Below are 115,343 nucleotides of genomic sequence, written 5' to 3'. Positions count from 1 at the left end.
CAAGGTTGTATTTGTAGCAATAACCCCAGCAATTTGAGTTTCTTTTACAATATCAATAATATCTAACAATTGCTCATCGGTTAAATCGGGTGCAATTTTAAGTAGAATTGGTTTTGGATTTGATTTTGCGTTATTTAAATTTTGAAGTGTTTGCAGCAAATGTGTTAGTGGCTCTTTATCTTGCAAAGCACGTAAATTAGGCGTGTTTGGTGAGCTTACATTTACAACAAAATAATCTACATAATCAAACAAGGCATGAAAACAAATTTCATAATCTTTAACCGCTTCTTCGTTTGGTGTAATTTTATTTTTGCCAATATTCCCACCAATTAAAACGCCGTTGTTTTTCTTCAACCGAAGAACAGCTTCATCAACTCCACCATTATTAAACCCCATTCGGTTAATGATTGCAGAATCTTCTAACAAGCGAAAGAGACGTTGTTTTGGGTTTCCGCTTTGTGCTTTTGGAGTTAGCGTACCGATTTCAATAAAACCAAATCCAAAATTGGATAGTTCTTTATAAAGTTTTGCATCTTTATCAAATCCTGCAGCCAAACCAACCGGATTCTTGAATTTTAAACCAAAAACCTCACGTTCCAATCGTTTATCGTTTACTTCATACATCGATTTAAATAACGATGAAATTCCAGGTACTTTATTAGCGAAACGTACTGCTGAAAATGAAAAATGATGAATTGTTTCGGGATTAAAACAAAACAATATTGGGCGAATAAGTTGTTTATACATGATTCTTAATATTCAAAAACACCATACTCGGAAGTAATGGTTAATTGTTTTGCATCGGAAGCCTCTACTCTACCTACAATTTGAGCATCAACTCCAAAAGATTTTGAAATTTCGATAATATCTTCGGCAATATCAGCTGGAACATACAATTCCATTCGGTGTCCACAATTAAACACCTGATACATTTCTTTCCAATCCGTTTTAGATTGCTCTTGAATTAGTTTAAACAAAGGTGGAACTGGAAATAAATTATCTTTAATAATATGCAAATTATCTACAAAATGAAGAATTTTTGTTTGAGCACCACCACTACAATGCACCATTCCGTGAATTAATGTAGCTGTGTATTTGTCTAAAACGGCTTTAATAATTGGCGCATACGTTCGTGTTGGAGAAAGCACCAGTTTTCCAGCATCAACAGGAGAACCTTCAACAGCATCGGTAAGAGTTACATTTCCCGAATAAACCAAATCATTTGGCACTGATACATCATAACTCTCCGGATATTTTTGAGCAAGGTACTTTGCAAAAACGTCGTGACGTGCAGACGTCAGTCCGTTACTTCCCATTCCGCCGTTATATTCTTTCTCATAGTCCGCCTGACCAAAGGAAGCTAAACCAACAATAACATCACCAGCTTGGATATTAGCATTGTCTACTACATCAGAACGTTTCATTCGTGCAGTTACCGTTGAATCTACAATAATAGTACGAACCAAATCACCAACATCGGCAGTTTCACCACCCGTAGAATGTACGGTAACCCCAAATTCTTTTAATTCGGAAATTAATTCTTCGGTTCCATTAATTATTGCTGAAAGTACTTCACCTGGAATCAAACTTTTGTTTCTACCAATAGTGGAAGAAAGCATTATATTATTGGTTGCTCCTACACAAAGAAGATCATCAATATTCATAATTAATGCATCTTGAGCAATTCCTTTCCAAACCGAAATATCTCCGGTTTCTTTCCAATACATATAGGCTAAAGATGATTTTGTTCCTGCGCCATCGGCATGCATGATTAAACAATAATCATCGTCGTTGGTTAAGTAATCGGGAACAATTTTGCAGAAAGCTTTTGGGAATAAACCCTTATCGATGTTTTTAATAGCGTTGTGCACATCTTCTTTTGAGGCAGAAACCCCACGAAGATTGTAACGTTGACTGTTATCAGAACTCATGTAGTGTGTTTGTGTTGTTGTGGTGCAAAGGTAAAAATTAGTTAGAAGTTATGACCCGAAAAAAAAATAAAGTTTTTATTTTTTTGAATTGGCGAAGCAGTTATAAGTTACAAGTTTTTTATACCAATTAGGCAATCTTCCCTTGTCTCTTGTCCCTTTTAACTTTTAACTTTACTATTTACTCAAAATCATAATTTCAACACGGCGATTGGCTGCTGCTTCCTCCGGATTTGCTTCTGGTATTGGAAACTTAGGATGAGAAACTCCAAATCCTTTTACTTTTATCCGGTTGCTAGGAATACTATTTGATTGTAGAACTCTGCGAACTTGCTTAGCTCTCTCTAAAGATAAATTTCTTCTGTCGGCATCTACACAACAAATATGCCCTTGAATTTCGATTCTCATTTTCGGATTTTTATCCAAAATATAAAGCAATTCATCAATAGCGCGTTTAGAGGTTGGAACAATGGCAAATGTATTCTGATAAAACAAAATGTCTTTCATAACAATGCGCGTTCCGGGTTTGGATAAATTAATTTTCTCTTCTAGTGTAGCGTTTTCCGGAAAGTGCATATCCTCTTCCTCAATAGGAACAATATCTTCATCATTCACAACCAAAGGTGTAAGTCCTAAAATTTCATTTTCTCGAGCTAAATCTTTAGCCAAGATATAGTGAATAACCACTTTACGGTTTTCTGCTTTAATTTTAGATTGATTGTGTGTTTCACCAAAGCTTCGTGTTTTAAAATCGTCACGAATTTTGACATTATTCTTTACAATAAAATCATGAATCTGCTTAACTCGGCGTTGAGAAAGCGAATCGTTAAAAGCATTTGTACCATCTTCATCGGCATAACCGTTAATGGCCACAACTTTCGATTCTTTATTCGTATTTATCCAATTGTTTAGCAATTCCGCTTGTTTTTTATCTAAAGTATGCTTCCCACTCTCAAAATAAAGGGTGAATTTTTCCTGAGCATCACTTAACAGTGAAAAAACTAAAAACAAAAAAATCAAAACTCGTTTCATAATACACAATTTAACCGTGTAACGAATAAACAAAATTTAAATGACAAATAAAACCCTTTATCAATTTTCAAGAATAAGAAGTTCTACTCGACGGTTTTCATCGCGTTCAAAATCATTTTTTTCCGGAATGGGATATAACGGCATTGAACTTCCATACCCTTTGTATGACAATCGGTTTTTGTCGATTCCGTTATCAATAAGATAGTTGTATACCGTTTGACATCTTAGTGTTGAAATATTTTCCACATCGCCTTGTGGTTGACAACAAATATGGCCTTGGATTTCGACTTTCAATTTCGGATTATTCGTCATAATCACCAGTATTTCTTTTAAAATTGGTTTTGATTTTGGCAACACAACCCCAGAGCGATTATAGAAGTTAAGATGTTTCAAACGTAATTTATCGCCAACTTTCAAGGCATTAATTTGTTCTGAAAGTTGCTTTTCAGGTTGTTTATCCGAATAATAGATTTCTACTTTTCGGTTATCACTTTGTATTTTAGATTGTTCAAACCGTTTACCCCATCCTTTTATTTCAACATCGCTTGAAACTCTCAAGTTATTATTTTTAAGAATTTCCAAAACAGAAATGGCACGTTTTACAGATAACGTATCGTTATATTCGAACGAACCAAGACTATCGCAGAAACCATGCACCTTTAAAATTTCAGCAGTTTTATGCAGTTGTATCCAATCCGTTAATTTAGCATTCGATTGCGAATTCATTATTGGATTATCCAAATCAAAATAAACTTCAAGTTTATTCTGGGAAAAAAGACAACTTGAAAACATAAAGAGAACTATTAAAAAAGGACTGGATTGTTTCATATCAATACAATTTGCAATTGCTAAGTAACGATTCTTTCGAATAGGCACAAAAAAAGTGAGGTGATTTTATCACCTCACTCCTTCTAAGGGTTTAATTTGATTGGTTTACAAGAAAAGCAACTTGGAATGCTTCGCCTTGCTCGTTTAATGGCTGTTGAAACTACCCTGAAGTTACAACAGCCATTTTTATATAACTTAATTATCAACAAAAAGTTATACTAAACAATATGATAATCAACCGATTAAATAATAATCAGGAAGATTCAATACAATTTCACAGTTATTCTAAATGGGAATACAATCGTATGATTGAATGTTTTTAGGAAGAAATAAAATACGTGGCTAATTTTATTACTCCAAAGTTAAACCATAAATATTTGATAAAAAAACGGTTTCAACAAATTCATTATCAATAAATTACACTTTTCTACAAAACAACTAAAAAGCAAGACGAAATGCGCTTAAAAAAAGAGCCTTCTTAAAAAAGAAGGCTCTTGAAAAATTATTTTGTAAACAATAATTCTCTGTATTTAGTTAAGGTCCAAATTTCATCATCGACCAACAATTCCAATTTATCAGAATGGTATCGGATTTCTTCAAAAAACGGTTTTACTTTTTCGCAATACGAATCAGCCATTTTTTCAACTGATGTTAAATTATTTGCTTTTCTACGCTCTTCGGTCATTGCCTCAACTTTTGTGTTGATTCCTTCAATATGTTCAGAGATTTCTTTAATCAATCCGATTTGCTCTTTTGCAATTTTTTCAAAATCTTTTCCGAAAATTTCCTTCAATCCTTTTACGTTTTCAATTAGCATGTTTTGATAACGAATAGCTGTTGGAATAACATGATTTCTAGCGATATCTCCAAGAACACGACCTTCGATTTGGATTTTTTTCACGTATTCTTCCAATTCGATTTCGTAACGCGCTTCCATTTCTACATGGTTCATCACATTCATTTCATTGAATAAATCCATTGCTTTTTTAGAAACTTTGGCTTTCAACGCTTTTGGAGTTGTTTTATGATTGCTCAAACCACGTTTTTTAGCTTCTTTCTCCCATGCATCACTATATCCGTCACCTTCAAAAATGATTTTTTTCGTTTGTTTGATATACTCACGTAATACATTAAAGATAGCATCATCTTTTTTCATGTCTTTTTTCTCGATCAAAGCATCAACTTCCATCTTGAAATCTTTCAATTGTTTCGCTACAATTGTATTTAACGTAGTCATTGACACGGCACAGTTTGCAGAAGAACCAACTGCTCTGAATTCAAACTTATTACCTGTAAAAGCAAATGGAGATGTTCTATTTCTATCGGTGTTATCCAATAAAACATCTGGAATTTTACCTACAACATTCAATTTTAAATCGGTTTTTTCTTCAGGAGATAATTTTCCTTTAGACACTCCTTCTAACTCTTCTAAAACTTTACTCAATTGTTGTCCGATAAAAACTGAAATGATTGCTGGAGGCGCTTCGTTTGCACCCAAACGATGGTCATTACTTGCCGAAGCTATAGATGCTCTCAACAACTCTTCATTATCATGAACCGCTTTAATAGTATTAATAAAGAAGGTTAAAAATTGTAAATTACTCATTGGTGTTTTACCAGGACTTAATAAATTAATTCCGGTATCTGTAGCCAACGACCAGTTATTGTGTTTTCCAGAACCATTCACTCCTTTGAAAGGTTTTTCATGGAACAACACTTTAAAGTGATGACGTTCTGCAACTTTTTGCATTACATCCATTAACAACGAGTTATGGTCTACCGCTAAATTAATCTCTTCAAATATAGGGGCAAGCTCAAACTGATTTGGTGCAACTTCATTATGACGAGTTTTTACCGGAATACCCAATAACATACATTCGTTTTCTAAATCGCGCATGTAGTTTAATACACGGGTAGGAATTGAACCGAAATAATGATCTTCTAATTGCTGACCTTTAGCAGAAGTATGTCCAAGCAATGTTCTTCCAGTAGCTAAAATATCAGGTCTTGAAGCCGCTAATGCAGCATCAATAAGAAAATATTCTTGTTCCCAACCCAATGTTGGTGTTACTTTTTTAACGTTTTTATCGAAATACTTAGCCACTTCTGAAGCCGAAGTATCAATAGCATGTAACGCTCTTAATAAAGGTGCTTTATTATCTAACGCTTCTCCAGTGTACGAAACAAAAACAGTTGGGATACACAACGTTGTTCCGTAAATAAACGCCGGTGATGTTGGATCCCAAGCAGTATAACCACGAGCTTCGAATGTATTTCTAATTCCTCCGTTTGGAAATGATGAAGCATCGGGCTCTTGTTGTACCAATTGACTTCCTCCAAATTTTTCTACTGGATCACTACCATCCATAGATGTTTCAAAAAAAGCATCATGTTTTTCAGCAGTAGTACCTGTTAAAGGCTGAAACCAGTGGGTATAGTGAGTCACTCCTTTTGACAATGCCCATTCTTTCATTCCCATTGCAATATAATCGGCAATTTTACGATCGATTTTAACGCCTTGATCAATAGCGCTTCTAACAGCCTTGTATGCTTCAGGCGTTAAAAATTGACGCATTGCTTTGTCGTTAAAAACATTACTTCCGAAAATCGCTGATTTTCTATCCAATTCTTCCACAGAAATCGGCTTTCTGTCGGTTGCTTTTTGAAGCGCATGAAAACGAAATACTGACATATAGTTGTGTTTTATAAATTTATACCCTATTATTTCAATGCAAAAATATAAATATTTTACAATAAAATAAAAAACACCCCTATTTTTTTAGGGGTGTTTACTTAAAAAATAAAAAAACATTATCTCGTTCTAATTGCATATAACTGTGTAAGCTGACCTGGTATTATTGTTCTATCACCGTTTGTCAACTCATCATCACGTATACCTCCTATTGTTTGATGTGTAGCATCGGAAACTAGCTTACCATCTATAATTGATCCGTGATCTATGGCTAATGCACCAGAATTCATTCTTACTGAAGATACCCAAACCATATCACCTCTAGACATAAGAACTTTAAAAGACCCAATTTTTCTAACATCGGTAGTTGATGGAACTGGATTATCAATCTTATCTCCTAATCCAACTCCTCCATTTGAAGCATTAGTTGATTTTACAAAATAATCCCCTTCAAACACTTCTAACAAAGATGTAGATTTCTCCTTAACAACTGTACAAACAGAATTCACGCTCCCTGGAAATGAAAAATTAGTCACGACTGGATTTGTTCCATCATAATTAACCGAAAAAGTTAAAGAAAATTTACTTTCACCAACACCTCCTCTTAAGATTGTTCTAAGTCCCAATCTATCATACGATGTTGACAATTCATTGACAGCAACTTCTTGATTGTCCATAAAAACCACACCACTAATAGACTCACTGTCGTTAAAAACATTAATCTTAATTGTACCTTGAGAGAAAACACCTTTGTAAATTCCGTTAGCGCTATTGTCAAAAAAAGAAATGGCTTCGGGAACAGAACTACAAGAAGCACATTTGTACGGCTTTCTTGCCGTTTCCGAAACAGCTGGATCATCGGAATTATCACATGAAGGAATAAAAAAAGCCATTCCTAATACCATCACTAAGCCTAAAAGCTTACCTCTACGAATTGTAACTAATTTTTTCATAATATTTATATTTAATTGATGATTACATAAACATTATGGGGCGAAAAAACATTTCAAGGTGGTATTTATGACAAATGCTTTCTCAAAGTTACTAAATTCTATAAGTTGATATCTTAAATAAATATTAAAAAAGGCTCTCAAATGAAAGCCTTTTTTAATCTGTTTACAAACTACATATTTCGTCGATATTGCCCCCCTACTTCAAATAAAGCGGACGTTATTTGACCTAGCGAACACACTTTAGCGGCATCCATTAATTTTTCAAAAATATTTTGGTTTTGAATAGCCGCTTCTTGAATAATCGCAATTTGATTTTCAACTTCTTTAACTTTTGCCTTATGTAAATTTTCCAAAGTATGTATTTGGAATAATTTTTCTTCTTCTGTAGCACGAATTACTTCAGCAGGAATTACTGTTGGTGAACCTTTAGAACTCAAGAACGTGTTTACTCCAATAATTGGAAACTCTCCCGTGTGCTTCAAAGTTTCATAATACAATGATTCTTCTTGGATTTTGGAACGTTGGTACATTGTTTCCATAGCACCAAGAACACCACCTCTTTCTGTAATTCTGTCAAATTCAGCCAAAACCGCTTCTTCCACTAAATCTGTCAATTCTTCAATAATAAATGATCCTTGAATTGGGTTTTCGTTTTTCGCTAAACCTAACTCTTTATTAATAATCAACTGAATAGCCATCGCACGACGTACCGACTCTTCCGTTGGGGTTGTAATTGCTTCATCGTATGCATTTGTATGCAACGAGTTACAGTTGTCGTAAATTGCATATAACGCTTGTAATGTTGTACGGATATCATTGAAATCAATCTCTTGTGCATGTAATGAACGTCCCGAAGTTTGAATGTGATATTTCAACATTTGCGCTCTTTCGTTTGCTCCGTATTTGTTCTTCAAAGCTTTTGCCCATATTTTACGAGCCACGCGACCAATTACCGCATATTCCGGATCAATACCATTAGAGAAGAAGAACGATAAATTCGGACCAAAGTCGTTGATGTTCATTCCTCTACTTAAATAATACTCAACATAGGTAAATCCGTTAGCTAATGTAAAGGCCAACTGCGTAATAGGATTTGCTCCTGCTTCAGCAATATGATACCCAGAAATCGATACCGAATAGAAATTACGAACATTCTTATTGATGAAATACTCTTGGACGTCACCCATTAAACGTAAAGCGAATTCCGTAGAGAAAATACAGGTATTTTGCGCCTGATCTTCTTTTAAAATATCAGCCTGTACAGTTCCTCGAACTTGAGCCAAGGTTTTTACTTTAATATCTTGGTACACATCTGCTGGCAAAACTTGATCCCCTGTCAATCCTAACAACAGCAATCCTAAACCATCATTACCTTCAGGTAATTCACCATTGTATCTTGGTCTTTCTAAACCTTTATCGTCGTAAAGCTCCTTTTTCTTTTTCTCAACTTCTGCTTCCAATCCATTTTCTTTAATGTATTTTTCACAGTTTTGATCAATGGCTGCGTTCATAAAGAATCCTAACAACATAGGCGCTGGACCATTAATCGTCATGGAAACCGAAGTTGCCGGATGACTTAAATCGAAACCTGAATATAATTTCTTAGCATCGTCTAAACAACAAATAGAAACCCCTGCATTTCCAATTTTACCATAGATATCAGGTCTATGATCTGGATCGTTTCCATACAAAGTAACCGAGTCGAAGGCTGTCGACAAACGTTTTGCCGGCATACCTAATGACACATAGTGAAAACGACGATTTGTTCTTTCGGGTCCACCTTCACCAGCGAACATACGCGTTGGATCTTCGCCTTCTCGCTTGAATGGATACAATCCTGATGCAAATGGAAATTCTCCCGGAACATTTTCTTGTAGATTCCATTTCAGGATATCACCCCAAGCTTGATACTTAGGCAAGGCAACTTTAGGAATTTGAGTATGCGATAAGGATTCGGTATGTGTTTGAATCTTAATTTCTTTATCACGTACTTTAAAGGAGTAAACCGGATTTTTATATTTATTTACTTTTTCTTCCCAGTTTAATAGAATTTCCCAATTGTATGGGTCTAAATTCATTTTAACTCGGTCGAATTCTTTCAACAATAAACCTAAGAAATCTTTATTACTATCATTTGATTTTAAAGAACCTTCTAAAATTCCTGCTTTATCAATTTGAGGTAAATTCCCGTTAACCGATTCAATTGTTTTGAAAATTCCGTATAATTTTTGAGCTACTTCAACTTGCGTTAAAGCCGTTTCATCATATTTTCTATTGTTTTCGGCAATTTCAGATAAGTAACGTGTTCTATGAGGTGGAATCACAAAGATTTTCTCGCTCATCTCACGTGTTATTTCGAAAGTAGATTTTAAATCGGCATCCGTTTTCTCCACTACTTTATCCATAATTGACTTATACAACGTGTTCATTCCTGGATCGTTGAATTGTGAAGCGATGGTACCAAAAACCGGCATTTTATCAGGATCAACATCCCATAAATTATGGTTACGTTGGTATTGTTTTTTTACATCGCGAATAGCATCTAAAGCTCCACGCTTATCGAATTTATTTAAGGCTACCAAGTCGGCAAAATCCAACATATCGATTTTTTCCAACTGCGTTGCTGCACCAAATTCTGGCGTCATTACATATAAAGAAACATCTGAATGATCTAAAATTTCGGTATCCGATTGACCAATTCCCGAAGTTTCTAAAATGATTAAATCGTATTTAGCCGCTTTAAGAACCTGAATTGCTTCAGCTACATATTTTGATAAAGCTAAATTAGACTGACGTGTTGCTAAGGAACGCATATAAACACGAGGATTATTAATAGCATTCATACGAATTCTATCACCTAATAAAGCACCACCTGTTTTACGTTTTGAAGGGTCAACAGAGAGCAATCCGATTGTTTTTTCTGGAAAATCAATTAAAAAACGACGCACTAATTCATCAACTAAAGAAGATTTACCAGCACCACCCGTTCCTGTAATTCCAAGAACTGGAATTTTAGACGTTTCGTTTTCAGTATGAATTTTATCTAACGTTTCTTTTGCTATTTCTGGAAAATTTTCTGCAGCTGAAATAACCCGAGCAATAGCTCTTGGATTCTTTTCTTCCAAATGACTAGCTTCTCCGTTTAACACATCGCCAACAGGAAAATCTGCCTTTTGCACCAAATCGTTAATCATGCCTTGTAAACCAAGAGCACGACCATCATCTGGAGAATAAATTTTAGTAATACCATAAGCATGTAACTCTTCAATTTCTGAAGGAAGAATTACACCTCCACCACCGCCAAAAATTTTAATATGACCTGCTCCTTTTTCTTTTAGCAAGTCATGCATATACTTAAAATATTCGTTATGACCTCCTTGATACGAAGTCATAGCAATAGCATTTGCATCTTCTTGAATTGCTGTATTTACAACTTCTTCAACACTTCTATCATGCCCTAAGTGAATAACTTCAACTCCAGTAGCCTGAATAATTCGACGCATAATATTGATTGCTGCATCGTGTCCATCAAACAGTGAAGCGGCTGTAACAATTCTAACTTTATTTTTCGGTTGATATGGGAGTACTTGTTCCATTTTGGATAATAAATTTGAGGTTGCAAGGTAACGATTTCTAGCATTTTACAAAAGTTAAAACCAAGAAAAAAGCCCTTAAAAAGGGCTCTTAAAAAATCAAAAAAACTTTCCTTATTTCAAATCAAAACGATCCAAATTCATAACCTTATCCCAAGCCATTACAAAATCGGCCACAAATTTATTTCGTGCATCTGCACTGGCATAAACCTCAGCAATTGCTCTAAGTTCAGAATTAGAACCAAAGACCAAATCTGCTCTAGTACCGGTCCATTTTAACGTTCCGTTTTCTCTCGATTTTCCTTCGAATAGTTCTTTATGCTCATCAACGGCACTCCAAACAGTATCCATATCCAGTAAATTAACAAAAAAATCGTTCGTTAAAGATTCTACTCTATCAGTAAAAACACCAAGTTTCGAGTTATCATAATTCGCACCCAAAACCCTTAATCCACCAACCAGAACTGTCATTTCTGGAGCAGTTAGCGTTAACAATTGGGCTTTATCCAGTAATAATTCTTCAGTAGAAACCGTAAATTTTGTTTTCAAATAGTTTCTAAACCCATCGGCAACAGGTTCTAAAACACCAAAAGATTCAATATCGGTTTGTTCTAAGGTTGCATCCATACGACCGGGAGCAAAAGGAACTTTAATAGTATGTCCTGCTTTCTCAATAGCTTTTTCTACACCTGCACATCCAGCTAAAACAATTAAATCGGCCAATGAAACTTTTTTAGTATTCGATTGTGCATTAAAATCGTTTTGTACGGTTTCCAATACCTCTAACACTTTTGCTAACTGAATCGGATTATTAGCTTCCCAATAACGCTGTGGAGCAAAACGAATGCGTGCACCATTAGCACCGCCACGTTTATCAGACCCCCTAAAAGTGGATGCAGAAGCCCATGCTGTAGCCACCAATTGGGAAACGGTAAGCCCAGAGTTTACTATTTTAGTTTTTAAAGAAGTAATATCGGCATCATTAATTAATTCATGATTTACAGAAGGAATTGGATCTTGCCAGATTAACTCTTCTTGTGGCACTTCACTGCCTAAATAACGGCTAATTGGTCCCATATCACGATGGGTTAATTTAAACCAAGCTCTTGCAAAAGCATCGGCAAATTGATCTGGATTTTCGTAAAAACGTCTTGAAATTTTTTCATAAGCCGGATCAAATCGCAAAGAAAGATCTGTGGTTAACATTGTTGGCAAATGCTTTTTAGAAGAATCAAATGCATCAGGTATTGAACTCGTGCTATTTTTTGCCACCCATTGCTTGGCACCAGCCGGACTTTTAGTTAACTCCCATTCATTATTAAATAAATTATCAAAAAAATAATTACTCCATTTTGTAGGTGTTTGCGTCCATGTTACTTCCGGCCCTCCAGTAATTGCATCTTTTCCTTTTCCTGTTCCGAATTTACTATGCCATCCTAAACCTTGCAATTCCATTTCTGCAGCTTCCGGTTCTGGTCCGACCAAAGCTGTATCACCAGCTCCATGTGCTTTACCAAAAGTATGCCCTCCGGCAATTAACGCCACCGTTTCTTCATCATTCATAGCCATTCGGGCAAATGTTTCCCGGATGTCTTTTGCCGCTGCTATAGGATCAGGATTACCATTAGGACCTTCCGGATTCACATAAATAAGTCCCATTTGTACAGCTGCCAAAGGATTTTCCAAATCTCTATCTCCAGAATATCGCTTGTCGTCCAACCATTTTGTTTCATTCCCCCAGTACACATCTTCTTCCGGCTCCCAAACATCTTCTCTACCTCCACCAAATCCAAAAGTTTTAAACCCCATCGACTCTAATGCAACATTTCCTGCAAGAATCATCAAATCGGCCCAAGAAATCTTACGTCCGTATTTTTGTTTAATAGGCCATAGTAATCGACGGGCCTTATCCAAATTAGCATTATCAGGCCAACTGTTTAAAGGTGCAAAACGCTGTTGTCCTGTTCCGCCGCCACCTCGACCATCACCTGTACGATATGTACCGGCACTATGCCATGCCATACGGATAAAGAATGGACCATAATGACCAAAATCGGCTGGCCACCACGCTTGAGAATCCGTCATTAATGCCGTCAAATCTTGTTTTAAAGCTTTTAAATCTAAGCTTTTGAATTCTTCAGCATAATTAAAAGATTCTCCCATCGGATTAGAAAGTGACGAGTTCTGACGCAAAACATTTAATTTCAACTGATTGGGCCACCAGTCTTTATTTTTAGTACCGTTACTGCCAGCATTATGATTTTGAGCAGCACCAGAAAAAGGACATTTACCATTGGTGTTTGTGTTGTTTTCCATAGTGTTGAGATTATATTAAAAGAATTATCATTATAACATTGTAAACCAATAAATTATATTAGAATAATCATATGTTAAAGTTACTCATTTTTGAAAGACAAAACTTATAAGTCAAATTGATTGTTTTTATTTTTTTATAGTCAAAACCTATTCCAATAAAATTGGCATTAAGTTTGTTATATTTGACTTATCTAAACAATTTATCATGAAGAAATTAATTTTACTATTTGCCTGTATCTCTTTTACGGGATGTGCCGAAATGCAACAAGTGATGCAACAACTACCCCAAACAGGAATTTTATCACAAACCGAAATTGCTTCTGGACTTAAAGAAGCACTTAATAAAGGAATAGAAAAACAAGTTGTAAAACTTACCAATGTTGATGGTTTTTACAAGAATGAAATGGTGAAAATTCTTTTACCGGAAGAATTACAAAAAGTAGATAAAACCCTTCGTGATATTGGTATGAGTAAATTAGCTGATGAAGGTTTAAAAATGATGAACCGTGCTGCAGAAGATGCGGTTAAGGAAGCTACTCCAATATTTGTTGATGCAGTAAAAGGAATGTCGTTTACAGATGCAAAAAACATTTTAATGGGCGATGATCATTCGGCAACAAATTATTTACAAACCAGTACCTCATCTGCGTTATACACCAAATTTAGTCCTGTAATTAAAAATTCGTATGCTAAAGTTGGTGCAGATAAAGTTTGGACGCAAATTATTACCAAGTACAACAGTATCCCATTGGTTAAAAAAGTGAATCCTGATTTAACAGACTATACTACCAACAAAGCAATGGACGGTGTTTTCAAAATGATTGCTGTTGAAGAAAAAGATATACGTACAAATTTAGCCTCAAGAACCACAGACTTACTACGAAAAGTTTTTGCTTTACAAGACAGCAAATAATGTTAAAATTTTAGTATTCAACAAGATACAAATAACAATTTATTAACATTACCCTATTGAAAAATGTCGGAACTTTGTAGTGTAATAAATAGTTTCTCATTTGGTTAGGGTTAGTTAAAAAGAATTCCACGCTTTAGGGCGTGGATTTTTTTATTTATCCCAGTCGAGAATGAAGCTGTTTAAAATACTCAAAAGCCTTTACCAGCCTACTTCCGTACCACGAAAACATTTCACCATCTACGAAAACCGTAACAGCATGATGTGTATGTCTTCCTAATTCGAATGCATGTTCGTCCTTAAATGGAAATGGTTCAGACGACAAAAAAACATATTCCGGATCTCCTTGAATTCTCATCTTTTGAATCACAATTTCAGGGTATCTTCCTTCGTACTTGGGATGATTATCGTATATGTTTTCAAACTTATTTAACTTCAGTAATTCATTGATAAAAGTATCTCCTCCCGCTACCATATAGGGATTGGCCCAAATAAAATAAGCTACCTTTTTAGGTTCTTTATGCTGAATGAAATTTTGGAAATCAGTATACGCAAATTCTATTTTATCAACCCATTTCTGAGCGTTGGTTCTTTTATCAAACAACTGCCCGAAATCCTGAATCATCTTAATATTATCTTCAATTGTAACAATATTTGTTACCCAAACCGGACATATATCCTGTAAAGATTCTACTATTTCGAGTGTATTTTCTTCTTTATTTGCAATGATAATATCGGGTTGTAGCGCTTTAATTTTATCAATTTTAATCTGCTTTGTTCCCCCAACAATTTGTTTAACCGATTTAAAATGAAACGGATGAACACAAAACTTTGTAATGCCTACGATAGATTCTTCTAAACCCAAATCGTATAACAATTCGGTTTGAGATGGAACCAACGAAACAATTCTTTTAGGAGTAGATTCAAACGTGTGAATGTTCCCAATTTGATCTGTATATGTTTTCAATTTTATTTTTCCTTATTTAAACGTATTCCGTTAGGGAACATTATAGTCAACAAGACAGCTATGAGTAAAAAGTTAAACTCGACACCGTTTCTTCCACCACCAACAACATACCAACCGTCTGGTAAATGAACCATGAAAATTCCGACAACTAAAATGAAAATTGTCACAATACAGGCAGGTTTTATCATTTTATTGAAAAGCAACAAAATCGCCGCAATTAAATGAGATATTTTAATTAACCAAGCAATAACGAGTCCGAAAGGAGCAAATCCAACCGTATCGAGATACAATTTCCCAAAATCGTTTATTCCATTATCGAACATTCCGGGAACGCCATGCATCAACAAAATTATAGCTGCTGCTACTCGAAGAAGTAATGTACTTTTCATATAAATTGGATTACGAATACTTTTCTTGTATATAATTTACCGAATGCGTTATCAATTCTTTTAAAACCTCAACATTAATATCGGACAGTTTCTTAACGTATACACAAGCTTTAGCCGTTTTATATTTACCGAAGTTTTCAAGAATAGCATCTCGCCCATCAAAATTGGCAATGTATAACGAAAAAGAATCTTTTCGGGGCGAGAAACCAATTAACGGCGCATCACCTTCTCTTCCGCTATCGTATTTGTAGTGATAACTTCCAAAACCCACAATACTACTTCCCCACATTTTAGCTTTAAACCCAGTTTGCGCTTCTATAATCTCAATAATTTTAAAACTATCATCCTTTTTAGTTTCATCAATTAAATTATGAATGAAATCTGAAACGCTTTCATTAGTTTCTACTGTTTTATTTTGAGCCATATTTTTTCTTGAAAGTTCAATATTTCTTCTTACTTAAGCAAGAATTTTTTGCATTTCCATTTGTAATTTTTGCGCTTCAGATCTTGCCTTATCAGCAAAATCAAGTCCATTAGAAGCATAGATGATTCCGCGTGAAGAATTAATTAGCAAGCCAACATTAGCATTCATCCCATACTTACAGACTTCTTGCAAACTTCCACCTTGAGCACCAACACCAGGAACTAAAAGAAAACTATCTGGCACAATTTTTCTAATTTCGGTAAAATATTCCGCTTTTGTTGCGCCAACCACATACATTAGGTTTTCAGAATTCTTCCATGTTTTAGACGTTTCCAGAACCACTTTGTACAATTCCTTACCTTGCACATCTTTGGTTTGAAAATCGAAAGCCCCATCATTAGACGTTAATGCCAACATAATAGTATGTTTATTATCAAACGCTAAAAAAGGTTCAACCGAATCTTTTCCCATATAAGGTGCAACTGTTACCGAATCAAAATTTAAGTCTTCAAAAAAAGCTTTGGCATACATTGAAGATGTGTTTCCAATATCGCCACGTTTAGCATCGGCTATGGTAAAAATATTGGGATAATGAGTATTAATATATTGAATAGTTTTCTCCAGCGATTGCCAACCTTTAATTCCATAAGCTTCATAGAAAGCCGTATTAGGTTTATACGAAACACATAAATCGTTTGTAGCATCTATAATTGCTTTATTGAATTCAAAAATAGGATCTTCAGTTTCCAATAAATGCTGAGGAATTTTGGCTAAATCGACATCTAGACCAATACATAAAAAAGATTTCTTTGTTTGAATTTGTTCGGTTAGTTGTTGTGTTGTCATGGTATTTGTATAGATAACAAAGTTATTGTTTTCGGATAAAAATAAAAAAAGCCTCAATATATGAGGCTTTTGTTTTAGAATACTTCCGATTCTTTTAATTTTTCTGTATTAGCTACCAATTGTAATTCGTCAATTACCTTTTGGATATTTCCATTCATTACACCATCCAAATCGTATAATGTCAAACCAATACGGTGATCTGTTACACGTCCTTGCGGATAATTGTAGGTACGGATTTTAGCAGAACGGTCTCCCGAACTTACCTGTGAATTACGCTTTTTAGCATCTTCTTCTTGTTTTTTTGCTAATTCCATTTCGTACAAACGAGAACGTAAAACCTGAAGTGCTTTATCTTTATTTTTATGTTGCGATTTTTCATCTTGACATTGCGCCACCAATCCTGTTGGGATATGCGTCATACGTACAGCCGACTTAGTTGTATTAACCGACTGACCACCAGGACCTGACGAACAGAACAAGTCGATACGTACATCATTCATATCAATTTGAACATCAAATTCTTCTGCTTCCGGAAGTACCATAACTGTTGCTGCCGAGGTATGCACACGACCTTGCGTTTCGGTTTGCGGAACACGTTGTACACGGTGAACACCCGCTTCAAACTTCAACGTTCCGTAAACGTCTTCACCAGTTACTTCAAAAATTATCTCTTTAAAACCTCCGGCTGTACCTTCATTCATATCTACCACCGATGTTCTCCATCCTTTACCTTCGCAATATTTGGTGTACATACGGAATAAATCTCCAGCAAAAATAGACGCTTCGTCACCACCAGTTCCGGCACGAATCTCTACCATTACGTTTTTAGCATCTTCAGGATCTTTAGGAATCAACATGAATTTGATTTCCTCTTCCAATTGTGGTAAACGCTCTTGAGCTTCCTCCAATTGCATTTTAGCCATTTCAACCATTTCAGCATCCGAACCATCTGCTAAAATTTCTTTGGCTTCTTTAATATTTCCATCAAGATTGATATATTCCTCACGTTTTTCAACTAAGGCTTTCAAATCTTTGTATTCTTTATTTAACTGAACATAACGTTTCTGATCGGCGATTACATCCGGCTGGATGATTAAGTCCGAAATCTCATCGAAACGCTGCTTCACATATTGCAATCTTTCTAACATAGTTTTTCCTCCTATTTTGGAAGTGCAAAATTACGAAAAAATTCTGTTTTAAACACTTAAAAAAGCAGGCTTCGTTTTTTGCAAAATTGCGAACTATTTAATTACCTTTATCCAGTTAAATTTGATATTGAAAATGAAAAAAATTACCTTGTGTTTAGTGGCTGCAACGTTGTTTTCGTGTCAGCAAAAAAATGAAAGTTCTGCACAGTATGGCGATCCAAAAGAAATCGAAACTAAAGAATTTTCGGAAGTAGAAAAAGCGAATTGGCTTATAGGAGAATGGAGAAATTGGACCAAAGAGGGTAATTTAACTGAAATTTGGAGTCTGAAAAACGACAGTACCTTAAGTGGTTCTACTTTTTTCACGAAAGAAATCGACACCTTATTTACCGAGAGAATCGAAATTGCTCAAGTTCACGACAGTTTGTTCTACAACACTAAAGTTTCGAATCAAAATGAAGGAAAAATGGTTTCTTTTATAGCGACCAGTATTTCAGACAATCAAATGGTTTTCGAAAATATGAAGCATGATTTTCCTCAAAAAATAACCTATACTAAAATTTCGGCTGATAGTCTAGTTGCTGAAATTTCAGGAATGAAAGATGGAAAAGAAAGCAAAGAAATTTTTCCAATGAAGAGAAAATAGTTTCTTAGTAATTTATAAAAAAGGCTTTTCAATTATGAAAAGCCTTTTTTATTTATCTTAAAACCAGTACTGAATACTAGTTTTTCATTGGAATATTCTCCAAAATCTCCATTACAAATTTCCAGTATTTCTGAGCCGAAGAAATTGAAGCTCTTTCATCTGGACTGTGCGCGCCTTTAATGGTTGGTCCGAAGGAAATCATATCCATATCTGGGTAATTTGTTCCTAAAATTCCACATTCTAAACCGGCGTGACAAGCAACCACATGTGGTTTTGAACCGTTTTGTTTTTCGTAGATTGAAGTAAGTACATCTAAAATCGGCGAACTTACATTTGGTGTCCAACCTGGATAAGAACCTGCAAAGGTTACTTCGCACCCAAACAATTCAAAAGCAGAACGCAAAGCATTTGCTAAATCGAATTTTGAAGATTCAACTGATGAGCGCGTTAAATTCTGGATAGAGATTTCTCCGTCTTTTACAACTACACGAGCAATATTATTTGACGTTTCTACTAAATTTTCCATATCGGCACTCATACGGTAAACCCCATTATGCGCTGTATATATAGCACGAAGCAAACCTTCTTGAACGCCTAAATCCATCACTTTTGAAGGCAAATCGGATTTTACTATTTCAATAGTCAGATTTTTTTCTGTGGTTTTGTATTCAAATTTAATATCGTTGATCACTTCCTGCATATCAAATACAAAAGCTTCATCGTACATTTCAGCAATAATTACTTTGGCAACGCTCTCGCGCGGAATCGCATTACGTAAACTTCCTCCGTTGATTTCTGCAATCTGCAAACCAAAATTTTCAAAACCATCAAACAACAAACGGTTCATTATTTTATTGGCATTACCTAAACCTTTATCGATATCCATACCCGAATGACCACCATTTAATCCTTTTACGGTAATGGTATAGCCAACTGAACCTTCAGGAGTTTCTTCTTCAGTATAGGAACGAATAGCAGTTACATCAACGCCACCGGCACAACCGATATCGATTTCATCGTCTTCTTCTGTATCTAGATTCAAAAGAATTTCACCATCTAACAATCCACCTTTTAAGCCCATTGCACCGGTCATTCCCGTTTCTTCATCAATGGTAAATAATGCTTCAATAGCTGGATGTTTGATATCTTTGCTTTCCAAAATAGCCATGATGGTAGCTACTCCAAGACCATTATCAGCACCTAAAGTTGTTCCTTTAGCGCGAACCCAATCTCCATCTACATACATTTCAATTCCTTGTGTATCAAAATCGAAGTTGGTATCGTTATTTTTTTGGTGTACCATATCCAAATGCGATTGCATTACGATGGTTTTACGATTTTCCATTCCTGCTGAAGCTGGTTTTTTAATAATTACATTCCCTACTTCATCTTTTATAGTTTCAAGGCCTAATTTCTGACCAAACTCCATCATGAAAGCAATAACACGTTCTTCTTTTTTTGAAGGACGTGGTACAGCATTCAAGTCGGCGAATTTATTCCAAAGCGCTTTTGGCTCTAAATTTCTTACTTCCTGACTCATTTTATATTTTATTGTGTTTTCAAGTTGGCCAAAGTTACGAAGTTTTGCCACTATGATACGTAAATCGGTAAAGAAATTAATCGTGATTTAGTAGTTTTTGATGGGCTACAAATTCTTCGAAAAGCATAGGGATTTTCTTTTCGCTTACTTCGCCAAACCAAACATTATCCGGCTGAAAGCCTACAATTGGTGCACATTTACAATTATCGGTACAATGAATTTTTATCAATTCTACCTCGCCTTTCATTTCCGTTTGTTTAATAAGGCCTCGAAACACTTTTCTGTTGTGCTTATTGTCTTTTCCACATTTGCTTCCATCGCAAAATAATATTACTTTTTTGCACATATCCAACTTTTTCATAACCGCAATTTTAAGTGTATCAACTACTTACAAATTTACAACAAGTCTTTCATACACGTATTGAATAAACCTTTTTATCTTTAACAAAATTTCATTGATGAGTCGAAAACTAATTTTACCCTTATTTTTAATTGTTCAGTTAATTGGATTAAAAATTCTTGCTTTGTTTCCTGAAACAATTGAACGGTATTATAGCAACGGATTTTATCCTATTTTAGCGAAGGCATCTAGACTACTTTTGGGTAAAATTCCATTTTCGGTTGGTGATATTCTCTATTTCGTTGTAATCATATATTTATTGCGATGGCTGTGGAAAAAAAGAAAAACGTGGAAAACAGAATGGAAGACCAATCTATTATCTATTGCTAATTTTTTATCCCTATTTTATTTCATTTTCAATTTGTTTTGGGCGCTGAACTACTTACGCGTTCCTATGCATCAGAAACTAAATATTGAAAAAGAATATTCGCAAGCCGATTTACTTGCTTTTACCGAACAGCTCATCCTGAAAACAAACAGAATTCATTTGCAGTTGGTTGAAAATGATTCTATTAAAGTAGTGATTCCCTATTCAGAAGAAGAAATTTTCGAAAAAACATATAGTGGTTATACTAATTTAAAGAACACTTTCCCATATTTAGTGTACACTAATCAATCGGTTAAGCCATCGCTATTAAGCTATCCGTTAACATACATGGGATTTGGTGGATATCTTAACCCTTTTACGAATGAAGCACAAGTAAACAATTTGGTTCCGAAGCATAATTTTGTTGTAACAACTGCACATGAAATGTCTCATCAAATTGGTATTGGTTCTGAAAGCGAAGCGAATTTTGTTGGCTATTTAGCAACAATTAGTAATGATGACCTTCGTTTTAAATATTGTGGATACTCGTATGCACTTCGCTACTGTTTAGGCAATTTGGAAAATTTTGAAGAAGGATCAACTAAAAATCTGATTACTAAAATACATCCCGGAATTTTAAAAGACTTTCAAGAAACACAAGACTTTTGGCAAAACCATCAATCGTTTATCGATGTTATTTTTCATGCTTTTTACGATAAATTCCTTAAACTAAACCAGCAAAAAGATGGCTTGGAAAGCTACAGCAAGTTTGTGGACTTGATGGTGAATTATTATAAAGGAAAAGAGTTGTAATAAAAAAATAGGAAAAAGAGAAAAGAGAAAAGAGAAAAGGGAAGTCAACTTCTAAACATACCTCTTTGTCTTTTCCCTTTTAACGAATCACTTATATCTCATCGGAAGTAAAACTGTAAAAATTTTTCTTTTTATATGGACGGATAATAAGGCGACCTTCTCTATCGAACTTAATATAATTATATACCCAATTCATTAATACCACAGCTTTGTTTTTAAAACCTATTAACGAAAACAAATGCACAAACATCCATACGAACCAAGCAAAAACGCCATGAAAATGCCATTTCGGCAAATCGACTACAGCTTTATTTCTACCAATTGTAGCCATTGAACCTTTATCATTATATACAAAGGACTTCATTTCCTTATTTTGAATTTTCCGAATAATGTTTTCTGCAAGTAAATCCCCTTGTTGGATAGCCGGTTGCGCCATCATAGGATGACCTTGTGGAAATTTATCCGACATCATGGAAGCAATGTCTCCAATAGCAAAAATAGTATCATAACCCTCTACCTGATTGAATTCATTCACCTTAATTCGATCGGCACGTTCAATCACAGCGTCTTTATTTAAACCCGAAACCACAGCTCCTTTTACCCCGGCAGCCCAAATTACAGTAGCGGTTTCAAATGTTAAATCGGAATTGGTAGTCACTATTCGACCATCGTAGTTTGTTACACGTACTTTTTTCCATATACTCACCCCTAAACTTTGTAAAAACGTTTCGGCACTTTCTGAGGATTTTGTTGACATGGCATCAAGAAGGCGATCACTTCCTTGCACCAAATGAATACCCATTTTACGAATATCTAAATCCGGATAATCTTTGGGTAAAATGGCTTTTTTCATTTCGGCTAAAGCACCAGCCAGTTCCACTCCTGTTGGACCACCACCAACAATCACAAAATTCATTAATGCATCGCGTTCGGCAATATCGTTGGTTAATGTAGCTTGCTCAAAGTTTTCCAGAATTAAACTGCGAATATTTAGAGATTGCGGAATGGTTTTCATCGCCATGCTATTGCTCTCAATTTCTTTATTCCCAAAATAATTCGTTTTAGAACCCGTTGCAATTACCAAATAATCGTAATTCAACTCGCCTATATCGGCTATTATTTTTTTGGAAGCGGTATCAATTTCTTTGACGTTAGCCAATCGGAAATAAAAATTATCGTAGTCCTGAACCACTTTTCGGATGGGATAAGCAATAGAGCCGGCTTCTAGTCCACCAGTTGCCACTTGGTACAATAAAGGTTGAAAAGTATGATAATTATGCTTGTCGAGAAGTACAACTTGAGCACTTTTATTTCTAAGTTTTTTAGCCAAAGTGATTCCTGCAAAACCACCACCTATGATAACGATGCGAGGAAAATTAGATCTGGGGATATTCATTTTTTTGAGTAACTGGATTACTGAGTAGCTAAGTTACAAAAAAGTGGAAAGGAAAAGGAAAAAGCAAGAAGTTTTAACTGACAATAGTATTAAACACTTCTTTTCATATTTCTAATTTCTTTTCTCTTTTCCCTTTATTTCTCTCTTCACTTCCGTTGGAATCTAGCCCCGATGGTAGCGGCACCATGTAGAGCGCACAGCGGGAACAATCTGTAAAAAATGTCTAACGTTGGGCTTCAAAAATAAAAGCAGTACTTTGTAACATTATCTGAAGTTTTAACACTAATGGCATATGAATTCGAATTTAGAACAGTCGTTTGTTTCTCAATTGCAAGAACATCAGAATATTATCCACAAAATTTGCCGGATATATACTTCTGATGAGGATTCGCATAAAGATTTGTTTCAAGAAATTACGATTCAGCTTTGGAAAGCATTTCCACAATTTCGTGGTGATTCTAAATTTACTACCTGGGCGTATCGGGTTGCCTTAAACACTGCAATTACGCTGTATCGAAAGAAAACAAAATCGATTAACACTATCGAATTTGACAACAAAATACACAAATTTAGTCACGACGAATACAATTACGAAGAGGAAGAACAAATCAAACTATTATACAAAGCGGTTCATCAGTTGAACGATATTGAAAAAGCGCTGGTTTTTATGTATTTAGAAGATAAAGATTATACAGAAATTGCCGAAACACTAGGAATTAGCGAAGTAAATGCCCGAGTAAAAATGAACCGGATTAAGGGAAAATTAAAACGAATAGTAAATCCGTAAGGAGCAGGAAATATGGACGAGTTAGATTTATTAAAAAGAGACTGGAAAAAAAGCGACAGTCAGTTTCCGAAAATTTCGGAACAGGAAATTTATGCCATGTTGCATAAAAAATCGTCATCGATTGTAAAATGGATTTTTATCATTAGTATCATAGAAATATTGTTATGGAGCGCCATAAGTTTTTTTACGGCCGATGAAAATTACATTAAAACCCTAGAATCATATCATATCGATACTTTAATGAAGTGCTTTACCATTTTTAACTATTGCGTTGTTGTTGGTTTTATCTTTTTATTTTACAAAAACTTTAAACAGATTAATGCAACTGACAACGTGAAAGCATTAATGAAAAACATTTTAAAAACCAGAAAAACCGTTAAATACTATATTTGGTATAACTTAGGCATGATGGCATTGACATTTATTGTAGTTATGATTGCTACTTTTAAATACGACAATCGATTCAGTCAGATTGCGCATCAAGTTTCTGGAAAAGAGCAAAATGTGGTATTCTGGATTTTCTTAGTTGGAATTACTTTTGCTTTTCTAGCAGTTTTTCTAATTCTTTTCTGGCTGTTCTACCGCCTTATCTATGGATATTTGTTAAAACGCCTGAATGCAAATTACAACGAATTAAAAAAAATAGACTTATGAAAAAAAGCGACCTTACAGGTCGCTTTTTTTATACTAATAGTTCCATTGACGCTGTCTGTCCAACTCTTGCATTTCTTCAATTTCTTCTTGTGGAATTACTTTTAAAAATGAAGGATGTTGTTCTATGGCATATTCAATTTTTTCAACGATTTCTTCAATACTCTCGTTATCATAATCTATTTGAAGTGGCTCTTTTACGATAAACGATTGCAAAATTCCTTTTTTCTTCAATCGCAATCCTTTTCTATCAAAAGAACGACGGAAACCATCAATAACAATGGGAACTACAATAGGCTTATGTTGTTTGATAATATGAGCAGTTCCTTTTCGAACAGGCTTAAACGACTTTGTAGTTCCTTGCGGAAAAGTAATAACCCAACCATCAGCTAGAGCAATTTTAATATTCTCTGTATCATTAAAATTAACTTCCTTTCGTTCGTGTTCGGCTACATCTTTACCACCGGAACGCCAAGTTCTCTCAACCGTTATCGCTCCAACATACGATAAAACTCTTGGCAAAAGTCCCGATTGCATGGTTTCTTTCGCGGCTACGTAGTAAATATTAAGCTTTGGATTCCACAAATAACCAATGTTTTTGATATTGTCTTCGCGTCCTTTTAAACTTGCATTAAAAACGTGAAACATTGCAACCACATCGGCAAAATAGGTTTGATGATTTGAAATAAACAATACATTTCTATCTGGTAATTCACGAATTATTTCGGAACCATCGATATGAAGCTGATTGAATCCGCGATAACGACGATGTGTTAAAGCACCAAAAATCCGAATTAACCAGGTTTTTATAAAAAGTATATGACCAAAAGGATTTCTTTTAAACAATCCCATATTATTAACAGTTTATATTCAAAAAATGAGGTGCAAATTTAAACAATTCAATCAATTCACAGTACTTTTCGTATAGTTTCTTTCAGTTCACTCATCATCATAGCAGTGGCGCCCCAAACCACGTATTTATCTACGTTAAACACTGGAACACTAATATTATCGGCGTAAGAAGTTGACATTACAACTTTTGTTATTATTGCATCGTCTAGTAAATCCTGTAACGATAACTCTAAAACCCTTTTTACTTCATGCGGATTGGGTGTAAATGTGATTTCTTCGTGTATTATGCCTAGAAAAGGAGAAACTAAAAAATTACTCGGCGGAATATACAATTCACTAAAAGGTTTAATCACTTTAATAATATCGGGTAGTATTCCTATTTCCTCATGAGTTTCGCGAAGTGCTGTAAATTCAAGATTGATATCTGTTGGCTCGACTTTACCTCCCGGAAATGCAATTTGGGAAGCATGGATACCCGGATACGAATTACGAACAATTAAAGCCAAATGTACTTTATTATTTTTAGGATACATAAGCATCATAACTGCCGCTCTTCTAGGGTTTTTATCCAAATAATCTTTGCTCGACAAAGACGATACTCGCTCTAGAGGCGCCATTTTCATATGCGCTTCTACAGAAAGTAACTTTTCTTTTTCTATTTTTGGAATATATTTTAAAAATTCGGTAAAATCCATTGGATAATTTATAAGCAAACCAACTATAAATATACCTCAAAAAATAGTTTTAACAAAGTTTTATTCACAGAAATATGTTTAGTAAAGAAGAGGCTCAAAAAATAAAAAAAGAGTTCTGGACTGCATTTGCCGAAACCTACCCTAGAAAATGGCTTTTGTATGATACCAAAATCAAAGATTTCTCGTTCAAGTTTTATATTGACAATAAAAAAGCACAAGTTTTAATTGACATTGAAAGCCGAGATGATGAAAAAAGAAAAATTTATTTCGAAAAAATAGAATCTCTTAAAAGCATTTTGCTCGAAGATTATATGGATGACGCCATTTTTGAACGAAACTTTTATTTAGACACCGGACATTGCAACAGCAGAATTTGGGTAGAAAAAACGGGTATCAGTTTATACAACAAAGCTACTTGGGAAGAAATTTTCGATTTTTTTTATGAAAAAATGGATGCTTTCGAACGTTTTTTTTATGAATATAACGATTATATTAGTGACCTAGAAATTAACACCTAAAACCTCTTTCTAATTTTAATGAAAAAACTGATTCTTGCCCTTAGTTTCATTTGTGCTTCATCGAGTTATTCGCAACAAGATTATTCCTTTGTTTACAATAACGACTCCATTATCAAAAAAGGAATATCGCTTTATGATGCCGAAAAATACGATGCTGCAATTTCTGAATTTGAAAAAATCGTAAAAGCAGACCCTAAGTTTGCCACTGCACAATATGAAAAAGCGTTATGCTTATTTGCGCTTAAAAAAAATGATGATTTTGAAAAATTCCTACTCGATGCTAAAGCTAAAGGGCTTTTTGCCAAAACCCCTAATCTATATACTTTATTAGGTAGTTACTATAGTGATCAGAAGAATTATAAAGAAGCTGAAAAAATATTCTTAGAAGGAAATCAGTACTTAAAAAACTCTTCTAATTATTTATATAATTTGGCAATTTTATATTTAAGAATGGAAGAAAATCAAAAGAGTCTTGATCTTCTTGAAAAAATAATCACCATCAATCCTAACTTAGCTTCTGCACACTATTTTCTTGGAAGTCTTGCCTTAGAAAACGGCAATGTAACAGAAGGAACACTGGCTTTACTTAGCTATTTAACATTAGTACCTGATGGACGTTATGCCAATGATGCTATTTTAAAGCTTAACAATAAATACACTGAAAACTTTTTGACTAAAGGAAAATTGGTTTTTTCAAAATCGGGAGATAACTTCGAAGAAATCGATGTGATTTTAAGAAACGGGCTTCCGCTAAAAAAAGCCTACAAAGTTAAATCCGATTTCGACGATGCCATTATTCGTCAAGTTCAAGCTGTAGCTGAATATTCCGTAGACCATAAAATAGGTGAAGGTTTCTTTGAAAACACCTACATGCCTTGGGTTAAAGACATGATGGCTAAAAAACAATTTGAAGGTCTATCCTATTACATTCTCTTAAGCTTGGAAGAAAAATTAGGCAAGAAATTAACTTCACACAAAAAAGACATTCTTGCGTTTGTTAAAAACTACTATAACGAGAGCTTCTGGGATAAATTTGCTTTACGAAAAACAGAACATTTTGGCGAAACCAAAGAAGTTATCGTTTACATTAAAAATAATGTTCCTTATTTAAGCGGCTCTTTCGTGAATGGAAAAAAAGAAGGTAAATTCAAATTATTTAACGACTATGGTAACATATCTGGAGAGTTGTTTTTCAAAAACGATTTAATGGAAGGTGTCCAAAAATACTATGACGAGACCGGAATTTTAATTGAAGAAAAAAATGCAACTGCCGGTAAACTAAACGGTAAAAGAACCGAATATTTTACAAACGGTAATTTAAGCATTGTTGAAAACTACAAAGACGATGTATTAAGTGGCATGTCGTCTTCCTACTATTTAAATGGAGGAAAAAAATGCGAATTGAATTTTGACAACGGTAATCAAAACGGAAAGCTTTTATGTTATTATCCCAATGGAAGTGTAAAATCGGAGTTGAACTATGTTAATGGTAAGTTAGAAGGACCTTCTAAAATGTATAATGAAGCGGGCGATTTAACCATAGAAACGAACTACACTAATGGTGAACTTAACGGAAAATATCTTTCGTATTTCGATAAAAAATCAAAAAAAGTTGAAACGGATTATATCAATGGTAAAATTAACGGTAGCTTCAAAAAATATTTCCAAAACGGACAATTACAGGAAGAAGAATTTTATACCAATGGCAAAATAACTAAAAGCATAGAGTACTACGCTACAGGCAAAAAATCGGAGGAAGTTGTTTACAATGAAAAAGACGGTACTGAAATTTATACTTTCTATGATGAAAACGAAAACAAATATTTTGAAGAGAAATTTAAAGGTGACGAGTTAAAAAGTGCGGTGCAGTACACTAAAAACAATGCAAAACCAACACCTGTGAACCTAACCAAAAAACCATTCACCATTAAAAATTTCAACGACCAAGCAATGGTTATTGGTGAATACGACAAAGGATTAAAAAACAAAGTTTGGGAACAACGTTTCTCTAATGGTTTACCAAAATTCAAAAAAACATTTGCAAAAGGAGTTCAGGAAGGTATTACCCATTATTATTTCCGTGATGGAAGTTTGTATTCAACAACAAATTACACAAACAACAAAATTAATGGAGTATACGAAGGTTTTAGTTATGGTGTAAAAGATGAAATCTACCACTATAGTGATGGAGAAAAAAACGGACCTTTCAAAACGTTTAATAACGATGGCTCGGTAAGTGCAGAAGGATTTTATGAAAATGATGAATTACAAAACGATAAATCTGAGTTTTGGTTCAGTGGAAAACTTAACAACCGATTCACTTACATTAAGGATGACATTTCCGTTAAATACGATTACGATACTAATGGTAATCTAGAAAACACTATCGATTTCAAAAACAGAACCGGAAACTTTACCGTTTCTCATTTTGGAGGTAATGTTATCGAAGTTTATGCTATGTTAAATGGTCATTACAATGGAAAATACACCAAGAAAGATAAAAACAACAACCTGCTTGTTGAAGGTGATTTCATAAACGGATACCGCCATAACCATTTTACTTCATACGGTCCATTAGGCAAAAAGCTTACCTATTTACCGTATTATTCTGGAAGCATTCATGGAGAAACACAATATTTTGATTTAACAGGTAATCTTCGTGTAAAAAACAATTACTTAAATGGAGAAAAATTCGGATTAACCACTCGTTATCATAATAACAATGTACCAATGTACACCTACAGTGAATTAGATGGTGTTCAGGAAGGTGATTATACCTATTTCAACCAAAAAGGGGAAACCATTCTTGTTATTAACTATGAAAACAATATTGCCAAATGGTATAAAAAATTAGGTGCCGATGGAAAATTAGGCGACAAAATTGCCATTAGTAATGAATCTGCTGAAATTACTTCTCAGTATCCAAACGGAAAAACTGCTATTAGTTTAACACTAAGTAAAGGTAATTTAGAAGGCACTTTTGTAATTAACAATGCCAACGGACAACCGGAAATTAATTGCAACTACAAAAATGATTTATTAGAAGGCAAAAGAACCGAATATTATCCAAACGGAAAAGTTTATAAAATAGAGCAATTTATTCATGGTGACTATGAAGGTCCTCAAGAATATTATTTCGAAAACGGTAGCAAATGGCTGGTTGCAAATTACAAAAATGATGTAATACACGGTGATGTAGACATTTACCAAGAGAATAAAATTGTAGCAACAAAAAAATACGATTCGAATGAACTGGTTGAAATTAAAAAATAATATTTGGTACAGCATGTTCCTGCTCCCTTTTTGGAGTTTCGGACAGGCTACCTTTGATCAATACAAAGCCAAATATCCCGATTTTAACGAACTTATTATTAACGACGCGCAATCGTATCACATTGCTATTGAAAATAAAAAGCTGAAAATCACCCAAGACAATCAGATGGAAACTGTTATTCTTTCTGATATGGGAATACACAACAATAAAGAATCTTTCATTTATTCCGATTTGGTAAAACTCATCGATTATGATGCTTATTCCATTATAAACACCAATGGAAAAGAAAAAAAGATTAAAGTCACCCAGTCTAATGAGAAATTCCATCAGGAACAAAACATTTTTCATAATGCAACCAAAGAACGTCAGCTAGTTTTCCCAAATTTGGAAGCAGGTGCAAAAAAGGTAATGAATTACAGAACAGAATTTGTAGATCCTCACCTACTGCATAAATTTGTTTTTGGAAGCGGCTTGCCAATCGAAAGTTCATCATTGGAAATTATAACCGACAAAGGAATAAACATAGGGTATACCATTTTTAACGATCCGAATAATCAAATCGAATTTTCGAAATCTGAAAAAAAAGGAAAATGGACCTATAAATGGACCTTAAAAAACATTAAACCTTTAAAAGCTGAATCTTTTTCACCAGGCTTTTTGCATTTGGTTCCTCACATCGATTTTTTTATCAAAGACTATACTATAGACAATAAGACTGTTGATGTTTTGGATGATATTTCTAAATTGTACACCTACTATAGAGGCTTTGTAAAGGATTTAAACAAAACAGAATCAACCGAATTAAAAACTCTTGTTGATAGCATCACACAAAATAAATTTACTGAAGCTGAAAAAGTAAAATCCATTTACTATTGGGTAAAAGACAATATCAAATATGTAGCCTTCGAACAAGGTTATGAAGGATTTATTCCGCGTGAAGCGAAAACCGTTTTCGAAAGAAAGTTTGGCGATTGTAAAGACATGGCTAGTATTATTACAGCTATGTGCAAAATGGCAAACATCAATAATGTATATATCACTTGGATTGGTACGCGAAGAATCCCATATTCATACAAAGAACTGGCTACACCAGCTGTAGACGACCATATGATTGCGGCATATAAAACTGGAAATGATTATATTTTTCTAGATGCTACCGACAGAGAAACGGAATATGGCATGCCTTCATCTTTCATACAAGGTAAAGATGGTTTAATTGATGAAAATGGTGCTTTTAAAATTGTTCCCGTTCCTATTATTCCGGCAGAAACCAACGAAGTAAAAGATGTTGTCTCACTACAAATTGACAACAACACTTTAAAAGGAAGTGGTAAAGCAGCTTATCATGGCTATAACCGCGGACACTTTTTAAGTCAGCTTGGTGATGCCACTGGAAAAACTCGATTTGAAATGATAAAATCGTTAGTTTTAAAAGGTAATAATAAGTTCAATTTGGTCTCATTCACTGAAGCAAACATCAATGAAAAAGAAAAACCATATGAAGTAAACTACGATTTTACAATTGATAATTATTTGATAAAAATCGACAATGAAATTTTCATCAACTTAAATCTTGATAAGGCTTTTGAAAATATAATTATTGAAGAAGATCGAAAAAATAAAATCGAATTGGATTTCTTGTTAGCAAACAATCAAGTGTATGAGCTGCTAATTCCTAAAAATTATACTGTAACGTATTTACCAAAACCAATGTCGTTTAACAACGATTTAATGGAAGCTGAAATTAGCTATACCCAAATGGAAAATGCTGTGGTATTGACATCTAAAGTAAAAGTGAAAAAGATTTTATTTGATGTGTCCGAAAAAGACTTGTGGAATAGTTCCATCAAAAAATTAAAAAAAGCATACAACGAATCAATAATTCTTAAATTAAAATAATGAAAAAAGCATTTATAAAATCGTTATTACTAGTACTGTTTGTGGTAAATGCAACTATTGGTAACGCACAGGATTACACTTTCAAAAAATACGATTGGGATGGAAAACCAACGGCTCCAAATGTTTCTGAAAAATATAAAGATATCAACGAAGCAATATTAGAGCGTAACATTAAAGTTGAAATTGTAGCCTTAAAAGAAGGTGCTACACAGTATTACTTAATACACGAAAAAATATTAGTAAATACTGATGATGCTATCGAAAGAAACAACCGTGTGTACATTCCAGTAAACAGCAATGAAAGTTTGGTTACTAACAAAGCGCGTGTAATTTTAAAGAACGGTAAAGTCATTAATGTTAACTCGAAAGATATCAAAGAAGAAGTTGACGAAGAACGCAATACTAAATACAATTATTTCGCGATTAACGGGTTGGAAAAAGGTGCCGTTATCGAAAAGATTTTTGTGTTTCAAGAGAAACCAAACTTAGATGGAAACAGCATCAAAATGCAAGATGAATATCCTATCAATAAATTATCTTTCGAATTAATTTATCCAAATCATTTAGAATTTAAAACCAAATCCTATAATGGATTGCCTGAAGTTCAAGCAAAAGATTCTGTTTACGAAAACAAAAAAGTTATTGCTTTTACTGTAAATGATATTGAAGGTTTAGAAAACGATGAAGCTTACTCAAACCGAACAGCTAATTTGAAAATTTTCAGATACAAATTAGATGAGAATCTATACACTGGTGCTCGTAACATGTATAATTTCAAATCGTTCACATCGACCATATACGATAGATTAAGTCAGCCGTTAGAAAAGAAAGAAACAAAAAGTATAGAAGAGTTTTGTAAAACCATAAAAAAATCAAATGACCTTCAGGAATACGTTTGGAATATTGAAGATAAAGTTAAAAAAACCATAGCCTATAACCGCTATTTTGAAAGTAAAGCTTCGCTATCCGATGTAATCAAAACCAAGCAAGCCAATCAATTTGAAATTTTAAAACTGTATTTTGCCATTTTCAATCACTTAAAAATTGAAAATAATATCGTTTTAACTTCAAGTCGTTTTGATGTTCCTTTTGATAAAGATTTTGAAAGTTATGAAAACCTAAACGATCTTTTATTTTATTTTCCTTTGATTAATAAATACATAACTCCTACAGAAATTGAATATCGTATTCCTTTATTCCCTTCTCAACTAGGAAATAATTATGGGCTATTCATAAAATCTAAAGAATTTTCTGGAGTAAAGATGGGAATTAGCGAAATTAACTTCATTGAAATCCCTGGAGTTGACCAAACTAACGATGTAATGGACATTACAATTGATTTCACAAAAGATATCGAAAACCCTATTATAACATCAAACTTCTCTTATGGTGGGTATTCAGCGTTAAGTTTGCAACCCATTAAAGATTTTGTTTCGAATGAAGAATACAAAACCATTTGCAATACTATTTTAGAAAATTACACCAATAAAAAAGAGAATAAAGATTTCAAAACCGTAAACGACGGAACAGATAATATTGGAAAAAAACCATTTATCTTAGAATTCAAATACAATGGAAATGAACTGGTACAAAAAGCGGGAAATAATTTTCTATTCTCTTTAGGATTAGTTATTGGTAAACAAATGGAATTGTACCAACAAAACAAGCGAGTATTACCAGTTGAAATTGAATATCCGCACGCATATCAACGAAAAATAAAACTGATTTTACCCAAAAATATTGATGTTAAAAACCTTGACAAAATCAACATGGATAACAAATTGGTAATAAACAATAAACCTGAAGCTATATTTACAAGTAGTTATAGCAAAGCCAATAATGAAATTACTATTCAAAACACCGAGTATTACAAAATAGTAAAATATCCATTAGAACAATTTGACCAATACAAAGCAGTTATTAATGCTGCTGCCGATTTCAATAAGATTGTACTTATTCTGAATGAAATATAAAATAAAAAAGCTGCTTTAAAGAGCAGCTTTTTTTATTTCTGATTTTTAGCTTCAATCCATTTCGACATATATTTTGTGCTCTGCATAGTATGGTGCTGTAACATCGAACCAATAAAGTTGAGTTTTCTATGCTGTTCCAAATTCAATAAAAGATTCTCTATTCTATTTTTAAAAATATCCAGAAAGTCAAGACTTTCAAATCTGTTTTTAAGAATAACATAACCCTTTTTTTGAGCCTCAGACCAAACTCTTTCATCGGTATACAATTGAACAGCATCACGAATAAAAATAGCATTATCGTCAGCAATCGAGCCATTCCAATTAAATTCTCCAGCCATTGCTTCCGCACCTATACTTGTGGTAACACTTGGTGTTCCATAGCACATTGCTTCGAGTAATTTTCCTTTTATTCCAGCACCAAATCGAATAGGTGCCAACAACACCCTAGCATTTTCAATAACTTCTCTAGCACTTTCAGCCCTGCCTTTAATTAAAAATCGCTCTTTAGGGTTGTCTAGCTGATATACTTTTTGCGAAGGATACGCACCATAAATCAACAACTTGGCATCTGGAATCTTCTTTGATAAAATTGGCCAGATTTCTTCCTTCAAAACACGCACACAATTCCAGTTAGGTTCATGAAGAAAATTACCAATAAAAACAAAGTCCGAACGCTTATCAAATTCTAAACTATTGATTTCGGCAGTAGCAACAAACAAAGGCAAATAAATTAAAATACTTGATGGCACTTTAAAGAAATCAATCAATAATTGCATTTCAAATTCAGAAATCATTAAAGTCAAATCACATCTAAAAATGCTGGCGACTTCACGTTTAGCGATATCGGTAAATAACAATTCGTTACTAAATTCAGTTTTCGTTTTATAGGCTTGTTTTCTAGCATCACGAAGACAATGCAAATCTTCTGTATCTAATATTCTTAATGCATTCGGACAATTCAACAACACACGCCAACCAAATTGCTCTTCAACCATAAATCGATCAAAAAGAACAATTTCAGGATTCAAAGACTTAATAAATACATCAAAACTCTCATCATTCAAAAGAACATTAGATGTCAAAACACCAATTTTTTCCAAATCAAATGAAAAATCAGATTCAGTTGCTGTACTCACATACGTAATTTCATACCCATTGTTTTTAAAAAAATGAATTAATTGCAACATTCTATTTCCAGCTGCAGAAGAATTAGGTTCAACCCAAACCGAACTAATAATGAGTATTTTTTTGGTATGCATATTCAAAAATAGACTGCTTCAGGGTAATAATCCAAAAAAGAACGTAATTTTGTGCAAAATAATTGAAAATGTTAGGTTTAAAATTAGCTACAGATCCTCGTTGGGCCAATATTGCAGAATCCAACTTAGAAGAAATCTTAACCGACCATGCGTGGTGTGAACAAAAGGCAGCTTCAAATGCTATCTATATTATTGTTAATAATTCCGAAAAAGAAGATTTAGTTACAGAAATGACTCGTATTGTTATAGAAGAGATGGAACACTTTAAAATGGTTCACGACATCATTAAACAACGAGGCTATACTTTAGGAAGAGAACGAAAAGATGATTATGTAAGCGATTTAACCAAATTCGCACGTAAAGATGGAAGCCGTAACGATGCTTTAATTGAACGTTTATTATTTGCTGCCATGATTGAAGCCAGAAGTTGTGAACGTTTTAGAGTTTTATCTCTAAACATTAAAGATGAAAGTTTAGCTAAATTTTATCATGAATTAATGATTAGTGAAGCGGGACATTACACTACTTTTTTAAAATTTGCCAAACAATATTCTGAAAAAGTTGATGTAGATAAACGTTGGAAAGAATGGCTGGAGTACGAAGCTACAATAATCGCCAAATATGGTAAAAAGGAAACCATCCACGGATAACAAAAAATAAATCTTCACCCCCCAAGCCAATCGTAATGATTGGCTTTTTTATGATTTGGAGCGATTGGTTTGGTTTTGATTGCTAAGCGCAGTTCCCGTTTTTCGTTCTACTTCGTGCCACTACACCCGGGGCTAGCAAGTAATTGTATTGCAGTTGGTTGCAATTCCGAACACAAAACATTATAAAACAAAAAACCCTATCCGATTTGGATAGGGTTTTCAAAAGACTCGAGCCCAAAGGGCGAATTGAGCGAAGCTAAAGGCGGCGGATCGAGGCCAAAGGCCGACACGCCACACCTATAAAAAAAGAAAGCCCAGCTTTTCCAAGCTGGGCTTCTAAAAGAAAGGCGGCGACATACTCTCCCACAGGATTGCAGTACCATCTGCGCAGGCGGGCTTAACTTCTCTGTTCGGAATGGGAAGAGGTGAGCCCCGCCGCAATAACCACCTTAAGTCGTTATGTAAGGGTAATTAGCCTTGGCTAATCAACATTACAAAATATCTTAACATACTGAGATAAGTAAAGTTTTAAAAGTTTAAGCTCCTCCCTCTTGCGAGGGAGGAATCGATACATAAGCTTACGGGTTATTAGTACTACTCGACTATGACATTACTGCCTTTACATCTATAGCCTATCAACGTGGTCATCTTCCACGACCCTTAAAAGAAATCTCATCTTGTGGTGGGTTTCGCGCTTATATGCTTTCAGCGCTTATCCCTTCCCGACGTAGCTACTCTGCGGTGCCCCTGGCGAGACAACAGATACACTAGAGGTCAGTCCAACTCGGTCCTCTCGTACTAGAGTCAGATCCACTCAAATTTCTAACGCCCACAGTAGATAGAGACCGAACTGTCTCACGACGTTCTGAACCCAGCTCGCGTGCCACTTTAATGGGCGAACAGCCCAACCCTTGGGACCTTCTCCAGCCCCAGGATGTGACGAGCCGACATCGAGGTGCCAAACCCCCCGTCGATATGAGCTCTTGGGGAGATCAGCCTGTTATCCCCGGCGTACCTTTTATCCTTTGAGCGATGGCCCTTCCATGCGGAACCACCGGATCACTATGCTCTACTTTCGTACCTGATCGACCTGTATGTCTCTCAGTCAAGCTCCCTTATGCCATTGCACTCTACGCACGGTTACCAAGCGTGCTGAGGGAACCTTTAGAAGCCTCCGTTACTCTTTTGGAGGCGACCACCCCAGTCAAACTACCCACCAAGCAATGTCCTCTTCGTCGAAGAGTTAGGCCTCAGATAAGCAAAGGGTGGTATTTCAACAATGACTCCACAACGCCTGGCGACGCCATTTCACAGTCTCCCACCTATCCTACACATCACTTATCCAAGGTCAATACTAAGCTATAGTAAAGGTGCACAGGGTCTTTTCGTCCCACTGCGGGTAATCGGCATCTTCACCGATACTACAATTTCACCGAGCTCATGGCTGAGACAGTGTCCAGATCGTTACACCATTCGTGCAGGTCGGAACTTACCCGACAAGGAATTTCGCTACCTTAGGACCGTTATAGTTACGGCCGCCGTTTACTGGGGCTTCAATTCAATGCTTCTCCGAAGATAACATCTCCTCTTAACCTTCCAGCACCGGGCAGGTGTCAGGCCCTATACTTCATCTTACGATTTTGCAGAGCCCTGTGTTTTTGATAAACAGTCGCCTGGACCTTTTCACTGCGGCCAGCATTGCTGCTGGCGACCTTTCTCCCGAAGTTACAGGTCTATTTTGCCTAATTCCTTAGCCATGAATCTCTCGAGCACCTTAGGATTCTCTCCTCGACTACCTGTGTCGGTTTACGGTACGGGTACTTATAATCTAAGTTTAGAGGTTTTTCTTGGAAGCCCTTAGGCACACTATCACTTTGTCCGAAGACTCCGTGTACTATCGTATTTCACCAGTTCCCGCGCATTTTACTACGGGACCTATAGCTAGGTACTTTAACGAACTATTCCGTCAGTTCGCGGTGCTTTCATCACTCCGTCACCCCATCACAATTATAAGTAGTACGGGAATATTAACCCGTTGGCCATCGACTGTCCCTTTCGGGTTCGCCTTAGGACCCGACTAACCCTCAGCTGATTAGCATAGCTGAGGAAACCTTAGTCTTTCGGTGTGCGGGTTTCTCGCCCGCATTATCGTTACTTATGCCTACATTTTCTTTTCTAACCGGTCCAGCATGACTCGCATCACACCTTCAACCCTGTTAGAATGCTCCCCTACCACAGTTTCCTGTCCATAGCTTCGGTAGTATACTTATGCCCGATTATTATCCATGCTCGTCCGCTCGACTAGTGAGCTGTTACGCACTCTTTAAATGAATGGCTGCTTCCAAGCCAACATCCTAGCTGTCTGGGCAGACAAACCTCGTTTTTTCAACTTAGCATACATTTGGGGACCTTAGCTGATGGTCTGGGTTCTTTCCCTCTCGGACATGGACCTTAGCACCCATGCCCTCACTGCTGAGAAACATTATATAGCATTCGGAGTTTGTCAGGAATTGGTAGGCGGTGAAGCCCCCGCATCCAATCAGTAGCTCTACCTCTATATAACTTTACGCTCAGCGCTGCACCTAAATGCATTTCGGGGAGTACGAGCTATTTCCGAGTTTGATTGGCCTTTCACCCCTACCCACAGGTCATCCGAAGACTTTTCAACGTCAACCGGTTCGGACCTCCACTGTGTGTTACCACAGCTTCATCCTGCCCATGGGTAGATCACACGGTTTCGCGTCTACCACTACTGACTAAAGCGCCCTATTCAGACTCGCTTTCGCTACGGATCCACACCTGAAGTGCTTATCCTTGCCAGCAACGGTAACTCGTAGGCTCATTATGCAAAAGGCACGCCGTCACCCCACGAAAGGGCTCCGACCGCTTGTAAGCGTATGGTTTCAGGATCTATTTCACTCCGTTATTCACGGTTCTTTTCACCTTTCCTTCACAGTACTGGTTCACTATCGGTCTCTCAGGAGTATTTAGCCTTAGCGGATGGTCCCGCCAGATTCAGACAGGGTTTCACGTGCCCCGCCCTACTCAGGATACCACTATTGATATCTTTTCTTACTTATACGGGACTATCACCCTCTGTGGTTAACCTTTCCAGGTTATTCTAATTCAATCCGCATCAAATGTCGTGGTCCTACAACCCCAAAATTGCCGTAACAACTCTGGTTTGGGCTAATCCGCGTTCGCTCGCCACTACTTACGGAATCACTTTTGTTTTCTTCTCCTCCGCCTACTTAGATGTTTCAGTTCAGCGGGTTTGCCCCCTATCGGGTAATACATCTTCAATGTATTGGGTTGCCCCATTCGGATATCTGCGGATCACATCGTATGTGCCAATCCCCGCAGCTTTTCGCAGCTTATCACGTCCTTCATCGCCTCTGAGAGCCTAGGCATCCCCCATACGCCCTTATTTTGCTTATGTATGTGGTTCTTGTATTACTACAAGATCCTATGCTTTCTACTTTTTAATTTGTATTTTTCTTATCTCAATATGTCAATGAACTTGTGGCGAGTCGCAACTGACAAAAATTATCAGCTTTGACTTTATAGCCGTAGTGGAGAATATCGGAGTCGAACCGATGACCTCCTGCGTGCAAGGCAGGCGCTCTAGCCAGCTGAGCTAATCCCCAATCGTAATTCAGAATTATGAATTCAGAATTATGAATTTTGAATCCTCAACTTCTAAAATTTCCTTTTTTTTTATAACTTTTATACCTTTTTAAATCCATAACTTACAAGTTATAAGCTTAAAAAGTAGTCCCGGGCAGACTCGAACTGCCGACCCCTACATTATCAGTGTAGTACTCTAACCAGCTGAGCTACGAGACTCTGTATTTAAGTTATTTTTTGAACTAACAGCGAGAGTAATTCTCTATCTTTCGTAAAAACCCATGACTTTCATCATTCTCTAGAAAGGAGGTGTTCCAGCCGCACCTTCCGGTACGGCTACCTTGTTACGACTTAGCCCCAGTTACTAGTTTTACCCTAGGCAGCTCCTTGCGGTCACCGACTTCAGGTACCCCCAGCTTCCATGGCTTGACGGGCGGTGTGTACAAGGCCCGGGAACGTATTCACCGCATCATGGCTGATATGCGATTACTAGCGAATCCAGCTTCACGGAGTCGAGTTGCAGACTCCGATCCGAACTGAGAACGGCTTTGAAGATTCGCGCCTACTTGCGTAGTGGCTGCTCTCTGTACCGTCCATTGTAGCACGTGTGTAGCCCAGGACGTAAGGGCCGTGATGATTTGACGTCATCCCCACCTTCCTCACGGTTTGCACCGGCAGTCTTGTTAGAGTTCCCGGCATGACCCGCTGGCAACTAACAATAGGGGTTGCGCTCGTTATAGGACTTAACCTGACACCTCACGGCACGAGCTGACGACAACCATGCAGCACCTTGAAAGACGTCCGAAGAAAAAACTGTTTCCAGTCCTGTCGTCTCCCATTTAAGCCCTGGTAAGGTTCCTCGCGTATCATCGAATTAAACCACATGCTCCTCCGCTTGTGCGGGCCCCGTCAATTCCTTTGAGTTTCACACTTGCGTGCGTACTCCCCAGGTGGGATACTTATCACTTTCGCTTAGCCACTCAGATTGCTCCAAACAGCTAGTATCCATCGTTTACGGCGTGGACTACCAGGGTATCTAATCCTGTTCGCTCCCCACGCTTTCGTCCATCAGCGTCAATAAACTGTTAGTAACCTGCCTTCGCAATTGGTATTCCATGTAATATCTAAGCATTTCACCGCTACACTACATATTCTAGTTACTTCACAGTAATTCAAGTTCTACAGTATCAATGGCAGTTCGACAGTTAAGCTGCCGGATTTCACCACTGACTTATAAAACCGCCTACGGACCCTTTAAACCCAATGATTCCGGATAACGCTTGGATCCTCCGTATTACCGCGGCTGCTGGCACGGAGTTAGCCGATCCTTATTCTTACGGTACCGTCAAGCTGCTACACGTAGCAGGGTTTCTTCCCGTATAAAAGCAGTTTACAATCCATAGGACCGTCATCCTGCACGCGGCATGGCTGGTTCAGACTTGCGTCCATTGACCAATATTCCTCACTGCTGCCTCCCGTAGGAGTCTGGTCCGTGTCTCAGTACCAGTGTGGGGATCTCCCTCTCAGGACCCCTACCCATCATTGCCTTGGTATGCCGTTACCACACCAACTAGCTAATGGGACGCATGCTCATCTTGTACCGTTGGAACTTTAATAATCCGGTGATGCCACCGAAAGATACTATGAGGTATTAATCCAAATTTCTCTGGGCTATCCCTCTGTACAAGGTAGATTGCATACGCGTTACGCACCCGTGCGCCGGTCTCAAGTTAGCAAGCTAACTCTACCCCTCGACTTGCATGTGTTAGGCCTGCCGCTAGCGTTCATCCTGAGCCAGGATCAAACTCTTCATCGTATATTTTTAATATTGTCGATTCAGTCGCTAGGTTTTTCTAATTCTACTCGAAAAAGTCTTACTCTCTCTTATATTTGCTGTCAATTCAATATGTCTATGAACGTTGTCTTCTTTTATTCTAACACCAATCTCTCGATTAGCGGGTGCAAAAGTAGAAACTCTTTTTTAATCTGCAAAACTTTTTGAAACTTTTTTTTGAAAAAATTTTCTTTTCGTCTTAACCAGTATTTCCAATGAACTTCCCTTGTTTTGCGGGTGGCAAAGATACAATCTTTATTTTCTACAATCCAAATCTTTTTTAAACTTTTTTTAAAAATCTTTTCAATTCAGTTTGTCTCAATATGTCGTATGAACTATGCCGTTATTGCGGGTGCAAAAGTAGCACTCTTTTTACCACTTCCAAACTTTTTGCAACCTTTTTTTAAAAGTTTTTTGCCGATTTTTCATAACTCTCTGGTAACCATTCCGTAACACAATAAAGTTTTTTAAAGAAAGTTACAGCCTCGCAAAGTCACAAAGTGGCAAAGTTGATTTCATACTACTATTTATATAACAGCACAGCTTGAATTCCCATACTACTATAATATAGTATATACATTAAAAGTTTGCTAAAAACCCACAACCTCACCCCTTAGCCCCGATGGAAGCGGCACCGTGTAGAGCGGACAGCGGGAATGCAGACCGCAAAGAAACAGTGATGTCTTCGCTACAAAAGAATCAAATTATACCTTATATATATATTGTATGTGTTTTGATAAACATTATATTTGCAACTTATAATTAATTAATATGATCAAGATTACTTTACCGGACGGTTCGGTTAGAGAGTTTGCACCAGGTGCAACTCCTATGGATGTTGCGAAAAGCATCAGTGAGGGATTGGCAAGAAATGTTATTTCTGCATCTTTTAATGGTACAACCATTGAAACCACAACCGAATTAACCACCGACGGTACACTTATATTATATACATGGAATGATGCTGACGGTAAAAAAGCGTTTTGGCACTCGACTTCGCACGTTATGGCGCAAGCTTTAGAAGAAATGTATCCAGGAATTAAATTAACAATTGGACCTGCAATTGACAACGGGTTTTATTACGATGTGGATTTTGGAGACAAAAAAATCACTGATGGAGATTTCAAGGCTATTGAAGACCGTGTATTAGAGATCTCAAGAGAGAAACACGAATTCAAAATGCGTTCAGCAACAAAAGCAGAAGCATTAGAGTTATACAAAAATAACGAGTACAAAACCGAGTTAATCCAAAATCTAGAAGACGGAACGATTACGTTCTGTGATCATTCTACGTTTACCGATTTATGTCGCGGGGGTCATATTCCAAATACAGGAATCATCAAAGCGATGAAAATTTTATCGGTAGCCGGTGCTTACTGGAGAGGTGACGAGAAAAACAAACAGTTGACTCGTGTTTACGGAATTTCGTTCCCAAAGCAAAAAGATTTAACGGATTACCTTGAATTATTAGAGGAAGCAAAACGTCGTGACCATAGAAAACTAGGAAAAGAATTAGATCTATTTCACTTTTCTCAAAAAGTTGGACAAGGATTACCATTGTGGTTACCAAAAGGCGCTGCGTTACGCGACCGTTTAGAACAATTTTTGAAAAAAGCACAGAAAAAAGCTGGATACGAACAAGTAGTTACGCCTCACATTGGAATGAAAGACTTGTATGTAACTTCTGGTCACTATGCAAAATATGGTGCAGATAGCTTCCAGCCAATTCATACTCCAGCAGAAGGTGAAGAGTTCTTGTTAAAACCAATGAACTGTCCACACCACTGTGAAATATATAATGCTAGACCTTGGTCATATAAAGATTTACCAAAACGTTACGCTGAATTCGGAACAGTTTATCGTTATGAGCAATCGGGAGAATTACATGGTTTAACTCGTGTAAGAGGATTTACTCAAGACGATGCACACATTTTCTGTACACCAGACCAATTGGATGCTGAGTTTAAAAATGTTATTGATTTAGTATTATATGTATTTGGATCTTTAGGATTTGAAAACTTTACTGCTCAGGTTTCTGTTCGTGATTTAGACAATCCAGATAAATACATCGGTTCTGTAGAAAACTGGGAGAAAGCTGAAAATGCAATTATTAGCGCTGCAAGAGATAAAGGTTTAAACTATGTAATTGAGCCAGGCGAAGCTGCTTTCTATGGTCCGAAATTGGATTTCATGGTAAAAGATGCTCTAGGCAGAAGTTGGCAATTGGGTACCATTCAAGTAGACTACAATCTACCGGAACGATTTGACTTGTCATACAAAGGTTCAGACAACGAGTTACACCGACCAGTGATGATTCACCGTGCACCGTTTGGATCTATGGAGCGTTTCATTGCAATTTTATTAGAACATACGGGTGGAAATTTCCCACTTTGGCTAATGCCGGAACAGGCTATCATCCTGTCTTTGAGTGAGAAATATGAAAATTATGCCAAAAAAGTTTCAGAATTGCTGGAAATTCACGAAATTCGCGCCCTAATTGACAACCGAAACGAGACAATTGGCAAGAAAATTCGTGAAGCGGAAACCAAGAAGTTCCCATTCATGCTGATTGTTGGCGAGGAAGAAGAGAAAAACGGAACGATTTCTGTACGTCGTCATGGTGACGCCGGAAAGTCGAACGAAACGATGACTATTGAGCAATTTGCTGCTTTAGTTAACGAAGAAATAGCAAAAACATTAAAACAATTCTAAGTTTAATTTAAAATTTTAGAGCCATAGCAATAAGAAACAACAGAGGTTACCAACCTCGAGTAGAAAAAAAAGACGCCCACCGAATTAACAACAACATTCGAGTGCCTGAAGTGCGTTTAGTTGGAGACAATGTAGAACCAGGAGTTTATAAAACTTCTGAAGCAATGCGTTTAGCTGACGAGTTCGAATTGGATTTGGTTGAAATATCTCCTAATGCCGAACCACCTGTTTGTAAAATAATGGATTATAAAAAATTCCTTTATGAGCAAAAGAAGCGTGAGAAAGAATTAAAGGCTAAATCAACACAAATTACAATCAAAGAAATTCGTTTCGGACCTCAAACCGACGAACATGATTATGAATTTAAAAAGAAGAATGCTGAAAAGTTCTTAAAAGAAGGTTCAAAATTAAAAGCTTTCGTATTCTTCAAAGGACGTTCCATCATATACAAAGAACAAGGACAAATTTTATTGCTTCGTTTAGCACAAGATTTAGAAGAGTTCGGAAAAGTGGAGGCTATGCCGGTTTTAGAAGGAAAGCGTATGATTATGTTCATCGCTCCAAAGAAAAAAAGTAAATAGTTCACAGTTGCAGTATTCAGTATTTATTTTGTAAACTGAAAACTGAGACTGAAAACTAAAAGATAGTAAGTAAGATAAATCTAATACCTAGGAAGAGATGCCTAAAATGAAAACAAAATCTAGTGCTAAGAAACGTTTCAAAGTTACTGGCTCTGGAAAAATCAAAAGAAAGCACGCTTTTAAAAGTCACATTCTGACTAAAAAGTCGAAAAAACGTAAGTTAGCTTTAACTCACTCAGCTTTGGTTCACCAATCTGACGTGAAGAGTGTAAAAGAACAATTAAGAATTATCTAATTGACAATTTAATTGTCAGTTAAGATTATTTGTTCTTTCGGTTAAAACAATTTTATAACCCTGGAGTGGGCAGATTTCAACAGGAACATCCTGAAAAACGAAACTAGAAGCGCTACGAATAGCCGCCTTACTGCAAAAAACAATTAAGAATTATGCCAAGATCAGTAAATTCAGTTGCTTCAAGAGCTAGAAGAAAAAGAGTATTGAAGCAAGCCAAAGGTTTCTTTGGAAGACGTAAAAACGTTTGGACAGTAGCTAAAAACGCGGTAGAAAAAGCAATGGCTTACGCATACCGTGGAAGAAAACAAAAGAAAAGAAATTTCCGTGCTTTATGGATTATGCGTATTAACGCTGGTGCACGTTTACACGGAATGAGCTATTCTCAGTTCATGGGTAAATTAAAAGCTAACAACATCGAATTGAACCGTAAAGTTCTTGCCGATTTAGCAATGAACCACCCAGAAGCTTTCGCGGCTATCGTGAATAAAGTGAAATAAGAAAAACGTTTATAAACATATTTATCTTACTTATTATAAAAACCCATTCGCAAGAGTGGGTTTTTTATTTTTTAAAAATTAGAATCTTCTAACTATCTATTTTTAATTTTTGGAAACTTTATTTTCAACTACCTTTGCAGCTCATTCTTTCCCTATGAAAAATACAAAAACAGCTAGTCCGCAAAAAAGTTTACATCCAAGAAACAAGCATAATGGGAATTACAATTTTCAAGTCTTACTAGAAACTTTGCCAGAACTACAGGCTTTTGTATTTATTACTAAATACGGAAATGAAAGTATTGACTTCGCCAACCCTGATGCTGTTCGCGCACTAAATAAAGCTTTATTGAAGCAATTCTACAATATTGCTTATTGGGAATTACCAAAAACCAACTTATGCCCTCCCATTCCAGGACGCGCTGATTACCTGCATTACATTGCGGATGTTTTAGCCGATGAGAACAACGGAACAATACCAACCGGGAATAAAATCAGAGTTTTGGATATCGGAACTGGAGCGAATTGCATCTACCCCATTATTGGCCATCAGGAATACGGCTGGGAATTTGTGGGTACAGAAGTTGACAAACCTGCAAAACTTACTGCAGAGAACATCATCAATCATAATCCAGAATTGAAACATGCTATAACAATCCGTTTACAAGAAAACAAACGAAACATTTTCAAAGGCATTATTCAAGCTGATGAATCTTTCGATTTTACAATATGTAACCCTCCGTTTCATAATTCTAGAGAAGCGGCTACAGAAGGCACGAAACGTAAACTAAAAAACTTAGGCAAAACCATAGAAAACAAGCCTGTTTTAAATTTTGGCGGACAAAATAATGAGTTGTGGTATGAAGGTGGTGAATTGGCATTCATTACTAATATGATGTTCGAAAGTGTTCATTTCAAAACACAATGCAAATGGTTTTCTTCATTAGTTTCAAAAAAAGAGAACCTAAAACCACTTTATTCTGTTCTTAAAAGAATAAAAGCCATAGAGGTTCGCACCATTACTATGGAGCAAGGAAACAAAATTACCCGTATTGTCCTTTGGAAATTTTAAAAGAGTAAAAGGACTTATTTACTTTCAATACCCTTTCATTTTTTGTAACTTTATACGTATAATTAAAAGTTATGAAAACCGATGTCCTTATTATAGGTGCGGGACCTACCGGATTGATGATGGCTAATCAGCTAAATCGTTTTGGAGTAGATTTCATTATTATTGACACAAAAGAAGAACCCACAAAGCAATCACGAGCAATAACAGTCACTGCACGAAGTTTGGAGATTTATGAGCAAATGGGTTTATCGGACACCATTTTAAAAGAAGGTGCTTATATTAATGAATTCAACTTGTACTTTTCCGGAAAAAAAAGAGCTGAAGTAAAAATAAATACTATCGGACAAGGATTAACTGATTTCCATTTTCTATTCGCTTTCGAACAAAGTAAGAACGAAGAGTTACTATACAAAAACCTACTTCAAAACAATCATGATGTTTTATGGAATACTGAATTCACAACCTTAACTCAAAATGATGATTCGACCATTTCCATTACCATTCACAATGAAGACATTCGGAAAATAACCGCTAAATATGTGGTCGCTTGTGATGGTGCCAAAAGCCTTGTTAGACATCAATTAAACTTTTCATTTGAAGGTGGAACATATCAAAACAAATTTTTTGTAGCCGATACCGAATTGGATTGGAACTTAGAATACGACAAATTGCTCATTGCGCCTACCAATAAAAATTTCTGTGCTTTCTTTCCGTTGAAAGGCGAAAAAAACTATAGAATTCTAGGCACCTTCCCAAAAGAGTTTTATAATACTCCGAATATTGAGTTTGAAGATATTGAAGCAGTTATTCGAAAAACAATTGGTATACCGCTTACTTTTAATAAAGTGAATTGGTTCTCTATTTATAATTTACATCATAGAAGTGTTTCAAATTTTAGAAAGAATAGAGTTTTTTTAGCAGGAGACAGTGCTCATATTCATAGTCCAGCTGGTGGTCAAGGCATGAATACGGGATTACAAGATGCGTATAACCTAGCTTGGAAAATGGCGTACGTATTAAAAGGTATTGCAAAAGAAGAAATACTGGAAACCTATAATGAAGAACGAATTCCTTTTGCTAAATTTTTAATGCGCTTTACAGATCGTGCATTCAACATTATGACTTCCGATAAATGGTATGTGGCCTTATTTCGAAAAACCATTTTAATACCAATTATTCAGCAAATGTTTTCTAACGATTGGATAAAACCAAGAGTTTTTAAAACCATATCCCAAATATCATATTCGTATAACGGTAAAAAATTATCTCAAAACTACAGTTCTCAAAAACTAGGTTTTAAAAGTGGTGACCGATTACCTTATAAAAACGAAAAAGGATATTACCGTCAGTTTAGTCAAACAGGATTCCATATGTTACACATTGGAAATAAACCATTGACTGAAAAACAAAAACTTGAATTAGAAAACATTTTCCCGTTTCCCATATTTCTTATTGAAGATAAGCTATCAGAACATTGGAACAAATTGGGAGTTACTTCGGAACTTTTTATTGTAATCCGACCTGATAATTACATCTTATCGCTATTCGATTCCATAAATACTTCCGAAATAAAAAACAGCTTACATTCATTTTTCAACGCAAACGCTTAAAAAATAGACATTCCTGTTTTTGTTGTCAATAACTCTAAAGCAGCCATGCCGCGCTCGGAGTTTCCTTTTTCATTTAAACACGGGCTCCAAGTAACCACCGCGAAGTTTTTAGGATAAAGCGCTGCTATTCCACCACCAATACCACTCTTTCCGGGTAATCCAACTTTATAGGTAAACTCACCGGATTCGTCGTAAAACCCACAGGTTTGCATAATGGCATTTAATCTTTTTACTTGACTGGACGATAAAATAATATCACCCGACAGGGTATGTCCTTCGTTTGCGAAAAAGAAAAAAGAATGCGCTAATTCCTTACAAGTCATTTCAAGAGAACATTGATGAAAATAAAAGTCCAACACAACATCCACATCATTGGTAATATTACCAAACGATTTTAAAAAGTTAGCCAAAGCTGTATTGCGAAAACCGTTGTCTTTTTCCGATTGAGCAACTTTTGGATTATAATTTATGGTATCGCAATTGGATATTTTTCGGATAAATTTTAAAAAGTCTTCTTTTGGATGTTCTAAATTCGACACCAATATATCGGCAATTACCAATGCACCGGCGTTGATAAACGGATTACGCGGAATGCCTTTTTCGTATTCCAATTGCACTAACGAATTAAACGGATTTCCAGAAGGCTCAACCCCTACCCGCTCCCAGACTTTTTCACCTAGAAAAGAAAATGCCAAGGCAACTGTAAGTGCTTTAGAAACCGACTGAATTGAAAATTTTTCATTACTATCGCCAATGCCAAAATCAAGGCCATCGATAGTGGTAAGATGAATACCAAATTTATTGGGATTGATGCTAGCCAATTCGGGAATTGAAGAAGTTACTTTCCCTAGAATATTTATGTCTTTAGTTTCGGAATATACTTCTGAAAGGATCTGATTATAATTCATACAAATACAATATAAAGTAAATGTACTTAAGAAAAGTTCAGAAAAAAAATAAGCCCTCAATTTCTTGAGGGCTCCCAATAAATCAAACTGCAAACTAAATTAAAATGATATACGCTAACAATATAAAAATTAAAGCATATTGTATAATCAATAACAATTCAAGCCTGTATTTGTTTAAGAAATTCATATGTGAATATCTATTTTTTCACCAACTTATAAGTTGCTGTTTCTCCAGTTTTCCCAGTAGCTTTAACTAGATATATTCCAGAAGCGTAATTAGAAATATCCAACGTATTCGCTCCAGTACTAATTTGCTTACTTACAATAGTTTTACCCAATACATCAAGAACTACAACTGTAATCTCTTCTTGTGAATCTATAGTAAAAATACCTGTTGAAGGATTTGGATAAACTTTAAGACCGTTCATAGCTTCAAAACCTGTATTACTCAATGTTGCACATGTATTTCCACTGGTCATTGCTGAACCGGATTTCCAATTGGAAGTTGCTCCTGATAAAGCAAAACCACTTAAAGTACCATTATAAGTTCCTGTTTCATCCACTAGAGTAGTTAAAGATGAATTATTAGCGTAATCAAAACCTTGATTGAATTTATAGTATGTCATTAATTCAGGTTGAGACTGTGCTTCACAGTTCATGCTATTTTGAATATCAGCTAGATTTAAAGCATAATTCCAAACTCTAAACTCATCAAGATTACCTGTAAAATACTGACCTCCACCATCTCCAAGTATAGCACCAATGGTTGTTGCTGTTACAGTTATGTCATTAGGCAAAGAAAAATTCCCAGCAACTGTATTGTCTAAAACTCCATTAATATAAATTTTAGCTTGAGTATTGGTAAAAGTTACAGCAACATGCGTCCATTGATTTGAAATAATTGTAGCGTTACTTTGAATAAAAGCACTGTTAGTAGATTGGTAATATACTCGACCATTAGCAGCTGAACCACCACCAATTGACAAGTATGCATAAGTATTTTCAAAATTACTTTGTTTTGCACAAATTGTTTGATTGTCTAAAGTACTAGCTGTTGGATAAATCCAAACTTCTATAGTTCCTTGCGTTAAATTATTAATTGCAGCAGGAGGAATTGCAACATTGTCATTTACACCATCAAAGTTTAAATGAGTAGCTGGATTAATATACTCATATGCTGAAATTTGGTATTGAGCATTAGAATTACCCCAGAAATTTTCCCAAGTTCTTACATAAAGTATAGCTCCAGGTGTTTGACCAAGTAAAAGTAATTGAGAATAATTACCATTTCCGCTATTATCGTCACAAGCTACTAAACTTAAAGTTCCACAATTACCTGTATAAACTTCTAAACCTGTATCAAAAGCTCCAGCACCATCTGTTTCAATTACAACGTTGCCAGAAGTAGGGACAGTTACAGTGTACCAAATATCTCCTCCTTGGAAATTACCACAAGTTGGTAATGGAGAGCCAGAATTAGTTGCACTAGTTAAATCAATATTTTCCGGATATTCATTGAACGTATTTCCAACAGTCAAACTTATGGCATTAGAACAGTCGTCATTTGCAACTTTAACGTTTACTACAATTTGTATTCTTTCACTTTCACAACCATTAGCATTTGTTGAAGAAACCCAATACGAGGTTGACCCCACTGTTGCTGTAGAAGGAGTTGGTGCTGTAGTAGAACCAGTGCCACCAGTTGCCACAGTATACCACATTAATCCTGTGCCATTAGTTCCTGTTGTTGCCGTTAAAGCAGTTGCTGTTGCACCTTGGCTATACACAACTGGCGTTGATGCCGTTGCAACTGAAGGAATAATACTTCCAGATGTAACCGGTGAACCTGCTAACCAGTTAGAAGTACTTCCTGTTAAAGCAAAATTGGTTAATGTACCGTTATTTGCGTTTGAAGTAGCGTCTGTTAAAGTTGTTACACTTGAGTTATTTGCAGCATCAAAACCTTGATTAAATTTATAATATCTCAATAAACCGGATTCTCCACCTTGTAATTCACAGTTTTTAGAACCCATAATTTGGTTTGGAGTTCTAACAACATTCCAGACACGAACTTCATCAATATTTCCAGTAAAATATTCTGTACCGCCAACTCTTGAACCAATATTGAATTGATTTGAAGTTGCTGGTAGACTCACTACAGCAGCTTGCGAAGCAACTAAAGATCCATTAGCATACACATACATATTCGCTCCATCATATACTGCCGCAATATGTGTCCATGCATTTAATGGAACTGTAAAAGCAGAGTTTAAAACGGTTCCATTTAACCAGAACTGAATATTATTGTTATTTCTTACTCGCAATAAAATTTTATGATAAGCGCCATCATAATCTGTAATAATATTATTCCATCCATTTAAAACAGAAGGATTAATCCATGCTTCTACTGTTAATGCAGTAGCCCCATTTAAACTTGAAGAAAGTGAATTCCCTAAGTTAACATAATCATTAACACCATCAAAGTTCAAGTGAGTTGCAGGAAGAGTTGGGTCGTAAGCCGAAATTTCAAATTGTGCATTCGAACTGCCCCAAAAATTCTCCCATGCTCTAATATAAATAGTCGCACCGGGTGTTTGACCAGTTAAAGAAATTCTTGAATAATTATTAGTCCCACTATTATCGTCACAGTTTAATAACGATAATGCACCGCAACTTCCTGAATAAACAGCTAATCCTGTATCATAATTTAAAGTACCATTTGTTTCAACCGCCACAATACCTGTAGATGGTACAGTCAAGGCAAACCATCTATCGCCACCCTGATAATTACCACAAGAAGGTGTTGCTACTCCTGAATTGGTAGCTCCGGTTAAATTAACACTTTGTGCATAGTCGTTAAAAGAGACGCCAACCGTTAGATTGAGTGCGGTACTACAAATGTCTGTAGTAGGCAATTTTAGATTGTCGCGGTTTTTGCTGAATCCCAAAAAACATACGAAAAAAAACAGAAATGAATAGAGATACTTTTGTTTCATAAATTGAAAATTTAATAGTTATGTAACAAAAATACCTTTATTTGGTGTTTAAATTTATGTTTTGGGACGAACGACAGAAGTATGTGGACGAATTACAAATTCAAACTACAATTTCGTGAAAGTGGCAATTCAAATCCTTTAACGATAACAGAATTTGATTTTCTTAGATCCACTTTTGTGGTGTTGACCACATATGATCTGTGGATTTTACAAAAAATAGACGAATTCAATTCTTTTAAAAAGCCATCCAGAGTATTTCGTATAGTAAGTTTTTTGTCAATGGTATGAATATCTATATAATTTCGTTCGCTTTTAACAAATAAGATTTGATCGTAGTTTAGTTTTACTTCTTTAAACCCATCTTTTATAATCACCAAATTTGAATTAAATTGTTTTTTGGCCACTTGAAGCGCAGCTTGCAAATCAATTTCTCGTACGGGTTTGGTTAAGTAAGCTATTGGATCTACCGTCAATGCTTTTTCCAAGGTAGACATTTCATTCTGTCCAGTTATGAAAATTATTTTTGCATCCTTAACATATTCTTCTGCCCAATCTATCCCTGTATTTCTTCCTTCAACATTAATATCCAATAAAATAACATCGGGAACAAATGAATTTAATTTCTCAATTGCCGAATTTATTTTAAAGGCCATTTCAACAGTGTGAAAATTAGCGTCTCCCAGAATATTTTTAATATGATTGGCAATTAGAACTTGATCTTCTACAATTAAAATTTTTATATCCATGAAGCAATATCTTTAGAAAAACATAGTTTAAAGCCTTCTTTGGTTGTAATCGAATATATTACCTCAAGCTGCAAACAAAGCTGATCTACTAGTTTGGGTTGTATTTCTTTGCCTATTGCATTTTCACCATTATCTTCATAATTGAACGATAAAATGCCGTCTTTTTCCAGCAAATGAAAGCAAATTCTTTTCTCCTGATTTGGACTAAAAGCATGTTTAATCGAATTAATATATAATTCCGAAAGTAATAACCCCAAATGAACCGCCTGATCGGAATGAATTTCAATAAAATCTACAGTGAAATCCAAATCTATATTTTTCTCCGTGCCTATTCCTATAAAATTCGATTTTAGTTCCTCAAAATATTTTTGAAGATTTAGGTTCTTCTTATTTTTTGTCAAATAAAGGTGCCTGTGTAAGGTAGCAATAGCTTCAACTTTAGACAACAACTTAATAAATTCGTTCTTGTCTTCATTATTCCCTTTTTTCCTAACAACTTCAGAGATTAGATAGGCAATTAACTGTAGATTATTGTTAACCCTATGATTCGTTTCACTAACCAAAAATTCATTTTCAGAAGACAACTTTGAAAGTTCAAGATTCTTGAATTTTATTTTTCGGTTATAAAAAAACATTATTCCCAAGACAGCTAAAAGTGAAACCAGTAAAATTAACAGGTATAACGTATTTTTTTTTGACGATTTAAGTTCACTTTCTTTTGCTTGAAAATTGTATTTTTTTTCCATTTCATTCAGCAAAATATTTTTATCTTTTTTTTCCATTTCAACAGCAAAAACCGTAGCCTGATCTGAATAGGTTAACGCAGTTTCAAAATCATTTTTTAAAGAATAGCAAATACGCAAGTTAATTGTAGCTTGATACTTTTGCCATAAGTTATCAATTTCTGTAGCCGTTTCTAAAGCAATCTTATGATAATAAATCGCTTTATCCTGATCCAAAAATTTCTGTTGGTAAGTTCTACCTAAATTTATAGCAACATCTATTAATGCTTGCTTAGCATTTGATTTCTTAGCAATTAAAAAAGCCTGATTAAAATACTCGAGCGCCTTTTTGGGGTTCTTGTTAAAATCTAAAAAGCCAATCTCATTTAGAGTGTATACCGGAATGGATTTATCAGTAATTCTATCTTGATTTATTATGATTTTATCGGCTAACAGATGTATCGTTTTCACGGAATCTGAATCATAATTATAAAATTGAGAGACAATAGCCATTCTTCTATTATAGTAATATGCCAAAACATCAAAATCAAAATCAGGTTTTACACTTTTGGTCGCCTGATTTATATACTTTGTTGCCAACTCTTTACGATTTGAAAATCTTGCTAACTCCGCTTTTAAAACAAGAATATTGAAAAGTTTTTCTTGTTTGTATTTTAAATCTGTGCTTTGTTTGAATAGATTTTCTGCTTTATTCAAATAATAAACACAACTATCAGTTTTGGAAAGTGATTTAAATATTTTAGCTCCTTTTAGATAATTCTCAGCTAAATGATCTGAATTTTGATTGGAAAACCTAACTGCTTTTTGCGCATATACAATGGCAGAATCATACTTATAGTTTTCAACAAATACATCTCTCTTTTTTTCATAATAAGACTTCTGACCGTAAGTAAACACTACTCCCAAACAGAAATACCAACAAAAAAAGTAAAACTGTTTCATTACGTTTTCAATTTTTTCTTTCTTGCCGCAGGAAACAGCACGTTATTCAAAATAAGACGATATCCTGGAGAATTGGGATGCAAATCTAAAACAGTGTGCGCATCTCCTACGCGATGTTGATAATCTTCTGGGTCGTGACCTCCATAAAAAGTAAACATCCCTTTTCCTTTGGTTCCATGAATATATCGCGCTTCACCATTTTGCTTATTTTCACCCATAATAAGCACATTCGATTTAATTAACTCCGGATCAAAAGCAGTAGTTTGCCCCATAAATCCTTTCACTAACTGCGTGTGATTCTGACATAACATGGTTGGTATCGGATCCCATTTAGCCGAATATTCCATCAGTGTAAAATAATCAACATCAGGTAGTACCTTTCTTTTCATCGTCATATCAATATCCGAAAACTCATATTGCATTGGGTTTCTTTCCAAGACAAAATCTTTGAATGCAAAAGTATTGGTATAGTTTATTTTCGATTGATAGTTGGCATCGCTAGCATCACCATCGAACATTGGTTCACAAATATCAACACCTTCGGCAGAAAGTGCAATATCAAAACTATCGGTAGCCGAGCACATGGCAAACATAAATCCGCCACCAATTACATAGTTTCTAATTTTATTGGCTACAGCCATTTTTTCTTGAGAAACTTTTGAAAAACCCAATTTAGCAGCCAAAGCTTCAGCGTCTTTCTTTTGTTCTATATACCAAGGAGCATTTCGGTACGCCCCAAAAAATTTCCCGTATTGACCGGTAAAATCTTCATGGTGTAAATGCAACCAATCGTAAAGAAGCAACGCATCGCTTAAAACCTCTTCATCATAAATTGGCGTAAAAGGAATTTCGGCATAGGTTAACACTAACGTTACAGCATCATCCCAAGGTTGTTTTCCTTTTGGTGTATATACCGCAATTTTAGGTGCTTTTTCCAACACTACGGTTTCCATGTTTTGTGATGGCGAACTAATTTCATCTAAAATGCTATTCGCAGCACCATCGCTTAAAACTTCAAAACTCACCCCTCTAATCTGACACTCTTTTCTAATTTCTGGCAAATCGGGCATCAAAAAAGAACCACCACGATAATTTAACAGCCAGCTTACCTTATATTGTTTCTCTAGCGCCCAATAGGTGATTCCGTATGCTTTTAGGTGATTTTGTTGCGTTTCGGCATCCATTGGTATAAGCACAAAAGAAGCTTTAACCGACATAGATATCAGAAACACAAATAGAAATAGCAATTTTTTAACGGACATTTAGAATAATTTATTCTCAAAGATAAATGATTTTCTACAGAATAAATCATAAAAAAAGCCTACATCGGTAGGCTTCATATTAAAACGGAACATCGCTGTCGTCGTCAAAATTATTCATATTACTTCCAAAAGCTTCATTCGGGCTCGGAAGATTTGGTGTAATGAAAGGATTATCATCCATATTCATTCGAGAAGGCATCGCATCGAAAGAAGAATGATTATCATCTAAATTATCGAATTTACCTAAGCTTCCGATGAATTTCAAACGAATATTATCCAAACCTCCATTACGGTGTTTTGCCACGATAAATTCGGCTTGTCCTTGGGTTGGAGAACGCTCTTCATCATCCCATTCATCAATTTTATAATATTCCGGACGGTAAATAAACGACACAATATCGGCATCCTGCTCAATCGCTCCCGATTCACGTAAGTCAGATAGTAAAGGTCGCTTACTCGCGCCACGTGTTTCAACCGCACGCGACAACTGCGATAGTGCAATTACCGGTACATTTAACTCTTTTGCCAAGGCTTTCAAGTTTCTTGAAATGGTTGAAATTTCCTGTTCACGGTTTCCTCCACCTTTACCATTACCGCCGGCAGTCATTAACTGAAGGTAATCGATTACAATCATTTTAATTCCGTATTGCGAAGCCAAACGTCTAGCTTTAGCTCGCAAATCGAAAATAGAAAGTGATGGCGTATCGTCTATATATAAAGGTGCTTTTTCTAAATCTTTTACTTTAATAGAAAGTTGCTCCCACTCGTGTTTTTCAAGTTTACCGGTTCTTAGTTTTTCAGAAGAAAGCCCTGTTTCCGAAGAAATTAGACGTGTTATCAACTGAACCGAAGACATCTCCAAAGAGAATAAAGCTACAGGGGCACCCGCATCAATAGCCATGTTACGCGCCATTGACAAGACAAAAGCCGTTTTACCCATACCTGGACGAGCTGCAATAATAATTAAATCGGAAGGTTGCCATCCCGAAGTTAATTTATCCAAATCATGGAATCCTGTTGGAATTCCGCTCAATCCTTCTTTATTGGCAATTTCTTCGATTCGCTTTTTTGCCTGGATTACCAAACTTTGGGCAGTTTCAGAACTTCTTTTGATATTTCCTTGCGTAACTTCATACAAACGCGATTCGGCTTTATCTAACAAATCAAAAACGTCGGTAGTTTCATCATACGATTCTTCAATAATTTCAGAAGAAATACGAATCAAACTACGTTGAATGTATTTTTGAAGAATAATACGCGAGTGAAATTCGATGTGAGCCGAAGAAGATATTTTTTGAGTCAGTTGAATCAAATAAAAATCACCACCGGAAAGCTCTAATTTTCCATTCTTTTTAAGCTGAGCCGAAACTGTTAATAAGTCAATAGGCTGAGTATCGTTAAACAACTGAACGATAGCTTCAAAAATATATTTATGAGCGTCTTTGTAAAAGGCATCGGGTTGCAAAATATCGATTACTTCATCAACCCCTTTTTTATCAATCATCATTGCGCCAAGCACTGCTTCTTCAAGGTCTAACACCTGTGGCGGCAACTTCCCTTTCTCAAGGTTGATAATTGTAGTTTTATCTACTTTTATTGGGTTTATATTTCTGATATTTTCCATGGTGCTAAGTTAGCCAATTTTTGCAAAATCGAAACTTGAGTTGTTAATAAACCAATGTTAATAAACACCAATTCATTGTTAATAAGTCAAAAAAAATCCGAAGCTATAAGGCCTCGGATTCTATGCATTGCGAACAAGTGTGTTTACTCTTTAAATTCACCCATGTTACTGTATTTATCCATTCTTTTGGCAACCAAATCTTTTGTTGATAAGTCTTTCAATTCATTAAAAGCTTTCATGATATAATGCTCAACATTTTTGAAAGTGTTCTCACGATCGTAATGTGCACCTCCTAATGGTTCAGGAATAATATCATCAATTAATTTCTGCTTTTTCATGTCGAAAGATGTTAACTTCAAGGCTTCAGCGGCTTGTTCTTTGTATTCCCAGCTTCTCCAAAGAATTGAAGAACAAGATTCTGGTGAAATAACCGAGTACCATGTATTTTCCAACATATAAACTCTATCACCAACACCTATTCCTAAAGCTCCTCCCGAAGCACCTTCTCCAACAACAATTGTTATGATGGGCACTTTTAAGCGCATCATTTCGAAAATATTACGTGCAATAGCTTCACCTTGTCCGCGTTCCTCAGCTTCTAAACCTGGATAAGCTCCTGGAGTATCTACCAAAGTAATTACAGGAACGCCAAATTTTTCGGCCATTTTCATTAAACGTAAGGCTTTACGATACCCTTCAGGGTTAGCCATACCGAAATTTCTATATTGACGTGTTTTAGTATTGTATCCTTTTTGCTGACCAATAATCATAAACGATTGACCACCAATTTTACCTAAACCACCAATCATTGCTTTGTCGTCTTTAACTCCGCGATCACCAAAAAGCTCTAAAAAAGTATCACCACATAAAGCTCTAACATGATCCATAGTATATGGACGGTTTGGATGTCTAGACAACTGAACACGTTGCCAAGCAGTTAGGTTTTTATAGATTTCTTTTTTGGTTTCTTCTAATTTTTTTTCAATTTGCTTGCATGTATTAGAAACATCAACATCCGATTCTTGACCGATTATTTGACATTTATCTAACTGATCTTCAAGCTCTTTTATTGGGAGTTCAAAATCTAAATATTCCATTTTTTGTAGTATTCTTTGATTTAGTATGAATTACAAAGATAAAATTTTCATTTTACATTGTAGAAACTATTTACTAATTAGTTGTTAACTTTTTATAGTTCTTTACCACTCCGTTTAGAATTACAGTAACTAATATTATTGCCGCACCGATATAAAATTTTGGACTCATTTTTTCACTATCTGTAAAAACCAAAAAGCCCAAAATAATACCATATATAGGTTCTAAATTTATGGTAAGCATTACCGTATACGGCGAAAGAAACTTCATAACTTTCACTGAGGCTAAAAATGCATAAGCAGTGCAAACTGACCCTAAAACACTAAGCCACAGGATATCTTTCCAAGAAATTTGAAAAAAGCTTTGAGTAAAATTTCCGTTGAAAAACAAATAGATTGTTATAAAAGAAACGCCGCCAACTAACTCGTAAAAAGTTATCACACCAGCATTATTACGCTTTGCAAAATTTCCATTGATTACTGAAAACAGCGCAGATAAAAATGCAGAAATTAAAGCCAAGACAATTCCTTCGATATAGTTTCCTTCAACTTTAAAAATAATGCTCAATCCCACTACCACCAGTAGCCCAAAGAAAACTTCGTACCATACCACTTTTTTCTTATAGAAAATAGGTTCTAAAATGGAAGCAAACAAAGCTCCTGTGGAAAGACAGGCTAATGTTACCGATATGTTGGATACTTTAATAGCGTGGAAAAAAGTAAACCAATGTAGTGCAATCACCAAACCGGATACCAAAAAACTAAAAAGTAAACGTTTAGAAACTGCAAGGCTAGTTTTGGAAATTCTAATATAGGCGAATAGTATAAACACCGCAATCATCATACGATACCAAACCAATGGTAAAGCTTCTAATGATATTAGCTTCCCTAAAACTGCTGTAAATCCCCAAACAAAAACAATGAAGTGGAGATGCAGGTAACTTTTAAATTTATCGCTTGGCATTTCGCAACAAATAATAAGCTAAAAATCCGAAAAGCACATTTGGCAACCAAACTGCTATAAAAGGGGAAATACTTGACGCTTCAGCTAATACTCCAAAAATTTTATCGAAGAAGATAAATGTAAATGCTAAGGCAATTCCAAGCGCTAAATTCACTCCCATTCCCCCTCTTCGTTTCATGGCAGAAACAGCCACAGCAATAATGGTAAGTATAAATGCCGAAACTGGCAAACTGTATTTTCTATATTTAACTACCAAATACGAATTGATGTTTGAAGAGCCACGAACTTTTTCTTTTTCAATAAATCGATTCAATTCACCTAAAGACATTGTTTCTGCTATATAAACAACTGGTGTCAAATCGTCTATATCAAAATTCAACTTCATTTTTTCCTTTTCAGAAGAAATCAAATGGTCATCAAATTCACCAACAATTCGTTTTTTAAATCCGAATAAGGTATACGTACTATCTTGTTCATTCCATTTAATTCGTTTTGCAGTGATTTTATACTCCAATTTATCGCCCTTAAACTTTTCTAAAGAAAAATTAAAACCCATTTTGGCAATATAGTTAAAATTACTTACGTAAATGAATTCATTTTTGCTAATTTGACGATATACGTCTTGATTATCCCTAACTTTTGGATCGTTCTTTAAATATGTATATCGAAAATCGTTATACCCTTTACTGGCTTTAGGAACCAAAACCATACTCATTAAAAGCGCAAATAACGATACTAAAGTTGCACCAATTATATACGGACGAAGAAAACGGGTAAAGGAAATTCCAGAACTTAATATAGCAATGATTTCTGTATTGTTGGCCAATTTTGAAGTAAACCAAATAACCGACAAGAACAGAAAAATCGGGAAAAGCATATTGGCAAAATAAATCGTAAAATTTCCATAGTAAATCAAAATTTCCTTAATTGGAACTTTGTTTTCTATCATTTTATTTACTTTCTCCGAAACATCGACAATAATCCCAATAGGAATAAAAAGCAGTAACATTACCGTGAAAGTAACTAAATAGCGTTTTAAGATATATTTATCGATTATTTTCATTTACAGTACTGGCTTTGAATTTATAGTCGCTGACTCATGTTTTTTACCATCATTTCTTTCCATTGACGGAAATCACCCGCTAATATATGTTTTCTAGCTTCACGAACCAACCACATATAAAAACCTAAGTTATGAATGGTAGCAATTTGCTTTCCTAAATATTCGTTTGCAGCAAACAAATGGCGTAAATAGGCTTTTGTATATTCTAAGTCAACAAAGGTGTGGCCCATTTCATCAATTGGAGAAAAATCGGCTTCCCATTTTTTATTTTTAATATTAATTGTTCCGTTAGCTGTAAACAACATTCCATTACGAGCGTTTCGTGTTGGCATTACACAATCGAACATGTCTATTCCTAACGCAATATTCTCCAAAATATTAATAGGTGTCCCTACTCCCATTAAATAACGAGGTTTATCTTCTGGCAAAATAGCCGTTACCACTTCAGTCATGGCATACATTTCTTCTGCTGGTTCGCCAACCGAAAGTCCTCCAATCGCATTCCCTTGCGCACCAACATTAGCAATATATTCAGCCGATTGCTGACGTAAATCTTTATAAGTACTTCCCTGAACAATTGGAAACAAGGTTTGCTCATAGCCATATTTAAATGGTAATTTTTCCAAATGCGACACACATCGATCCAACCAACGGTGGGTCATATGCATAGAACGACGGGCATAATGATAATCACACGGATAAGGCGTACATTCATCAAAAGCCATAATAATATCGGCACCAATAGTTCGCTGAATTTCCATTACATTTTCCGGAGAAAAGAAATGATACGAACCATCTATGTGCGACTTGAATTTAACTCCTTCTTCTTTAATTTTTCTATTCGAGGAAAGTGAATACACCTGATAACCTCCTGAATCGGTAAGTATATTTCTATCCCAATTCATGAATTTATGCAATCCACCAGCCTTTTCTAAAATATCCGTTTGTGGACGAAGGTATAAATGATAGGTATTTCCTAAAATAATATCAGGATTAATATCGTCTTTTAACTCTCTTTGGTGCACTCCTTTTACCGAAGCAACAGTTCCAACCGGCATAAAAATAGGCGTTTCAATCACACCGTGATCGGTGGTGATTTTTCCTGCTCTAGCTTGCGTTTGTGGATCTTTTTGTAATAAATCGAACTTCATACATACATTTTACAAGCCGCAAAGATAAAAGAAATGTGAGTTATGCATTATGAATTATAAATTAAATTAACATCTATTAGAGAATACGAATTCAGAATTAAATTCTTATTAAACCAAACATCAAACAATATAACATACCATACATTTTAAAGCTCAATTGGGATGCAAACAAAAATTGACGTTATAAATCTGTAATAACTAAACAACCAACCTAAACAAATAAGCAAAATTTCAATTATCTGATTATCTTTGCAGCAGTTTAACTATTCTATATAAAATGAAACCTAATACTCAACAACTAAACGATTTAGTTTTTCAAACAAGAAGAGACATTCTTCGAATGGTGCACGCAGTAAATTCAGGTCACCCAGGAGGTTCTTTGGGCTGTGCTGAATTTTTCATTGCCTTGTACCACAACCTAATGGAGCGCAAAGAAGGATTCGACATGAACGGTATTGGAGAAGATTTATTTTTCCTTTCGAACGGACATATCTCTCCTGTTTTTTACAGTGTTCTTGCACGTAGCGGTTATTTTCCAGTTGCGGAATTAGCCACTTTCCGTAAACTTAATTCGAGATTACAAGGTCACCCTACTACACATGAAGGGTTACCAGGTGTACGAATGGCTTCAGGATCTTTAGGTCAAGGTATGTCGGTTGCCATTGGAGCTGCACAAGCAAAAAAACTAAACAACGACAACCATTTAGTATATTCACTTCACGGAGATGGCGAATTACAAGAAGGTCAAAACTGGGAAGCTATCATGTATGCTTCTGCTAAAAAAGTAGACAATCTAATCGCTACAGTTGACTTAAATGGCCAACAAATTGATGGTTCTACAGATGAAGTACTATCAATGGGTGATTTAAAAGCTAAATTTGTTGCTTTTGATTGGGATGTTGTGGAAATTAAAGAAGGAAACAATATTGAAGCAATCATCAACGGAATGACCGAAGCAAAGTCTAGAACAGGTAAAGGCAAACCAGTTTGCGTGTTATTATACACAGAAATGGGTAATGGTGTAGACTTTATGATGCACACTCATGCATGGCATGGAAAAGCGCCAAGCAATGAACAGTTAGCAATTGCACTTGAACAAAATCCAGAAACATTAGGTGATTATTAAAATGCGTTTTCTTGTAGCTTTATTAGTCTCATTATCTTTTAGCTTTTTTTCTGTAGCTCAAAAAAAAGAAATGACCTACTATTTCAACCAAGTTACTAAAAGCAATATTAAAGACTATGGAACAAAGTTTAACGGGACTTTGATTCATATTAAAAATCAAAACGATTCTACTTATATTTTGCAAATCAAAATTGATGGCAGCAAAAAAGAAGCTGAAATTATAGATTATAAAAATAAGCTCAGAATTAAATTTGATGTCAATTTTGACTATAAAACCATTGAAGATTTAAACAAATTAACCAATTCAAAACTTTTCACAGTTGTTGAATTTACAAAAGGTAAAAGGTTTAAAAAATATAGGGAAGAATTCGAATTTGAAAATGACACGGCTACTAATAAAAAAATTGTTCATCTAACACAGTTCAAAAACAAAACAAGTAAAAAGATAATTAACGAACATTATTACTTTTTCAGTAGAAACAAAAACCTTGCAAACACCAACAAAAGATCAGTAAAAAAATATTTAACTGATAAGTACCAGTTAGCGTTTGAAGACGATGTAAATCTTGAAAGAATATTACATCTTCATGAAGGAAAGATTGCAACTGATACAGAAATATTATATGTAACGAACGTTGATTTTAATTTCAATTTTAAAATTGACGATATTTATCCTAAACACAACTAACAACAATAAGACTTATTTTAGAGTATGAAAAAATATACAAATACAGGAAGTAAAGATACCCGTTCTGGTTTTGGAGCCGGAATGACGGAATTAGGACAAAAAAATGAAAATGTTGTCGCTTTATGTGCCGATTTAATTGGTTCATTAAAATTCGATGATTTCAAAAAGAATCACCCAGAGCGTTTTTTCCAAATTGGAATTGCTGAAGCAAACATGATTGGAATTGCGGCTGGACTAACTATTGGGGGTAAAATTCCTTTCACAGGAACGTTTGCTAACTTTTCTACAGGTCGTGTGTACGATCAAATTCGCCAATCGGTAGCCTATTCTGATAAAAACGTAAAAATTTGCGCTTCCCATGCTGGATTAACTTTAGGAGAAGATGGTGCAACACATCAAATTTTAGAAGATATCGGTTTGATGAAAATGTTACCGGGTATGACCGTTATCAATACTTGTGATTACAACCAAACAAAAGCTGCTACTATTGCATTAGCCGATCATCACGGTCCTGCTTATTTACGCTTTGGTCGTCCAGTAGTTCCTAACTTCACTCCTGCAGATGAGCCTTTTATCATTGGAAAAGCAATCCTGCTTAACGAAGGAACAGACGTAACAATTGTTGCTACTGGTCACTTGGTTTGGGAAGCTTTAATTGCAGCTGAAACATTAGAAGCAAAAGGAATCTCTGCCGAAGTAATAAACATTCACACCATCAAACCATTGGATGATGAAGCAATTTTAAAATCGGTTGCAAAAACAGGCTGTATTGTTACAGCTGAAGAACACAATATCCTTGGTGGTTTAGGTGAAAGCGTTGCACGTTTGTTATCATTAAACAATCCGAAGCCACAAGAATTTGTTGCTGTAAACGATAGCTTTGGTGAATCTGGTACTCCAGAACAACTAATGGACAAATACAAGCTAAACAATCAAGCAATTGTAGAAGCTGTTGAAAAAGTATTGAAGAGAAAATAATTTAAATTCTCATCCAAATAAAAAATCCCGCTTAATGCGGGATTTTTATTTATATAATTCATATTTTATTAGTACGTCGTATATGGCGGCTTTGCATTCTTATCTAAATGACGTCTTAAACGAGTTGTTGAAGTCCCATCCCCTGAAGCATCAGGAATTCCTTTAGGTTCCGTTTCATCTTCTGGTGTTGATATATCATCAGCAACAGGATTATACGGATAGTAAGCACTAACACCTAAATATGGACTAGGTTTTTTAATCTCATCTCTGGTTAAATAACCATCGTTATCATCATCTGCATCAAAAACATCTGGAATACCATCAGAATCTGTATCAATTAAATTTCCATCAGCATCAAAAGCATATTCATAACGAGATTCAATTTTATCCAAATCTTGATCTAAATAGGTAACTGAATACAAATTAAATGTAAACACTAGTGGTGCATAAGAAGGTATAACATTAAACGACTGATTGTAATATCCTAATCCGGAAGGTAAAAACACAACTCCAGATCCATAATTTACAGGATTAAGAATACCATCACTGCTTGTTGGATCAAAATACCCTGCTCTAAATTCAGGCATAATATATTCCCATCCTTTAATAACATCGATTAAGTTAAATTCTGTTGGATTTACAGCAATATCAAACTGAGTTCCGTTAAGTAAATTCCCTTTATAAGAAACCATAATCTTATCTACCCCACAAGGTTTGTCTCCATCTGCATCTGTATCACCTTTTCCGTCTAATTTTAAATAATACATTTTAAAATCAACCTTATGCAACTTAACAATTTTATAATGCAACGGATAATCAGTTTGATCCCAAATAGATACTGTATGTGTATCATCTAAAGAATCGATAATTACTTCAGTAACTTCAAGCTTACCATTTCCGTTTGAATCATTTATTTCAACATAATGACTTTGCAGGTATTCTTCTATTTTAACAATATCTTCAGCATATACTTTTGAATGTGGTCGAGCAGGTACTGGGCCAGGAACATCACTTTTTTGACATCCTACAACCATCATCGCAGATGCAATTCCAAGAATTGACAAAATCTTATTCATCATTAACAAATTTTAATGGCGCAAGATACAATTTTACTTTATTTTTGTACTACTATTAACATTGTTTTTAACGTATTCCAATGAGAATCGACAAATATTTGTGGTGTGTTCGTTACTATAAAACTCGGAGTATTGCTACAGAAGCATGCAAAAAAGGTCATATTACGGTTAACGGGCAAGAAGCAAAACCTTCTAGAGATGTTTTTCCTAGTGACAAAATCACGTTGCGCAAGGACCAAATCAATTATATTATAACGGTTTTGGACATTCCTCAAAATCGTGTTGGTCCCAAATTGGTTGACATTTACCGAAAAGACGAAACCCCTGCTGAAGCATTTGAACATCTTGAACTTTTACGATTATCAAAAGAACATTATCGTGCTAGAGGAACTGGACGACCAACAAAAAAAGATCGTCGTGATATAGATGATTACATAACTGATGACGATTTTTATGAAGAAACTGAATAACAATTACTGGGAAAAAAGATACTTGGATAACGATGCTTTATGGGATGTTGGCGCAATAACTACTCCTTTAAAAGAATATATCGATCAGCTTTCAGATAAAAACATTTCCATTCTGATTCCTGGAGCTGGAAATGCTTACGAACTAGACTATCTGATTCAAAAGGGATTCAAAAATGTATCCATAGTAGATTTTGCAAAACCCCCATTGGAAAATATCAAAAAAAGATTGCCTGATTTTCCAGATAAGCAATTAATCAATTCAGACTTTTTTGCCATTGAAGGACAATACGATTTAATTTTAGAACAAACTTTCTTTTGTGCTTTATCACCCGAATTACGAAAAAAATATGTTTTAAAAATGCATTCGCTTCTTACTAAAAAAGGGAAATTGTCAGGATTATTATTTAATTTCCCACTAACTACAGAAGGACCACCGTTTGGAGGAAGTCAAGAAGAATACATCAACTTATTTTCCAATTTGTTTGAAATTAAAGTCTTAGAAACCGCGCACAATTCTATAAAACCAAGAGCAGAACGCGAGTTATTCTTTATATTTGAAAAAAAATAACACAACATGCAAAATATCATTTTAACACAAGAAGAAATTCAAAAAAAAACAACCCGAATCGCGTTTCAGATATACGAAACGTTTGCTGACGAACAAGAAGTGGTATTAGCCGGAATTGCAAACAGCGGTTATATTTTTGCTCAAAAAATAGGTGCTGAACTAAACCGAATTTCAGATTTAAAAGTGATACTTTGCGAAGTTCAAATAAATAAAAACAACCCCCAAGAAGCCATTCACACTTCTATTCCAAAAGAAGCATACCAAAACAAAGGATTAGTTTTAATAGATGATGTTTTAAATTCGGGAACAACCCTAATTTATGGTGTTAAACATTTTTTAGAAGTTCCATTAAAAAAATTCAAAACTGCCGTTTTAGTTGATAGAAATCATAAAAAATACCCTGTGAAAGCAGACTTTAAAGGCATATCGCTTTCAACATCTTTACAAGAACATATTCAGGTCGTTTTTGAAGCAAATAACGAGTATGCTTTTCTAAGCTAAAAGATTCATTATTTCATTTACAATTACTTCTGGACTTTTACCGTCGACTAGAATCGTTTTTTTTGCCTTATGATAGAAATAACTTCTGTCAAAAAGATGCTTTGCAATAAATTCATCCATTTCCTGTAGACTTAAATTGCTTAACAACGGTCGACTTGCTTTATGGGGAGCCAATCTTGCAGCCAATTCTTTAATGGAAGCGTTAAGATAAACCGACAAAACATCAGACTTTTGTAAAACCAAATCATTATTTGCATAGCATGGCGTTCCTCCTCCTAAACTAAGCACGAATTCGGAATTATGAGCTAGGAACTCATTTAAAAATTTATGTTCTAATTTTCTAAAACGAATTTCACCATCTTCTGAAAACAATTGAGCAATTGATTTTTTAGTTTCTTTTTCGATAATATCATCAAGATCGTAAAACGGAATTTCAGTTTTATCAGACAACAATTTTCCAATTGTAGTTTTTCCAGAACCCATATAACCAACCAGAATAATTTTCTTCATGACAATAAAACCTTATAAATTAAGCCCTTAACAGTAGCGTATAAAAAAAAGTCAAATTTATAATAAAATTCCCTTGGAAAATAAATAATACGCCTTATATTTGCACCCGCAATCAGGAAATGATTACAGACTCGGTAGCTCAGCTGGTAGAGCACATCACTTTTAATGATGGGGTCCTGGGTTCGAATCCCAGCCGGGTCACAAAATGACCAAATACATTTCCTGAAAGCAACGACTCGGTAGCTCAGCTGGTAGAGCACATCACTTTTAATGATGGGGTCCTGGGTTCGAATCCCAGCCGGGTCACAAAAAGTTAAGCGACATGCTTAACTTTTTTTGTTTACACTAAGGCCACGTGGAGAAATTGGTAGACTCGCCATCTTGAGGGGGTGGTGCTGCAAGGCGTATGGGTTCGAATCCCATCGTGGTCACAAATAAATTAAAACAAAAGATAAAGTTTACTTTTAAGATTTTTGCATTGTTTTAATTCTAAATGAGGAGTTTTTAGGGGCAATGAAATTAATCCGATTCTAAAAACACTATAACTTCTTCAAAAGCAGACATCATCACCACTTTTTAAACACATAACTAAAGAAAGCCTTGAGAAAAGGAAGTTTCGGACACGCATTAATTACTTTTAAGTCTTGAAGCAGTGTAGTTTTTTCATCTAAAAAATCAAAAACAAGTTTAGGTTTCACTTTCGAAAACATCCCGGAAAATAAGCTATACCCTAATTCATTTCTTCGAAACAACACGGCTACAAATAAACTGTCATAAAAAGAAAAACGATTAGGTTGATAAAACATTTGAAGATTGCTATTCCTGTTTTTCAACGCTACAATTAGCTTTTTTGCCAATTCCGATGATTTTTTAAAGGTATACCCCGTACTCGCTTTTGTCCAACCACCAGCAGTACCGATATTTAAAATTTTACGAGAATTATTTTTCCAAAACGGAAATGAGGTCATGGGAATAACTCCAGATTCGGTTCGCAGTATTTCATACTCTAAAATCCCTTTAGCCGCTAAATAATCTTCAATTGCAGATAAATATTCATTTTCATTTAAAACTTCAGAAGAAAAAAGAGTGTATTCCACCAAAGCTTCTGTATCGGAAAAAGGCAACACATACATAAACCTTGTATTTCCAAGTTGAGGAACTGAAAAATCCATAAAAGTGGCCGTTTCACTTCTAAAAAAAGGAACTTTTGTTTTAACAAACCAACCTTTAAAATGCTGTAATAAAAGAGGATGCTGATGATTTTCCTTCAAGGTATTCAGATCAAAAATACTGTTAAACAGAATTGCTCCATGGTACCGAGTTTCAGTTGTAATAACTTCCACTCCATCATTAGTTTCAGAAAACGATTCAACCTTTTCTTTTTTCCAAACAATTTCATCTTGTTTCAACAAATCTGAAATAATGGTTTCATAAAAAATCTTGGATTCAATCATCTTGTACTTCAGGCCTCCAGACAAACATTGTTTTTGGAATTCATTATTTACAAAATCTGCTTCCGTCCATTCTTTACGCACAGCCCATTCCCATTCCCCAACACCTTGCTCCCAAAAACACCACGTACGATCATTCATGTTTTTATTGGAAGGTTCGAGAATTAAAATACGTTTGCCATGAAACAAATCAGACAATTGCATTTCTCGCAAAACCATTAACGCTGCAAGACCCAGACCAGAAAATATATAATCGTATTTCATTTCTTTGAAGACCAGTACCTGAACAAATATACTGATAGCGAATAAATATTTTACTAAATTTGTTTAAGAAAATACCAATATCGATGAACATAATCAAAAATGTGTTTAGCATAAAAGACCTTGAAAATCTCTCGGGCATTAAAGCCCACACGATACGAATTTGGGAAAAAAGATACGGTCTGCTCGAACCCATGCGTTCAGAAACCAACATTAGACATTATGATACTGCAAATCTTCAAAAATTATTAAATGTAACGTATCTATACAACCATAATTATAAGATTTCTAAGATTGCGCAATTTACACCTGAAAAAATTGTAGAAATTGTTAACCAGTTATCTGCTTCGGAAAACAATCTCAATATAGCCATATCTCAATTTAAATTGGCCATGATGAATTTTGATGTAGAGCTCTTCTTAACAACCTACTCAGAAATCGAACTAAAAACCGAATTCTCAACAATTTTCTATGATATCTTCATACCGATACTTAATGAAATTGGATTTTTATGGCAAACAGATACCATTACCCCAGCTCACGAACACTTTATAAGTTATTTAATCAAACAAAAACTTCTGGTACAAATTGAAAAAGTACAGTTAATCCCAAAAAAAAACGACAACACCTTTATACTCTTTTTACCTCATAACGAGATTCACGAATTAGGTCTGCTGTATCTTAATTATCAACTATTAAGTTTAGGCTACAAAACCATCTATCTCGGACCCAGCATTCCAACAGATAGCTTGATAGATCTTAAAAAACGTTTTAGCCAAACTACTTTTATTACCTATATGACTGTCGCACCAGAAACCGATTCTTTAACTGCATATCTAAATGATTTTGAACAAAAATTACTTTCAGATTCAGCATTATGGGTTTTTGGACGAATGACCGAATTCATTAACCAAACTGCCTCAAAAACGAAAATAAAAACCTTCCAAAACATTAGCGAACTAACAGAACAATTAAAATAAACGCAGAACATTTTCATTTTGTTTAACTTTTTTATAAATTTGTTAAACAAAATGAAAGCAACAGTACAAATAATTGGCTCCGGTTTTTCTTCTTTGGCAGCTGCATGCTATCTGGCCAAGGAAGGGAAACATGTAACTATATATGAAAAAAACAGTACCATTGGAGGTCGAGCCAGACAATTAAAAAAAGATGGTTTTACTTTTGATATAGGTCCTACGTGGTATTGGATGCCTGATGTTTTTGAACGCTTTTTTTCCGACTTTAATAAAAAACCATCCGATTATTACAATCTTACCAAACTAAATCCGGCCTATCAGGTGTATTTCAATCCGAATGAATACATTTCGATTGCAGACAATCTAAGCGATATTTCAAAAACATTTGAAGATATTGAAAAAGGAAGTGGTAAAAAACTCGATAGCTTTATAAGCGAGGCGCAAAACAACTACAACATTGCCATAAAAGATCTAGTGTATCGTCCTGGAGTTTCGCCTTTAGAATTAGTCACTACAGAAACAGCTTTAAAAGTGGGTCAGTTTTTTGGAAACATTTCTAAAGATATACGAAAACAATTTAAAGATAAGCGGCTTATACAAATATTAGAATTTCCGGTTTTATTTTTAGGGGCAAAGCCAACTGACACCCCTTCTTTTTATAATTTCATGAATTTTGCCGATTTCGGATTGGGAACTTGGCATCCGGAAAAAGGAATGTATAGCGTTATATTAGCCATGGAGTCGTTAGCAAAAGAACTGGGCGTCACCATTGAAGTTGGCGCAAATGTTGAGAAAATAATAGTCGAAAACAACAAAGCCATTGGTCTAGTCGTAAATGGTGTTTCAAAATATAGCGATATCGTTTTAAGCGGTGCCGATTACCATCATACGGAAAGTCTTTTAGAAGAAAAACACAGAGCCTACTCCGAAAAATATTGGTCTAAAAAAACATTTGCGCCTTCGGCTTTACTGTTTTACGTGGGTTTTGATAAAACCATAAAAAAAGTAGAGCATCATTCCTTGTTTTTTGATGTAGATTTCGATGTACATGCTGCTGCAATTTATGACGATAAAAAATGGCCGGAAGAACCATTGTTCTATGCCAGTTTTCCATCAAAAACAGATACTGAAGCTGCCCCTACCGGAAAAGAAGCAGGCATATTTTTAATTCCGTTAGCGCCTGGATTGGAAGATACTCCTGAATTACGAGAGCACTATTTTGAAAAAATAATCAGTCGACTTGAAAATCTTACCAACCAGAACGTATCAGAGTCTATTTTATTTAAAGAATCGTTTTGCGTAAACGATTTCATCAAAGAGTACAACTCCTACAAAGGGAACGCCTATGGTATGGCCAATACGTTATTACAAACTGCCTTTTTACGTCCCAAATTGAAAAGCAAAAAAGTAGAAAACTTATACTTTACTGGACAACTAACCGTTCCCGGACCAGGAGTTCCTCCTGCATTAATTTCAGGAAAATTAGTCGCCGAACTCATCACGAAATACTTCAAACCTAAAAAATACGCCAATGAAAGCACTTTTTGATCAAGTATCGTTCGAATGTAGCAGAAATGTCACTAAAACATACAGTACCTCATTTTCAAGTGCTGTAAAAATGCTGGCGCCTAAAATACGTCAAGACATATACAACATCTATGGTTTTGTGAGGTTTGCCGATGAAATTGTAGACAGCTTTCATGATTATGACAAAGAGACCTTATTTGGCTATTTTGAAGACGATTTAGAAAAAGCATTTTCGAATAAAATCAGTTTAAATCCGGTTTTAAACTCATTTCAGACCACCGTACACAAATACGCAATTCCGAAAGAACTGATTGATGCTTTTATGAAAAGCATGAAACAAGATTTATACAAAACAGAATATTCCACTTTTGATGAATACACCGATTATATATATGGTTCGGCTGATGTAGTTGGCCTGATGTGTTTGAAAGTATTTGTAAACGGAGATGATGCAAGATATAACGAATTAAAACATTCGGCCATGCGATTGGGGTCGGCATTTCAGAAAGTGAATTTTCTTAGAGATTTAAAAACAGATTTTGACGAATTAAACAGAACGTACTTTCCCAACACAGATCTTAATTGTCTTAATGAAGAATCAAAGCAAAAAATTATCCGAGAAATCGAATTGGATTTTGAAGCAGGATATAAAGGAATCACGAAATTACCTCTTGAAGCAAAATTTGGCGTATATACCGCTTACGCGTATTACAAAAAGTTACTGGTAAAGCTAAAGAAAACACCTTCGGTTGAAATCAAAAATTCAAGAATTAGAGTTCCAGATTATGAAAAAATGGGCCTTTTAGCAAAATGCTATCTTAATTATCGTTTAAATTTACTATAACTTAGCACATCATGTGGATTCATATTTTAGTCTTTCTAATTACTTTCTGCTTCATGGAATTTATGGCGTGGTTTAGTCATAAATACATCATGCACGGCTTTCTATGGTGTTTACACGAAGATCATCATCATAAAACCCACAAATCCTGGTTTGAACACAACGACGCTTTCTTTGTGTTTTATGCCATAATAAGTATCTCTTTTTTTCTGATGTGGAAATATGATATTTTAGAAATTGGATTAGCCATTGGCTTAGGAATTTTAGCTTACGGCATTGCTTATTTTATGGTTCATGATATCTTTATACACCAGCGCTTTAAATTGTTTAGAAATGCCGATAACCGATATGCTAGAGCCGTTCGTAGAGCACACAAAATGCATCACAAACATCTTGGAAAACAAGATGGCGAATGCTTTGGAATGTTACTTGTACCCCGAAAATATTTTAAATAAAAAAAAGTCCCAATGGGACTTTTTTATTTAAGGTTGCATCAATGTTTGAAGTGGTTTGAGTTGTTCTAGATCGACATTTCCTTTTTTCAGTAAACCCAATAAATTTAAAACATCGGTTGGATTCATATCATTACCTAAAATTCTAACTACAGCAAATCCGTTTTCTTTTTTATTAGCATAAACAACAAACTCGTCTATATGTTCATCTTCACCAACAAAATAAATCGCTCCGCCTTCTTTACCCGAACCAACTTTCATTAGTTCTTGATACATATCATTTTTAAGAATATTCGACACTTTTTCTCTTTCGACTTCAAATTGTTTCTGATTTACAGAATCGGCTTTAAAAGCCAACACATTAATCTTTTTAAACGACTCTAAAGACGATTTTTCCTGACTGCTAAGTGCTACTTTATCTACATTGATAAAGCTCGGAGCCAAATCTAAAGCCACGAATTCTTTATTTTCTGAATTTTCAACAAAATACTTTTGCAAAGAAGGCTTTTGATCGCATGCTGCTAAAAGCATTAATAATGAAAATGTAACACCTGAAAGATACTTCATAGCTTATTTTTTTGATGCTTTCTTCAATGAGTCACCCCCTGGCAATTTCATCTTATCTGTTAATGCCGAGATTTCGTCTAAATCAAAATTACCTGTTAACGACAACAAAACCGTTTCGTTTCCATTTCCTTTTACATTTACCCCTTCAATAAACATTAAAAGTTCTTTAACCTGACTGCTAGTTGCGCCCGATTTTACAAAAATTTTCACTGTTTTACCATTATCGTTTACACGCATTAACTCATCTAAAGGATTTGACTTTAAATATGAGGTTACGGTAGCTTTCATGTCGGCTGCTGGTTTTGAATTATTGGTAGTAAACACTTTTAAGTTGTCTAACTTTTTAAGCAAATTCAAATAAACCTGCATATCTTTATCTGAAGCATCTACTTTAACTTTACTCATTAATTCGAACATTTTTTTGTTGACAATAACCGAAGTTACGTTCTCTTGTCCGTCGAATTTATCGAAAGCTGTTTGAGCAAAAATTCCTGTTGAAAACAGCAGGGCTATTGCCATAAATGCTACCTTTTTACCCATTGTTATCGTATTGCTCTTTTTGATTTTTTGAATCGTTGATTTCATTTTTTTGATTATTTAAAAATTGTTTTCGTTGTTTGATTGTACTCGTTGATGTAATTGATACTTTCTACTCCTTGATTTACATTTTCAGAAACCATTTCCAGTGCTTTTTGCGTTTCGATAAAAGCTACTTCCGGGTTATCGAAAGTTCCTAAATCGTTTTGCTCCGGCTGATTATTTGAAAAAAAGAAGTACGTTCCTGCTAAAATTGAAATACTTGCCGCCACAGATATCCACGCTACATAATTTCGTTTTCTAGGTTGTAGTGGAATAGTTTTGGTAAACGCTTCGTTTTTAGCCTGACGGTAATACCCGAATATTGCACGATATTGTTCCAAATGAGGCGCCACATTGGAAGTTGAAAAGTAATCTTTCAATTGCTTTTCTTCTGCAATACTAGTATCTCCTAAAAAGTATTTTTCTATTAATTTTTCAATTGTATGCAATTCCATAATTATGCTTTTTAATCAATTGTTCTCTAATTTCTTTTCTTGCTCTTGATAGTGCTACTCGAACCGCTGTTTCGTTCATATCCATAATTTGTGCAATTTCCGAAAACTCATATTCTTCCACATCCCGCATTTGAACGATCAAACGTTGTTGTTCTGGTAATCCTTCAATTATCTTTTCTACCCAATTCCAACTGTCTTTATCTTCAATTTGTTTTTGAACACTTGCAGTCGAATCGGAATAATTGTTATGTACTATTTGCAAATTTGATGCCCTTTTTGATTTCAACTGATCTAAGCAGTAATTTTTAGTCATCGTCATTGCAAAAGCTTCAACACTCGAATAATTAGAAAGAACGCTATTATTTTTCCATAACTTAACCAAAACTTCCTGGGTTGCATCTTCGGCTTCTTCGGTACTAACCAACAACCGTTTTGCCATTCGAAACAACTTATCTTTAAAAGGAGAAATTATTTTCACAAACTCCTGCTGATTCATTTTATTTAGGTATTAGTTTTGGTTTATACTATCAAGACGAACCAATCATCTCTTTGTTACAAGTTACATTATTTTTTTTCTTTTTATTCAAAAAAAAGTCCCAACATTTTACTGTCGGGACTTTAGGGATACATGAAAAAACGTTATGTATTAAAAAAGTATGTTCACCCCTATTTTAAAATTTCTGCCTCGTGTACTATAACCAACCGTTTCAACAAAATCTTCATTCAATATATTAGTAACCGAACCAAACACATTCATTCTATTTTTCATCAACTCGTGTTTAACCGTAAAATTAACCAATTGATAAGCATCTAATTTTACTGGAACTGTAACATACGTACCACCATCGAAAAAAGCATCGTTTCTATCGCCAACATATTGGTAGCTAACGCCTAAATACAATCGCGAAGTTGCTTGAAAATCAACCGATGCATTTCCTTTGTGTTTCGGTATCAATCGGCTCAGTTGAACTTCTGGTTCTGTAAAAGTATAATTAGCACTTAACTTAACTTTTTGAATTGGTGAATACGTTACCGATGTTTCAATTCCGCGCGCATTATATTTTCCGTCAACATTAACATAATACGATTCGAAAGTGCTCATATCGGTATAAAAACCAATAGTATTTTTTTCTTGTCTGTAGAATCCAACTGCATTAAAATTTACTTTTTTATTCAGAAGCGTGGTTTCAAAACCAACCTCAGCAGTAGCGTTTTCTTCCGGTGTTAATTTCAAGTTTCCATAAGGTGAATACAATTGATATAAACTCGGAGTTATGTATGCAGTACTATACGATGCCATTACTTTTAATGGAATAGCATTAAAAACATAGGAAGGATTTATATTATAAACCAAATGATTATCATACACACTATGCATATTCATACGTGCTCCAGCATTTAAATGCAACCCAAAATTAGAAGTATACACCGCATTTAAATAGGGATCGATAGTATTGAACTTAGCCACTTTTTCGGAAATAGCATCGTATGGAGTTTCAGTATTCATATCATGGAATTGAAATTGTGCTCCAGTTACCACAAAAATTTGTGATGAAATCGAATATTTATTAAATGCATCCACATTTGCGCTATTCGACTTATAATCGCTCACATCGATTGCATTTGACCAACTATTAAATACTTGATAATTACGTTTGATTGTATTATAAGCCGTATTCATTACAAACTCTCCTTTGTTATATTTATAACGCGGTGAAAAACCAAATCGGAATTGCTCTGAAGTTGATATGTTGAATGGTGAATCCGGATTCGAAAAATTATCGAAACTTCCATCAAAATCGGATTTCACTCTATCGTAATTGGCGAAAACATTCAAAGCTAACTTTTTATTGGGTGTAAAACCTAACTTCACTAATGAATTCACACGTGAAAAACGATCATCTTCGTAGGTGGAAGAAAATGGAATTGAAGCTTCGGAAATCCCTTTAGTTTCTGTACTGTTTAATGACGCATAGTAATTAAATTTTTCAAAACTTCCATTAACAGCAAAACCTTGATTAAAATCTTGCGGATTATATTTCACTCGATTTGCAGTCATTTGAGTTCCTAAATTCATGTAGGCATTTCCAGCGATTTCTTTCTTAGATGCTTTTTTTAAAGTGATATTTATAACACCCGCTGCAGCTCCAGAACCATATAATGTACTTGAAGCCCCTTTTAATATCTCGATGCTTTCAACCTGATCTACTGGAAGTAAACGTAAATCGTATTCCAAATTAATTCCGGAAGCATCGGTTACAGGAATGCCGTCAATCATAATTAACGTTTGTCTGTTACGAGCTCCTCTAATGTAATACCCTAAATTTTTTCCGGCACCACTTTGGTTTCCGTTAACTTCTAATCCAGCTACAGTACTCAATACTGTCGCTAATGATTGGCCTGATTTTTTTTCTAAATCTTCTTTTGTGATTTTTACAATAACCTTTCCCGATTTCTCTTTGGGTAAAGCAAATTTTGAATCGGAAATCACTACTTCATCCAGTTGCTTCACTTTAGAAATACTGTCATTCTCTTGCGCAAAAGCGCTACTCGCCATAAACAAAGCAAGTGCACCAATACGAACGTTAATTTTGTTCATTTTAGTTTTTAAAAAAATTAATAATCTGGGAGAAAAGCATAGAATTTACCCATACCCAAACCTTTTTTCCCGAAAGTTTGTTATCTAGTGTAATGGGCAGGTCTCCTGGCTTGCGTCCTGTTATCTACCTTCCCGCCTTACGACAGTGGTATGAAGAATAACAACAGGCTTATTAGCTTACAGTTGCGGGTACAGCTTAGGATTTTAACCTAATTCCCTTTTAATGTCGTGTATAAATAACACACAAACAACCTCAATACGGGTGCAAATATACTAGCTAAGTTTATTATAATCCAAGTATTTTGAATTTAACATTAACAATTTCACATAAAAATTAGTAGAAATAAACTTAACTTTGCATATTATTCATTGTAATCAAAATGTCTAGAAAATTTCTACTATTTGTTTGTTTCTGTTTTTTAACGCTTCAATCTTGTAAAAAAAACGAGCAAAACAGCTCGGTTAACGCCACTATAAAAAACAGTATTTCCTATGCAAAAGGATTACAAATTTATAATTACGAAGGATATTCGGTAGTGAAAGTAACCAATCCGTGGCCAAATTCAGAAAAAGGATTTACCTATGTTTTAAAAGAAAAAAACGGTGTTATTCCAGATAGTCTTCAAAAATTCACAACAATAAACATTCCGGTTAAATCTATTATTGTTACTTCCACTACACACATACCCTCTTTGGAAATGCTTGGCGAAGAAAATACTTTAGTAGGCTTTCCTCACACCGATTTTATTTCTTCTAAAAAAACAAGAGCGCTAATTGATGCCGGAAAAGTTAAAAACCTTGGACAAAATGAAAGCATCAATACCGAAGTAGCCATTAATTTATCTCCTGAAGTTATTGTTGGTTTTAGCATTGACAGTAACAATAAAACTTTCCAAAATCTGGAAAAATCTGGCATGAAAGTTTTATACAATGGCGACTGGACTGAACAAACACCACTTGGAAAAGCCGAATGGATTAAATTTTTTGGTGTTCTATACGGAAAAAACAAAGAAGCTGAATCGCTATTTAAAAAAATTGAAAAAGACTATAACGACGCCAAATTACTCGTAGAAAAAACAAAAATAAAACCAACAGCTTTAAGCGGTGGTATGTTTCAAAACAAATGGAATCTTCCGCAAGGCAACAGTTGGGCTGCATTATTCCTTAAGGATGCTAACATAGATTATTTATGGAGTTCGTCAGAAGGAATTGGCAGTCTATCTTTAAGTTTTGAACAAGTACTTGAGAAAGCTCAAAACGCCGATTATTGGTTTGGTCCCGGTCAGTTTTCCAGCTTAAAAGAACTTGAAGATTTTAATCCGCACTACTCCCAATTTAAAGCATTTAGAAACAAAACAGTATATTCGTTTACCAATAAAACAGGAGCCAAAGGTGGTGTTATTTATTACGAACAAGCTGCTAATCGCCCCGATTTGGTTTTAAAAGACTTGATTAAAATTACCAATCCTGATTTATTACCCAATTACGAATTGTATTTTTTTCAAAAACTTAATTAATTGCAAAATACAAAACGACATACATTTTTCTTTCTCTTACTATTAGGAGTAACTATTTTTTTATTTCTCGCCAATGTGAGTTTAGGATCTGTTGCTATTCCTTTAAAAGAAGTTTTTAAAAGCATTACTGGAAACGAAACCATAAAACCTGCTTGGGATTATATCATTCTTAATTACCGTTTACCTAAAGCCATAACCGCTATTTTGGTTGGCATCGGACTTTCAACCAGTGGTTTATTAATGCAAACACTTTTTAGAAATCCGTTAGCCGGACCGTATGTTTTAGGATTAAGTTCTGGAGCAAGTTTAGGAGTTGCTTTTGTTATTTTAGGAGCTGGTATTATGCCTACAATTATTAGTGAATTTTTCTTGTCTGCATACGGAATAATATTTGCATCATCCTTAGGCAGTTTCATGGTGCTGTTATTGGTTTTAATTGTTTCACAGAAACTCAGAGATACTATGGCGATTCTTATCGTCGGACTTATGTTTGGAAGCTTCGCCAGCGCCATTGTAGGGGTGCTTACCTATTTCAGCACTGCCGAACAACTACAAAAATTCACTTTTTGGTCCCTAGGAAATCTAGGTAACTTATCGTGGTCTTCCATTGCTATATTAGCATTAGCAGTTATATCTGGACTATTGTTAAGTCTATTAAGTTTAAAGCCTCTAAACACGCTATTACTAGGCGAAAATTACGCTAGAAGCTTAGGCTTAAATTTCCAAAAAACACGTTTAATAATCATTTTTGCTACTAGCCTGTTAGCTGGAAGCATCACCGCGTTTGCAGGACCAATCGCTTTTATTGGACTTGCTGTTCCTCACATGGCTAAATTGCTTTTCCAAACGAGTAACCATAAAATTTTATTTTGGAGCACTATGTTACTCGGAGCAATTACAATGTTAGTTTGCGACATAGTTTCACAAGTTCCTGGTTACGATATCACATTGCCAATTAATGCCATAACCTCAATTATAGGAGCTCCTATAATTATTTGGTTGTTGGTTCGAAAACGAAAAATGATGAACTAATTTTGAAAGCAATGTCAAATACAATCTTACATACCGAGAATTTAGCTATTGGATACCTTTCAAAAGGAGAAAAAACTATTGTATCCCAAAACCTAAACTTACAATTAACAAATCAAAAACTTATTTCTTTAATTGGAGCAAACGGAATTGGCAAATCAACATTATTACGAACCATCACAGGAATCCAGAAACCACTAGAAGGAAATGTATTTTTAAACGACAAAAGCATTACCAGCTATAATTCTTTGGATCTAGCACAAAACTTAAGCATTGTTTTAACCGAGAAATTACCTCCAAGCAATCTTACCGTTTTTGAACTTGTTGCCTTAGGAAGACAGCCTTATACCAATTGGATTGGCACTTTAACACCAGAAGATACTCGAAAAGTCCATGAAGCCATGGAACTCACACAAATATTGCATTTAGCAACTAAAAAGCATTATGAAATTAGTGATGGGCAGCTTCAAAAAGTTCTAGTAGCCCGAGCACTTGCCCAAGACACTCCGCTTATCATTTTAGATGAGCCAACTACACATTTAGACTTGGTTCATAAAGTGGCTCTTTATAAATTATTGAGAAAGTTAACCCATGAAACTGGAAAATGCATTTTATTTTCTACTCACGATGTTGATTTAGCCATTCAATTAAGCGATGAAATGATTGTTATGACAAGTGAAAAAGTATATCAAGACAATCCGTGCACTCTAATTTCAAATGGCGTTTTTAACACTTTGTTTACGGATAACGATATCGTTTTTGATGCTCAAAAAGGGAATTTCATTATAAGCTAAAACTACTTTTATTAGCATTTTTTGTAACTTTAGGTCAGAAAATTAAATGCTATGAATGCGAAACATTTTTTTACAATAGTTATCACAACAATTTCTATTATGATGGCAGAAGCACAACTTCAGGCTGTATCTTATAAAGATGGAAATCAAAAATTAGAAGGGCTTTCCGGAAAACCTTTAAAAGCCAAGAAAAAGAAAATTGGCATTTTAATCCTTCCGGCGTGGATGGGAATTGACTCTCATACACAAGAAGTTGCCAATGAACTTACACAAATGGGGTATTACACATTTGTAGCCGACATTTATGGCGTAGACAAACGTCCTAAAAACACCCAAGAAGCCGGTAAATTAGCAGGATACTTCAAAACCAATTACACTGAATATCAGAAAAGAATTCATCTAGCTTTAGAACAACTAATACAATCTGGCGCAAATCCCGACGAAATTGCCATAATTGGTTACTGCTTTGGAGGAACGGGAGTATTAGAGGCTGCTAGAGCTAATTTTCCAGTAAAAGGTGTTGTTTCTTTTCATGGCGGATTAGGTCGCGACAATTCAAGAACGATAGAAACCATCAAACCAAAAGTTCTTGTACTTCATGGTGCAGATGACTTCTTTGTTTCGGAAGATGAAATCAAAGCTTTTCAAAACGAAATGCGGGCTGCAAAAGCTGATTGGCAAATGAACTACTACGCAGATGCTGTACATGCATTCACACATAAAGATGCCGGTAGCGACAAATCGAAAGGTGTGGCTTACAATGAAAAAGCCGATAAACGCTCTTGGCAAGCTATGCTTAGTTTTTTCAAAGAAATTTTTCAATAAAAAAAGGCTCCAATCGGAGCCTTTTATATAAAACTTATTTGGTATTATAATCGTAATTGACCATCCAGTGGATTCCAAATTTATCGGTAAACATCCCAAAATAAGCACCCCAGAATGTTTTTTCGAGCGCCATAGTTACAGTTCCACCAGCAGAAAGGCCGTTAAAAATTCGAGTGGCTTCTTCTTCCGATTCTGTATTTATTGAAATCGCAATGTTTTCTCCCATTTTTGGAATTCCACCAAAACCTTCAACTGCATCACTCCCCATCAATACAGTGTTTCCTATTGGAAGCGATATATGCATGATTTTATTTTTTTCCGATTCTGGAATTGGATATTCTGAAGGCATTTCAGAAAATTTTCCTGCGTATGGGAAATCACCCCCAAAAACAGATTTATAAAAGTTAAATGCTTCTTCACATGTACCATTAAAGGTAAGATACGGATTTACACTCGCCATAATTGTATTTTTAGATTAGGTTAATTAGTTAACAAGGTACAAACTTTTCAAATTCCAAATCAGAATCGATTATAAAAAAATTGAAATTTTACGGTTAATTCTTTCAACAATCCACCAACAACATACCGCTAATATGCATATGATAAAATATTTCAAAACTATATACCCAAATTCTTTTTGTGGCAAATAGTTATAAACCAATCGAATCATGTATGGATGACACAAATAAACTCCCAAAGACAAACTAGACGGAAGATTAAATTTTAAATTAAGTTTAGATTCAACCCCAACAACCAACAACAACATACTCATTGGTAAAATGAAGATATAAAAATCTAAAGCTCCTAATTTCAATATACTATATAAATAGGATTCTGATAATAATGCTAGAACGCACAACGGCAGAAATCGCTGAGCTATTTTCAAGTTTACACTCCAAGAAGTATACAATGTTCCCAAAAGTAAAAATGGAAATGCGAAAAACAAAAAATTTCTTGTAGTTCCAATTCCTTCATAAAAAATTTTAAATAACGGTGTAGATTTAAAAACAGCTAGCTTGTACAACAATTGAAAAGCATACCCTAAAGCAAACAAAATAAAAACGGCTAAATATTTCCGTTTCACAGTCCAATTTCGTGAATAATATAAAAGTCCGACTCCCAATACACTAGCAAGCAAGTACCACAAATGCCAATAGCCATATAGTAGTTTGTAAATTAAACTTTGTGTACCAAACCAACTAATTTTATAATGATATATTAAATCTGGCAGGTATATTAGTTGCCATACCAAATAAAGCAGCAGAATTCGTTTTCCATATTTTTTAAGATACACTAAATCCTGAATTTTATCTTGAAGTAAATATCCCGAAATCATAAAAAAAGTAGGAACAGCTACACGAGTTATGCCGTTTGAAATTAAATATGAAATTGTATTTTGAATTCCCACCGGTTTGTTCAGTGGAAAAATATGGAGTGCTACCACCAATAGCGCCAAGCATAATTTTAAAACATCTAAGGAAGCGCTGCGAGTGTGTGGCATTTTTACTGAATAAAACCAAATATACTAAATCTTCAACTAAAATTACATCGACTAAATTAGGACGTTTAACTTTTTAAAAACAATTTTTTAAAAAAGCAATTGTAACTTTATCTTTCTAATTTAATCATACATATCCTATGACAACATCAGAAAACAACACCATCACAGTTGCAACAACAGTAAACGCTACCATGAATAAAGTATGGGATTTTTGGACAAACCCAAAACACATTATGCAATGGAACAATGCCTCAAACGATTGGCATACTACCTCGGCAAGCAATGATTTAAAAGTTGATGGAAAATTTAGTTATAGAATGGAAGCTAAAGACGGTAGCTTCGGATTTGATTTTGAAGGAATATATACTAAAGTTATACCCAATGAATGCATCGAATATACTATTGCTGACGGCAGAAAAGTTAGCATTCTTTTTGAATCGAATGATGATCAAACCCTAATTACTGAAACATTTGAAGCAGAAGAAGTACATCCAAAAGAAATGCAACAAGACGGTTGGCAAGCCATAATGAACAATTTTAAAACTTACACAGAAACACATTAACAAAACAAGTTTCAAAACAAAACCTATTCTTGTGTTTGTCTTTTTTTTCTACATTTACAGAATACAAAAAACAAATCCATGTCACAAATTATTTTGGTATTAGCCGCATTTTTAATCGCTTTATTTCTTGGAATTTACATTGGAAAACTACTATTTCTTTCGAAATCGCAATCAACTATTTCTGGACTGGAAGAACGCACTAACGGTTTTCTATCTCAAATTGAACAATTAAAAATTCAGTTTCAAAATGAACGTTCAACATTCGAAAAACAGCTGCAACAAATTCAATTAGAAAAAGAAACAATTCGTAATGAAAAAGAAGCTGTAGCCATTCAATTATCTAAAAAAGAAGTAGATTTTGAAAATCTTTGGGAACGCAATAAAGAGCAGAAAGAAGAAGTCAATCAACTACAAGAAAAATTCACAAAAGAATTTGAAAATCTAGCCAATAAAATTCTTGAAGAAAAAACGGTAAAATTCACCGAACAAAACAAAGAAAACTTAAAAACCATATTAAATCCGCTTCAGGAAAAAATTCATTTGTTTGAAAAGAAAGTAGAAGACACGCACAAAGAAAGCATTGATTATCATGCTGCGCTTCGTCAACAAATTTTAGGTCTTAAGGAAATGAATGCGCAAATGAGTAAAGAAACTCTAAATCTTACCAAAGCATTAAAAGGTGACAGTAAGATGCAAGGAAATTGGGGTGAACTCATTTTAGAACGAGTTTTGGAAAAATCGGGGCTGGAAAAAGGTCGCGAATATGAGGTTCAACAAAGTTTCACCACTGAGGAAGGCGCTCGTGTACAACCCGATGTTGTTATCAATCTACCCGATGGCAAAAAAATGATAGTCGACTCTAAAGTCTCATTAACCGCATACGAACGCTATGTAAATGAAGACGATGACGACGCTAAAAATGAATTTCTTAAAGAGCATGTAGCATCCATTAAACGCCATGTAGAACAATTGGGCAATAAAAATTACCAAGATTTATACCAGATAGAAAGTCCGGATTTTGTACTCTTATTCATTCCTATGGAACCAGCGTTTGCAATTGCTTTAAATGAAGATAACAGTTTGTACAATAAAGCCTTTGAAAAAAACATTGTTATTGTAACACCTTCAACACTTTTAGCAACACTTCGAACTATCGATAGCATGTGGACCAATCAGAAGCAACAAGAAAATGCCTATGAAATTGCGAGACAAGCTGGCGCTTTATATGATAAATTTGAAGGTTTTGTTTCCGATTTAATTAAAATTGGAAAGAAAATGGATGAAGCCAAATCGGAATACGGTAACGCCATGAATAAATTGGTAGACGGAAAAGGAAATTTAATTACCAGTGTTGAAAAACTTAAAAAAATGGGTGCCAAGGCTAAAAAATCGTTACCTGAAAACATTCTTAACCGTTCGTTAGAAAAAGAAAATTCCGAAAATTAAATTTCGATTTCCACCCACTATATTACTGTCTAAAATGGAAAAAACATACAAAAAAGTAAGCGATTCAAAAATCACTCTTTCGGAGTTGATGCTCCCATCTCACAGTAATTTTAGTGGAAAAATTCATGGTGGGTATATACTTTCTCTGATGGACCAAATTGCTTTTGCTTCTGCTTCAAAATTTTCAGGAAAGTATTGTGTAACAGCTTCTGTTGACACCGTTGATTTTTTAAACCCTATAGAAGTAGGTGAATTAGTAACGCTTAAAGCCTCGGTTAATTACATCGGAAAAACTTCTATGGTTGTAGGAATTCGCGTTGTTTCTCAGAATATTCAAACCGGAAAAACAAAGCATTGCAATTCTTCTTATTTTACGATGGTCGCGAAAGACGAATCCGGAAATTCTGTTGATGTGCCTCGATTATTTCTAACCAATTTGGAAGAAGTCCGAAGATTTCATGAAGCGATGAATCGCATTTCCAGTAAAAAACAACACAAACAATACGAAGAAACACTTGATTATTCTTCTTCAAAAGCTATCGAAATAATAGAATCGCTAGACATCAAAATAAAAATATAACATTCTTAAGTATTTTTATTAATTAATGCCGAATAGTTATTTTTTTTAATCAAAAAATATATATTTGTTATTATTGATTTTCAATATATTACAAATATGCAACAAAAATACCTACTAAAAACTAGCTTACTACTTACCGCATTTACTATTCTATTTCTTTTTGCTTGTAGTTCTAACGACGAAGAAACCTACGAACCTGTCTCGCCAGTTGTAATGGATCTTACACAAATTCCATATCCAAAACTATCCGATTACAAATTTTTCACAGGCGATTTAAAAGATTTAACCCCAGCTTTAGGAGTTTTACCCTATGAACCTTCAAGTCCGCTTTTTTCTGACTATGCACATAAAAAAAGATTTGTTTGGATGCCTTCAGGCGTAAAAGCGTCATTTAATGGCGATGGCACAATATTAAACTTCCCTACTGGAGCTGTATTAATTAAGAACTTTTATTACGAAAACGTACAACCAGATAATGGAACCAAAATAATTGAAACGCGACTTTTAATTAAAAAAAGTGACGGTTGGATTTTTGCCAATTATGTATGGAATGATGAACAAACAGAAGCCACATTCGACCTTAACGGCAGTTATGTAAATATCGATTGGATGGAAAACGGAAATTTAAAAACCGTTAATTACCGAATCCCAAGTGAAGCACAATGTATCACCTGTCACAAAAAAGAAAGTTCTGAAACTGGTACATTAGTAACTACTCATTTACCTATTGGAGTAAAACCTCAAAACCTAAATTTCAACTACAATTACTCAAATGGTAGTAAAAATCAGTTGTTGAAATGGATTGAACAAGGGTATTTAAATAGTAATTTTTCATTACCTACTGCTCAAAATACGGTAATAAACTACAACGACACATCACAACCTATTGAAACCAGAGCTAGAGCGTATTTTGATATTAACTGTGCTCATTGCCATTCAGAAGGTGGTCACTGCAGCTACAGACCAATGCGTTTCGATTTTCAATCCACTTATAACAACAATACCAATATGGGTGTTTGCGTAAGCACACAAGACATGCAAGATTTTCCAACTTCTCTTGCAAAAATTGTTGCTCCGGGAAATACCAGCAAATCAATGCTTTATTATAGAATAAATACAACCGATGAAAGTTATCGCATGCCTTTACACGGAAGAACTTTGATTCACGAAGAAGGCGTTGCTCTAGTCGGCGAATGGATTAACTCATTACAACCTTGCCCATAACCAAATTGAAAGCTTATGAAAAAAATTACTTTAGCACTCTTAACGTTTTTTAGCATTTGCGGGATTTCAGCACAAAACACCTGTCAAACTGCAATCCCATTAACCACTGCTGGAATTTATACTGTAGGCCCAATTGACGGCACACCCCCTACTTTATTTTGTGCAGCCAATGGCGCAATAACAAATGGAAACCCACATGGAGAGTGGTATACCTACACACCTTCTCAAAATTTTTTGGTTACTGTAACTTCAAATATAACGGCCAACAATCCATTAATTGACACTCGTTTTCATGTGTATACTGGTGATTGCAATACTTTAGTATGCTATTCTGGAGATGACGATGGTGGCGCAAATTATTCGTCTGTTGCAACCTTTAATGTTACTGCTGGTACCACTTATTACATTGCATGGGATAACCGTTGGAGCAGTAGTGGCTTTAGCTTTCAAATAATTGAAAGTCAAGTAGCAGCAATGCCTATTACCTATTCTAATCAAACTGTTTCAACCATCAACAGCTCATATAATATTTGTATTGTTGACATGGACGGAGATTACAAAGATGATCTGGTTGGTATCAGTGCCAATAATTTAAAAATTCACCATCAAACAACACCTGGAGTATTCAACATAACTAATACAGCTATTTCAGGCACAAGTATGATGCCTACATGGAGCATGGCTGCTGGTGATTACAACAGAGATGGGTATAACGATTTGGTTTTAGGTAGCGGTAGCGGACTAAGTGTTTGGACATCGAACAACACTGGAACAGCTTACTCAAATTTCACACCGGGCAACTATATTTTCTGCCAAAGAACTAATTTTTCAGACCTTAACAACGATGGCCATTTAGATGTCTTTTCGTGTCATGATATTGATCCAAATGTATATTACTTAAACGATGCTAGTAACAACTTGACGTATTATCAAAGTAGTGTAACTCCTGGAGCTATGAATATTGGAAGTGGTCCGGGCAACTACTCTACTCTTTTCACCGATTTTGACAATGATGGCGATACCGATGTTTTTATATCTAAATGCTCAGGACCTCCTTGCGAACTACATAGAAATGATGGTGGAGGTGTATACACTAATATTTCAGCTATAGCACAAATTAATATTACACCAATCCAAACATGGTCTTCTGCCGTTGCAGATTTTGACAATGATGGAGACATGGATATAATCATTACGGCTAGTGCAGGAGTTCATCATTATTTCAGAAATAATTTAGATACTACAAATTCTGTTGAAGAAGCCTTTACTGAAATTACCTCTGGTTCAGGTTGGGACACCAATACAAGCACAAATATCGACAACGTAGCATACGACTTCGACAACGATGGTTATGTTGATGTTTTAGCTGGTGGCAACAAAATAATGTTTAATCAAGGTGACGGAACTTTTGCTCCTGTATCATATCCTGGTTTAAGTGTTGGTGCGATTGGCGATTTGAATAATGATGGCTTTCTAGATATTCAAAACGGAACCACAATTCATTATGCAGTTCCAAATGCAAATAATTGGGTAAAAGTAACATTACAAGGGGTGATTAGTAACCGAAATGGAATTGGCGCTAGAGTTGAAATTTATGGTGCTTTCGGAAAACAAATTCGTGATATTAGAAGTGGCGAAGGTTTTAAATACATGAGTTCGCTTAATGCACATTTTGGTATTGGAACATCAACTGCTATTGATGCAATTCATATTATTTGGCCTTCAGGAACCGTTGATATTATTTCTAATCCGAGCATAAATTCAATTGTACATATTGTTGAAGGAAGTACTTTAGGTGTTTCTGAAAATACTTTAGGAAACTTTACACTATATCCTAACCCAGCGCACGAATCGCTAAATTTCCAAGTGAAATCAAATTCAGAATCAATTGAATCGATTGCAATTTTCGATACTACTGGAAAATTAGTTAAAAAAGAAAAAGTTCAAAACAACAAAGTTCTTATTCAGGAGTTACAAAGAGGAATGTACTTTATTGTTTTAGAAAACAATTTCCACCAAAAATTCACTGGGAAATTTATTAAAAAATAACATTAAACCTTTGTCGTTTAAATGAGTCTTATGGTAAACAATGACATATTCATTTTTAGAAACCTTAAGGCAAATACAGAAATTATGAGAAATTTAAAATCATTTATTACATTAACATTATTTGCAACTGCTTTAATGTTAACATCATGCAACAAAGACGATGTTCAAAATGCTGTAGTTGATCAAAAGTTATTAACTGCTTCTGCACAAATTGACTTTACTAACGAATTAGATTTTAACTCTGGAATTGAAGCTGCAGACAATAACTCAAGTTATTCCAGTAGAGGAACAAATCCTGTAGCTAATTTCGACTCATGTGCCACTATTACGGTTGATAATGCCACTCCTGGTGTTTTTCCAAAAGTTTTCACGGTAGACTTTGGCAGCACTGGATGTTTGTTTAACGGAGTTTTACGCAGAGGAACATTAACAGTTACCTTATCGGATTATGTAATGAATTATGGTAGTACAATGACCATTGAACGTTCTAATGATTATTACGTAAACGGTAGAAAAGTAGAAGGTACCATTGTTTATGTGAATGAAACTACGGTTCCCGAAACACCACAATGGACCAGAACCATTACAAACGGAAAAATAACAACATTACAAGGTGAAGTGTTCACTCATTACGGTACGCGAACTGTAAAACAAATGGAAGGTGTTGGCACATTAGCCTTAGGGGACAATGTGTATCATATTCTTTCAGGAAGTCACACTATAACAAAATCAAGTGGAGCATCCTTAACCGTTACCGTTGTTGAAACTTTAATTAAAAAATATGCATGTACTTATATATCTCAAGGTAAATTAAATCTTCAAGGATCTTATCTTGATGGTATTTTAGATTACGGTGATAATACCTGCGATAATCAAGCAACTTATACCCATTCTGACGGTACAGTTTACAACATTAATTTATAAAGACACACTAACAAATCAACGGTCATTTCTTAACTAAAGAAATGGCCGTTTTTTATTTTATAAAAGTTCCATTTTGGAAAACTAAACGGGTTTGTTCATGAAATTTGAGCAAAAAAACGTATCTTAGCCGGCTTTAAATTTTTTGAGAATATGTTTAAGAATAATGTACTAAAAGGTGTTTTATTTGTTGCTTTAGGAGCTACCAGCTATGGAATGTTAGCTACCTATGTAAAATTAGCTTATAAAGAAAATTACACTACAGCCGAAGTAACCACTGCCCAATTCATAATTGGAATAATAGCCATTTTACTTATTAACGCATTCCAAAAAGCAAAAAAAGGAAACACAGTAGTCATGGCTTCTCCAAAGAATATCTTTCATTTGATGTTAACCGGAACATCGTTAGGAATGACAAGTGTTTTTTATTATTTAGCTGTAAAATATATCCCTGTTTCTATTGGTATTGTTTTATTAATGCAAACCGTATGGATGGGTGTTTTACTAGAATGGATTTTAGACAAGAAAGCACCATCGTTACAAAAAGTAGCATCTGTAATCATTGTATTGATTGGAACAGCATTAGCCACAAATCTAATCAACAACAAAATAACATTAGATTGGCGTGGTATTATGTGGGGTGTATTAGCCGCTGCATCATTTACAACAACTATGTTTACAGCTAACAGAATAGCTTTAGGAATTTCATCTGCACAACGAAGCCTATACATGCTTTTAGGGGGAGCTGTTATTGTTTTCGGATTTTCCATTGCAACACAAACAGGACCTTTCAATATGACAATCTTCCTAAAATGGGGGCTATTAGTTGCCTTATTTGGAACCATCATCCCTCCTATTTTAATGAATATCGGATTTCCATTAACAGGTATCGGATTAGGAAGCATTGTGTCCTCGTTGGAGTTGCCTGTTTCAGTAATGATGGCTTACATAATTTTAAACGAAACCGTTATTTTCACTCAATGGTTAGGAATATTACTTATTATTCTTGCTGTAGTAATAATGAATATCAATTTCAAAAAAAAGTAACCTTTTTATTTTTATAACATTTTTTTAAGTAAATTCGTAATAAACAGTTTATTATGGATTTACCTTGGCATTTATATATAATGGCTTTTCTATATATTGTTGCTGGATTGAATCATTTCAGAACTCCAAAGGTTTACCAAAAAATAATCCCCTCCTATTTCTCAAATCCTAAACTTGTAAACCAAATATCTGGTTTTTTCGAAATTATACTTGGAATTTCACTATGCATTCCAGCTGTTAGTAAACTAGCCGCATGGGGAATTATTTTATTGTTAATCGCCGTTTTTCCGGCAAATCTTAATATGTACACAAATGAGAAAGCCAAACTAAACTTACCCAAATGGATTCGATTTATTCGTTTACCCATACAAGGAGTTTTGATATATTGGGCTTATCGCTATACTTAATCCTGTAACCAATCAAAATTATATATTATGAGAAAACTATTTGCAGAATTTTTCGGAACGTATTGGCTTGTTTTTGGAGGCTGTGGAAGTGCACTTTTTGCAGCTGGATTCCCAAACCTTGGAATTGGCTTTTCGGGTGTTGCTTTAGCTTTTGGTTTAACTGTTTTAACTATGGCATATGCAGTTGGGCATATTTCAGGAGGACATTTTAACCCTGCCGTTTCATTCGGTTTATGGGCTGGAGGCCGATTTGAAGCCAAAGACCTATTACCTTACATTGTATCTCAATGTCTTGGTGCTATTGCCGGCGCAGGATCTCTATTTCTAATTTTATCAGGAAAAGCAGGTTTTGCAATAGACAATACCAAAGCAGGAGCATTTGCTACTAACGGTTACGATGCTTTTTCCCCGGATGGTTACGCTATGAGTTCAGCTTTTATTGCCGAATTTCTTTTAACGTTCTTTTTCATTCTGGTAATTTTGGGTGCTACCGATAAATTTGCAAATGGAAAATTTGCGGGTATTGCTATTGGTTTAGCATTAACACTAATTCATCTAATTAGTATTCCTATAACCAACACTTCAGTAAACCCCGCTCGTTCAACTTCACAAGCCTTATTTACTCAAGGTGAACCTTTAATGCAGTTATGGCTCTTCTGGGCAGCTCCTATATTAGGCGCCCTTGTTGGAGGATTTGTTTACAAAACACTATTAGAAAAATCTGATACCGAATAAATTCAAAAAAGGCGATGTTTTCACATCGCTTTTTTTTGTACTTTTAAGTAATGAATACGCTGTTTACAACCGAAAAACTCACCTTCGATTTACGTGATGCAGAAATCGAGTATTTCCCTGCTGTTTTTTCGGAAAATGAAATCACTTCGATTTATAATGCTCTTTTAACCGAAACACCTTGGCAACAGGACTCGATTACAGTTTACGGGAAATCGTATGCGCAACCACGCCTTACAGCTTTTTATGGCAATACCGATAAATCGTATTCATACTCCGGCATTATTATGAAACCAAATGCATGGACAAGTGTTCTAAACATGATTAAAGAAAAAGTAGAAGTTGCTACAAACCAGAATTTCAATTCCGTTCTTTTAAACTTATATCGAAATGGAAAAGACAGCAATGGTTGGCATGCCGACAATGAAAAAGAACTAGGAAAAAACCCAATAATTGCTTCGGTAAGTTTTGGTGAAAAACGAAAATTTCAACTAAAACATAATACGCTTTCAAATCAAAAAATGAACCTAGAATTGGAATCGGGTAGTTTACTTTTGATGAAAGGAACAACACAACATTTCTGGAAACATCAAATCCCAAAAACAGAATTACCAATAAAACCTAGAATAAATCTTACTTTTAGAACAATTTTTTAATACAATATGCAAAGACAATACTGTTTTCAAACTTTTTTTTAAAAAAAATTAAAAAATAACAATGCCCTATTTCTAAATTCATTTTTTTATTAATATTGATTTATAGTTTTAAACCAAACACTCGTATTAATTTTTCATCTAATGAAAAAAAGCAAAATTTCAGAAATGGACAACGAGACATTAGAGCGCGTTGTTACTATGGCTCAAGAGGAGAAAAAACCTTTTGAAGTATTAAAAGAAGAATTTGGAATCTCAGAAAATGATGTTACCGAATTAATGAGAAAACGTTTATCGAAAGACAATTTCGAGTTGTGGAAGAAAAAAATCGCCGCGGGAAAACCAAAACCAAAACCGCAAAAATTCAACGACCTTGAAGACGATGATTTAGACAGTAAGTACTACTTTAAAAATAAATTCGATTAAAAAGAAATCTCCCTTTTTGTGGGAGATTTCTTTTTTTACATATCCTGTAACAATTCAAACAAAAAACCGTCTAATTTCGTAATTGCATTCAAAACAGAAAAAATGAAAAAAATAATCTGCTCGCTAGCCATTGCTTTTGCTTTTGTTAGTTGTAAAACAGCACAAACCAACTCACCATTAATTAATGATGTAAAGGTTGCTATCGATTTAGTAAACGTAAACGATGACAAAGTAACGGTTACTGTAACTCCACCTACAATTACAACTGAAACAGTAATGTTTCACTTTCCAAAAATTATCCCTGGAACCTATTCGCAGGATGATTATGGGCGTTTTGTGGAAAATGTAAAAGCATTCGACGCTAAGGGCAATGCATTACCAATTGCTAAATTGGATGATAACTCATGGCAAATTTCAAATGCTAAATCACTTGCAAAAGTAACATACAATGTTAACGATACTTTCGACATTGAAACTACCGGTGGTATGGGAGGTAAAGATGTATTCTCACCTGCAGGAACCAATATTATGGCCGGAGAAAACTTCATGTTGAACACGCATGGTTTTGTTGGTTATTTTGAAGGAAAAACAGAATTACCATATCAAGTTACCATTAAACACCCTGCAACACTTTGGGCTGCTACTTCAATGACCGATACAGATGCAAGCAACGAAGTAGATGTATTCAAAACAGCTCGTTATCCAGAATTAGTGGATCACCCAATCATGTACTCTAAACCAGATTACGTGACATTTAAAGTGGACGATATGGACATTTTAATTAGTGTTTTTTCTCCTAACGGAAAATACAAAGCAACAGACATTGCTCCAGCAATGGAAGAAATGATGCGAGCTCAAAAGAAATTTTTAGGTCCAATCAATTCGACAAAAAAATACAGCATCTTATTGTATTTATCTGATATGCAGAAAAAAGATGCAAAAGGATTTGGGGCATTAGAACATACAACTTCTACAACGGTTGTTATGCCAGAAATGATGCCAAAAGCTGCTTTACTTGAACAATTGAAAGATGTAGTATCGCACGAATTCTTCCATATCGTAACGCCGCTTACGGTTCATTCTAACGAAATTCAGTACTTTGACTATACAACTCCAAAAATGTCTCAGCATTTATGGATGTACGAAGGCGTTACGGAATATTTTGCAAATTTGTTCCAAGTAAACCAAGGTTTAATTACTGAAGATGAATTTTACAACCGAATTGCAGATAAAATTCAACAATCGAAGCGTTTCGACGAAAAAATGCCTTTCACTAAAATGAGTAAAAACATTTTAGATGCTAACTATAAAGATTCGTATTATAATGTTTACTTAAAAGGTGCATTAATTGCCATGTGTATTGACATTCAAATGAGAGAAAGCAGTCATGGTGAAAAAGGAATTTTAGATTTAATGCAAGCGTTATCTGCTGAATATGGAAGCAAAAGACCTTTTAATGACGAAGAATTATTTGCTAAAATAACAGCATTAACATATCCGGAAATCGGTGCCTTTTTAAAAACATATGTTGCAGGAGAAACTCCAATTCCGTATGAAGAATACCTAGCCAAAATGGGAGTTAAAGAAGCGACTGTTAAAAAGCCAGGAAATCCGTTTTTACAAAACGAGACTACTCCATACATAACTATTGACCCTACGACTAAAGAAATTAAAATTTTACCTGATGTAGAATTGAATAATTTCATGAAAAGCTTAGGAATCAAAAATGACGATACTGTTTTGGCTGTAAATGGAACTAATTACAACTTAGACAACATTTATGACTTGATTATGACAAGTATGGACTGGAAAGAAGGCGATGCTATTACTGTTAAAATAAAACGAAACGGAAAAGAGCAAGAGTTAAAAGGAAAAGTAAGCATTCCACTTCAGGATGCCGAAGGATATCATGCAGTAGATACTTCCAAAACCAAACTTAAAGAAGCTTGGCTTAAAGGATAATTGAATTAATACAAACAATTATAAATCCCCAAAACAGCATGTTGTTTTTGGGGATTTTTTTTGAATATTTTTCATTACTTTGCAGCTCGAAAAAATATCAAATGAAAAAAATATTAGTTACAGTTCTAGCAGTTGCCGCCTTAATTTCTTGTGAAAAATCAGAAAAAAACAACGGATTACACTTAACCGGAAAAATTGACGGATTAAGACAAGGAAAACTATACATTAATAAAATTGTTGACACAACCTTAGTCACTTTAGACAGCATTATCATTAAAGGAGATTCCAACTTTAGCAGTAATATTCCGTTAAGCGAACCCGAAATGCTTTACCTATCCATGAATCGTGGCGTATCGAGATCAATTGACAATGTTATTCCCTTTTTTGCTGAACCTGGAGAAATGACAATCGAAACATCACTTAAAGAGTTCTATGTAAAAGCTAAAATAAAAGGATCTAAAAATCAGGAATTATTAGAAGAATACAACAGAACTAAACTTATTTTTGGAGATGAACTAAACAAAACTATTAGCTTAACACTTTTAGCAAAAAAAACAAATGAATTACAAAAACTAGACAGTTTGAATAAAGTTTCAGATCGACTAGTAATTAGAAAATACCTTAATGCTGTAAATTTTGCGGTAACACATGGGAAAAATGAAGTAGCGCCTTATATTGCTATTACCGACATTTTCGATGCTAACATTAAATATTTGGATACAATTCAAAAATCAATGTCTCCAGAAGTACAAAAATCTAAGTATGGAAAAATTTTAACCGACTATATTGCCGAGCGCAAAAAAACAGAATAACAAGAATAACAAGAAAGCGACTTTTACCAAGTCGTTTTTTTTATTTCCATATAGAAAACAAAAAAGCCACCACTTACGTGATGGCTTTTTGAGCCGATGGAGGGACTCGAACCCACGACCTGCTGATTACAAATCAGCTGCTCTAGCCAGCTGAGCTACACCGGCAATTAACCTTAAAAAACTATTCATTAAAAAATCACGCTTTTACGTGATTCTATTGAGCCGATGGAGGGACTCGAACCCACGACCTGCTGATTACAAATCAGCTGCTCTAGCCAGCTGAGCTACACCGGCGACTCAATATTTCGGGTGCAAATATAAGCGAGTTTTTCAAACTTGCAAATAGCTTACAACACTTTTTATTGATTTTCTGCTACTATAATCCGTTAATTTTTTCAACCAACTGATTTGCAACAGCTTCCAAATCATTATTAATTTGTTTGAAATGCGCTTTTTTGTTTTCTACATTTCTTTGATTAACTCTGCTGATTAAAGCATCAAAAGAGTTTATGGCTTCATCAATTACTGCATCGGAAGTTGCAGTTGGTTTTCCTGTAGTCGTCATTTCCCAAATGTAAACCGCTTCAATAATATCACCTAATACGTAGTTGATGTCTTTTTTTAAGTTTCTTACGCTTGCCATTTTTTTTATATTTAAAAATTCGATTGCAAAATTACAATTAATCTTTCGATTAAAAGTTAAGAAATGAATATTTCTAACAAGGTAGCTTTTCCTACCAATTCAAAATTGGTAATCGCCGCAGGAATTAAAACAGTATCACCGCGTTCAAAGAAATAAGAAACAGCATTAGCTTCAATAGAAAAACTGCCTTCCGTACATACAAACACAGAAAAGGAATCGCCATTTTTCTCCAAACTGTATTTTCCATCAAGAGGAATTACATTAGTGGTGAAATATTCACATTCAACAGCTTTATTGCTAGTGTTCACATTTTTTTCGTATCTCTTCTTAGCATTAACCACATTATAATTAATAGCTTCTAAAGCCAAATCAATGTGCAATTCTCTGCCATTACCATTACTATCAACACGATCCCAATCGTAAATTCTATAGGTTATATCGGATGTTTGCTGAATTTCTGCTATTACAATACCAGCGCCAATTGCATGTATAGTTCCTGTTTCTAAAAAAAACACGTCCCCTGCTTTAACCGGTATTTCTTTTAAAATTTTAGGCAATGTTTTATTTTCAAGACTAATCAAATATTCATCCGCAGAAGATTCCTCTTTAAAACCTACAATAATACGAGCGTCCAAATCAGCTTGAACCACATACCACATTTCTGTCTTACCGAATGAATTATGCCTCTTTTTAGCCAACTCATCATTTGGGTGCAACTGAATTGACAAATCTTCACGAGCATCTAAAAATTTGAAGAGTAACGGAAAATCAAAACCATAGGTTTCATGTACTTTGTTTCCTAAAATTTCGATTGGATATTTGGAAACCAATTCATTCAAATTCACGTTTGCGAAATCTCCATTAGCCACATGGCTTTCATCACCTGGAACTGTTGAAATTTCCCAACTTTCACCCGTAGTAGCATTAGGAATATCTTTATTAAGAAGGCTTTTCAACTTTTGACCTCCCCAGATTCGATCTTTTAAAATTGGCTTAAAAACCAACGGATAAAACCTTTTACTCATTATAACAGTTTCTTAATTTCTTCAAGGGTTTTTGAAAAATGTTTTTCAGCATTCATACTATCAAAAACCATTTGCACAATACCTTTTTTATCCACAACATAAGTCACTCTTCCTGGCAACAATCCCAATAAATTACTAGAAACCCCGAAAAGTTTTCGCAATTTCTTATTTTCATCAGATAAAAGAATAAAAGGAAGTTTATATGTTTCAGCAAATTTTTTATGAGATTTCACACCATCACTACTAATACCAATAACTTCAACACCAATATCTAAAAATTCTTCGTATTGATCTCGAAAAAAACAAGCTTGTTTTGTACAACCCGGAGTATCATCTTTTGGGTAAAAATAAATAACCAGGACTTTTTTACCTAAAACCGATTCAATATTAAAAATTGCACCTTCTTGATTTTTTGCTTCAAACAGAGGCAATGCATCTCCAACTTTAATTTCCTTCATTACAACCCTTTATAACTTACAAAATTTCTAGGAGTTTCGTAAAGTATCACTTCCAAATCATTTTCGGAAGCAATTTTAGAACGGATTTTATTCCAAATAACCACTACAATGTTTTCAGCTGTAGGGTTAAGATTTTCGAAATCCGGTACATCTAAATTCAAGTTTTTATGATCGAATTTAGATTCTACTTCTTGATAGATAATTTCAGCCAAATCCTTAATATCTATAACATATCCAGTATCTGGGTTTATTTTTCCTGTAACACTAACTATTAATTCATAATTATGTCCGTGAAAATTAGGATTATTACACTTCCCAAATACCGCTTGATTTTGTTCTTCTGTCCAATCTTTTCGATACAAACGATGGGCTGCATTAAAATGAGCTTTTCTGGATACGGTTACTCTCATACTTTATGATCTTCAAGAAAATGATAAAATTCATCAAAAATAATTTTGAACCAAACCGTATAAAGTTCTGGATTTTGCTCCATATCGGTTTTAACATCGCCAATTGCCATCCATTTCCAACTTTCCACCTCATCATTATTAATTATTGGCGCTTCGTTGTAATACCCAATCATAACGTGATCCAGTTCGTGTTCGGTTAAACCGTTATCAAAAGGGGCTTTATAAATAAATGAAAACAATTCTTTCAGTTCTGTTGTAAAACCCATTTCTTCAAACAAACGACGGGTACCGGCCTGAATATTGGTTTCACCTTCACGCTGATGACTGCAACAGGTATTTGTCCACAATAAAGGCGAATGATACTTATGTGAAGCTCTTTGCTGCAACATGATTTCGTTTTTATCATTTAAAACAAAAACCGAAAAGGCGCGATGCAAAAGTGCTTTTTCATGCGCTTCTAGCTTTGGCATCAAACCAATTTGTTCATCTATTTCATTAACCAATATGACGTTTTCTTCCCGCATAGCATTATAATTGACTGTCAAAAATACAAAAAAGAAATGGGAAGCCCTATTTCGAAGATTACTTTAAAAGCATTTGTTCTTATAAAACAATAAAGAATCATAAGAGTTATAACTCCTAATATCTTATGAATAAAAACAACATCTCAAACATTTTACACAGACACGATCAAAAAACAATTAAGAAGCTAAAAATCAATTATTTAAACCAAATAAACCTGCATTATCATAGGATAAAAATCAAAAAAGCGCTACCTTTATTCTCCAAATTCTAATAAAGTGAAACGTTAAAATCACTTGAAAAAAACGGGCAGAACCGAAAAGCCATACGAGTAGGACAATCTAAATTTTAATATTATGCCTAAGTATGTAATCGAGCGTGAAATTCCCGGAGCGGGAAACTTAAATGCGGAACAGTTAAAAGGAATTTCTCAAACTTCGTGTGGCGTATTAAGAGCCATGGGATCAGACATTCAATGGTTACAAAGCTATGTAACCAAAGATAAAATTTACTGCGTATACATTGCTCCTAATGAGGAAATGGTTCTTGAACACGCAAAAAAAGGTGGATTTCCAGCAAATGTAGTTAGTGAAGTTGCGACTATTATAGACCCAACAACTTCAGAATAATTGTAAATTGTTATTTCACTTTAAGAGTTTCGACACATTTTAAAGCACATTTTTCACCATCGATTGCTGCAGAAATAATTCCGCCAGCATAACCTGCGCCTTCGCCACATGGGTACAACCCTTTTATTTGAAGGTGCTCAAGTGTTTCGTTATCTCTAGGAATACGAACTGGTGAAGAAGTACGACTTTCGGGAGCATGAAGAATTGCTTCATTAGTGTGATACCCACGCATTGATTTTCCAAACTGCACAAAGCCTTCTCTCATAATTTGAGTTAAGAAACCTGGAAAAACCTGACCTAATTCTACCGAAGTTGTGCCTGGAACGTACGATGTTTTAGGAATATCTGCTGAGATCTTATTTTGTGTAAAATCCGCCATACGTTGTGCGGGAACTTTTTGAGATTCCCCTGCTAAATGCCAAGCCTTTTGTTCAATTGCTTTCTGAAATTCCATTCCGGCAAGGGCGCCAAATTTCGCAAACGGTTTAAAATCTTCCAGCTTTAATTCAACTACAATACCTGAATTTGCTGTTGCCTGATCACGTTTTGAAGGCGACCAACCGTTAGTTACTACTTCTCCTGGACTAGTTGCGCATGGTGCAATTACTCCGCCCGGACACATACAGAACGAATACATCCCTCTTCCATTCACTTGTTTCACAATGGAATATGGCGCTGGCGGTAAAAATTCACCTCTGAAATCGCAAGAATATTGAATACTATCAATTAAGCTTTGCGGATGTTCAGCACGAACACCTAATGCAAAAGGTTTCGCTTCAATCAGTACTTTTTTTCTGTCGAGTAATTCAAAAATATCACGAGCGGAATGTCCTGTAGCCAAAATAATTTTCTTGGCTTCAATCACATCACCTTTTTGCGTCACAACACCCTGAACCTCGTTATTTTTTATAAGAATATCAGCCACTCGGGTTTCGAACAAAACCTGACCTCCATGCTCAATAATTTTATCGCGAATATCCTGTATAATTTGTGGTAATTTATTGGTTCCTATATGAGGATGTGCATCAACTAAAATATCCGGAGTAGCTCCAAATGCAACTAAAAGTTGAAGAATTCGATCAACATCACCACGTTTTTTGGAACGAGTGTACAATTTACCATCTGAATACGTGCCTGCACCACCTTCACCAAAACAATAATTGGAATCTTCGTTTACGATATGATCCCGATTGATGGCTTTTAAATCTCGACGACGACCGCGTACATCTTTTCCTCGCTCAATTACAATAGGCTTAACACCTAATTCAACCAACTGCAATGCTGCGAATAAACCCGCTGGTCCAGCGCCTACTACAATCACTTCTGGAGCGTTGGTTACATTTTTATATTCTGGAAGTTCAATTTTAGCATCTACAATAGGCTCATCCTGAAAAAAAACATTGACTTTTAAATTGATTTTTATAGAACGTTGGCGGGCATCTATAGAACGTTTTACTATAAATATCTTTTGAATTTCATTAGGACTCACATGAAATGACTTTGAGACATGTTGAAGCAATAAGCTTTCATTTGAGGCTACTTCTGGCGAAACTTGAAATTGAAATTCACGTGACATTATATAATTTTAAGTATGCAAATTTAATTTTTTCTTGATTATTAATAAGTTATTTATAACAAAACAATTCAATAATATCAGTATAGCTTTTAATATCTATATTTGCGATTACTATATTTACTTAAACAATTCAACAGAACAAAATCATAAACATGAAAAGAAAACTACTTGCACTATTCCTTTTTATTTCCTTAAGCACTATAGCTCAAACCTTCACATCTGGAATGATTGAACAAGGAAATGGTTCTTCGAATATTTTTAGTACTACTTCCATTGGTGCTGACGGGAAATTTTATTGTTTTTTTAACGACGGAAACTTTACTCATTCTTCAAACAATGTTAATCCGGTATATAGATTAGTGCGATGGGAATCGGCTACTTCTAGCTGGGCTTCAGTTTATAATTTTGATGCTTCAATAATTCCAGGAGTTATCATTTCATCTACATATACCATGTTCAATGATGGAATTGCTTTAGAAGTTGATTCTTCTGGGGCATATCATCTTATAATGAACCTATACACAAGTAATGGTGCAGAGATAAAATATGCTTATAGTAGTGATGGTTCAAATTGGACATATACAAGCATTGATAATTCAAACAATCAAACAAACTATAGCTTTGCCAATCTGCAATTAAAGTTAGACAGTTCAAACCGACCACATGTCTATTATATCATAAGAAACATTGGTACTGGAGGCGTTTCTAGTAGAGTTTATTCTATTATGCAGAAATACTACAATGGAAGTTCTTGGGTTTCTGAAACTGTATATTCTCAAACTGGCGGAACCGGTACTGGGGCTAATGAAATTAACATGATGGCTGCATCAATTGACGGAAATAATAAATCTCATGTTGGATTTGTTGCTGAAACCAACGGAAGCGGAACTGATGGAAGCTTATTATATACCACAAACAGTTCTGGAAGCTGGTCTGCACCTACTTTCTTAGCAACTGGAGCAACAGGTACACCTGCAGCGGACAGAGTTGATATTTTAAACGATAGCAACAACAAACAACACATTGTATATAGAGAAAATAATACCACTTTAAAATTAATTTACACCACCAATAAAACAGGATCATGGGTTGGCGGACAAATTAATTCGACTTTAACTTCTGGGATTTTTTCTTCAACCGATAGTTATAACGCTTTCACAAGAAACGATAGCAACGATTTATTTTTAGCCTATAATGCTTCTCCTACTACAACTAATACAGGACTAGTAAATTACGCTTGCCTTTTCAATGGAGCCTCTAACTGGCAAACAGGAGCTGTATTTACTGGAAATTCTAGAACCGGACAATTTATTTCGGCTAAATTCAACAATAGCAAAGTAGCCATGATAACTTTTGATCACTTTACAGACCCAGCTAGTACTGGGGGTTCTCCAAGCTACGGACCGCCTAACAACCCTAGACAATTACAATATGCTACTACTACTGTAAACAATTTGGGTACAGATGAATTTATTAAAAACAACTTCAAAGTTTATCCAAACCCAACTAGTTCAATTGTAAATATAGATTTTACAAGTTTAAACAACGTAACGATTCAGATTTCTGATTTAAACGGAAGAATCTTAAAATCAGTTTCAACGTTAAACAGTACGGCTATTGATTTATCAAACCTTTCTACTGGAATTTATATTCTAAAAGTAAATTCTGATGAAGGATCAGGAACAATGAAAATTGTAAAAAAATAATTGCACGCATTCTATTAAACTTCACAGTCTAAACCTGTGAAGTTTTTTTATACAATTAAGTTAAAAAATGGAACGACAAATTAAACTTATCTGGGATTTTAGAGGCCCTGCAGCAGCTAAAACTGCAGAACATCATGAAATTCACTTGAAAGAATATATTGAAATCGAAAAACTACCTATAACTATAACTGGTTTTCAAACCATTAATGAAATGCATGCCATTGCTTATATGGTAGTAACAGACGCTACTATGATTCAAGTTCGAGATGCTTTAAAACCACATCGTGGTGAAATATATACCGAATAAAAAAAGAGGTTTGAAAATCAAACCTCTTTTTTAAATATTAAGCAGCATCTTTTTGCTGTTCTGTTTCTTCTGCCGGAGCTTCTACAGGTTCTTCTTTTGTTGATGTTCCTGTATTAATTTGCTTGATTTTTTCATCAAGAGACTCTTCGGAAATACCATCTTCTTTCATTTTACGTTTTTTACACGTTTCGCATAAATCGGTAATTCCTCTCGTTTCTTTCGCATTAGCTACAGTTCCGTTTGTCACTGAAGTTCTATTTTTTATATGATAACAATCTTCATACAAATGATATTTCCCACCCGCTGCAGTCCAGAAAACATTATTGGTTCCTGTTAACGCTTCTACCATGTTGGTTTCTGCAGTATATTTTTCTACCGAAGCCATATTCGATTCAAATCCACCAATACCAGCAATTACTAAAGCAATACCAGCAATACTTCCTAAAATTGCCTTACTCTTACCATCCACTTTTTTATTTGTTAAAATGAATAGAATTAATGGTAAAAAAGCAACAAACGCCATTACTACACCCAATTGGTTTTGCATGTAGAATAAGAATTTGTTTTTTTCTGAAGGCGGATCTAACCTGTTTGATTTTTTCCACAAAATCGATCCAGCAAAAACTAGAATTAAGTCTAAAACAATTAAACCAATAACCCACACGTTCACAGGTGACTCGCCAGTATTTACAGCTTTTAAAAACATGCGAATTGCAAAAACTTGAGCAACTATTGCACCAAGCCATAATAAACCTGCAAATAAACGAAACTGACCAGCTTGACTTTTAGCTTCTTCTGTAGGTTTCCAAACATTTTGATTTTCTGACATAAATATTTATAGATTAGTTAATTGGTTAATTTTTAGTTGGCAACTTCGCTGATGAATTTAATACGCATCAAACGCAATTCTTCGGTATCGTAATCCCCATCAAATTCATCTAAAGCATCTTGAATTTTATCGGAATGAGAATCCATGAAGTAGTCGTGAATTTCTTCTTGCTGATCTTCATCTAGTATATCATCAATCCAGTATTTTATATTCAACTTTGTACCAGAATACACGATTTGCTCCATTTCTTTAAGCAATGAGTCCATATCCAGACCTTTCGCTTTTGCAATATCATCTAAAGGCAACTTACGATCGATATTTTGAATAATATACAATTTTAATGCAGAATTTGCTCCTGTAGACTTAACAACCAAATCGTCTGGTCGCATAATATCATTATCTTCAACATAACGAGCAATTAATTCTACGAAGTCTTTACCATACTTTTTAGCCTTTCCTTCTCCAACGCCGTGAACATTACTTAATTCCTCTATAGATATTGGATATTTCAGCGCCATATCTTCAAGAGAAGGTTCCTGAAAAACCACAAACGGTGGTACACCTAATTTTTTGGCTACTTTTTTACGCAAATCAACCAACATGCCCATAAGCACCTCATCTGAAGTACCAGAAGATTTAGAAGAAGTTACTACGGTATCATCATCTGTTTCTGAATACTCGTGATCTTCAGACATCATAAATGAAACAGGGTTTTTGATAAAATCCAAGCCTTTTTCAGACACCTTTAAAACCCCATACGTTTCAATGTCTTTAGACAATAGCCCATCGACCAAAACCTGACGAATTAAAGCCATCCAAAACTTTTCATCGAAAGCACTACCTTTTCCAAAAAACTTTTGCGTATCGGTTTTATGTGCCTTTATCACCGCATTAATCTTTCCGATTAATGTGAATATTATTTCTTTCGATTTATAGAGTTCTTTAGTATCTCGAACCGTTTCCAACAGTGTTACTACCTGATCTTTAGCTTCAACTTTTTTCTTCGGATTGCGAATATTATCATCCATATCGGCACCTTCACCTGTAACATCATCAAATTCTTCACCAAAATAATGCAGTAAGAATTTACGTCTCGACATTGATGTTTCGGCATAGGCTACAACTTCCTGCAGCAAAGCAAAACCAATTTCCTGTTCTGCAACTGGCTTACCAGACATGAATTTCTCGAGTTTCTCAATATCTTTATACGAATAATAAGCCAAACAATGGCCTTCTCCTCCATCACGCCCAGCACGTCCAGTTTCTTGGTAATAGCTTTCTAACGATTTAGGAATATCGTGATGAATAACAAAACGCACATCGGGCTTGTCGATTCCCATACCAAAAGCAATTGTTGCCACTACCACATCAACATCTTCCATCAAAAACATATCTTGATGTTTGGCACGAGTTTTTGCATCAAGGCCGGCATGATACGGAACCGCGCTAATACCATTTACTTGTAAAACCTGAGCAATTTCCTCCACTTTTTTACGAGACAAACAGTAAATAACACCAGATTTCCCTTTGTGTTGTTTTATGAAACGAATAATATCGCCTTCAACATTTTTTGTTTTAGGACGTACTTCGTAGTATAAATTTGGTCGATTGAATGATGCCTTAAAAGTATTTGCATCAGTCATATCCAAATTTTTAAGAATATCTTCTTGAACTTTAGGGGTTGCCGTTGCTGTTAAACCAATAACCGGTACATCACCCAATTGTTTTATAATGCTGCGTAGGTTTCTGTACTCCGGACGAAAATCATGTCCCCATTCCGAAATACAATGCGCTTCATCTATAGCTACAAAAGAAATAGGAACACTTTGTAAAAATTCCACATATTCTTCTTTAGTAAGTGATTCCGGAGCAACATATAATAATTTTGTTAATCCAGAAACGATATCTTTTTTAACCTGAGTAATTTCTGATTTGGTCAACGATGAATTCAAAACATGCGCTACACCGCCCTCTGACGAAAGGCTTCGAATAGCGTCCACTTGATTTTTCATCAACGCGATTAATGGCGAAACTACAATTGCCGTTCCATCCAAAACTAAAGCTGGCAATTGATAGCACAATGATTTTCCACCACCCGTAGGCATAATCACAAAAGTGTTGTTATTCGTAATGATACTTTTAACAACACTTTCCTGTAACCCTTTGAATTGGTTAAAACCAAAATATTTTTTTAACTCTTTGTGTAAGTCAATTTCGCTTGGTTTCATTATTTATTAATAGGTATTTTACATAAATTTGCAGAGATTAAAGATACAAATTTCTTTAATAATCACAAATTTTATAAAACATTAGGTTTGACAACAAAAGAATCTGTTTTAGCAGTCGCACAAAAAACAATACTATCTGAAAGTAAGAGTATTGAAAAGCTCGTTGATTTTCTTGATGACGATTTTGCAAAATCGGTAGAACTCATCTACAATGCAAAAGGTCGATTAATTGTAACCGGTATTGGCAAAAGCGCCATCATTGCTACAAAAATTGTAGCTACAATGAATTCAACCGGAACACCTTCTATGTTTCTTCATGCAGCAGAAGCAATTCATGGCGACTTAGGTATGGTTCAACCCGGCGATGTGATTATTTGTATTTCAAAAAGCGGCAACAGTCCGGAAATTAAAGTCCTAGCCCCTTTATTAAAACGCTACGGGAATACTTTAATTGGTATGACTGCTAACAAATCATCTTTCTTAAGCAAAGAATCCGATTACGTATTAAATGCTTATGTTGAAGAAGAAGCTTGCCCGAACAATCTTGCCCCTACCAATAGTACAACGGCACAATTAGTTTTAGGTGATGCATTAGCCGTATGTTTAATGGAGATGCGCAATTTTAAAAGTGAAGACTTTGCCAAATATCACCCCGGTGGTGCCTTAGGAAAAAAGTTATTATTACGCGTTGTAGACATGTTGGATCAAACCCACAGACCACAAGTTTCGCCAGAAGCCAGTATTAAGAACGTGATTATGGAAATCTCCGAAAAACGATTGGGTGTTACTGCTGTAGTTGAAAACAATAAAATAATCGGTATTATTACTGATGGAGACATTCGTCGTATGCTTGAGAAAACAGATAATTTCAGCAATCTCAAGGCACAAGACATTATGACGAAAAATCCAAAAACCGTAAAACTAAACGATATGGTTGTTGATGCGTTTAACACTATGGAGGACTTTTCCATCACTCAAATGATTGTACAAGACAATGGCAAATACAAAGGAGTGCTTCATATTCATGATATTTTAAAAGAAGGAATTATATAATGTCTGATAAAAAAACGCAAAAAGAAATGTCTTTTTTAGACCATCTGGAAGAACTCAGATGGATGCTGGTTAGAAGTTCAATTGCCATCTTAATTGGTGGTTGTATAGCCTACTACTACAGCGATTTTATTTTTGACACCATTATTTTTGGTCCAAAAGACGGAAATTTTGTTACCTATCGTTTTTTCTGTGATTTGGCAACCCAATATGATCTAGATAAAAGCTTCTGTATTCAGGAACTTCCTTTTGAATTGCAAAACAGAACCATGGAAGGTCAGTTCTCCATGTTAATCTGGACTTCAGTTACTTGCGGATTCGTGATTGCTTTCCCATATATTTTATGGCAACTATGGTTGTTTGTAAGACCTGCATTATACGACAAAGAACGCAAAAACATTAAGCTTTTTATTTTCATAGCTTCAATGCTTTTCTTTTTAGGAGTAGCCTTCGGATATTATGTTCTAACCCCACTTTCAATTAACTTCTTAGCTAATACTACTATTAGCCATCATATTAGAAACGCTATTGATGTGGAGTCGTATATCGGACTCGTTAAAACTACTTCGTTAGCTACTGGTCTGGTTTTCGAACTTCCAATTGTAATTTACTTTTTATCAAAACTAGGAATTGTAACACCTCAGTTTTTGAGAGATTACAGAAAATATTCGTATGTTGTTATCTTAATTATTGCCGCAATTGTAACACCTCCGGATGTTATTAGTCAAACCATTGTATCAATACCGTTAATACTTCTATACGAAGTAAGTATCTATATTTCTAAATTTGTAACGCGAAAAGCCGAACTAAAAACAACATAGTATGTCTGATTTAGTAAAAGAATTCAATGACTATCGTTCTAAAATGAACGAGAAATTATTAGCTGACAATAACAAAATTGTGAAGCGCATATTCAATCTAGACACCAATGCCTATATGGAAGGTGCTTTAGATGTAAAAACAAAAGAATTATTAGGTTTAGTAGCTTCTGCTGTTTTACGCTGCGACGACTGTATTAAATATCATTTGGAGACATCTTACAAAGAAGGTATTTCACGCGAAGAAATGATGGAAGCTATGGGAATTGCTACTTTAGTTGGTGGTACCATTGTTATTCCGCATTTACGAAGAGCTTATGAATTTTGGGAAGCTTTAGAAAACCAAACTAAATAATTGTTAATGTGTTAATTGGATTATTTGTTTATTCGTTTATTTGTCGAATAACCCAATAACCAGAAAACGAATAACTCAGAAAATGAAATTAAGAGCTGAAAATATAGTCAAAACCTATAAAGGCAGAAGCGTAGTTAAAGGCGTTTCTGTAGAGGTTAATCGTGGTGAAATCGTTGGACTTTTAGGACCTAATGGTGCAGGAAAAACAACATCTTTTTACATGATTGTTGGTCTGGTTAAACCAAACGCAGGTAACATTTACCTTGACGATACCAACATTACCGATTTCCCTATGTACAAAAGAGCACAACACGGTATTGGTTATTTAGCTCAAGAAGCCTCTGTTTTTAGAAAACTGAGCATTGAAGACAACATTTTAAGTGTTTTACAGCTTACCAATCTTTCTAAAGCAGAACAAGAAGCCAAAATGGAATCGTTAATAGACGAATTCAGCTTACAACATATACGCACCAACCGTGGTGATTTACTTTCGGGTGGAGAACGACGTAGAACTGAGATTGCGCGTTGTTTGGCTACCGATCCAAAATTCATTTTATTGGATGAACCTTTTGCTGGGGTTGACCCGGTTGCTGTGGAAGATATTCAACGTATTGTTGCACAATTAAAAAACAAAAACATTGGAATTTTAATTACCGATCACAACGTACAGGAAACTTTAGCCATTACTGATAAAACGTACTTGATGTTTGAAGGTGGAATTTTAAAAGCAGGTGTACCAGAAGAATTAGCCGAAGACGAAATGGTTCGTAAAGTATACTTGGGGCAAAACTTTGAGTTGAGAAAGAAGAAATTAGAATTTTAAAATATAAAATCCCGGTTATCCGGGATTTATTTTTTAATTGTTAACGCTTTAAGATCTTCTAAATTTCCGTTATAAATATTAACATCAACCAAACCTTTTATACCTGGAATCTGCGCTTTTTCAGTGAATTGCCATAATAGCCATTCGTCTTTAATATTTTCTACGAAAAAATTATAATTAGCAATCCAGAACGGATAATCACTAAACTCATCTTTTAAAAAGTCGGTATAATAACTTTCTCCAGAATAAATAATTGGTTTGACTTTATAGTGTTTTTCAACTCGTTTTAACCAACGTCTCAATCCAACTTTTAAACTGTCAATCGATTGGTTTTTTGGCAATTTTTCAATATCTAAAACCGGTGGCAAATCCCCTTTTTTCAAATGAACCGCTTCTATAAACTTATCGGCCTGCTCAATTGAATTCTCATTTGGTCTATAATAGTGATACGCACCTCGAATAAAAAAATGCTCTTTGGCTGATTTCCAATTCTCTTTAAACTTTCCATCAACTCTATCTTTTCCAGCTGTGGCACGAACAAAAACAAACGTTAAGGGAAAATCATCTTCAATTTTATTCAGCTTATCCCAATCCAAACTTCCTTGATATTCAGAAATATCAATACCCACAAGTTTGGTATCGTGACGGCTTAGAACCTCAAAAATGCGAATATCTTCAATTTTTCTTTCGCTCTCAGAAAGTCCAGAAGTAGTATTAGGCATTTCATACCCTAAATAATAAAGCAATCCGCTTCGGTAATTATACAATACGGTTGCGCCAAAAAGAAGCAATAAAGCCAACAAACCATAGGTAATTAGCTTACCATAATTGGACTTGCTTTTAGACGACGTTTTATTCCCTTTTCGAATTGGAGCAGTTGTCCGCTTCGAAGATTTCTTTTTCATGAACTTTTTATGCCTGTTTGTTTAAAAATGAATTATTTACAACAGAAAGTAAAACATAAAACAAAATGATTACAGGAATTGCCAAATATTGAAGTAAAACAAGTAAAATAGCAGACACGGCTAAAAACAATACTTGAAGTTTATTTTTTTCCCAGCTGAAATATTTCACTTTTAATGAAAACAACGGGATTTCGGCATTAAGTAAATAGGCGCTTAAAAAGCTTAAACCTACTAAAAAGTATGGATTGCTTAAAACAGAAGATAACCAATCAAACTGATTTGCAAACAAAATCATTGGAACACTCATGATTAGCAATGCGTTAGCAGGTGTTGGCAAGCCTATGAATGAATCGGTTTGACGTGTATCGATATTAAATTTACCCAATCGGTAACACGAAGCAATTGTAATAATAAATCCTAAATAAGGAACCACAGCCATATAATAAGTCTCCGGTGTTAATGTATATATATCCTGATTTTCCTGAATATCGGAAAGCATCTTATACATAACAACTCCAGGAACTACACCACTGGTTACCATATCTGCCAACGAATCCAACTGAACACCTAAAGCGCTCTGTGCGTTAAAGATACGAGCAAAGAAACCATCCCAAAAATCAAAAAAGATTCCTAAACACACCAACGAAAAAGCCTCGTTATAATTACCATTAAAGGCGTGAATTAAAGCTAATAGACCAGCTGTAAGGTTTAAAAACGTAATTAAATTGGGAATTTGTTTTTTAAATGACATACGATTTCTTTTTATCTGACACAAAGTTATACAATAAGTTAAATAAAATTGAGTTTACTATTTGAGAATTTTATAGCATCTTTGTAAAAATAATTGGCTTTGAAAAAAACCTACTATATACTATTACTAATATTATTTACCTTAACTTCCTTTGGACAGGCCGTCCGAAAATACTCAAATGAGTTTATGAATATTGGGGTTGATGCTGCAGCTTTGGGTATGTCTAACGCAGTGGTTTCGCATACTGCAGATGTAAATTCGGGATATTGGAACCCAGCTGGACTATTAAAACTCGAAAACAAACAAATTGCTTTAATGCATGCCAGTTACTTTGCCAATATTGCCCAATACGATTATGCAGGTTTTGCCATGCCTATTGACGATAGAAGTGCTGTTGGAATTTCATTAATTCGATTTGGGGTTGATGACATTCTAAATACTACACAACTTATAGATAGTGAAGGAAATATAGATTACAACAGAATTAGCCTTTTTTCAACAGCCGATTATGGATTCACAGTATCTTATGCTCGTGCGTTGCCTGTTCAAGGATTTAATTATGGTGTAAATGCTAAAATTATTCATCGTGTTATTGGAAAATTTGCCAATTCTTGGGGTTTTGGTTTTGATTTAGGAATTCAATACGAAACCAAAAACGAATGGAAATTTGGTGTAATGGTACGCGATATTTCTACAACCTACAACATTTGGAGCATCAACGAAGACGAATATCAAAAAATTAAAGACGCAGTTCCAGGTGAAAATCAGGAATTACCCGAAACGTCCGAAATTACTTTGCCAAAAGCTCAATTGGGATTATCTAAAAAATTTCTTTTCCATTACGATTATAGTTTAGTAGCTGCGGCAAACTTAAACATGCAGTTTAGCCAAACTAACGATATCATTTCTTCTAGCCTTGTTAGTATTGACCCGGCCGTTGGTTTTGAAGCTGGATATATTGATTTGGTATTTCTTCGTGCTGGTGTAGGGAACTTCCAAAATATTACACAAATAGACAATTCGAAAAGCATAAGCTTTCAACCAAATATTGGAATTGGCTTCAAATACAAAGGGATACAAGTAGATTATGCGCTAACCGATATTGGCGATCAAAGTGCTGCTTTATATTCTAATATTTTTTCTTTGAAAGTAGATTTCAGCATCTTCAGATAACATGAAAACCATCTACCGTTTACTGTTTTTTTTCTTTTTAACGGCAAATTCAATTTTTGCTCAAAATCAGACTTTATCTCAAAACGCTCAAATTAGTCTGCTTACTTGCGGCACCGGTAACGAACTCTATTCGATTTACGGCCATACCGCTTTACGCATTTACGATGTTGAAAAAGGACTCGATATTGTATACAATTATGGAACTTTCGATTTTAGCACTTCTAACTTTTACCTTAAGTTTATTAAAGGTGATTTACAGTATTTTGTATCCATTAGTTCGTTTGCAGAATTCAACTATGCGTACATTTATGACAATCGTGAAATAACAGAACAAGTATTAAATTTAACTCCGGAACAGAAACAAAAAATCTTTAACGAATTAAGTGATGTTTTAAGTTCTGAAAAACGATTTTACACCTACAAATTCATTGATCGTAACTGTACCACAATGGTAGCCGATGTAATCAATGGTGTTTTAACAGAAAAAATTAACACCAAAATACCCGATACTGAAAAAACATATCGAACCATTTTGTATGGCTATCTAAGCAATAACTTTTACGAAAACTTAGGAATAAATTTGATGTTTGGCTTAAAAACTGACCAGAAATCTGATAAATTATTTCTTCCAATAGAACTTAAAGAAGGGGTTTCAATAAGTAAAAACAACGGTCAGAATTTAGTTTCCGAAGAAAAAACGATTTATAAAAAAATTGAAACACAAGATTCTAAATCGCGGTGGAATACTTTTTACACTTTTGTCGTATTTATACTAGCACTTTCCTTTTTAACAGGAAATAGAAAATTTCAAATTGGGTGGCTTATAATTAATGGGATTCTTGGGATTTTCTTTTCTGTTGTTGGTATGTACTCGTTACATCATGAAGTTTTGTGGAATTACAATGCATTGCTAATTAACCCTACAATGCTTATAATGGCAATTTTCTATTTAAAAAACAATACAATCTGGATTAAAAGATGCCTTCTTTTTTGTGCGGTCTGTTTAATAATTTACACGCTATTCATCATTTTAAAAGTTCAGTTTTTAATGATGCTTCCTCTGCTTATGTTGAACAGCTTGTTGTTATGGCGAATCTGGAAAAGAACCCAACTATTGTCCTCTAAAGAATAAAACGGTATTAAGCGTTTTTAAAACTATATTAAGATCTAAAATAGGGCTACGGTGTTTGATGTAATACAAATCGTATTGCAACTTAATAAGACTGTCTTCGATTGTTTCTCCGTATGAATGTTTTACCTGAGCCCAACCCGTTAAACCCGGTTTAATAACATGTCGGGTTTGATAAAAAGGCATGATAGCTGCAATTTGTTCTACAAAAACCGGACGTTCTGGTCTGGGGCCGATAACTGCCATATCCCCTTTTAGAATATTAATAAATTGAGGAAACTCATCCAATCTGGATTTACGCAAAAATTTACCAAAAGGTGTAACTCGACTATCATTTGCAGAAGCAAACACAGCACCACCGGACTCAGCATTTTTCACCATGCTTCTAAACTTATATATTTTAAACGGGATACCATTTTTACCAACACGTTCTTGCGTATAAAAAAGATTACCACGGTTTCCAATAAGATTTCCTATTAGTATCAATGGAAGAAATAATAAACCAGCTAAAAGTCCAATAAGTGCAACTAGAATATCAAAAAGACGAATACCCAACAAATACAATTGGTTGTTATTACTCCTGCTAAAAGGAAAATATTTATAGAAATCTTTCTCAGCATATTGCACCGGAAGCCTGTATGTACTTGTTTCATAAACATGGGTATATTCACGAATAATAATCCCGCTTTCAAGGAATTGCAATAATTTATCATATACCTCAACCGGCACTTCTTCAGTACTTTTTTGTGCAATAACAATTTCGGAAATACCATTTTGATAAAGAAAGGCTTCAAGATTTTCCAACGCAACTTTTTCAAGTTTCACTTTTTTCCTAAGTGACTCTTTAGTACTTAAATAGCCTACCACTTTATAATTCGGATCGGCTTTTTCTAGTTCACTAACTAGTAAGTCAACCGATTTGTCTTCACCTAAAAACAATACTTTTTTATGAAAACGTGTAGATGCCAATAGTTTTTGATAAAGTATTCTCCACACAAAAAGCGCTCCTAAAATTGCAATGTAAAAAATGATAATCTGCAATCTGTTTTTAGGTAGTGGCGGTGTTAATATTGGCGTTAACAAATACACCACAACAGTTGCCGTTCCTGTAAGGATTATACCTCTAACCACTTGAAATTGATTAGATGCCATTTGAAGATTATACATCTCAAAGAGAGTCCCAAAAAAAAGAAGATAAAAGGCTAGAATAAAAGTCCAATAGTAGTTATGAATTGATATTTTGAAATAATCAAATTCAAAACCTCTTCCTACTAAATACAAAGCAAGAAAAACAAAAAACAAGTCGAAAAGGCGGAGTAAAATTTTCCGTTCAGAAATTTCAAAATGAATTTTATTGTGTTTAGTCATTCAGATGCTGGCTTTTCTGCAAAATAACAAATATTTTGAAACATCAAGCAAATCCTACTGTTAATTAATAACACGAATTACTTCAAAAGATTTGCCCAGCTCAATTTAACAACCTCCCAATCCCATTGTTCCGCTTTTTTGCGTGCATTTTTCGATAAACTTTTAGCCAACTCTTTGTTTTCAAGCAGCTGTTCAATAGCTACGACCATACCTGAAACATCATTATCGTTAACCAATAAACCATCTTTCCTGTTTTCCAACAAATAAGGAATCCCCCCAACGTTAGTAGTTACCACAGGGAACCCTAATGCCATTGCTTCCATAACACTTACCGGAGTATTATCGAAATGAGTGGTATTGATAAAAATATCGTAATCTTGTGAAAGTAAAACCCATTGCTCTTTGTTCAGTTGTCCTGTGAAATTAATATTCACTTTTTTCTGAGCTGCATAATCTTGTGTTTTTCTTAAACTTCCGTCTTTATCTGGCCCAACCATACAGAGTTCGGCTTGTGGATATTTTTTTTGCAGATGCATTAATACATCCACCGCCATTTTAGGATTGTAAATCGATGCAAAGGCACGAACCCAAAGCAATTTAGGCTGTAACTCTTCTCTTTGCTTGTATTGATAGTTTACAATTTCGATGGTATTGGGAATAAACGTAAGATTGGAATATCCTGCTTTTTGAAAAGCCTCCATAAGATAATGAGACGGAGCTACATTCTGGAACGCGTTTTGAAAAACCATTCGACAAAACATAGGTGATTTTTTAAGTCGGCTTGGCAGATTACCACCATGAAGTATTGGAATATATTTCACCCCTACTAGTCTACACAACTGACTCGCAAAAAATGCAAACCAAAATGCAGAGGTACTATAGGTATCAATTAACACAAAATCTACTTTTCGATACTGCTTTAAAACAATGATAAGCATATCGAATAATCTTATTATTGGATTAGTTTTAGTTGAAGCTGTAACAACAGAATATCCTTCATTTAAAAAAAGATTTTTAAGGATTTCAATTGTTGTTATATTAATTCCCTTCTTCGATAATTGATTCCCTATGTACAGAAGATTTTTCAACAAATGTTACTTTTAAAAGTGAAAGTGCGTAT

104 protein-coding genes, 7 tRNA genes, 3 rRNA genes and 1 riboswitch (2 of these 115 running past the window's edge) are annotated in these 115,343 nt (G+C 34.8%); of the genes, 55 read left to right on the top strand and 59 right to left on the bottom strand.

Annotated features, from left to right (window positions below; genetic code table 11):
• The 8 genes from ACZ1JT_RS09640 to katG form a co-directional block, all read right to left on the bottom strand.
• A protein-coding gene (locus tag ACZ1JT_RS09640; RefSeq protein WP_465093610.1) for a quinone-dependent dihydroorotate dehydrogenase crosses the window boundary here: on the bottom strand, nucleotides 1-747 show its 5' portion. The gene continues 273 nt to the left of window position 1, outside the view; 747 of the gene's 1,020 nt are visible here — the first part of the coding sequence; the start codon lies at nucleotides 745-747; its stop codon lies off the left edge, out of view.
• Nucleotides 748-752: 5 nt separating this feature from the next.
• Nucleotides 753-1,931, bottom strand: a complete 1,179-nt coding sequence (locus tag ACZ1JT_RS09635) for an AIR synthase related protein (protein ID WP_465093609.1) — start codon at nucleotides 1,929-1,931, stop codon at nucleotides 753-755.
• 174 nt (nucleotides 1,932-2,105) lie between these two features.
• Nucleotides 2,106-2,960, bottom strand: a complete 855-nt coding sequence (locus ACZ1JT_RS09630; RefSeq protein WP_465093608.1) for an OmpA family protein — start codon at nucleotides 2,958-2,960, stop codon at nucleotides 2,106-2,108.
• 60 nt (nucleotides 2,961-3,020) lie between these two features.
• Nucleotides 3,021-3,752 carry an OmpA family protein gene (locus ACZ1JT_RS09625; RefSeq protein ID WP_465095287.1) on the bottom strand — a complete coding sequence of 244 codons (732 nt, stop codon included), beginning with the start codon at nucleotides 3,750-3,752 and terminating at the stop codon, nucleotides 3,021-3,023.
• 538 nt (nucleotides 3,753-4,290) lie between these two features.
• Nucleotides 4,291-6,480 carry a glutamine synthetase III family protein gene (locus ACZ1JT_RS09620; protein WP_465093607.1) on the bottom strand — a complete coding sequence of 730 codons (2,190 nt, stop codon included), beginning with the start codon at nucleotides 6,478-6,480 and terminating at the stop codon, nucleotides 4,291-4,293.
• Nucleotides 6,481-6,599: 119 nt separating this feature from the next.
• Nucleotides 6,600-7,433 carry a hypothetical protein gene (locus ACZ1JT_RS09615; RefSeq protein ID WP_465093606.1) on the bottom strand — a complete coding sequence of 278 codons (834 nt, stop codon included), beginning with the start codon at nucleotides 7,431-7,433 and terminating at the stop codon, nucleotides 6,600-6,602.
• Nucleotides 7,434-7,603: 170 nt separating this feature from the next.
• Entirely contained in the window at nucleotides 7,604-11,029 is a 3,426-nt protein-coding gene (locus ACZ1JT_RS09610; protein ID WP_465093605.1) for a methylmalonyl-CoA mutase family protein, read from the bottom strand.
• 111 nt (nucleotides 11,030-11,140) lie between these two features.
• Nucleotides 11,141-13,342: a catalase/peroxidase HPI gene (gene katG / locus ACZ1JT_RS09605; protein WP_465093604.1), complete on the bottom strand. Its 2,202-nt coding sequence runs from the start codon at nucleotides 13,340-13,342 to the stop codon at nucleotides 11,141-11,143.
• A gap of 205 nt (nucleotides 13,343-13,547) precedes the next feature.
• Here katG and ACZ1JT_RS09600 point away from each other — a divergent pair, with 205 nt between their 5' ends.
• Entirely contained in the window at nucleotides 13,548-14,255 is a 708-nt protein-coding gene (locus ACZ1JT_RS09600) for a DUF4197 domain-containing protein (RefSeq protein WP_465093603.1), read from the top strand.
• 154 nt (nucleotides 14,256-14,409) lie between these two features.
• On the opposite strand, the gene ACZ1JT_RS09595 is transcribed toward ACZ1JT_RS09600, so the two are convergent.
• The 5 genes from ACZ1JT_RS09595 to prfA form a co-directional block, all read right to left on the bottom strand.
• Complete coding sequence (locus tag ACZ1JT_RS09595; protein WP_465093602.1) at nucleotides 14,410-15,219, bottom strand: ABC transporter substrate-binding protein; 810 nt, start codon at nucleotides 15,217-15,219, stop codon at nucleotides 14,410-14,412.
• A gap of 2 nt (nucleotides 15,220-15,221) precedes the next feature.
• Nucleotides 15,222-15,608, bottom strand: a complete 387-nt coding sequence (locus ACZ1JT_RS09590; protein ID WP_465093601.1) for a DoxX family protein — start codon at nucleotides 15,606-15,608, stop codon at nucleotides 15,222-15,224.
• 10 nt (nucleotides 15,609-15,618) lie between these two features.
• Complete coding sequence (locus ACZ1JT_RS09585; protein WP_465093600.1) at nucleotides 15,619-16,032, bottom strand: DUF1801 domain-containing protein; 414 nt, start codon at nucleotides 16,030-16,032, stop codon at nucleotides 15,619-15,621.
• Between the two features lie 33 nt (nucleotides 16,033-16,065).
• Nucleotides 16,066-16,878 carry an orotidine-5'-phosphate decarboxylase gene (gene pyrF, locus ACZ1JT_RS09580; protein WP_465093599.1) on the bottom strand — a complete coding sequence of 271 codons (813 nt, stop codon included), beginning with the start codon at nucleotides 16,876-16,878 and terminating at the stop codon, nucleotides 16,066-16,068.
• A 74-nt stretch (nucleotides 16,879-16,952) separates the two neighbouring features.
• Nucleotides 16,953-18,026, bottom strand: a complete 1,074-nt coding sequence (prfA, locus tag ACZ1JT_RS09575) for a peptide chain release factor 1 (protein WP_465093598.1) — start codon at nucleotides 18,024-18,026, stop codon at nucleotides 16,953-16,955.
• 133 nt (nucleotides 18,027-18,159) lie between these two features.
• On the opposite strand from prfA, the gene ACZ1JT_RS09570 reads away from it, so the two are divergent.
• Nucleotides 18,160-18,672 carry a DUF6265 family protein gene (locus ACZ1JT_RS09570; protein WP_465093597.1) on the top strand — a complete coding sequence of 171 codons (513 nt, stop codon included), beginning with the start codon at nucleotides 18,160-18,162 and terminating at the stop codon, nucleotides 18,670-18,672.
• 76 nt (nucleotides 18,673-18,748) lie between these two features.
• Here the strand turns inward: ACZ1JT_RS09570 and ACZ1JT_RS09565 are convergent, their stop codons facing one another.
• Together ACZ1JT_RS09565 and ACZ1JT_RS09560 are read right to left on the bottom strand one after the other, a co-directional pair.
• Entirely contained in the window at nucleotides 18,749-20,212 is a 1,464-nt protein-coding gene (locus ACZ1JT_RS09565) for an aminoacyl-histidine dipeptidase (protein WP_465093596.1), read from the bottom strand.
• A gap of 76 nt (nucleotides 20,213-20,288) precedes the next feature.
• The gene (locus tag ACZ1JT_RS09560) at nucleotides 20,289-20,573 is read right to left on the bottom strand and encodes a hypothetical protein (RefSeq protein ID WP_465093595.1); all 285 of its coding nucleotides are present in this window, start codon (nucleotides 20,571-20,573) and stop codon (nucleotides 20,289-20,291) included.
• Nucleotides 20,574-20,670: 97 nt separating this feature from the next.
• On the opposite strand from ACZ1JT_RS09560, the gene ACZ1JT_RS09555 reads away from it, so the two are divergent.
• Nucleotides 20,671-21,732, top strand: a complete 1,062-nt coding sequence (locus ACZ1JT_RS09555) for a DUF3810 domain-containing protein (protein WP_465093594.1) — start codon at nucleotides 20,671-20,673, stop codon at nucleotides 21,730-21,732.
• 91 nt (nucleotides 21,733-21,823) lie between these two features.
• On the opposite strand, the gene ACZ1JT_RS09550 is transcribed toward ACZ1JT_RS09555, so the two are convergent.
• Nucleotides 21,824-23,128, bottom strand: coding sequence for an NAD(P)/FAD-dependent oxidoreductase (locus ACZ1JT_RS09550; RefSeq protein WP_465093593.1), 1,305 nt, complete (start codon nucleotides 23,126-23,128; stop codon nucleotides 21,824-21,826).
• A 292-nt stretch (nucleotides 23,129-23,420) separates the two neighbouring features.
• On the opposite strand from ACZ1JT_RS09550, the gene ACZ1JT_RS09545 reads away from it, so the two are divergent.
• Together ACZ1JT_RS09545 and ACZ1JT_RS09540 are read left to right on the top strand one after the other, a co-directional pair.
• The gene (locus ACZ1JT_RS09545) at nucleotides 23,421-23,915 is read left to right on the top strand and encodes an RNA polymerase sigma factor (RefSeq protein WP_465093592.1); all 495 of its coding nucleotides are present in this window, start codon (nucleotides 23,421-23,423) and stop codon (nucleotides 23,913-23,915) included.
• Between the two features lie 12 nt (nucleotides 23,916-23,927).
• Nucleotides 23,928-24,569 (top strand): hypothetical protein, encoded by a 642-nt coding sequence (locus tag ACZ1JT_RS09540; RefSeq protein WP_465093591.1) that lies wholly within the window; start codon nucleotides 23,928-23,930, stop codon nucleotides 24,567-24,569.
• 33 nt (nucleotides 24,570-24,602) lie between these two features.
• Here the strand turns inward: ACZ1JT_RS09540 and ACZ1JT_RS09535 are convergent, their stop codons facing one another.
• Nucleotides 24,603-25,418: a lysophospholipid acyltransferase family protein gene (locus tag ACZ1JT_RS09535; protein ID WP_465093590.1), complete on the bottom strand. Its 816-nt coding sequence runs from the start codon at nucleotides 25,416-25,418 to the stop codon at nucleotides 24,603-24,605.
• A gap of 56 nt (nucleotides 25,419-25,474) precedes the next feature.
• Nucleotides 25,475-26,113 carry an NUDIX hydrolase gene (locus tag ACZ1JT_RS09530; RefSeq protein ID WP_465093589.1) on the bottom strand — a complete coding sequence of 213 codons (639 nt, stop codon included), beginning with the start codon at nucleotides 26,111-26,113 and terminating at the stop codon, nucleotides 25,475-25,477.
• 74 nt (nucleotides 26,114-26,187) lie between these two features.
• On the opposite strand from ACZ1JT_RS09530, the gene ACZ1JT_RS09525 reads away from it, so the two are divergent.
• Genes ACZ1JT_RS09525 through ACZ1JT_RS09510 form a run of 4 tightly spaced genes read left to right on the top strand, consistent with a single transcriptional unit; the run spans nucleotide 26,188 to nucleotide 33,777 of the window.
• Nucleotides 26,188-26,631, top strand: coding sequence for a DUF4268 domain-containing protein (locus ACZ1JT_RS09525; protein ID WP_465093588.1), 444 nt, complete (start codon nucleotides 26,188-26,190; stop codon nucleotides 26,629-26,631).
• Between the two features lie 18 nt (nucleotides 26,632-26,649).
• The gene (locus tag ACZ1JT_RS09520) at nucleotides 26,650-29,904 is read left to right on the top strand and encodes a tetratricopeptide repeat protein (protein WP_465093587.1); all 3,255 of its coding nucleotides are present in this window, start codon (nucleotides 26,650-26,652) and stop codon (nucleotides 29,902-29,904) included.
• The gene (locus ACZ1JT_RS09515) at nucleotides 29,879-31,804 is read left to right on the top strand and encodes a DUF3857 domain-containing protein (RefSeq protein ID WP_465093586.1); all 1,926 of its coding nucleotides are present in this window, start codon (nucleotides 29,879-29,881) and stop codon (nucleotides 31,802-31,804) included. The genes ACZ1JT_RS09520 and ACZ1JT_RS09515 overlap by 26 nt, the downstream gene beginning before the upstream one ends.
• Complete coding sequence (locus ACZ1JT_RS09510) at nucleotides 31,804-33,777, top strand: DUF3857 domain-containing protein (RefSeq protein WP_465093585.1); 1,974 nt, start codon at nucleotides 31,804-31,806, stop codon at nucleotides 33,775-33,777. The genes ACZ1JT_RS09515 and ACZ1JT_RS09510 overlap by 1 nt, the downstream gene beginning before the upstream one ends.
• 32 nt (nucleotides 33,778-33,809) lie before the next feature.
• Here the strand turns inward: ACZ1JT_RS09510 and ACZ1JT_RS09505 are convergent, their stop codons facing one another.
• The gene (locus ACZ1JT_RS09505) at nucleotides 33,810-35,036 is read right to left on the bottom strand and encodes a glycosyltransferase family 4 protein (RefSeq protein WP_465093584.1); all 1,227 of its coding nucleotides are present in this window, start codon (nucleotides 35,034-35,036) and stop codon (nucleotides 33,810-33,812) included.
• Nucleotides 35,037-35,104: 68 nt separating this feature from the next.
• Here ACZ1JT_RS09505 and ACZ1JT_RS09500 point away from each other — a divergent pair, with 68 nt between their 5' ends.
• Nucleotides 35,105-35,686, top strand: a complete 582-nt coding sequence (locus tag ACZ1JT_RS09500) for a MiaE family protein (RefSeq protein ID WP_465093583.1) — start codon at nucleotides 35,105-35,107, stop codon at nucleotides 35,684-35,686.
• 342 nt (nucleotides 35,687-36,028) lie between these two features.
• Here the strand turns inward: ACZ1JT_RS09500 and rrf are convergent.
• From rrf to ACZ1JT_RS09475, 5 genes are all read right to left on the bottom strand, one after another.
• A 5S ribosomal RNA gene (gene rrf, locus ACZ1JT_RS09495) occupies nucleotides 36,029-36,138 on the bottom strand.
• Nucleotides 36,139-36,254: 116 nt separating this feature from the next.
• Nucleotides 36,255-39,125: ribosomal RNA gene (locus ACZ1JT_RS09490) — 23S ribosomal RNA — on the bottom strand.
• 134 nt (nucleotides 39,126-39,259) lie between these two features.
• Nucleotides 39,260-39,332 (bottom strand) — tRNA-Ala (locus ACZ1JT_RS09485).
• Nucleotides 39,333-39,458: 126 nt separating this feature from the next.
• A tRNA-Ile gene (locus tag ACZ1JT_RS09480) sits at nucleotides 39,459-39,532 on the bottom strand.
• Between the two features lie 83 nt (nucleotides 39,533-39,615).
• A 16S ribosomal RNA gene (locus tag ACZ1JT_RS09475) occupies nucleotides 39,616-41,129 on the bottom strand.
• Together the 16S, 23S and 5S rRNA genes with 2 tRNA genes alongside form the textbook arrangement of a ribosomal RNA operon.
• Nucleotides 41,130-41,918: 789 nt before the next feature.
• Here ACZ1JT_RS09475 and thrS point away from each other — a divergent pair.
• The 6 genes from thrS to ACZ1JT_RS09445 all read left to right on the top strand — a co-directional run bounded on the left by thrS (nucleotide 41,919) and on the right by ACZ1JT_RS09445 (nucleotide 47,911).
• Nucleotides 41,919-43,859: a threonine--tRNA ligase gene (gene thrS, locus ACZ1JT_RS09470; protein ID WP_465093582.1), complete on the top strand. Its 1,941-nt coding sequence runs from the start codon at nucleotides 41,919-41,921 to the stop codon at nucleotides 43,857-43,859.
• Between the two features lie 23 nt (nucleotides 43,860-43,882).
• Nucleotides 43,883-44,440 carry a translation initiation factor IF-3 gene (gene infC / locus ACZ1JT_RS09465; protein WP_465095286.1) on the top strand — a complete coding sequence of 186 codons (558 nt, stop codon included), beginning with the start codon at nucleotides 43,883-43,885 and terminating at the stop codon, nucleotides 44,438-44,440.
• A gap of 97 nt (nucleotides 44,441-44,537) precedes the next feature.
• Nucleotides 44,538-44,735 carry a 50S ribosomal protein L35 gene (rpmI, locus tag ACZ1JT_RS09460; RefSeq protein WP_014164268.1) on the top strand — a complete coding sequence of 66 codons (198 nt, stop codon included), beginning with the start codon at nucleotides 44,538-44,540 and terminating at the stop codon, nucleotides 44,733-44,735.
• A gap of 152 nt (nucleotides 44,736-44,887) precedes the next feature.
• Nucleotides 44,888-45,232 carry a 50S ribosomal protein L20 gene (rplT, locus tag ACZ1JT_RS09455; RefSeq protein ID WP_465093581.1) on the top strand — a complete coding sequence of 115 codons (345 nt, stop codon included), beginning with the start codon at nucleotides 44,888-44,890 and terminating at the stop codon, nucleotides 45,230-45,232.
• A gap of 154 nt (nucleotides 45,233-45,386) precedes the next feature.
• Nucleotides 45,387-46,301: a 23S rRNA (adenine(1618)-N(6))-methyltransferase RlmF gene (rlmF, locus tag ACZ1JT_RS09450; RefSeq protein ID WP_465093580.1), complete on the top strand. Its 915-nt coding sequence runs from the start codon at nucleotides 45,387-45,389 to the stop codon at nucleotides 46,299-46,301.
• A 71-nt stretch (nucleotides 46,302-46,372) separates the two neighbouring features.
• Complete coding sequence (locus ACZ1JT_RS09445) at nucleotides 46,373-47,911, top strand: FAD-dependent monooxygenase (RefSeq protein WP_465093579.1); 1,539 nt, start codon at nucleotides 46,373-46,375, stop codon at nucleotides 47,909-47,911.
• Here the strand turns inward: ACZ1JT_RS09445 and ACZ1JT_RS09440 are convergent.
• The 10 genes from ACZ1JT_RS09440 to tgt all read right to left on the bottom strand — a co-directional run bounded on the left by ACZ1JT_RS09440 (nucleotide 47,908) and on the right by tgt (nucleotide 61,404).
• Nucleotides 47,908-48,819: a glutaminase gene (locus ACZ1JT_RS09440; protein ID WP_465093578.1), complete on the bottom strand. Its 912-nt coding sequence runs from the start codon at nucleotides 48,817-48,819 to the stop codon at nucleotides 47,908-47,910. The genes ACZ1JT_RS09445 and ACZ1JT_RS09440 overlap by 4 nt on opposite strands.
• Before the next feature lie 197 nt (nucleotides 48,820-49,016).
• On the bottom strand, nucleotides 49,017-51,815 hold the full coding sequence (locus tag ACZ1JT_RS09435) for a T9SS type A sorting domain-containing protein (RefSeq protein ID WP_465093577.1): 2,799 nt from the start codon (nucleotides 51,813-51,815) through the stop codon (nucleotides 49,017-49,019).
• 92 nt (nucleotides 51,816-51,907) lie between these two features.
• Complete coding sequence (locus ACZ1JT_RS09430) at nucleotides 51,908-52,561, bottom strand: LytR/AlgR family response regulator transcription factor (RefSeq protein ID WP_465093576.1); 654 nt, start codon at nucleotides 52,559-52,561, stop codon at nucleotides 51,908-51,910.
• Complete coding sequence (locus tag ACZ1JT_RS09425; protein WP_465093575.1) at nucleotides 52,552-54,246, bottom strand: histidine kinase dimerization/phosphoacceptor domain -containing protein; 1,695 nt, start codon at nucleotides 54,244-54,246, stop codon at nucleotides 52,552-52,554. Before ACZ1JT_RS09425 ends, ACZ1JT_RS09430 begins: the two co-directional genes overlap by 10 nt.
• On the bottom strand, nucleotides 54,246-55,508 hold the full coding sequence (locus ACZ1JT_RS09420) for an asparagine synthetase B (RefSeq protein ID WP_465093574.1): 1,263 nt from the start codon (nucleotides 55,506-55,508) through the stop codon (nucleotides 54,246-54,248). The genes ACZ1JT_RS09425 and ACZ1JT_RS09420 overlap by 1 nt, the downstream gene beginning before the upstream one ends.
• Nucleotides 55,509-55,587: 79 nt before the next feature.
• Nucleotides 55,588-57,132 carry a replicative DNA helicase gene (gene dnaB, locus ACZ1JT_RS09415; protein ID WP_465093573.1) on the bottom strand — a complete coding sequence of 515 codons (1,545 nt, stop codon included), beginning with the start codon at nucleotides 57,130-57,132 and terminating at the stop codon, nucleotides 55,588-55,590.
• A gap of 143 nt (nucleotides 57,133-57,275) precedes the next feature.
• On the bottom strand, nucleotides 57,276-58,229 hold the full coding sequence (locus ACZ1JT_RS09410; RefSeq protein ID WP_465093572.1) for an acetyl-CoA carboxylase carboxyltransferase subunit alpha: 954 nt from the start codon (nucleotides 58,227-58,229) through the stop codon (nucleotides 57,276-57,278).
• Between the two features lie 73 nt (nucleotides 58,230-58,302).
• Entirely contained in the window at nucleotides 58,303-59,190 is an 888-nt protein-coding gene (locus ACZ1JT_RS09405; protein WP_465093571.1) for a DMT family transporter, read from the bottom strand.
• The gene (locus tag ACZ1JT_RS09400) at nucleotides 59,177-60,253 is read right to left on the bottom strand and encodes an LptF/LptG family permease (RefSeq protein WP_465093570.1); all 1,077 of its coding nucleotides are present in this window, start codon (nucleotides 60,251-60,253) and stop codon (nucleotides 59,177-59,179) included. The genes ACZ1JT_RS09405 and ACZ1JT_RS09400 overlap by 14 nt, the downstream gene beginning before the upstream one ends.
• A 20-nt stretch (nucleotides 60,254-60,273) precedes the next feature.
• Nucleotides 60,274-61,404 (bottom strand): tRNA guanosine(34) transglycosylase Tgt, encoded by a 1,131-nt coding sequence (gene tgt, locus ACZ1JT_RS09395; RefSeq protein WP_465093569.1) that lies wholly within the window; start codon nucleotides 61,402-61,404, stop codon nucleotides 60,274-60,276.
• A 277-nt stretch (nucleotides 61,405-61,681) separates the two neighbouring features.
• On the opposite strand from tgt, the gene ACZ1JT_RS09390 reads away from it, so the two are divergent.
• The 3 genes from ACZ1JT_RS09390 to ACZ1JT_RS09380 are packed head-to-tail and all read left to right on the top strand — an operon-like array spanning nucleotide 61,682 to nucleotide 64,196.
• Nucleotides 61,682-62,530: a transketolase gene (locus ACZ1JT_RS09390; RefSeq protein ID WP_465093568.1), complete on the top strand. Its 849-nt coding sequence runs from the start codon at nucleotides 61,682-61,684 to the stop codon at nucleotides 62,528-62,530.
• Nucleotide 62,531: 1 nt separating this feature from the next.
• The gene (locus ACZ1JT_RS09385) at nucleotides 62,532-63,218 is read left to right on the top strand and encodes a hypothetical protein (protein ID WP_465093567.1); all 687 of its coding nucleotides are present in this window, start codon (nucleotides 62,532-62,534) and stop codon (nucleotides 63,216-63,218) included.
• A gap of 24 nt (nucleotides 63,219-63,242) precedes the next feature.
• On the top strand, nucleotides 63,243-64,196 hold the full coding sequence (locus ACZ1JT_RS09380) for a transketolase family protein (RefSeq protein WP_465093566.1): 954 nt from the start codon (nucleotides 63,243-63,245) through the stop codon (nucleotides 64,194-64,196).
• 68 nt (nucleotides 64,197-64,264) lie between these two features.
• Here the strand turns inward: ACZ1JT_RS09380 and ACZ1JT_RS09375 are convergent, their stop codons facing one another.
• Entirely contained in the window at nucleotides 64,265-65,275 is a 1,011-nt protein-coding gene (locus tag ACZ1JT_RS09375) for an FKBP-type peptidyl-prolyl cis-trans isomerase (RefSeq protein ID WP_465093565.1), read from the bottom strand.
• Between the two features lie 77 nt (nucleotides 65,276-65,352).
• Here ACZ1JT_RS09375 and ACZ1JT_RS09370 point away from each other — a divergent pair, with 77 nt between their 5' ends.
• The 3 genes from ACZ1JT_RS09370 to ACZ1JT_RS09360 are packed head-to-tail and all read left to right on the top strand — an operon-like array spanning nucleotide 65,353 to nucleotide 66,811.
• On the top strand, nucleotides 65,353-65,742 hold the full coding sequence (locus ACZ1JT_RS09370) for an RNA-binding S4 domain-containing protein (RefSeq protein ID WP_465093564.1): 390 nt from the start codon (nucleotides 65,353-65,355) through the stop codon (nucleotides 65,740-65,742).
• Entirely contained in the window at nucleotides 65,726-66,310 is a 585-nt protein-coding gene (locus ACZ1JT_RS09365; RefSeq protein ID WP_465093563.1) for a class I SAM-dependent methyltransferase, read from the top strand. Before ACZ1JT_RS09370 ends, ACZ1JT_RS09365 begins: the two co-directional genes overlap by 17 nt.
• A gap of 6 nt (nucleotides 66,311-66,316) precedes the next feature.
• Nucleotides 66,317-66,811 (top strand): phosphoribosyltransferase family protein, encoded by a 495-nt coding sequence (locus ACZ1JT_RS09360; protein ID WP_465093562.1) that lies wholly within the window; start codon nucleotides 66,317-66,319, stop codon nucleotides 66,809-66,811.
• Here ACZ1JT_RS09360 and ACZ1JT_RS09355 read toward each other — a convergent pair.
• Nucleotides 66,803-67,321 carry a shikimate kinase gene (locus tag ACZ1JT_RS09355; protein WP_465093561.1) on the bottom strand — a complete coding sequence of 173 codons (519 nt, stop codon included), beginning with the start codon at nucleotides 67,319-67,321 and terminating at the stop codon, nucleotides 66,803-66,805. The two genes, ACZ1JT_RS09360 and ACZ1JT_RS09355, sit on opposite strands and share 9 nt — an antisense overlap.
• A 128-nt stretch (nucleotides 67,322-67,449) precedes the next feature.
• On the opposite strand from ACZ1JT_RS09355, the gene ACZ1JT_RS09350 reads away from it, so the two are divergent.
• From ACZ1JT_RS09350 to ACZ1JT_RS09340, 3 genes are all read left to right on the top strand, one after another.
• Nucleotides 67,450-67,522, top strand: a tRNA-Lys gene (locus ACZ1JT_RS09350).
• A 32-nt stretch (nucleotides 67,523-67,554) separates the two neighbouring features.
• Nucleotides 67,555-67,627: transfer RNA gene (locus ACZ1JT_RS09345), tRNA-Lys, on the top strand.
• A 43-nt stretch (nucleotides 67,628-67,670) separates the two neighbouring features.
• Nucleotides 67,671-67,752: transfer RNA gene (locus tag ACZ1JT_RS09340), tRNA-Leu, on the top strand.
• 135 nt (nucleotides 67,753-67,887) lie between these two features.
• On the opposite strand, the gene ACZ1JT_RS09335 is transcribed toward ACZ1JT_RS09340, so the two are convergent.
• Complete coding sequence (locus ACZ1JT_RS09335; RefSeq protein WP_465093560.1) at nucleotides 67,888-69,036, bottom strand: lycopene cyclase family protein; 1,149 nt, start codon at nucleotides 69,034-69,036, stop codon at nucleotides 67,888-67,890.
• An 83-nt stretch (nucleotides 69,037-69,119) separates the two neighbouring features.
• Here ACZ1JT_RS09335 and ACZ1JT_RS09330 point away from each other — a divergent pair, with 83 nt between their 5' ends.
• From ACZ1JT_RS09330 to ACZ1JT_RS09315, 4 genes are read left to right on the top strand one after another with little or no spacing between them, the layout of a single operon-like run.
• Nucleotides 69,120-70,013, top strand: coding sequence for a MerR family transcriptional regulator (locus ACZ1JT_RS09330; protein WP_465093559.1), 894 nt, complete (start codon nucleotides 69,120-69,122; stop codon nucleotides 70,011-70,013).
• Between the two features lie 51 nt (nucleotides 70,014-70,064).
• Nucleotides 70,065-71,558, top strand: coding sequence for a phytoene desaturase family protein (locus tag ACZ1JT_RS09325; RefSeq protein WP_465093558.1), 1,494 nt, complete (start codon nucleotides 70,065-70,067; stop codon nucleotides 71,556-71,558).
• Complete coding sequence (locus ACZ1JT_RS09320; protein WP_465093557.1) at nucleotides 71,542-72,381, top strand: phytoene/squalene synthase family protein; 840 nt, start codon at nucleotides 71,542-71,544, stop codon at nucleotides 72,379-72,381. Before ACZ1JT_RS09325 ends, ACZ1JT_RS09320 begins: the two co-directional genes overlap by 17 nt.
• Before the next feature lie 11 nt (nucleotides 72,382-72,392).
• Nucleotides 72,393-72,833 carry a sterol desaturase family protein gene (locus ACZ1JT_RS09315; RefSeq protein WP_465093556.1) on the top strand — a complete coding sequence of 147 codons (441 nt, stop codon included), beginning with the start codon at nucleotides 72,393-72,395 and terminating at the stop codon, nucleotides 72,831-72,833.
• Nucleotides 72,834-72,860: 27 nt separating this feature from the next.
• Here the strand turns inward: ACZ1JT_RS09315 and ACZ1JT_RS09310 are convergent, their stop codons facing one another.
• From ACZ1JT_RS09310 to ACZ1JT_RS09290, 5 genes are all read right to left on the bottom strand, one after another.
• Entirely contained in the window at nucleotides 72,861-73,397 is a 537-nt protein-coding gene (locus ACZ1JT_RS09310) for a DUF4252 domain-containing protein (RefSeq protein WP_465093555.1), read from the bottom strand.
• Nucleotides 73,398-73,400: 3 nt separating this feature from the next.
• Entirely contained in the window at nucleotides 73,401-73,937 is a 537-nt protein-coding gene (locus ACZ1JT_RS09305) for a DUF4252 domain-containing protein (protein ID WP_465095285.1), read from the bottom strand.
• A 53-nt stretch (nucleotides 73,938-73,990) separates the two neighbouring features.
• Complete coding sequence (locus ACZ1JT_RS09300; protein WP_465093554.1) at nucleotides 73,991-74,431, bottom strand: hypothetical protein; 441 nt, start codon at nucleotides 74,429-74,431, stop codon at nucleotides 73,991-73,993.
• Nucleotides 74,412-74,927: an RNA polymerase sigma factor gene (locus ACZ1JT_RS09295; RefSeq protein WP_465093553.1), complete on the bottom strand. Its 516-nt coding sequence runs from the start codon at nucleotides 74,925-74,927 to the stop codon at nucleotides 74,412-74,414. Before ACZ1JT_RS09295 ends, ACZ1JT_RS09300 begins: the two co-directional genes overlap by 20 nt.
• Nucleotides 74,928-75,077: 150 nt before the next feature.
• Complete coding sequence (locus ACZ1JT_RS09290; RefSeq protein WP_465093552.1) at nucleotides 75,078-77,030, bottom strand: TonB-dependent receptor plug domain-containing protein; 1,953 nt, start codon at nucleotides 77,028-77,030, stop codon at nucleotides 75,078-75,080.
• Nucleotides 77,031-77,108: 78 nt separating this feature from the next.
• A riboswitch (cobalamin riboswitch) is annotated at nucleotides 77,109-77,294 on the bottom strand.
• A gap of 116 nt (nucleotides 77,295-77,410) precedes the next feature.
• Between ACZ1JT_RS09290 and ACZ1JT_RS09285 the strand changes: the two genes are divergently transcribed.
• The 4 genes from ACZ1JT_RS09285 to ACZ1JT_RS09270 are packed head-to-tail and all read left to right on the top strand — an operon-like array spanning nucleotide 77,411 to nucleotide 81,195.
• The gene (locus ACZ1JT_RS09285) at nucleotides 77,411-78,547 is read left to right on the top strand and encodes an ABC transporter substrate-binding protein (RefSeq protein WP_465093551.1); all 1,137 of its coding nucleotides are present in this window, start codon (nucleotides 77,411-77,413) and stop codon (nucleotides 78,545-78,547) included.
• Nucleotides 78,548-79,579: an iron chelate uptake ABC transporter family permease subunit gene (locus tag ACZ1JT_RS09280; RefSeq protein WP_465093550.1), complete on the top strand. Its 1,032-nt coding sequence runs from the start codon at nucleotides 78,548-78,550 to the stop codon at nucleotides 79,577-79,579.
• 11 nt (nucleotides 79,580-79,590) lie between these two features.
• Nucleotides 79,591-80,370 (top strand): ABC transporter ATP-binding protein, encoded by a 780-nt coding sequence (locus tag ACZ1JT_RS09275; protein ID WP_465093549.1) that lies wholly within the window; start codon nucleotides 79,591-79,593, stop codon nucleotides 80,368-80,370.
• 51 nt (nucleotides 80,371-80,421) lie between these two features.
• Nucleotides 80,422-81,195, top strand: a complete 774-nt coding sequence (locus ACZ1JT_RS09270) for a dienelactone hydrolase family protein (RefSeq protein ID WP_465093548.1) — start codon at nucleotides 80,422-80,424, stop codon at nucleotides 81,193-81,195.
• A 34-nt stretch (nucleotides 81,196-81,229) separates the two neighbouring features.
• Here ACZ1JT_RS09270 and ACZ1JT_RS09265 read toward each other — a convergent pair whose 3' ends face one another.
• Both ACZ1JT_RS09265 and ACZ1JT_RS09260 read right to left on the bottom strand, forming a co-directional pair.
• Nucleotides 81,230-81,655, bottom strand: coding sequence for a VOC family protein (locus tag ACZ1JT_RS09265; protein ID WP_465093547.1), 426 nt, complete (start codon nucleotides 81,653-81,655; stop codon nucleotides 81,230-81,232).
• A 69-nt stretch (nucleotides 81,656-81,724) separates the two neighbouring features.
• Nucleotides 81,725-82,696, bottom strand: coding sequence for an acyltransferase family protein (locus ACZ1JT_RS09260; protein ID WP_465093546.1), 972 nt, complete (start codon nucleotides 82,694-82,696; stop codon nucleotides 81,725-81,727).
• 137 nt (nucleotides 82,697-82,833) lie between these two features.
• Between ACZ1JT_RS09260 and ACZ1JT_RS09255 the strand changes: the two genes are divergently transcribed.
• From ACZ1JT_RS09255 to ACZ1JT_RS09195, 13 genes are all read left to right on the top strand, one after another.
• On the top strand, nucleotides 82,834-83,259 hold the full coding sequence (locus ACZ1JT_RS09255; RefSeq protein ID WP_465093545.1) for an SRPBCC family protein: 426 nt from the start codon (nucleotides 82,834-82,836) through the stop codon (nucleotides 83,257-83,259).
• A gap of 78 nt (nucleotides 83,260-83,337) precedes the next feature.
• Nucleotides 83,338-84,705, top strand: a complete 1,368-nt coding sequence (locus tag ACZ1JT_RS09250; RefSeq protein ID WP_465093544.1) for a DNA recombination protein RmuC — start codon at nucleotides 83,338-83,340, stop codon at nucleotides 84,703-84,705.
• Nucleotides 84,706-84,739: 34 nt separating this feature from the next.
• Nucleotides 84,740-85,285: an acyl-CoA thioesterase gene (locus ACZ1JT_RS09245; protein WP_465093543.1), complete on the top strand. Its 546-nt coding sequence runs from the start codon at nucleotides 84,740-84,742 to the stop codon at nucleotides 85,283-85,285.
• 96 nt (nucleotides 85,286-85,381) lie between these two features.
• Nucleotides 85,382-86,509 (top strand): hypothetical protein, encoded by a 1,128-nt coding sequence (locus ACZ1JT_RS09240; protein WP_465093542.1) that lies wholly within the window; start codon nucleotides 85,382-85,384, stop codon nucleotides 86,507-86,509.
• 15 nt (nucleotides 86,510-86,524) lie between these two features.
• On the top strand, nucleotides 86,525-88,558 hold the full coding sequence (locus ACZ1JT_RS09235; protein ID WP_465093541.1) for an FG-GAP-like repeat-containing protein: 2,034 nt from the start codon (nucleotides 86,525-86,527) through the stop codon (nucleotides 88,556-88,558).
• Nucleotides 88,559-88,642: 84 nt separating this feature from the next.
• Nucleotides 88,643-89,482, top strand: a complete 840-nt coding sequence (locus ACZ1JT_RS09230; RefSeq protein WP_465093540.1) for a hypothetical protein — start codon at nucleotides 88,643-88,645, stop codon at nucleotides 89,480-89,482.
• 150 nt (nucleotides 89,483-89,632) lie between these two features.
• The gene (locus ACZ1JT_RS09225; protein WP_465093539.1) at nucleotides 89,633-90,526 is read left to right on the top strand and encodes an EamA family transporter; all 894 of its coding nucleotides are present in this window, start codon (nucleotides 89,633-89,635) and stop codon (nucleotides 90,524-90,526) included.
• 53 nt (nucleotides 90,527-90,579) lie between these two features.
• Nucleotides 90,580-90,933 carry a DoxX family protein gene (locus ACZ1JT_RS09220; RefSeq protein ID WP_465093538.1) on the top strand — a complete coding sequence of 118 codons (354 nt, stop codon included), beginning with the start codon at nucleotides 90,580-90,582 and terminating at the stop codon, nucleotides 90,931-90,933.
• A gap of 27 nt (nucleotides 90,934-90,960) precedes the next feature.
• Nucleotides 90,961-91,668: an aquaporin Z gene (aqpZ, locus tag ACZ1JT_RS09215; RefSeq protein WP_465093537.1), complete on the top strand. Its 708-nt coding sequence runs from the start codon at nucleotides 90,961-90,963 to the stop codon at nucleotides 91,666-91,668.
• 50 nt (nucleotides 91,669-91,718) lie between these two features.
• Nucleotides 91,719-92,321: an alpha-ketoglutarate-dependent dioxygenase AlkB family protein gene (locus ACZ1JT_RS09210; protein WP_465093536.1), complete on the top strand. Its 603-nt coding sequence runs from the start codon at nucleotides 91,719-91,721 to the stop codon at nucleotides 92,319-92,321.
• A 141-nt stretch (nucleotides 92,322-92,462) separates the two neighbouring features.
• Nucleotides 92,463-92,744: a TIGR03643 family protein gene (locus tag ACZ1JT_RS09205; protein WP_465093535.1), complete on the top strand. Its 282-nt coding sequence runs from the start codon at nucleotides 92,463-92,465 to the stop codon at nucleotides 92,742-92,744.
• A gap of 102 nt (nucleotides 92,745-92,846) precedes the next feature.
• Nucleotides 92,847-94,706: a M61 family metallopeptidase gene (locus tag ACZ1JT_RS09200; RefSeq protein ID WP_465093534.1), complete on the top strand. Its 1,860-nt coding sequence runs from the start codon at nucleotides 92,847-92,849 to the stop codon at nucleotides 94,704-94,706.
• 101 nt (nucleotides 94,707-94,807) lie between these two features.
• Nucleotides 94,808-95,518 carry a DUF4369 domain-containing protein gene (locus ACZ1JT_RS09195; protein ID WP_465093533.1) on the top strand — a complete coding sequence of 237 codons (711 nt, stop codon included), beginning with the start codon at nucleotides 94,808-94,810 and terminating at the stop codon, nucleotides 95,516-95,518.
• Nucleotides 95,519-95,609: 91 nt separating this feature from the next.
• Here the strand turns inward: ACZ1JT_RS09195 and ACZ1JT_RS09190 are convergent.
• The 7 genes from ACZ1JT_RS09190 to idi form a co-directional block, all read right to left on the bottom strand.
• Nucleotides 95,610-95,683 (bottom strand) — tRNA-Thr (locus ACZ1JT_RS09190).
• Nucleotides 95,684-95,738: 55 nt separating this feature from the next.
• Nucleotides 95,739-95,812, bottom strand: a tRNA-Thr gene (locus ACZ1JT_RS09185).
• A gap of 82 nt (nucleotides 95,813-95,894) precedes the next feature.
• A complete protein-coding gene (locus tag ACZ1JT_RS09180; RefSeq protein ID WP_465093532.1) occupies nucleotides 95,895-96,161 on the bottom strand; it encodes a hypothetical protein in 267 nt (88 codons plus the stop codon).
• Nucleotides 96,162-96,217: 56 nt separating this feature from the next.
• The gene (locus tag ACZ1JT_RS09175; protein WP_465093531.1) at nucleotides 96,218-97,186 is read right to left on the bottom strand and encodes a type I phosphomannose isomerase catalytic subunit; all 969 of its coding nucleotides are present in this window, start codon (nucleotides 97,184-97,186) and stop codon (nucleotides 96,218-96,220) included.
• Nucleotides 97,186-97,644 carry a peroxiredoxin gene (locus ACZ1JT_RS09170; protein ID WP_465093530.1) on the bottom strand — a complete coding sequence of 153 codons (459 nt, stop codon included), beginning with the start codon at nucleotides 97,642-97,644 and terminating at the stop codon, nucleotides 97,186-97,188. The genes ACZ1JT_RS09175 and ACZ1JT_RS09170 overlap by 1 nt, the downstream gene beginning before the upstream one ends.
• Nucleotides 97,644-98,054 (bottom strand): 6-pyruvoyl trahydropterin synthase family protein, encoded by a 411-nt coding sequence (locus ACZ1JT_RS09165; RefSeq protein WP_465093529.1) that lies wholly within the window; start codon nucleotides 98,052-98,054, stop codon nucleotides 97,644-97,646. The genes ACZ1JT_RS09170 and ACZ1JT_RS09165 overlap by 1 nt, the downstream gene beginning before the upstream one ends.
• The gene (gene idi / locus ACZ1JT_RS09160; protein WP_465093528.1) at nucleotides 98,051-98,578 is read right to left on the bottom strand and encodes an isopentenyl-diphosphate Delta-isomerase; all 528 of its coding nucleotides are present in this window, start codon (nucleotides 98,576-98,578) and stop codon (nucleotides 98,051-98,053) included. Before idi ends, ACZ1JT_RS09165 begins: the two co-directional genes overlap by 4 nt.
• A gap of 354 nt (nucleotides 98,579-98,932) precedes the next feature.
• Between idi and ACZ1JT_RS09155 the strand changes: the two genes are divergently transcribed.
• Complete coding sequence (locus ACZ1JT_RS09155) at nucleotides 98,933-99,205, top strand: DUF4242 domain-containing protein (protein WP_465093527.1); 273 nt, start codon at nucleotides 98,933-98,935, stop codon at nucleotides 99,203-99,205.
• A gap of 10 nt (nucleotides 99,206-99,215) precedes the next feature.
• Here ACZ1JT_RS09155 and ACZ1JT_RS09150 read toward each other — a convergent pair whose 3' ends face one another.
• Nucleotides 99,216-100,781, bottom strand: coding sequence for an NAD(P)/FAD-dependent oxidoreductase (locus ACZ1JT_RS09150; RefSeq protein WP_465093526.1), 1,566 nt, complete (start codon nucleotides 100,779-100,781; stop codon nucleotides 99,216-99,218).
• A 152-nt stretch (nucleotides 100,782-100,933) separates the two neighbouring features.
• On the opposite strand from ACZ1JT_RS09150, the gene ACZ1JT_RS09145 reads away from it, so the two are divergent.
• Together ACZ1JT_RS09145 and ACZ1JT_RS09140 are read left to right on the top strand one after the other, a co-directional pair.
• Nucleotides 100,934-102,487 carry a T9SS type A sorting domain-containing protein gene (locus tag ACZ1JT_RS09145; RefSeq protein WP_465093525.1) on the top strand — a complete coding sequence of 518 codons (1,554 nt, stop codon included), beginning with the start codon at nucleotides 100,934-100,936 and terminating at the stop codon, nucleotides 102,485-102,487.
• 67 nt (nucleotides 102,488-102,554) lie between these two features.
• Nucleotides 102,555-102,794 carry a hypothetical protein gene (locus tag ACZ1JT_RS09140; RefSeq protein ID WP_465093524.1) on the top strand — a complete coding sequence of 80 codons (240 nt, stop codon included), beginning with the start codon at nucleotides 102,555-102,557 and terminating at the stop codon, nucleotides 102,792-102,794.
• 37 nt (nucleotides 102,795-102,831) lie between these two features.
• Here ACZ1JT_RS09140 and ACZ1JT_RS09135 read toward each other — a convergent pair whose 3' ends face one another.
• Together ACZ1JT_RS09135 and recQ are read right to left on the bottom strand one after the other, a co-directional pair.
• The gene (locus ACZ1JT_RS09135; RefSeq protein WP_465093523.1) at nucleotides 102,832-103,623 is read right to left on the bottom strand and encodes a hypothetical protein; all 792 of its coding nucleotides are present in this window, start codon (nucleotides 103,621-103,623) and stop codon (nucleotides 102,832-102,834) included.
• Between the two features lie 32 nt (nucleotides 103,624-103,655).
• A complete protein-coding gene (gene recQ / locus ACZ1JT_RS09130; protein WP_465093522.1) occupies nucleotides 103,656-105,851 on the bottom strand; it encodes a DNA helicase RecQ in 2,196 nt (731 codons plus the stop codon).
• Between the two features lie 87 nt (nucleotides 105,852-105,938).
• Here recQ and ACZ1JT_RS09125 point away from each other — a divergent pair, with 87 nt between their 5' ends.
• From ACZ1JT_RS09125 to lptB, 4 genes are all read left to right on the top strand, one after another.
• On the top strand, nucleotides 105,939-106,904 hold the full coding sequence (locus tag ACZ1JT_RS09125; RefSeq protein WP_465093521.1) for a KpsF/GutQ family sugar-phosphate isomerase: 966 nt from the start codon (nucleotides 105,939-105,941) through the stop codon (nucleotides 106,902-106,904).
• Nucleotides 106,904-107,722, top strand: a complete 819-nt coding sequence (gene tatC, locus ACZ1JT_RS09120) for a twin-arginine translocase subunit TatC (protein ID WP_465093520.1) — start codon at nucleotides 106,904-106,906, stop codon at nucleotides 107,720-107,722. The genes ACZ1JT_RS09125 and tatC overlap by 1 nt, the downstream gene beginning before the upstream one ends.
• Before the next feature lies 1 nt (nucleotide 107,723).
• On the top strand, nucleotides 107,724-108,074 hold the full coding sequence (locus ACZ1JT_RS09115; protein WP_465093519.1) for a carboxymuconolactone decarboxylase family protein: 351 nt from the start codon (nucleotides 107,724-107,726) through the stop codon (nucleotides 108,072-108,074).
• A gap of 82 nt (nucleotides 108,075-108,156) precedes the next feature.
• Nucleotides 108,157-108,897 (top strand): LPS export ABC transporter ATP-binding protein, encoded by a 741-nt coding sequence (gene lptB, locus ACZ1JT_RS09110; protein ID WP_465093518.1) that lies wholly within the window; start codon nucleotides 108,157-108,159, stop codon nucleotides 108,895-108,897.
• A 26-nt stretch (nucleotides 108,898-108,923) separates the two neighbouring features.
• Here the strand turns inward: lptB and ACZ1JT_RS09105 are convergent, their stop codons facing one another.
• Nucleotides 108,924-109,802, bottom strand: coding sequence for a glycoside hydrolase family 25 protein (locus ACZ1JT_RS09105; RefSeq protein ID WP_465093517.1), 879 nt, complete (start codon nucleotides 109,800-109,802; stop codon nucleotides 108,924-108,926).
• A gap of 7 nt (nucleotides 109,803-109,809) precedes the next feature.
• Entirely contained in the window at nucleotides 109,810-110,553 is a 744-nt protein-coding gene (locus ACZ1JT_RS09100) for a CDP-alcohol phosphatidyltransferase family protein (protein WP_465093516.1), read from the bottom strand.
• A 99-nt stretch (nucleotides 110,554-110,652) separates the two neighbouring features.
• On the opposite strand from ACZ1JT_RS09100, the gene ACZ1JT_RS09095 reads away from it, so the two are divergent.
• The gene (locus ACZ1JT_RS09095; protein WP_465093515.1) at nucleotides 110,653-111,726 is read left to right on the top strand and encodes a putative type IX sorting system protein PorV2; all 1,074 of its coding nucleotides are present in this window, start codon (nucleotides 110,653-110,655) and stop codon (nucleotides 111,724-111,726) included.
• Nucleotide 111,727: 1 nt separating this feature from the next.
• Complete coding sequence (locus tag ACZ1JT_RS09090) at nucleotides 111,728-112,858, top strand: lipoprotein N-acyltransferase Lnb domain-containing protein (RefSeq protein WP_465093514.1); 1,131 nt, start codon at nucleotides 111,728-111,730, stop codon at nucleotides 112,856-112,858.
• On the opposite strand, the gene ACZ1JT_RS09085 is transcribed toward ACZ1JT_RS09090, so the two are convergent.
• The 3 genes from ACZ1JT_RS09085 to ACZ1JT_RS09075 all read right to left on the bottom strand — a co-directional run.
• Nucleotides 112,838-114,223: an exopolysaccharide biosynthesis polyprenyl glycosylphosphotransferase gene (locus ACZ1JT_RS09085; protein ID WP_465093513.1), complete on the bottom strand. Its 1,386-nt coding sequence runs from the start codon at nucleotides 114,221-114,223 to the stop codon at nucleotides 112,838-112,840. The two genes, ACZ1JT_RS09090 and ACZ1JT_RS09085, sit on opposite strands and share 21 nt — an antisense overlap.
• Before the next feature lie 77 nt (nucleotides 114,224-114,300).
• The gene (locus ACZ1JT_RS09080; RefSeq protein ID WP_465093512.1) at nucleotides 114,301-115,161 is read right to left on the bottom strand and encodes a glycosyltransferase family 4 protein; all 861 of its coding nucleotides are present in this window, start codon (nucleotides 115,159-115,161) and stop codon (nucleotides 114,301-114,303) included.
• Between the two features lie 100 nt (nucleotides 115,162-115,261).
• A protein-coding gene (locus tag ACZ1JT_RS09075; protein ID WP_465093511.1) for an O-antigen ligase family protein crosses the window boundary here: on the bottom strand, nucleotides 115,262-115,343 show its 3' portion. Its footprint extends 1,283 nt past the window's final position; the window shows 82 of its 1,365 coding nt (coding positions 1,284-1,365); the start codon falls outside the window, past its right edge — the gene reads right to left on this strand; its stop codon occupies nucleotides 115,262-115,264.

It is taken from the genome of Flavobacterium sp. IC2-16 (assembly GCF_055521455.1).
Note: the sequence above shows the minus strand (reverse complement) of the source record. Positions and strands in the feature narration are given on the sequence as shown.

Coding starts and splice junctions, on each gene's coding strand:
- ACZ1JT_RS09635 (WP_465093609.1), bottom strand. CDS start 1,931: ATGAGTTCTGATAACAGTCAACGTTACAATCTTCGTGGGGTTTCTGCC.
- ACZ1JT_RS09630 (WP_465093608.1), bottom strand. CDS start 2,960: ATGAAACGAGTTTTGATTTTTTTGTTTTTAGTTTTTTCACTGTTAAGT.
- ACZ1JT_RS09625 (WP_465095287.1), bottom strand. CDS start 3,752: ATGTTTTCAAGTTGTCTTTTTTCCCAGAATAAACTTGAAGTTTATTTT.
- ACZ1JT_RS09620 (WP_465093607.1), bottom strand. CDS start 6,480: ATGTCAGTATTTCGTTTTCATGCGCTTCAAAAAGCAACCGACAGAAAG.
- ACZ1JT_RS09615 (WP_465093606.1), bottom strand. CDS start 7,433: ATGAAAAAATTAGTTACAATTCGTAGAGGTAAGCTTTTAGGCTTAGTG.
- ACZ1JT_RS09610 (WP_465093605.1), bottom strand. CDS start 11,029: ATGGAACAAGTACTCCCATATCAACCGAAAAATAAAGTTAGAATTGTT.
- katG (WP_465093604.1), bottom strand. CDS start 13,342: ATGGAAAACAACACAAACACCAATGGTAAATGTCCTTTTTCTGGTGCT.
- ACZ1JT_RS09600 (WP_465093603.1), top strand. CDS start 13,548: ATGAAGAAATTAATTTTACTATTTGCCTGTATCTCTTTTACGGGATGT.
- ACZ1JT_RS09590 (WP_465093601.1), bottom strand. CDS start 15,608: ATGAAAAGTACATTACTTCTTCGAGTAGCAGCAGCTATAATTTTGTTG.
- ACZ1JT_RS09585 (WP_465093600.1), bottom strand. CDS start 16,032: ATGGCTCAAAATAAAACAGTAGAAACTAATGAAAGCGTTTCAGATTTC.
- pyrF (WP_465093599.1), bottom strand. CDS start 16,878: ATGACAACACAACAACTAACCGAACAAATTCAAACAAAGAAATCTTTT.
- prfA (WP_465093598.1), bottom strand. CDS start 18,026: ATGTTAGAAAGATTGCAATATGTGAAGCAGCGTTTCGATGAGATTTCG.
- ACZ1JT_RS09570 (WP_465093597.1), top strand. CDS start 18,160: ATGAAAAAAATTACCTTGTGTTTAGTGGCTGCAACGTTGTTTTCGTGT.
- ACZ1JT_RS09565 (WP_465093596.1), bottom strand. CDS start 20,212: ATGAGTCAGGAAGTAAGAAATTTAGAGCCAAAAGCGCTTTGGAATAAA.
- ACZ1JT_RS09560 (WP_465093595.1), bottom strand. CDS start 20,573: ATGAAAAAGTTGGATATGTGCAAAAAAGTAATATTATTTTGCGATGGA.
- ACZ1JT_RS09555 (WP_465093594.1), top strand. CDS start 20,671: ATGAGTCGAAAACTAATTTTACCCTTATTTTTAATTGTTCAGTTAATT.
- ACZ1JT_RS09550 (WP_465093593.1), bottom strand. CDS start 23,128: ATGAATATCCCCAGATCTAATTTTCCTCGCATCGTTATCATAGGTGGT.
- ACZ1JT_RS09545 (WP_465093592.1), top strand. CDS start 23,421: ATGAATTCGAATTTAGAACAGTCGTTTGTTTCTCAATTGCAAGAACAT.
- ACZ1JT_RS09540 (WP_465093591.1), top strand. CDS start 23,928: ATGGACGAGTTAGATTTATTAAAAAGAGACTGGAAAAAAAGCGACAGT.
- ACZ1JT_RS09535 (WP_465093590.1), bottom strand. CDS start 25,418: ATGGGATTGTTTAAAAGAAATCCTTTTGGTCATATACTTTTTATAAAA.
- ACZ1JT_RS09530 (WP_465093589.1), bottom strand. CDS start 26,113: ATGGATTTTACCGAATTTTTAAAATATATTCCAAAAATAGAAAAAGAA.
- ACZ1JT_RS09525 (WP_465093588.1), top strand. CDS start 26,188: ATGTTTAGTAAAGAAGAGGCTCAAAAAATAAAAAAAGAGTTCTGGACT.
- ACZ1JT_RS09520 (WP_465093587.1), top strand. CDS start 26,650: ATGAAAAAACTGATTCTTGCCCTTAGTTTCATTTGTGCTTCATCGAGT.
- ACZ1JT_RS09515 (WP_465093586.1), top strand. CDS start 29,879: ATGAACTGGTTGAAATTAAAAAATAATATTTGGTACAGCATGTTCCTG.
- ACZ1JT_RS09510 (WP_465093585.1), top strand. CDS start 31,804: ATGAAAAAAGCATTTATAAAATCGTTATTACTAGTACTGTTTGTGGTA.
- ACZ1JT_RS09505 (WP_465093584.1), bottom strand. CDS start 35,036: ATGCATACCAAAAAAATACTCATTATTAGTTCGGTTTGGGTTGAACCT.
- ACZ1JT_RS09500 (WP_465093583.1), top strand. CDS start 35,105: ATGTTAGGTTTAAAATTAGCTACAGATCCTCGTTGGGCCAATATTGCA.
- thrS (WP_465093582.1), top strand. CDS start 41,919: ATGATCAAGATTACTTTACCGGACGGTTCGGTTAGAGAGTTTGCACCA.
- rpmI (WP_014164268.1), top strand. CDS start 44,538: ATGCCTAAAATGAAAACAAAATCTAGTGCTAAGAAACGTTTCAAAGTT.
- rplT (WP_465093581.1), top strand. CDS start 44,888: ATGCCAAGATCAGTAAATTCAGTTGCTTCAAGAGCTAGAAGAAAAAGA.
- rlmF (WP_465093580.1), top strand. CDS start 45,387: ATGAAAAATACAAAAACAGCTAGTCCGCAAAAAAGTTTACATCCAAGA.
- ACZ1JT_RS09445 (WP_465093579.1), top strand. CDS start 46,373: ATGAAAACCGATGTCCTTATTATAGGTGCGGGACCTACCGGATTGATG.
- ACZ1JT_RS09440 (WP_465093578.1), bottom strand. CDS start 48,819: ATGAATTATAATCAGATCCTTTCAGAAGTATATTCCGAAACTAAAGAC.
- ACZ1JT_RS09435 (WP_465093577.1), bottom strand. CDS start 51,815: ATGAAACAAAAGTATCTCTATTCATTTCTGTTTTTTTTCGTATGTTTT.
- ACZ1JT_RS09430 (WP_465093576.1), bottom strand. CDS start 52,561: ATGGATATAAAAATTTTAATTGTAGAAGATCAAGTTCTAATTGCCAAT.
- ACZ1JT_RS09425 (WP_465093575.1), bottom strand. CDS start 54,246: ATGAAACAGTTTTACTTTTTTTGTTGGTATTTCTGTTTGGGAGTAGTG.
- ACZ1JT_RS09420 (WP_465093574.1), bottom strand. CDS start 55,508: ATGTCCGTTAAAAAATTGCTATTTCTATTTGTGTTTCTGATATCTATG.
- dnaB (WP_465093573.1), bottom strand. CDS start 57,132: ATGGAAAATATCAGAAATATAAACCCAATAAAAGTAGATAAAACTACA.
- ACZ1JT_RS09410 (WP_465093572.1), bottom strand. CDS start 58,229: ATGGAATATTTAGATTTTGAACTCCCAATAAAAGAGCTTGAAGATCAG.
- ACZ1JT_RS09405 (WP_465093571.1), bottom strand. CDS start 59,190: ATGCCAAGCGATAAATTTAAAAGTTACCTGCATCTCCACTTCATTGTT.
- ACZ1JT_RS09400 (WP_465093570.1), bottom strand. CDS start 60,253: ATGAAAATAATCGATAAATATATCTTAAAACGCTATTTAGTTACTTTC.
- tgt (WP_465093569.1), bottom strand. CDS start 61,404: ATGAAGTTCGATTTATTACAAAAAGATCCACAAACGCAAGCTAGAGCA.
- ACZ1JT_RS09390 (WP_465093568.1), top strand. CDS start 61,682: ATGAAACCTAATACTCAACAACTAAACGATTTAGTTTTTCAAACAAGA.
- ACZ1JT_RS09385 (WP_465093567.1), top strand. CDS start 62,532: ATGCGTTTTCTTGTAGCTTTATTAGTCTCATTATCTTTTAGCTTTTTT.
- ACZ1JT_RS09380 (WP_465093566.1), top strand. CDS start 63,243: ATGAAAAAATATACAAATACAGGAAGTAAAGATACCCGTTCTGGTTTT.
- ACZ1JT_RS09375 (WP_465093565.1), bottom strand. CDS start 65,275: ATGATGAATAAGATTTTGTCAATTCTTGGAATTGCATCTGCGATGATG.
- ACZ1JT_RS09370 (WP_465093564.1), top strand. CDS start 65,353: ATGAGAATCGACAAATATTTGTGGTGTGTTCGTTACTATAAAACTCGG.
- ACZ1JT_RS09365 (WP_465093563.1), top strand. CDS start 65,726: ATGAAGAAACTGAATAACAATTACTGGGAAAAAAGATACTTGGATAAC.
- ACZ1JT_RS09360 (WP_465093562.1), top strand. CDS start 66,317: ATGCAAAATATCATTTTAACACAAGAAGAAATTCAAAAAAAAACAACC.
- ACZ1JT_RS09355 (WP_465093561.1), bottom strand. CDS start 67,321: ATGAAGAAAATTATTCTGGTTGGTTATATGGGTTCTGGAAAAACTACA.
- ACZ1JT_RS09335 (WP_465093560.1), bottom strand. CDS start 69,036: ATGAAATACGATTATATATTTTCTGGTCTGGGTCTTGCAGCGTTAATG.
- ACZ1JT_RS09330 (WP_465093559.1), top strand. CDS start 69,120: ATGAACATAATCAAAAATGTGTTTAGCATAAAAGACCTTGAAAATCTC.
- ACZ1JT_RS09325 (WP_465093558.1), top strand. CDS start 70,065: ATGAAAGCAACAGTACAAATAATTGGCTCCGGTTTTTCTTCTTTGGCA.
- ACZ1JT_RS09320 (WP_465093557.1), top strand. CDS start 71,542: ATGAAAGCACTTTTTGATCAAGTATCGTTCGAATGTAGCAGAAATGTC.
- ACZ1JT_RS09315 (WP_465093556.1), top strand. CDS start 72,393: ATGTGGATTCATATTTTAGTCTTTCTAATTACTTTCTGCTTCATGGAA.
- ACZ1JT_RS09310 (WP_465093555.1), bottom strand. CDS start 73,397: ATGAAGTATCTTTCAGGTGTTACATTTTCATTATTAATGCTTTTAGCA.
- ACZ1JT_RS09305 (WP_465095285.1), bottom strand. CDS start 73,937: ATGGGTAAAAAGGTAGCATTTATGGCAATAGCCCTGCTGTTTTCAACA.
- ACZ1JT_RS09300 (WP_465093554.1), bottom strand. CDS start 74,431: ATGGAATTGCATACAATTGAAAAATTAATAGAAAAATACTTTTTAGGA.
- ACZ1JT_RS09295 (WP_465093553.1), bottom strand. CDS start 74,927: ATGAATCAGCAGGAGTTTGTGAAAATAATTTCTCCTTTTAAAGATAAG.
- ACZ1JT_RS09290 (WP_465093552.1), bottom strand. CDS start 77,030: ATGAACAAAATTAACGTTCGTATTGGTGCACTTGCTTTGTTTATGGCG.
- ACZ1JT_RS09285 (WP_465093551.1), top strand. CDS start 77,411: ATGTCTAGAAAATTTCTACTATTTGTTTGTTTCTGTTTTTTAACGCTT.
- ACZ1JT_RS09275 (WP_465093549.1), top strand. CDS start 79,591: ATGTCAAATACAATCTTACATACCGAGAATTTAGCTATTGGATACCTT.
- ACZ1JT_RS09270 (WP_465093548.1), top strand. CDS start 80,422: ATGAATGCGAAACATTTTTTTACAATAGTTATCACAACAATTTCTATT.
- ACZ1JT_RS09265 (WP_465093547.1), bottom strand. CDS start 81,655: ATGGCGAGTGTAAATCCGTATCTTACCTTTAATGGTACATGTGAAGAA.
- ACZ1JT_RS09260 (WP_465093546.1), bottom strand. CDS start 82,696: ATGCCACACACTCGCAGCGCTTCCTTAGATGTTTTAAAATTATGCTTG.
- ACZ1JT_RS09255 (WP_465093545.1), top strand. CDS start 82,834: ATGACAACATCAGAAAACAACACCATCACAGTTGCAACAACAGTAAAC.
- ACZ1JT_RS09250 (WP_465093544.1), top strand. CDS start 83,338: ATGTCACAAATTATTTTGGTATTAGCCGCATTTTTAATCGCTTTATTT.
- ACZ1JT_RS09245 (WP_465093543.1), top strand. CDS start 84,740: ATGGAAAAAACATACAAAAAAGTAAGCGATTCAAAAATCACTCTTTCG.
- ACZ1JT_RS09240 (WP_465093542.1), top strand. CDS start 85,382: ATGCAACAAAAATACCTACTAAAAACTAGCTTACTACTTACCGCATTT.
- ACZ1JT_RS09235 (WP_465093541.1), top strand. CDS start 86,525: ATGAAAAAAATTACTTTAGCACTCTTAACGTTTTTTAGCATTTGCGGG.
- ACZ1JT_RS09230 (WP_465093540.1), top strand. CDS start 88,643: ATGAGAAATTTAAAATCATTTATTACATTAACATTATTTGCAACTGCT.
- ACZ1JT_RS09225 (WP_465093539.1), top strand. CDS start 89,633: ATGTTTAAGAATAATGTACTAAAAGGTGTTTTATTTGTTGCTTTAGGA.
- ACZ1JT_RS09220 (WP_465093538.1), top strand. CDS start 90,580: ATGGATTTACCTTGGCATTTATATATAATGGCTTTTCTATATATTGTT.
- aqpZ (WP_465093537.1), top strand. CDS start 90,961: ATGAGAAAACTATTTGCAGAATTTTTCGGAACGTATTGGCTTGTTTTT.
- ACZ1JT_RS09210 (WP_465093536.1), top strand. CDS start 91,719: ATGAATACGCTGTTTACAACCGAAAAACTCACCTTCGATTTACGTGAT.
- ACZ1JT_RS09205 (WP_465093535.1), top strand. CDS start 92,463: ATGAAAAAAAGCAAAATTTCAGAAATGGACAACGAGACATTAGAGCGC.
- ACZ1JT_RS09200 (WP_465093534.1), top strand. CDS start 92,847: ATGAAAAAAATAATCTGCTCGCTAGCCATTGCTTTTGCTTTTGTTAGT.
- ACZ1JT_RS09195 (WP_465093533.1), top strand. CDS start 94,808: ATGAAAAAAATATTAGTTACAGTTCTAGCAGTTGCCGCCTTAATTTCT.
- ACZ1JT_RS09180 (WP_465093532.1), bottom strand. CDS start 96,161: ATGGCAAGCGTAAGAAACTTAAAAAAAGACATCAACTACGTATTAGGT.
- ACZ1JT_RS09175 (WP_465093531.1), bottom strand. CDS start 97,186: ATGAGTAAAAGGTTTTATCCGTTGGTTTTTAAGCCAATTTTAAAAGAT.
- ACZ1JT_RS09170 (WP_465093530.1), bottom strand. CDS start 97,644: ATGAAGGAAATTAAAGTTGGAGATGCATTGCCTCTGTTTGAAGCAAAA.
- ACZ1JT_RS09165 (WP_465093529.1), bottom strand. CDS start 98,054: ATGAGAGTAACCGTATCCAGAAAAGCTCATTTTAATGCAGCCCATCGT.
- idi (WP_465093528.1), bottom strand. CDS start 98,578: ATGCGGGAAGAAAACGTCATATTGGTTAATGAAATAGATGAACAAATT.
- ACZ1JT_RS09155 (WP_465093527.1), top strand. CDS start 98,933: ATGCCTAAGTATGTAATCGAGCGTGAAATTCCCGGAGCGGGAAACTTA.
- ACZ1JT_RS09150 (WP_465093526.1), bottom strand. CDS start 100,781: ATGTCACGTGAATTTCAATTTCAAGTTTCGCCAGAAGTAGCCTCAAAT.
- ACZ1JT_RS09145 (WP_465093525.1), top strand. CDS start 100,934: ATGAAAAGAAAACTACTTGCACTATTCCTTTTTATTTCCTTAAGCACT.
- ACZ1JT_RS09140 (WP_465093524.1), top strand. CDS start 102,555: ATGGAACGACAAATTAAACTTATCTGGGATTTTAGAGGCCCTGCAGCA.
- ACZ1JT_RS09135 (WP_465093523.1), bottom strand. CDS start 103,623: ATGTCAGAAAATCAAAATGTTTGGAAACCTACAGAAGAAGCTAAAAGT.
- recQ (WP_465093522.1), bottom strand. CDS start 105,851: ATGAAACCAAGCGAAATTGACTTACACAAAGAGTTAAAAAAATATTTT.
- tatC (WP_465093520.1), top strand. CDS start 106,904: ATGTCTGATAAAAAAACGCAAAAAGAAATGTCTTTTTTAGACCATCTG.
- ACZ1JT_RS09115 (WP_465093519.1), top strand. CDS start 107,724: ATGTCTGATTTAGTAAAAGAATTCAATGACTATCGTTCTAAAATGAAC.
- lptB (WP_465093518.1), top strand. CDS start 108,157: ATGAAATTAAGAGCTGAAAATATAGTCAAAACCTATAAAGGCAGAAGC.
- ACZ1JT_RS09105 (WP_465093517.1), bottom strand. CDS start 109,802: ATGAAAAAGAAATCTTCGAAGCGGACAACTGCTCCAATTCGAAAAGGG.
- ACZ1JT_RS09100 (WP_465093516.1), bottom strand. CDS start 110,553: ATGTCATTTAAAAAACAAATTCCCAATTTAATTACGTTTTTAAACCTT.
- ACZ1JT_RS09090 (WP_465093514.1), top strand. CDS start 111,728: ATGAAAACCATCTACCGTTTACTGTTTTTTTTCTTTTTAACGGCAAAT.
- ACZ1JT_RS09085 (WP_465093513.1), bottom strand. CDS start 114,223: ATGACTAAACACAATAAAATTCATTTTGAAATTTCTGAACGGAAAATT.
- ACZ1JT_RS09080 (WP_465093512.1), bottom strand. CDS start 115,161: ATGCTTATCATTGTTTTAAAGCAGTATCGAAAAGTAGATTTTGTGTTA.